The sequence below is a fragment of the Kitasatospora viridis genome (assembly GCF_007829815.1).
Taxonomy (GTDB): domain Bacteria; phylum Actinomycetota; class Actinomycetes; order Streptomycetales; family Streptomycetaceae; genus Kitasatospora; species Kitasatospora viridis.
Genome location: NZ_VIWT01000005.1, coordinates 401,193 through 516,535, shown reverse-complemented (window position 1 = coordinate 516,535; position 115,343 = coordinate 401,193). Strand labels below are relative to the sequence as shown.

At 72.2% G+C, this 115,343-nt stretch carries 48 protein-coding genes and 1 pseudogene (1 of these 49 only partly in view); 21 read left to right on the top strand and 28 right to left on the bottom strand.

Features of this window, described 5'->3' with window-relative positions; genetic code table 11:
• Positions 1-44 precede the first annotated feature (44 nt).
• The 6 genes from FHX73_RS38595 to FHX73_RS38570 form a co-directional block, all read right to left on the bottom strand.
• Positions 45-746, bottom strand: coding sequence for a TetR/AcrR family transcriptional regulator (locus FHX73_RS38595; RefSeq protein ID WP_145910685.1), 702 nt, complete (start codon positions 744-746; stop codon positions 45-47).
• A 73-nt stretch (positions 747-819) separates the two neighbouring features.
• Positions 820-2,397: an AMP-binding protein gene (locus FHX73_RS38590; protein ID WP_145910832.1), complete on the bottom strand. Its 1,578-nt coding sequence runs from the start codon at positions 2,395-2,397 to the stop codon at positions 820-822.
• Between the two features lie 81 nt (positions 2,398-2,478).
• A complete protein-coding gene (locus FHX73_RS38585) occupies positions 2,479-3,645 on the bottom strand; it encodes an acyl-CoA dehydrogenase family protein (RefSeq protein ID WP_145910684.1) in 1,167 nt (388 codons plus the stop codon).
• Positions 3,642-5,582 (bottom strand): acetyl/propionyl/methylcrotonyl-CoA carboxylase subunit alpha, encoded by a 1,941-nt coding sequence (locus FHX73_RS38580; RefSeq protein ID WP_145910683.1) that lies wholly within the window; start codon positions 5,580-5,582, stop codon positions 3,642-3,644. The genes FHX73_RS38585 and FHX73_RS38580 overlap by 4 nt, the downstream gene beginning before the upstream one ends.
• A gap of 12 nt (positions 5,583-5,594) precedes the next feature.
• A complete protein-coding gene (locus FHX73_RS38575) occupies positions 5,595-7,193 on the bottom strand; it encodes an acyl-CoA carboxylase subunit beta (protein WP_145910682.1) in 1,599 nt (532 codons plus the stop codon).
• A complete protein-coding gene (locus FHX73_RS38570) occupies positions 7,190-8,965 on the bottom strand; it encodes an acyclic terpene utilization AtuA family protein (protein ID WP_145910681.1) in 1,776 nt (591 codons plus the stop codon). Before FHX73_RS38570 ends, FHX73_RS38575 begins: the two co-directional genes overlap by 4 nt.
• 152 nt (positions 8,966-9,117) lie before the next feature.
• On the opposite strand from FHX73_RS38570, the gene FHX73_RS38565 reads away from it, so the two are divergent.
• Entirely contained in the window at positions 9,118-10,398 is a 1,281-nt protein-coding gene (locus FHX73_RS38565) for a M48 family metallopeptidase (protein ID WP_145910680.1), read from the top strand.
• Positions 10,399-10,413: 15 nt separating this feature from the next.
• Here FHX73_RS38565 and FHX73_RS38560 read toward each other — a convergent pair whose 3' ends face one another.
• A complete protein-coding gene (locus tag FHX73_RS38560) occupies positions 10,414-11,121 on the bottom strand; it encodes a Clp protease N-terminal domain-containing protein (RefSeq protein WP_145910679.1) in 708 nt (235 codons plus the stop codon).
• Positions 11,122-11,334: 213 nt separating this feature from the next.
• On the opposite strand from FHX73_RS38560, the gene FHX73_RS45305 reads away from it, so the two are divergent.
• The 3 genes from FHX73_RS45305 to FHX73_RS38550 all read left to right on the top strand — a co-directional run bounded on the left by FHX73_RS45305 (position 11,335) and on the right by FHX73_RS38550 (position 14,479).
• Complete coding sequence (locus tag FHX73_RS45305) at positions 11,335-11,502, top strand: hypothetical protein (RefSeq protein WP_170305272.1); 168 nt, start codon at positions 11,335-11,337, stop codon at positions 11,500-11,502.
• A gap of 307 nt (positions 11,503-11,809) precedes the next feature.
• Positions 11,810-12,403 (top strand): hypothetical protein, encoded by a 594-nt coding sequence (locus tag FHX73_RS38555; RefSeq protein WP_145910678.1) that lies wholly within the window; start codon positions 11,810-11,812, stop codon positions 12,401-12,403.
• A gap of 498 nt (positions 12,404-12,901) precedes the next feature.
• On the top strand, positions 12,902-14,479 hold the full coding sequence (locus FHX73_RS38550) for a putative Ig domain-containing protein (RefSeq protein ID WP_145910677.1): 1,578 nt from the start codon (positions 12,902-12,904) through the stop codon (positions 14,477-14,479).
• Between the two features lie 14 nt (positions 14,480-14,493).
• Here FHX73_RS38550 and FHX73_RS38545 read toward each other — a convergent pair whose 3' ends face one another.
• Genes FHX73_RS38545 through tdh form a run of 4 tightly spaced genes read right to left on the bottom strand, consistent with a single transcriptional unit; the run spans position 14,494 to position 18,687 of the window.
• Positions 14,494-15,417: a Gfo/Idh/MocA family protein gene (locus FHX73_RS38545; RefSeq protein ID WP_145910676.1), complete on the bottom strand. Its 924-nt coding sequence runs from the start codon at positions 15,415-15,417 to the stop codon at positions 14,494-14,496.
• A 56-nt stretch (positions 15,418-15,473) separates the two neighbouring features.
• Positions 15,474-16,391 carry a LysR family transcriptional regulator gene (locus FHX73_RS38540; protein WP_145910675.1) on the bottom strand — a complete coding sequence of 306 codons (918 nt, stop codon included), beginning with the start codon at positions 16,389-16,391 and terminating at the stop codon, positions 15,474-15,476.
• A 33-nt stretch (positions 16,392-16,424) separates the two neighbouring features.
• Positions 16,425-17,618 (bottom strand): glycine C-acetyltransferase, encoded by a 1,194-nt coding sequence (locus FHX73_RS38535; protein ID WP_145910674.1) that lies wholly within the window; start codon positions 17,616-17,618, stop codon positions 16,425-16,427.
• 37 nt (positions 17,619-17,655) lie between these two features.
• On the bottom strand, positions 17,656-18,687 hold the full coding sequence (tdh, locus tag FHX73_RS38530; protein ID WP_145910673.1) for an L-threonine 3-dehydrogenase: 1,032 nt from the start codon (positions 18,685-18,687) through the stop codon (positions 17,656-17,658).
• A 471-nt stretch (positions 18,688-19,158) separates the two neighbouring features.
• Between tdh and FHX73_RS45300 the strand changes: the two genes are divergently transcribed.
• The gene (locus FHX73_RS45300) at positions 19,159-19,314 is read left to right on the top strand and encodes a hypothetical protein (RefSeq protein ID WP_170305271.1); all 156 of its coding nucleotides are present in this window, start codon (positions 19,159-19,161) and stop codon (positions 19,312-19,314) included.
• 17 nt (positions 19,315-19,331) lie between these two features.
• Here FHX73_RS45300 and FHX73_RS38525 read toward each other — a convergent pair whose 3' ends face one another.
• Both FHX73_RS38525 and FHX73_RS38520 read right to left on the bottom strand, forming a co-directional pair.
• Positions 19,332-20,105: an enoyl-CoA hydratase/isomerase family protein gene (locus FHX73_RS38525; protein ID WP_145910672.1), complete on the bottom strand. Its 774-nt coding sequence runs from the start codon at positions 20,103-20,105 to the stop codon at positions 19,332-19,334.
• A gap of 43 nt (positions 20,106-20,148) precedes the next feature.
• Entirely contained in the window at positions 20,149-21,108 is a 960-nt protein-coding gene (locus FHX73_RS38520) for a LysR family transcriptional regulator (RefSeq protein WP_145910671.1), read from the bottom strand.
• Positions 21,109-21,206: 98 nt separating this feature from the next.
• Between FHX73_RS38520 and FHX73_RS38515 the strand changes: the two genes are divergently transcribed.
• A complete protein-coding gene (locus FHX73_RS38515) occupies positions 21,207-21,953 on the top strand; it encodes an SDR family oxidoreductase (protein ID WP_145910670.1) in 747 nt (248 codons plus the stop codon).
• Between the two features lie 11 nt (positions 21,954-21,964).
• On the opposite strand, the gene FHX73_RS38510 is transcribed toward FHX73_RS38515, so the two are convergent.
• A complete protein-coding gene (locus FHX73_RS38510) occupies positions 21,965-23,146 on the bottom strand; it encodes an 8-amino-7-oxononanoate synthase (RefSeq protein WP_145910669.1) in 1,182 nt (393 codons plus the stop codon).
• A gap of 174 nt (positions 23,147-23,320) precedes the next feature.
• Here FHX73_RS38510 and FHX73_RS38505 point away from each other — a divergent pair, with 174 nt between their 5' ends.
• On the top strand, positions 23,321-25,825 hold the full coding sequence (locus tag FHX73_RS38505; RefSeq protein ID WP_425461478.1) for a DEAD/DEAH box helicase: 2,505 nt from the start codon (positions 23,321-23,323) through the stop codon (positions 25,823-25,825).
• Positions 25,826-25,907: 82 nt separating this feature from the next.
• On the opposite strand, the gene FHX73_RS38500 is transcribed toward FHX73_RS38505, so the two are convergent.
• Positions 25,908-26,570, bottom strand: coding sequence for a hypothetical protein (locus FHX73_RS38500; protein WP_145910667.1), 663 nt, complete (start codon positions 26,568-26,570; stop codon positions 25,908-25,910).
• A gap of 251 nt (positions 26,571-26,821) precedes the next feature.
• On the opposite strand from FHX73_RS38500, the gene bioB reads away from it, so the two are divergent.
• From bioB to bioD, 3 genes are read left to right on the top strand one after another with little or no spacing between them, the layout of a single operon-like run.
• Positions 26,822-28,111: a biotin synthase BioB gene (gene bioB / locus FHX73_RS38495; RefSeq protein ID WP_145910666.1), complete on the top strand. Its 1,290-nt coding sequence runs from the start codon at positions 26,822-26,824 to the stop codon at positions 28,109-28,111.
• Complete coding sequence (locus FHX73_RS38490; protein ID WP_145910665.1) at positions 28,111-29,430, top strand: adenosylmethionine--8-amino-7-oxononanoate transaminase; 1,320 nt, start codon at positions 28,111-28,113, stop codon at positions 29,428-29,430. The genes bioB and FHX73_RS38490 overlap by 1 nt, the downstream gene beginning before the upstream one ends.
• Positions 29,427-30,170, top strand: coding sequence for a dethiobiotin synthase (bioD, locus tag FHX73_RS38485; protein WP_145910664.1), 744 nt, complete (start codon positions 29,427-29,429; stop codon positions 30,168-30,170). The genes FHX73_RS38490 and bioD overlap by 4 nt, the downstream gene beginning before the upstream one ends.
• Here the strand turns inward: bioD and FHX73_RS38480 are convergent.
• The gene (locus tag FHX73_RS38480) at positions 30,130-30,348 is read right to left on the bottom strand and encodes a GNAT family N-acetyltransferase (RefSeq protein WP_145910663.1); all 219 of its coding nucleotides are present in this window, start codon (positions 30,346-30,348) and stop codon (positions 30,130-30,132) included. The genes bioD and FHX73_RS38480 overlap by 41 nt on opposite strands.
• Positions 30,349-30,498: 150 nt before the next feature.
• Here FHX73_RS38480 and FHX73_RS38475 point away from each other — a divergent pair, with 150 nt between their 5' ends.
• The 8 genes from FHX73_RS38475 to FHX73_RS38445 all read left to right on the top strand — a co-directional run bounded on the left by FHX73_RS38475 (position 30,499) and on the right by FHX73_RS38445 (position 36,126).
• Positions 30,499-30,762, top strand: coding sequence for a hypothetical protein (locus FHX73_RS38475; RefSeq protein WP_145910662.1), 264 nt, complete (start codon positions 30,499-30,501; stop codon positions 30,760-30,762).
• Positions 30,734-31,258, top strand: a complete 525-nt coding sequence (locus FHX73_RS38470) for a DUF6879 family protein (protein WP_145910661.1) — start codon at positions 30,734-30,736, stop codon at positions 31,256-31,258. Before FHX73_RS38475 ends, FHX73_RS38470 begins: the two co-directional genes overlap by 29 nt.
• Positions 31,259-31,286: 28 nt before the next feature.
• The gene (locus FHX73_RS38465) at positions 31,287-32,135 is read left to right on the top strand and encodes a helix-turn-helix domain-containing protein (RefSeq protein ID WP_145910660.1); all 849 of its coding nucleotides are present in this window, start codon (positions 31,287-31,289) and stop codon (positions 32,133-32,135) included.
• Between the two features lie 98 nt (positions 32,136-32,233).
• On the top strand, positions 32,234-32,554 hold the full coding sequence (locus FHX73_RS38460) for a hypothetical protein (protein WP_145910659.1): 321 nt from the start codon (positions 32,234-32,236) through the stop codon (positions 32,552-32,554).
• A 234-nt stretch (positions 32,555-32,788) separates the two neighbouring features.
• Positions 32,789-32,926 carry a hypothetical protein gene (locus tag FHX73_RS45295; RefSeq protein WP_170305270.1) on the top strand — a complete coding sequence of 46 codons (138 nt, stop codon included), beginning with the start codon at positions 32,789-32,791 and terminating at the stop codon, positions 32,924-32,926.
• 72 nt (positions 32,927-32,998) lie between these two features.
• On the top strand, positions 32,999-34,819 hold the full coding sequence (locus FHX73_RS38455; protein WP_145910658.1) for an albusnodin/ikarugamycin family macrolactam cyclase: 1,821 nt from the start codon (positions 32,999-33,001) through the stop codon (positions 34,817-34,819).
• The gene (locus FHX73_RS38450; protein ID WP_246214146.1) at positions 34,812-35,549 is read left to right on the top strand and encodes a lasso peptide biosynthesis B2 protein; all 738 of its coding nucleotides are present in this window, start codon (positions 34,812-34,814) and stop codon (positions 35,547-35,549) included. Before FHX73_RS38455 ends, FHX73_RS38450 begins: the two co-directional genes overlap by 8 nt.
• Positions 35,536-36,126, top strand: a complete 591-nt coding sequence (locus tag FHX73_RS38445) for a GNAT family N-acetyltransferase (RefSeq protein ID WP_145910657.1) — start codon at positions 35,536-35,538, stop codon at positions 36,124-36,126. Before FHX73_RS38450 ends, FHX73_RS38445 begins: the two co-directional genes overlap by 14 nt.
• On the opposite strand, the gene FHX73_RS38440 is transcribed toward FHX73_RS38445, so the two are convergent.
• Positions 36,104-36,532 carry a GNAT family N-acetyltransferase gene (locus tag FHX73_RS38440; RefSeq protein WP_145910656.1) on the bottom strand — a complete coding sequence of 143 codons (429 nt, stop codon included), beginning with the start codon at positions 36,530-36,532 and terminating at the stop codon, positions 36,104-36,106. The genes FHX73_RS38445 and FHX73_RS38440 overlap by 23 nt on opposite strands.
• A gap of 41 nt (positions 36,533-36,573) precedes the next feature.
• Entirely contained in the window at positions 36,574-37,254 is a 681-nt protein-coding gene (locus FHX73_RS38435; protein ID WP_145910655.1) for a class I SAM-dependent methyltransferase, read from the bottom strand.
• 316 nt (positions 37,255-37,570) lie between these two features.
• Here FHX73_RS38435 and FHX73_RS38430 point away from each other — a divergent pair, with 316 nt between their 5' ends.
• Positions 37,571-38,728: an ROK family protein gene (locus FHX73_RS38430; RefSeq protein ID WP_145910654.1), complete on the top strand. Its 1,158-nt coding sequence runs from the start codon at positions 37,571-37,573 to the stop codon at positions 38,726-38,728.
• Positions 38,729-38,791: 63 nt separating this feature from the next.
• On the opposite strand, the gene FHX73_RS38425 is transcribed toward FHX73_RS38430, so the two are convergent.
• Complete coding sequence (locus FHX73_RS38425) at positions 38,792-39,583, bottom strand: GntR family transcriptional regulator (protein ID WP_145910830.1); 792 nt, start codon at positions 39,581-39,583, stop codon at positions 38,792-38,794.
• A gap of 299 nt (positions 39,584-39,882) precedes the next feature.
• Here FHX73_RS38425 and FHX73_RS38420 point away from each other — a divergent pair, with 299 nt between their 5' ends.
• The gene (locus FHX73_RS38420; protein ID WP_145910653.1) at positions 39,883-40,686 is read left to right on the top strand and encodes an exodeoxyribonuclease III; all 804 of its coding nucleotides are present in this window, start codon (positions 39,883-39,885) and stop codon (positions 40,684-40,686) included.
• A 36-nt stretch (positions 40,687-40,722) separates the two neighbouring features.
• Here FHX73_RS38420 and FHX73_RS38415 read toward each other — a convergent pair whose 3' ends face one another.
• The 5 genes from FHX73_RS38415 to FHX73_RS38395 all read right to left on the bottom strand — a co-directional run bounded on the left by FHX73_RS38415 (position 40,723) and on the right by FHX73_RS38395 (position 45,314).
• Positions 40,723-41,517, bottom strand: coding sequence for a hypothetical protein (locus tag FHX73_RS38415; RefSeq protein ID WP_145910652.1), 795 nt, complete (start codon positions 41,515-41,517; stop codon positions 40,723-40,725).
• A gap of 62 nt (positions 41,518-41,579) precedes the next feature.
• Entirely contained in the window at positions 41,580-42,395 is an 816-nt protein-coding gene (locus FHX73_RS38410; protein WP_145910651.1) for a hypothetical protein, read from the bottom strand.
• The gene (locus FHX73_RS38405) at positions 42,392-42,694 is read right to left on the bottom strand and encodes an acyl carrier protein (RefSeq protein WP_145910650.1); all 303 of its coding nucleotides are present in this window, start codon (positions 42,692-42,694) and stop codon (positions 42,392-42,394) included. The genes FHX73_RS38410 and FHX73_RS38405 overlap by 4 nt, the downstream gene beginning before the upstream one ends.
• A gap of 9 nt (positions 42,695-42,703) precedes the next feature.
• Positions 42,704-44,452: a fatty acyl-AMP ligase gene (locus FHX73_RS38400; RefSeq protein WP_145910649.1), complete on the bottom strand. Its 1,749-nt coding sequence runs from the start codon at positions 44,450-44,452 to the stop codon at positions 42,704-42,706.
• A gap of 49 nt (positions 44,453-44,501) precedes the next feature.
• Positions 44,502-45,314 (bottom strand): hypothetical protein, encoded by an 813-nt coding sequence (locus FHX73_RS38395; protein ID WP_145910648.1) that lies wholly within the window; start codon positions 45,312-45,314, stop codon positions 44,502-44,504.
• 454 nt (positions 45,315-45,768) lie between these two features.
• On the opposite strand from FHX73_RS38395, the gene FHX73_RS46870 reads away from it, so the two are divergent.
• Positions 45,769-46,068, top strand: a complete 300-nt coding sequence (locus FHX73_RS46870; protein WP_145910647.1) for a DUF6087 family protein — start codon at positions 45,769-45,771, stop codon at positions 46,066-46,068.
• 552 nt (positions 46,069-46,620) lie between these two features.
• Here the strand turns inward: FHX73_RS46870 and FHX73_RS38385 are convergent.
• From FHX73_RS38385 to FHX73_RS45770, 4 genes and pseudogenes are all read right to left on the bottom strand, one after another.
• Positions 46,621-52,773 (bottom strand): annotated as a pseudogene (locus FHX73_RS38385) (SDR family NAD(P)-dependent oxidoreductase); the annotation flags it as partial.
• Between the two features lie 38 nt (positions 52,774-52,811).
• Positions 52,812-76,520: a type I polyketide synthase gene (locus FHX73_RS46865; RefSeq protein ID WP_246214145.1), complete on the bottom strand. Its 23,709-nt coding sequence runs from the start codon at positions 76,518-76,520 to the stop codon at positions 52,812-52,814.
• Between the two features lie 4 nt (positions 76,521-76,524).
• Entirely contained in the window at positions 76,525-101,238 is a 24,714-nt protein-coding gene (locus tag FHX73_RS46860) for a type I polyketide synthase (protein ID WP_281292780.1), read from the bottom strand.
• Positions 101,238-115,343, bottom strand: partial view of a type I polyketide synthase gene (locus FHX73_RS45770; RefSeq protein WP_246214144.1) — the 3' portion only. The gene runs 6,888 nt beyond the window's last position; 14,106 of the gene's 20,994 nt are visible here — the last part of the coding sequence; the start codon falls outside the window, past its right edge; the stop codon is at positions 101,238-101,240. The genes FHX73_RS46860 and FHX73_RS45770 overlap by 1 nt, the downstream gene beginning before the upstream one ends.

Here is a 115,343-nt window from a genome sequence, read left to right as displayed (position 1 = left end):
GCCTTCCAGGTTGCCTGCTGATCGGCCGGGCGGCGACCGCTCGGTCAGTCTGACGGTCCGTCCGCTGACCCTCCGTCGGCCGATCGGGTGTCGGCCGCCCGGGCACCGGGGGCGGCGTCGAGGGCGGCGGAGTCGGGGGCGGCGGCGTCGAGGGCGGCCTGGAGCATCGCCGCCCACTGGCGGACCACGCCGGAGCGGCGGGCGCCGTCGTCGGTGAGCAGGTTGGCCAGGCCGAGGCCGCGGGCCAGGTCCAGGGTGGCCTGGACGGACTCGCGGACCCCGGCGGCGGCCTCGTCCAGGCCGAGGAACTCCAGCGCGGCCCGGTGCGACTCGCGGCCGACCCGGTTCTCCAGCGCGACGATCCGCTCGCGCAGCGGCTGCTCGGTGGCGGCGGCCACCCACAGGTGCAGCGCGGCGCGGAACAGCGGGCCGGTGTGCAGCCGCACGATCAGGTCGACCACCGCCTCGGTGCGGGCCGGCCCGGGCGGCGGCAGTTCGCCGGCGTCGGTGCGCACGGCGGCCAGCCGCTCGGCGGCCACGTGCTCGACGGCGGCGGTGAACAGGTCCTCCCGGGTCGGGAAGTGGTGCTGGGCGGCACCGCGGGTGACGCCGGCCCGTTCGGCCACCACGGTGACGGTGCTGCCGTTCCAGCCGAGTTCGGCCAGGCAGTCCACGGCGGCCTCCAGCAGCCGGCGGCGGGTGGCCCGGCTGCGGTCCTGCTGCGGGGTGCGGGCGGCGGTGGTCATCGCGGAGGATCCTTCGGGTGGTGCGGCTGCCGTGGTGCCGGGAGGAGCGGCCCGGGAGGAACCGTACCGTCCGCTACCGCGCGGTCCGCAGCTCGCGGCGCAGGATCTTGCCGGCGGCCGACTTCGGAACGGCCGCCAGGAAGGCGACCGCGCGGACCTTCTTGTACGGGGCGACCCGGGCGGCGACGTACTCGATCACCGCTTCCTCGGTGAGGGTGCTGCCCGGGGCGCGGACCACGAAGGCCTTGGGCCGCTCGGTGCCCTCGGCGTCGGTGACGCCGACCACGGCGGCGTCGGCGATCTCCGGGTGGCCGAGCAGCAGCGCCTCCAGTTCGGCGGGCGCCACCTGGTAGCCCTTGTACTTGATCAGTTCCTTGACCCGGTCGACGATGTGCAGGTAGCCGCGCTCGTCCTGGTACCCGACGTCGCCGGTGTGCAGCCAACCGTCGGCGTCGACCATCGCGTCGGTCTCGGCCGGGCGGCCGAGGTAACCCTTCATCACCTGCGGCCCGCGGATCAGCACCTCGCCGGTCTCGCCGGTGCCGAGGTCGGTGCCGGAGCCGTCGGCGGCCAGGATCCGCAGCTCGGTGGAGGCGAGCAGCTTGCCGACCGAGCCGGGGGACGGCTGCGGGTCGACCAGCAGGTCGGTGTGGCAGGCGGGCGACAGCTCGGTCATGCCGTAGCCCTGCTGGACGTGCGGGAGCTTGAGCCGGGCGGCGGCCGTGGCGGCCAGGTCGGCGTCGAGCGGGGCCGCCGCGCTGAGCACGTAGCGCAGCGAGGAGAGGTCGTAGCGGTCCACCAGCGGGTGCTTGGCGAGCGCGAGCACCACCGGCGGGGCGACCAGCAGGCCCTCGATGCGGTGCTCCTGGATGGCCGTCAGGAACTGCTCCAGGTCGAACTTGGGCAGCACCACGACCGTCCCGCCGGCCCGCAGCGGGCGGTGCAGCAGCATCACCAGTCCGTAGATGTGGAAGAACGGGAGCACGGCCAGCATCCGCTCGCCCTGGTAGGGCGGGCGCAGGGCGTCGACCTGGTTGAGGTTGGTGGCGATCGACTGGTGAGTGAGCATCACGCCCTTGGGCATCCCCGTGGTGCCGCTGGAGTAGGGCAGGGCGGCCAGGTCGGTGGCCGGGTCGATCCGCGGTTCGGGTATCGGGCCGGTGGAGGCGCGCAGGTCGCCCAGGGTGCGGTGGCCGCCAAGCTGCCCCGGGCCGAGGTCGGTCAGGAAGACCTCGGCCACCTCGGGGCCGCCGGGGGCGGTGGCGGCCAGCGCGACCGGCAGCAGCACCGGGGCGCTGATGATCCAGCGGGCCCCGCTGTCGCGCAGCTGGCCGGCCAGCTCCTCGGGGGTGGCCAGCGAGGAGACCGTGGTGACCACCGCGCCGGCCTGGCTGATCGCGTAGAGCGCGACCGGGTAGGCGATCGAGTTGGGGCTGTGCAGCGCGACCACGTCCCCCTGCACCACCCCCGCCTCGGCCAGGCCGGCCGCCACCTGCCGCACCGCCGCGGCGAGTTCGGCGTGCGTGATGGTCTCGCCCGTCAGGCCGTCGACCAGCGCGGGCTCGCTGCCGTACCGCTCGGCGCTGCCCAGCACCGCCTCGTGGAGCGGGAGCTCGACGATCGGTACGTCGGGGAACTCGCTGCGGAACACCATGGTGCCTCCTGGCTGATCAGTACGGTTGCCGAGTGTGCTACCCCCGCCACCTACCCGCACACACCCCCATGTCGGGACTCAGTAGGAGCGGGGCAGGCCGAGGCTGTGCTGGGCGACGAAGTTGAGGATCATCTCCCGGCTGACCGGGGCGACCCGGCCGACCCGGGTGGCGCTGAGCAGCGCGGCCAGGCCGTACTCCTGGGTCAGGCCGTTGCCGCCGAGGGTCTGCACGGCCTGGTCCACGGAGCGGCTGGCGGCCTCGCCGGAGGCGTACTTGGCCATGTTGGCGGCCTCGCCGGCGGCCAGGTCGTCGCCCGCGTCGTAGAGGTGGGCGGCCTTGCGCATCATCAGCCGGGCCAGCTCCACCTCGATGTGGCACTGGGCGAGCGGGTGGGCCAGGCCCTGGTGGGCGCCGATCGGGGTGTCCCAGACGGTGCGGGTCTTCGCGTACTCCACGGCGGTGTTGAGCGCCTGGCGGGCCACCCCGAGGGAGAACGCGGCGGTCATGATCCGCTCGGGGTTGAGGCCGGCGAAGAGCTGCTGCAGACCGGCGTTCTCCTCGCCGACCAGCGCCTCGGCGGGCAGCCGGACGTCGTCCAGGAAGACCTGGAACTGCCGCTCCGGGGAGACCAGTTCCATCGGGATCGGGCGGTACTCGAAGCCGGGCGCGTCGCGCGGCACGATGAACAGGGCGGGCTTGAGCTTGCCGGTGCGGGCATCCGCCGTGCGGCCGACCACCAGCACGGCGTCGGCGCCGTCGATGCCGGAGATGAAGACCTTGCGGCCGTTGAGGATCCAGTCTTCGCCATCGCGCTTGGCGATGGTGGAGAGCTTGTGCGAGTTGGAGCCGGCGTCCGGCTCGGTGATGGCGAAGGCCATCCGGCGGCTGCCGTCGGCCAGGCTGGGCAGCCAGTGGCGCTTCTGCGCCTCGGTGCCGAACCGGGAGATGATGGTGCCGCAGATCGCCGGGGAGACCACCAGCATCAGCAGCGGGCAGCCGACAGTGCCCAACTCCTCCAGCACGATGGAGAGTTCGTAGACGCCGGCGCCACCGCCGCCGTACTCCTCGGGCAGGTTGACGCCGAGGAAGCCCAGCTTGCCGGCCTCCGACCAGAGTTCGTCGGTGTGCTCGCCGGCCCGGGCCTTGGTCAGGAAGTAGCCGGAGCCGAAGCGCCGGCCCAGGTCGCCGACCGCCTGGCGCAGCGCGATCCGCTCGGGTGTCTCGATCAGCGGGCTCTCGGTCATGCGGGGTGCTCCTCTGTCGGGGTGTCGGTGTCCGGGCGCAGCACGGCGAGTACGGCGCCGAGTTCGACCTGCTGTCCGGTGGTGGCGCGCAGTTCGGTGAGCAGGCCGTCGGCCGGGGCGGCGACCTGGTGCTCCATCTTCATCGCCTCCAGCCAGAGCAGCGGCTGCCCGGCGGTGACCCGGTCGCCCACGGCGGCGCCGAGGCGGACCACGGTGCCGGGCATCGGAGCCAGCAGGGCGCCCGGCAGCTGCCGGACCACGGGCTCGGGGAAGCGCGGAACGGCCGTCAGGACGAAGGATCCTGACGCAGTGTCACAGTAGGCCTCGGCGCCGTGGACGGCGACCTCGACCGTGCGCCGGACCCCGTCGCACTCCAGCACCACCCGGTCCGGGGTGGCCGAGAGCAGCTCGACGCCCGGGTGCTCCGCGGTTCGCAGGCCGTCCCGAGTGTGACGGTAACGGACCGTCAGCTCCTCGCCGTCGGACGTGCGGTAGCGCTTCTGCTGGTGCTGGGAGGGCAGGTTGCGCCAGCCGGACGGGAAGGCGGTGCGGCGGCCGGCCGCGTCCGCCAGGGCGGCGGCGAGGGCGGCCAGCGGGAGGCCGTTCTTGTCGGGCACCGGGTGCAGCAGTTCGGCGGCGTGCTCGGTCAGGAAGGCGGTGTCCACCCGGCCGGCCAGGAACGCCGGGTGGCGCAGGGCGCGGACCAGCAGCTCGCGGTTGGTGGTGAGGCCGTGGATCCGGGCCCGGGCGAGCGCGCCGGACAGCTTGCGGGCGGCGGCCGCCCGGGTCGGGGCCCAGGCGATCACCTTGGCGAGCATCGGGTCGTAGTGCACCGTGACGACCGAGCCGTCGGTCACCCCGGAGTCCACCCGCAGCCCCTCGGCCACCGGCAGCTCGAAGCGGTGCAGGGTGCCGCTCTGCGGCTGCCAGTCGGCGGCCGGGTCCTCGGCGTAGAGCCGGGCCTCGATCGCGTGGCCGCGCGGGGCGGGCGGCTCGGCGGGCAGCGCTTCGCCCTCGGCGACGGCGAGTTGCAGGGCCACCAGGTCGACGCCGAAGACCAGTTCGGTGACCGGGTGCTCGACCTGGAGGCGGGTGTTCATCTCCAGGAAGAAGAACCGGCCGTCGGGGGCGAGCAGGAACTCGGCGGTGCCGGCGCCGGTGTAGCCGATGGCGCGGGCGGCCGCGGTGGCGGCCCCGGCCAGCTCGGCGCGCAGCGCGGCGTCCAGGCCCGGGGCCGGGGTCTCCTCGATCACCTTCTGGTGGCGGCGCTGGAGCGAGCAGTCGCGTTCGCCGAGCGCCCAGACGGTGCCGTGCGCGTCGGCGAGCAGCTGCACCTCGATGTGGCGGCCGGTCGGCAGGTAGGGCTCCAGGAAGACCTCGCCGTCGCCGAAGGCGGCCTCGGCCTCCTGCCGACCTGCCGTCAGTTCGGCTTGCAGCTGGTCGAGTTGGCGGACGATCCGCATGCCGCGCCCGCCGCCGCCGGCCGCCGCCTTGACCAGCAGCGGCAGGTCGGCCGCCGTCGCGGCGGCCGGGTCGACCGGGGCCAGCACCGGCACGCCGGCCTCGGCCATCAGGCGCTTGGCCGCGGTCTTGGAGCCCATCGAGGCGATCGCCCCGGGGCTCGGACCGACCCAGGTCAGCCCGGCGGCCAGCACGGCGCGGGCGAACTCCGGGTCTTCGGAGAGGAATCCGTAGCCGGGATGGACGGCGTCGGCCCCGGCGGCCAGCGCGGCGGCGACCAGCAGCTCGGCGCGCAGGTAGGTGTCGGCGGGCGCGGCGCCGGGCAGCCGCACGGCGGCGTCCGCCTCCCGCACGTGCGGGGCGTCGGCGTCCGGGTCGGAGTGCACGGCGACGGTGGCGATGCCGAGGTCGCGGCAGGTGCGGAAGATCCGCCGGGCGATCTCGCCGCGGTTGGCGACCAGCAGGCTAGTGATCATGGTGACGGTTCCTCACATCCGGAAGACGCCGTAGCCACGCGCCCCTTGGACGGGTGCGCTGTGGACGGCGGACAGGCACATTCCCAGCACGGTGCGGGTGTCGCGCGGGTCGATCACCCCGTCGTCGTAGAGCCGGCCGGAGAGGAAGGCGGGCAGCGACTCGGCTTCGATCTGCTGCTCCACGGCGGCCCGGATCGCCGCGTCGGCGGCCTCGTCGTAGGGCTGTCCCTTGGCGGCGGCGGACTGCCGGGCCACGATCGACAGCACCCCGGCCAGCTGCTGCGGGCCCATCACCGCCGACTTGGCGCTCGGCCAGGCGAACAGGAAGCGCGGGTCGTAGGCCCGCCCGCACATCCCGTAGTGCCCGGCCCCGTAGGAGGCGCCCATCAGGACCGACAGGTGCGGCACGGTGCTGTTGGAGACCGCGTTGATCATCATCGCGCCGTGCTTGATGATGCCGCCCTGCTCGTACTCCTTGCCGACCATGTAGCCGGTGGTGTTGTGCAGGAAGACCAGCGGGATGTCGCGCTGGTTGGCCAGCTGGATGAACTGGGCGGCCTTCTGCGACTCCTGGCTGAACAGCACGCCCTGGGCGTTGGCCAGGACGCCGACCGGGTAGCCGAACAGGGTGGCCCAGCCGGTGGCCAGGCTGGCGCCGTAGAGCGGCTTGAACTCGTCGAAGTCGGAGTCGTCGACGATCCGGGCGATCACCTCGCGCGGGTCGAACGGCACCTTCAGGTCGCCGGGGACGATGCCGAGCAGCTCCTCCTCGTCGTACCGGGGCGGGGCGGCCGTCGGGTCAGGGCCCGGGCCGGTCTTGCGCCAGTGCAGGCGGTGCACGATCCGGCGGGCCTGGCGGATCGCGTCGGTCTCGTCCAGCGCGAAGTGGTCGGCCAGGCCCGAGGTGCGGGCGTGCATCTCGGCGCCGCCCAGCGACTCGTCGTCGCTCTCCTCGCCGGTGGCCATCTTCACCAGCGGCGGACCGCCGAGGAAGACCTTGGCCCGCTCCTTGACCAGCACGGTGTGGTCCGACATGCCGGGCACGTAGGCGCCGCCGGCGGTGGAGTTGCCGAAGACCACGGCCACCGTCGGGATGCCGGCGGCGGAGAGCCGGGTGAGGTCGCGGAAGAGCGCGCCGCCCGGGATGAAGATCTCCTTCTGGCTGGGCAGGTCGGCGCCGCCGGACTCGACCAGGTTGACCAGCGGCAGCCGGTTTCGCAGGGCGATCTCGTTGGCCCGCAGCGCCTTGCGCAGCGTCCACGGGTTGCTGGCGCCGCCGCGCACCGTCGGGTCGTTGGCGGTGATCACGCACTCGGTGCCGGCGATCGTGCCGATGCCGGTGACCATGCCGGCGCCGACCGGGTACTCACTGCCCCAAGCGGCCAGCGGGGAGAGCTCCAGGAACGGCGAGTCCTCGTCGAGCAGCAGCTCGATCCGCTCGCGGGCCAGCAGCTTGCCGCGGGAGCGGTGGCGGTCCAGGTACTTGGGGCCGCCGCCGGCCAGCGCCTTGGCGTGGTCGGCGTCCAGCGAGGCGAGCTTGTCGAGCATCGCCGCCCGGTGCTCGCGGTACTCCGCGGCGCCCGGGTCCAGGCGGGTGGGCAGCACGGTCACAGCAGGGCCTCCGGGATGTCGAGGTGGCGGGAGCGCAGCCACTCCCCCAGCGCCTTGGCCTGCGGGTCGAACCGGGCCTGGGCGGCGACGCCCTCGCCGAGCAGGCCCTCGACGGTGAAGTTGACGGCCCGCAGGTTGGGCAGCAGGTGGCGGGTGACGGTGAGTTCGGCGGTCTCCGGGAGCAGGCCCTTCAGCCGCTCGACCGTCAGGGTGGCGGCGAGCCAGTGGTACGCCTGGTCGGTGCGGACCCAGACGCCGAGGTTGGCGTCGCCGCCCTTGTCGCCGCTGCGGGCGCCGGCGACCAGGCCGAGCGGGGCGCGGCGGGTGGGGCCCGCGTCGTTCTGGCTCGGGAAGTCGGCCGCTTCGACGTCCGGGACGCCTGGGACCTCCGGGACACCCGGGACGTCCGGGACGTCGGCGGAGGTGACGGGCGCCGGGTCGATCGCGTGCCGGGTGCCGTCCGGGTGCACGGCCCAGTGCTCCACCTCCGGCTGCGGCAGGAAGGCGCTGGTGAAGACGCCGTAGGGGGTGCCCGGGCCGGGGGGCGCGGTGACGTGGAACCCCGGGTAGCCGGCCAGGGCCAGCTCGACGGCCGCGTTGCTGACGGCCCGTCCGACCTTCGCCTGGTCCGCGTCACGCACCGTCAGCTGGAGCAGCGCGCTGGCCTGCTGCTCGGTCGCAGCGTCCGGCTGGTCGGTGCGGGCCAGGGTCCAGCGCACCTCGGCCGGCCCGTCCTCCTTGAGCACCGGCTCCAACTGCTCGCGCAGCAGCCCGGCCTTGGCGTCCACGTCCAGCCCCGTGAGCACGAAGGTGACCTCGTTGCGCCAGCCGCCGAGCCGGTTGAGGCCGACCTTGAGGCTGCGCGGCGGGGCCTCGCCGCGCACCCCGCTGATCCGCACCCGGTCCGGCCCCTGCTGCTCCAGGCGCACCGTGTCCAGCCGCGCGGTGACGTCCGGGCCCAGGTAGCGCGGGCCGCCGGTCTCGTAGAGCAGCTGGGCGGTGACGGTGCCGACCGTGACCGCGCCGCCGGTGCCCGGGTGCTTGGTGATCACGCTGCTGCCGTCGGCGTGCAGCTCGGCCAGCGGGAAGCCGGGGCGGCGCAGGTCGTGCCCGTGCGCGGCGAGCTCGGTGAAGAAGGCGTAGTTGCCGCCGGTGGCCTGCGCCCCGCACTCCAGCACGTGCCCGGCCACCACGGCGCCGGCCAGCGGATCGAAGTCGGTGCGCTGCCAGCCGAAGTGCGCGATCGCCGGGCCCACCACCAGGGCGGCGTCGGTGACCCGGCCGGTCACCACCAGGTCGGCGCCGGCCCGCAGGCAGTCGGCGATGCCGAAGGCGCCGAGGTAGGCGTTGGCCGCGAGCAGCCCGGCGGGATCGGTGAACTCGCCGGCCCGGGGCAGCAGGTCGTCACCGGTGACGTGGCCGACCCGCAGCTCCACACCCTGACGCCGCGCCAGCTCGCCGACGGCCTGCGCCAGCTTCTCCGGGTTGAGCCCGCCCGCGTTCACCACGATCCGCACGCCGCGCTCGGCAGCCAGTCCCAGGCAGTCGCCGAGCTGGCGCAGGAACCCCTTGGCATAGCCGAGCTCCGGGTCCTTCACCCGCTCGCGGGCCAGGATCAGCATGGTCAGCTCGGCCAGGTAGTCGCCGGTGAGCACGTCCAGCGGCCCGCCGGTGAGCATCTCGCGGAACGCGGCGAACCGGTCGCCGTAGAAACCGGAGGCGTTGCCGATCCGCAACGGCGACGGATCCTCCACGGTGCCTGGTTCGGACATGTGGCGACGGCCCCTCTCTGACGCGGTGCGCGGGTCCAGATGATGGTGGGTCAGCGGGACGAAAAAAGCAATCATGCGTGCTTGTTTTTCGTCACGGCACCCGGCGACCCCCAGTCCGGTGCTGTCGGCGGGCTACGGCATGATCTGCGCACGTGTCCTTCACCACCGTGTCCCGGGCGTGCCCGAACTGCGCCGCCCCCATCGAATCCGACTCCCGGTTCACCGACTGGTGCCCCGGCTGCGACTGGAACCTCGGCGCCGAGGCGCCGGCGCCCGGCCGCCGCGCGGAGCGCTGCCGGGCCCGCGACCGGGCCCGGGTCGAGGCGCTCTACCAGCGCCTGGCCGCCAGCGAGTCGCAGGAGTCGGGCCGGCACGGCGCCGCCTGGCTGGCCGCGGTGCTGATCGCCGGGCTGGTGCACCTGTGGACCCTGGCCGTGCTGGCCGGCTCGCTCTGGCTGCTGCTCCAGCCGGCCGCACCGCTGAAGGGACTCGGCGTGGTCGGGCTCGCGCTGGCTTGGCTGCTGCGACCCCGGTTGGGCCGCTGGCGCAGGGATCCGGCGGCGCTCGACCGGGACCGGGCGCCCGCGCTCTACGCGCTGCTGGACCGCACCGCGGACCAGCTGGGCACCCGCCGGCCGGACCGGATCCGGATCACCGGCGCCTGGAACGCCTCCTACCGCCGGGCCGGACTGCGCCGCCGGGTCGAGGTGACCCTCGGCCTGCCGCTGTGGACCGTGCTGACCGGCCCCGAGCGGATCGCCCTGCTCGGCCATGAACTCGGGCACGGCAGCAACGGGGACGCCCGGCGCGGCTTCTGGCTGGAGACCGCGCTGCGGACCCTGGAGGCCTGGTACCAGCTGCTCACCCCGCGCTCCGGCGAGGCCTTCCTCGGTTACCGGGCCCGCCGGGCGGCCACCGACGCGCTGGCCTCCGCGCTGCTCAACTGGCTCGCACTGCCCGTGCGCTGGGTGCACGGGGTGCTGTACCGGCTGACCATGCGCAGCAGCCAGCGCGCCGAGTACCGGGCGGACGACCTCGCCGCCCGGGCCGGCTCCTCCGCCGACGCCGCCACGATGCTCGGCAAGCTCCTGCTCGGCCCCGGCGTCGCCACCCGGATCACCCAGCAGCGGGCCGCCCACCAGCACACCCGCCCCGGCGCGGGCGAGGATCCGGCGGAGCGGTTCTGGACCGGCCTGCGCGAGTACGTGGACTCCATCCCCGGTACCGAGCGCGAGCGCCGCGCCCGCCTGGGCGAGCGCGGCATGAGCGCCGTCGACACCAGCCACCCGCCCACCCACCTGCGGGTCCGGATGCGCGCCGAACGCCCCGCGCAGGCGGCCCTGGTCACCGCCGACGCCACCGAGTGGGACGCCATCCACGCCGAGCTGGCCCCGGCCCGCCGCCGGGTGGCGGAGCAGCTGCTCGGGATCTGACCCGGCGCCGGGCGGCTACGCCAGGCGCGCCTCCAGCTGTTCGATGCGGGCGATCAGGGGCTGGAGTTGCTGCTGGAGCAGGGCGGCGAGGCGGTCGGGGTTGGTGGCGGGCTGGGCAGCTTGCAGGTAGCCGTAGCCGGCCAGGGCGGCGGCGACGGCGCGGCGGGCGATCCGCTGGTCGGCGCCCGCGTCGCGCAGGTGGCGGCCGGCGGTGCCGTCGGGGTCGGCGATCAGGCCGAGCAGCAGGTGCTCGGTGCCGACGTAGTTGTGGCCGAGCTGGGTGGCCTCGGCGACGGTGAGCTCCAGCGCCCGGCCGGCCGGGATGCTGAAGTGCAGGGCGCCCTCGGCGACCGGGCCGGGCTCCTCGGCGGGCGCGAGGGCGGTCAGCTGCTCGGGGGCGATCTCCAGCGCTCGGAGCACCTGGAGCGCCAGGTTGTCGCCCTCCGCGACCAGCCCCGCGAGCAGGCGGGCGGTGGACACGGTGGCCTCTCCCGCCTCGCGGGCCTGTTCGACGGCGAGCCCCACGGCGGTGCGTGCCTTCGCGGTGAACCGGACCAGCGCCAGGTCCGACCCGTTCAGGTCGTGCGCCGCCGCCGCGCGGACCGCGGTCACCTGGCGCACCGCGTGCTCCAGCGCCCGCTGGCAGATCGGCGAGACCGAGATGTCCGCCGCGCGGACCGCCTCGGCGAGGTCGTCCGGGAGGTACACGTTGATCTTGGGCATGGCTGTTGCCTCCAAGGGGAGTCGTTTCGACCGGTCTCCTTTCTAACCCCTCCTGGGGTCATGGCGATATAACCCCACTCGGGGATGTCAGTTCGACGAACGTTCCAGGCCACCGACCCGCCGACGCCTGACCGGTAACCGACCGATTACCCTGCGCCCCGCCGGGGAAGATCGACTACGCCCGACCTCGGGTGCGACAGAAGGAGAGCAGCCATGTCCGACGACCAGCCCACCGAGCTCACTCCCGAGGAGCTCGCCGCCAAGGCCAAGGCCACGCAGGTCGCCGCCAAGCCCGGCGAGCAGGGCACCCAGACCCTCGGCACCAAGTCCATCAAGGGACAGGTCATCACCCACACGATCGTCAAGCCGCTGCGCGACTAGCAGCAGCGGCGCGCAGGGGATGACGGACGGTCAGGCCCCGGGAGGCAAAGCTTGGTTCTTGCGGCGCTCGGAACTACCTGGGAGCCTGGTGGGAGCGGGCGGGAACGAAACCGTGCAAAGGCTAGCCAATCGGACATCCGATCCGCCCGCTTCGGCCCGCTACGGGCGGCAAGCTCCCAGGTAGGTCCAGGGTTTCCCAACGACGGTGCGCAAGAGTCGAGCTCGCCGCCGGTTGCAAACCCCCGTTGCGACCGGCGGCAGCCAGATGTCGAACCGAAGACCGACCGAAGACCAGGAGGCACCGGACTTGTCCCGGACCACCATTCGCACCGTCGGGGCCGCTGCGGTGCTCGCGGCGGGCCTGCTGCTCACCGGCTGCTCGTCCTCGTCGAGCAGCTCCAACACGGCTTCCGCCCCGTCCGCCTCGCCCTCGGCGAGCGCCTCCGGCAAGGGCGGTGCGGCAATGGCCGCGTACGCCGACTGCCTGCGCCAGCACGGCGTGTCGATCCCGACCGGCCGGCCCAGCGGCCGCCCGAGCGGTCGGCCCAGCGGCGCCCCGGGCGGCGGCGGTGGTGGCGGTGGCTTCTTCGGCGGCGGCGCCTCCGCCGACCCGGCCCGCCAGGCCGCGATGCAGGCCTGCGCCTCGCTGCGCCCGCAGGGCGGCGGTCGCGGCGGCAACGGCGGACTGAACAGCTCCGCGATGCAGGCGTTCACCGGCTGCATGAAGGACCACGGCGTGACCCTGCCGACCACCGGCGGCCTGCGCTCGCTCAACACGGCCGACCCGAACACCGCGGCGGCCTACAAGACCTGCCAGCCGCTGCTGCCGACCGGCGGCGGCGCGGGCGGCGGGGGTGGCGCGGGCGGTTCGTCCGACGCGCCTTCGCCCTCGGCGACCTGACGCCGACTCACACTCACTGCCGCGGTGCCCGGGGGTCGGGCACCGCGGCAGTGCTGTTTTTTCACACAGCGTCAGACTTTCCCGAACGTTATCGGACACTCGACCCCGCCTAGCGTGTGACATGTGCAATTGTACGCACCATGACCTCATCACCCTCAAGCGCGCGGCGCGGGACGGGGCTGTTCGCCTCCGCCCTGCTCGCGCTCGGCATGGCGCTGACCGGGCTCGCCGGAACCGCACAGGCCGCCGGCAGCGCACCTGACGCAGCGTCACATCCGGCCTCCGCCGGGTGGGTCCAGACGCACGGCGACTGGGTCCAGGTCCAGCCGGGCCACCCGCACGCCGCGCTGAGCGCACACCCGGGGGCGGCCACGGGGCCGACGACTCACGCCGACCCGGTCATGCCCATCGTCCCGGTCAACAACGACCAGCCGAACATGGCCTACCGCGGCGGCCAGGACTCGGTCGGCGTCACCTCCGGACCCCCCCAAGGTCTACGTGATCTATTGGGGTGCCCAGTGGGGAACGGCCGGTAAGGACGCCGACGGCTACACCACGCTCTCCAACGACCCCGACAATGCCGCGCCCTACCAGCAGTCGTTCTTCAAGGGCCTGGGCAGCAACAACGACGCCTGGAGCGGCGTGCTGACCCAGTACTGCGAGAACGTGGCGTCCGGCAGCGGCAGTTGCCCCGCCGACGCCCCGCACGTCGGCTACCCGGCGGCCGGCGGTGCGCTGGCCGGCGTCTGGGTGGACAACGACGCGGCCGCGCCGCAGCAGGCCACCGAGCCGCAGATCGCGGCCGAAGCGGCGGCCGCCGCCAAGCACTTCGGCAACACCACCGAGGCGCAGAACCGCAACGTCCAGTACGTGGTCACCACCGCGCACGGCATGGACCCGGACAGCTGGCACGAGCTGAACAGCTGGTGCGCCTGGCACACCTTCGAGCGCTCCTCGTACGGCACGCTGGCGTACACGATCATGCCGTACCTGACGGACTACAAGTACTGCGGCACCAACTGGATCAACCCCGGCCCGCGCGGCCGGCTGGACGGCTACTCCATCCTCGGCGGTCACGAGTACGCCGAGACCCTGACCGACACCAACGCGATGGGCGGCTGGATCGACCAGGCGGGCCAGGAGGACGGCGACAAGTGCGCCTGGATCACCCAGGGCACGCCCGGCGGCCTGTTCAACCTGCAGCTCGCCACCGGCGCCTTCGCGGTGCAGACCACCTGGGACAACGACAACCACACGTGTTCCGGCTCGCACCCGATCGAGCGCAACCAGCCGCTGGTCGTCAGCACCATGTGCGACCGCACGGCACCTCCGAGCCAGAACGTCTCGGTCCCGGTGATCGCTTCCGACACCGACTCCAAGCACCTGCGGTACTCGGCCACCGGCCTGCCCAGCGGGCTGCGGATGGATGCGGGCAGCGGTGTGATCAAGGGCCGGACCAGGGACCTCGGCTACCACGACGTGACCGTCACGGTCCGGGACGACAAGGGCAACCAGGCTTCGACGCACTTCTGGTACGGCTTCTTCACCACCGGTCAGTACGGCTGCCTCGGCATCGAGCAGATCGTCGACCCCGGCTTCGAGGTGCCGGCCGACGCCAAGGGCAACTACCCCGGCTGGTGGTCCCAGTCCTCCCCCGGGATCATCACCCAGTCCACCGCCCACCAGCCGCACTCGGGCGCCGGGTACGCCTGGCTCGGCCACAGCGCCGCCCAGGACGACTCGCTCTCCCAGGGCGTGGAGACCACGCCCGGCTACACCCGCGCCTCGCTCTCCTTCTGGCTGCACGTCGACTCCACGAACACGAACACCGCGCCGACCGCGCAGGACAGCCTGACCCTGGAGCTGGACGACCAGTACTCGGGCAAGCAGATCGCCGTCCTGAAGACCTGGAGCAACCTGGACGCGACCAACGGCTACGTCCCGGTCTCCTTCGACCTGACGCCGTACGTGGCACCGGAGTTCGGCTCCACGGTGATCGTGAAGTTCACCTCGCACGAGACCGGCGCGGCCCAGACCGCGTTCCTGGTCGACGACACCTCCCTGCGCTTGAGCTGAGCTGAGCCGACCCCTCAGACGCTCTCGACGCGTCCGACGATCTCCTCGCACAGCTCGTGCGTGCGCAGCGCGTCGGACGCGTTCAGCGTGCGGCCGGCCCGGACGGCGTCCAGGAAGAACCGGACCGCCTGCTCGATGCCGCGCTGGCGGGCCACCGGGACCCAGTCGCCGCGGCGGCGCACGGTCGGCTGGCCGCGGTGGTCGATCACCTCGGCGAGGTTGCGCACCTCGCGCTTGGAGTCGGCGCCGGAGACCTCCAGGACCTCCTCGGTGGAGCCGGAGCGGCGGTTCATCACGCCGATCGCGGTGAAGCCGTCGCCGGCCAGGGTGAGCACCAGGTGGTCCAGCATGCCGTCGCGCTTGCGGTACCGGACGTCGATCTCCTCGACTTCCCCGGGCGCCAGGAAGCGCAGGGTGTCCACCACGTGCACGAAGTCGTCGAAGACCATGCTGCGGACGGCCTCCGGCAGCGACTCGCGGTGCTTCTGCAGGACGATCAGGTCGCGCGGGCGCTCCAACGCCTGGGCGTAGCCGGGGGCGAAGCGGCGGTTGAAGCCGACCATCAGCGAGCGGCCCAGCCGGTCGGCCTGGGCGACCAGCCGCTGGGCCGGCTCCAGGTGGTAGTCGAGCGGCTTGTCGACGTAGACGTCGACGCCGGCGTCGAGCAGCCGCTCGGTGATCGGGGCGTGCTGGTCGGTCGAGGCGTGCACGAAGGCGGCCCGGATGCCGGAGTCGATCAGCGCGTCGAGCTCGGTGAAGCGCCGCTCGACGCGGTAGGCGTCGCCGAGCCGGTCCAGCTTCGCCTTGTCCCGGGTCATCAGCCGCAGGTCCAGCCCCGGCAGGGCGCTGAACACCGGCAGGTAGGCCTTCTGCGCGATGTCACCGAGACCGATCACCCCGACCGGGAGCGACTGGTCGGGGGCGGGGGGCTGGGTCACGGCGAGCTCCTGTCGTACGAATGATCATCATCGACCGGTGCTCAGCTTACGACCCGTCAGGCCTCCTCCAGCGCCTCGGCCGCGGTGGCCAGCGCGTGCAGCACCGGACGGATCAGCGGGTGCTCCTCGGCCCCGCCGCGCACCGCGGCGAAGACCTTGCGGGTGGCCAGCTCGCTGTCCACCGCGCGCACCGCGACCCGGTCCAGCTCCACCCCGCGCAGCGCCGAGCGCGGCACCAGCGCCACGCCCGCACCGGCCGAGGCGAGCGCGATCACCGCGCGGAAGTCGTCCGAGGAGTGCACCAGCCGGGGCGTGAACCCGGCGTGCTCGCAGGCCAGCAGCACCACGTCGTGGCAGGGGTTGCCCGGGTAGGGGCCGATCCACGGCTCCCCGGCCAGCTCGGCCACCGCCACCGGCCCGTCCCCGTCGGCCAGCCGGTGGTCCAGCGGCAGCACCGCGCGGAACGGCTCGGCGAACAGCGGGAACCGGGTCAGCCGCTGGTCCTCCGGGCGCGGCGCGCCCCGGTACTCGACGGCCATCACCAGGTCGGCCAGCCCGTCCAGCAGCATCGGCAGGCTGGCGTCGCCCTCGGCGTCCAGCACCTTGAGCCGCACCCCGGGCGCGGTGCGGGCCAGCGTGCCGATGGCCGGCACCAGCACCTGGGAGATGCCGGTGGCGAAGGAGGCCACGGTGACCTCGCCGCGGGCCCCGGAGGCGTAGGCGGCGAGGTCGGCCTCGGCCCGCTCCAACTGGGCGAGCACCGCGTCGGCGTGGCAGACCAGGATCTCGCCGGCCGCCGTCAGCCGCACCCCGCGCCCCTCCCGGGCGAGCAGCGCGTGCCCGGTCTCCTGTTCCAGCGCGGCCAGTTGCTGGGAGACGGCGGAGGGGGTGAGGAAGAGCGCGGCGGCCGCGGCGGTCACCGTCCGGTGGTCCGCCACGGCACGCAGCGTCCGCAGGCGTCTGGCGTCGATCACCTGCCCATTCTGCCAGGGAGAATCAGTGCCGAATCACTGCTCCAGCGCGGCCCGGGCGTCGATGAAGGCGGCCACGACGCGCTCGACGTCCTCGGTGGAGTGCGCGGCGGAGAGCTGCACCCGGATCCGGGCCGCGCCGTGCGGCACCACCGGGAAGGAGAAGCCGATCACGTAGACGCCGCGCTCCAGCAGCAGCTCGGCCAGCCGGCCGGCCTTGGCCGCGTCGCCGATCATCACCGGGGAGATCGGGTGGTCGCCGGGCAGGATCTCGAAGCCCGCCTCGGTCATCTTGGTGCGGAACAGCGCCGTGTTGTGGGCCAGGCGCTCGCGCAGGTCGTGCGAGGTCTCCAGCAGGTCGAGCACCTTGAGCGAGGCCGCGGCGATCACCGGGGCCAGCGAGTTGGAGAACAGGTACGGGCGGGAGCGCTGGCGCAGCAGGGCGACGATCTCGCGGCGGGCCGCCACGTAGCCGCCGGAGGCGCCGCCGAGCGCCTTGCCCAGGGTGCCGGTGATGATGTCCACCCGGTCCATGACGCCGTGCAGTTCGGGGGTGCCGCGGCCGTTCGGGCCGACGAAGCCGACGGCGTGCGAGTCGTCGACCATGACCATGGCGTCGTAGCGGTCGGCCAGGTCGCAGATCTCCCGCAGCGGGGCGACGTAGCCGTCCATCGAGAAGACGCCGTCGGTGACGATCAGGCGGCGGCGGGCGTCCTGGGTCTCCTTGAGGGCCTGCTCCAGCTCGGCCAGGTCGCGGTTGGCGTAGCGCTTGCGGGTGGCCTTGCAGAGCCGGATGCCGTCGATGATGCTCGCGTGGTTGAGCGCGTCGGAGATCACCGCGTCGCGCTCGTCCAGCAGGGTCTCGAAGACGCCGCCGTTGGCGTCGAAGCAGGAGGAGTAGAGGATCGTGTCCTCCTGGCCGAGGAAGGCCGAGAGGCGCTGCTCCAGCTCCTTGTGCACGTCCTGGGTGCCGCAGATGAAGCGGACCGAGGCCATGCCGTAGCCCCAGCGGTCCAGGGCGTCCTTGGCGGCGGCGATCACCTCGGGGTGGTCGGCCAGGCCCAGGTAGTTGTTGGCGCAGAAGTTCAGCACCTCTCCGGCCCGCCCGCCGCCGGTGACCGTGACGGCCGCGCTCTGCGGGCTGCCGATCACCCGCTCGGGCTTGAACAGGCCGGCCTCGGTGATCTCGTCCAGGGTGGACTGGATGGACTCGCGGACGGAGTCGAACACGTGATGGCTCCTCAGGAAGCAGGCAGGGAACGGAGGGTCAGACGTTCGACCAGTCGAGGATGATCTTGCCGCAGTTGCCGCCGGCCGCCTCGTCGAACGCGGCCTCGAAGTCGGTGGCGGCGTACCGGCCGGTGATCACCGGGCTGAGGTCGAGGCCGCCCTCCAGCAGCACCGACATGGCGTACCAGGTCTCGAACATCTCGCGGCCGTAGATGCCCTTGATGGTGATCATCGAGGTGACCACCTTGGCCCAGTCGATCGGGAACTCGTCGGCCGGCAGGCCGAGCATCGCGATCTTGCCGCCGTGGGTCATGTTGTCGATCATCGAGCGCAGCGCCTCGGGGCGGCCGGACATCTCCAGGCCCACGTCGAAGCCCTCGCGCAGGCCGAGCTTCTGCTGGCCCTCCTCGATGGTGTGCTGCGAGACGTCCAGCGCCAGCGAGACGCCGAGCTGCCGCGCCAGGTCAAGGCGGTAGGGGCTGACGTCGGTGATCATCACGTGCCGGGCGCCGGCGTGCTTGGCCACCGCGGCGGCCATGATGCCGATCGGGCCGGCGCCGGTGACCAGCACGTCCTCGCCGACCATCGGGAAGGAGAGCGCGGTGTGCACGGCGTTGCCGAACGGGTCGAAGATCGCGGCCACGTCCAGGTCCACCGGCACCCGGTGCACCCAGACGTTGGAGGCGGGCAGCGCGACGAACTCGGCGAACGCGCCGTCCCGGTTCACGCCCAGGCCGACGGTGTTGCGGCACAGGTGGCGCCGGCCGGCCAGGCAGTTGCGGCACTTGCCGCAGACCAGGTGGCCCTCGCCGCTGACCAGGTCGCCGACGTTGATCTCGGCGACGGACGGGCCGACCTCGACCACCTCGCCGACGAACTCGTGACCGATCGTCATGGGCGTGCGGATGGTCTGCTGGGCCCAGTTGTCCCACTTGCGGATGTGCAGGTCGGTGCCGCAGATCCCGGTGCGCAGCACCTTGATCAGCACCTCGTCCCGCCCGATCTCCGGCACCGGGACCTCGGTCAGCCAGAGTCCGGGTTCGGCGTGCTTCTTGACGAGTGCCTTCACGGCGGGGCTCCTGGGCGGGGTGTGCGGAGTGAGGGTGGGACCGGCGCGGGTCGGCGGACCGGACGGAAGCAATCTGCCTGGTGGGAGGCGGTGCGGTCCATCGAGGAATTCTTAACGGGCGTGACAGCTGGGCTTCACGATGGTGCCCGAGCAGCGGCCCGGGGGCCCTCGCACCATGCCGGGCCTCACCCTTACGGGCGAGGGTGCGTACGCTGCCGATCATGGACTTGACGCAGATCCTCGCGGCCGCGGCGCGCGGTCAGTTCCCGCCCTCGGCGGGGTCACGGTGGTGCCCCAGCCCGGTGAGCGGGAGGCCGGGGTGCTCTCGTTCAGCGCGCACGCCGTGGTCTTCACGGACGAGGACCCCGAGTGGGTGCGGTCCACCATCGCGGCCGCCTCCCATGACCCTCCTCCCAGCCGCCAGGCTGGGGGAGGATCGGGCGCCGGATCGGCAACACCGACCTGCTGACGGTGGCTCAGCGGCTACCCGGTCCGCCGCCGCTGGAGCTGGTGGGGATCGCCGACCGGGAGCACCCGCGCGTGGTGCGGGCGCTGCGCTTCCGCGAGGAGGTGCGGGTCTGGGAGGCCGACGGCGGGCTGGTGCTGCTCACGGCGGGAGGCTCGTGAGCAGCACCTGCCGAGGACTAGGCGAACTTGGCCTTGCCCGGCCCCTCCTCGACGAAGCTGGTCATGCCGGTCGCGGCGTCCTCGGTGGCGAACAGGCCGGCGAAGTGGGCCCGCTCGATCGCCAGGCCGGTGTCCAGGTCGCTCTCCAGGCCGCGGTCGATCGACTCCTTGGCCGCGCGCAGCGCCCAGGCCGGGCCGGCCGCCAGCTTGCCGGCCCAGGCCAGCGCGGTCGAGTAGACCTCCTCGGCCGGGACCACCTGGTCCGCCAGGCCGATCCGCAGCGCCTCCTCTGCGTCCACCATCCGGCCGGTGAAGATCAGCTCCTTGGCCTTGCTCGGGCCGACCAGCCGGGGCAGCCGCTGGGTGCCGCCGGCGCCGGGGATCAGGCCGAGCAGGATCTCCGGCTGCCCGAGCTTGGCGTTCTCGGCGACGATCCGGATGTCGGCGCAGAGCGCGAGCTCGCAGCCGCCGCCGAGCGCGTAGCCGGTGACGGCCGCGACCACCGGCTTGGGGATCCGGGCGACGGCGGTGAACGCGTCCTGCAGGGCGCCGCCGCGGGCCACCATGTCGGTGTACGACATGGCCTGCATCTCCTTGATGTCCGCCCCGGCGGCGAAGACCCGCTCCCCGCCGTAGATGACCACCGCGCGCACGTCCGCCCGCGCCGACGCCTCGTCCGCCACCTCGTGCAGCTGGTCCTGCATCGCGATGTCCAGCGCGTTCATCTTGGGGCGGTCCAGGCGGATGGTGCCGACGCCGTCGGCGACCTCCAGGGTGACGTACCGGGTCATGAGGGTCCCTCCTGAGTGCTGTGCTCTGTCAACGCTCGCGCTGTTAACGCTCGTGAACCCTGACAGTAGCGGCTGCGCGCCCCGGGGAGTACGGGGCGGGGGTGGGGGCGGTACCGGTCGCGCGGGGCACCTGCGGAGCCGTGCCGAGCGAGGTCCGTGCGACCTCGTCCAGCGAGCCGAGCAGCGGGTTGGGGTCGTCGGCGCGCGTGACGAGCACGACCTCGCAGGGCTCGACGTCGATCACGGGCACCAGCGCGATGTCCTCGCGCACGGCCGGGCGCCGGTCGCCGGCCGGGAAGACCGCGACGCAGTGGCCGGTGGCGATGAGCTCCAGCTTGTCCTGGTAGCTGTCGTCGATCGCGGGCGGGGGCGGTGCCGGGCGGTGGCCGACCGGCTTGGGCGTGCTCCAGAGGACCGGACTGCTGATGCAGCCGACCAGGTGCTCGTCCGACAGGGCTCGCATGCTGACGGCCTGCTCCTGCGCCAGCGGGTGACTCGTCGACATGACCAGGACCCGGGGCTCCTCATGAAGCCCGGTCACCTGGAAACCGTCCGTGGGCACGGGCACGGGCCGGTACGTGACGAGGGCGTCGACCCGCCCCTCGGCGAGGGCACCGGTGTCCCGCCAGTCGAGGTGCCTGGTGCGGACCTGGCTGTCGGGGTGGCGGCGGCGCAGCTCCTGCACCCAGCCGGTGATGACCAGTCCTTCGCCGCAGCCGACCGTGAGGGTGGGGGCCTGGACGGCGGCCCTGGCCGTGCGAGCGGCCTGCTCGGCCTCCTGGAGCAGGATCCGGGCCCTGGGGAGGAAGGCCTGGCCGGCCTCGGTGAGGCTGCTGCCCTGCGGCGAGCGGTCGAGCAGCCGGACACCGAGCTGAGCCTCCAGCCGCTGGATCTGACGGCTCAGCGACGGCTGCGCCAGGTGGAGCCTGGTGGCGGCCCGGCCGAAGTTGCCACACTCCGCCACGACCGTGAAGTAGCGCACCAGCCGCAGGTCGAGGTCCATCGGCCCAGGGTACGCGCGCGCCGTCATGCGCCCGGGGCATGACGGCATGCGGAACAGGTCTTGGACGGGGTGGGCAGGTGGGCATTTGGCTTGGGGGCATGACCACTTACCACGGCAAGAAGATCGTGATCACCGGCGGCAGCAGCGGCATCGGCCTGGCAACGGCCCGGCTGTTCGTGGACGGTGGGGCGCGGGTGCTGATCACCGGCCGGAGCCGGGCCACCCTGGACGCCGCGCTGGAGCAGCTGGGGGACGGGGCGATCGCCGTCCGCAGCGATGCCGCCTCGCTGACGGACATCAAGGCGCTGGCCGGCACGGTCCAGGAGCGGTTCGGCCTGCTGGACGCGCTGTTCGTCAACGCCGGCGTCACCGCGTCCGCGCCGTTCGAGGCGACGACGGAGGAGATGTACGACGCGCTGTTCGGCGTCAACGCCAAGGGCCCGTACTTCACGGTGCAGGCGTTGGCCCCGCTGCTGCGCGAGGGCAGCGGCGTGGTCCTCACCACCTCGGTGGTGAACGTCCTGGGCCTCGACGCGCTCAGCGTCTACTCGGCGAGCAAGGCCGCCCTGCGGTCGATGACCCGCACCCTGGCCCGCGAGCTGCTGCCGCGCGGAGTGCGGGTCAACGCCGTGAGCCCCGGGCCGATCGACACGGGCGTCCTGGACCGCTCCCCCTTGCCCGCCGACGTCATCGAAACGATGAAGGAGACCTACCGGAGCACGAACCCGATGCGGCGGCTCGGGGCGGCCGAGGAGGTGGCCGCCGCCGTGGCGTACCTGGCGTTCGGGGCGACCTTCACGACCGGAGCGGAGTTCCCCGTCGACGGCGGGGGAAGCCAGCTCTAGCCGCGCCGCGCCTACCCCTGCGGGGCGGTGCGGGCCAGCACGGCCACCGCTTCGGCGATCTGGCGCTCCGTCAGGTCGGCGCGGGCCGTCAGGCGCAGGCGGGAGAGGCCGTCCGGGACGGACGGCGGGCGGAAGCAGCCCACCGCGAGGCCCGCCGTGCGGCAGTCCGCGGCCCAGGCGACCGCCTGCTCGGGGCCGGGGGCGAGCACGGAGACCACCGCCGCGTCCGGGTCGCTCGCCCGCAGGCCCGCCTCGGTGAGCCGGGCGGCCAGGGTGCGCGCGACCTCGCGGGCCCGCTCGGCGCGCTCCGGCTCGGCCCGCAGCAGCCGCAGCGCGCCGAGCGCCGCGCCCACGGCGGCGGGGGCGAGCCCGGTGTCGAAGATGAAGGTGCGGGCGCTCTCCACCAGGTGCCTGATCACCCGTCGGGGCCCGAGCACCACGCCGCCCTGCGAGCCGAGCGACTTGGAGAGCGTCGCGGTCGCCACGGTGTCCGGCCGGCCGGCCAGCCCGGCGGCGGCCAGCGCGCCGCGCCCGCCGGGGCCGAGCACGCCGAGCCCGTGCGCGTCGTCCACCAGCAGGGCCGCGCCGCCGCGCGCGGCCGCGTCGGAGAGCGCGCCGAGCGGGGCCGCGTTGCCGTCCACCGAGAAGACCGAGTCGCTCACCACCAGCGCCCGGGGCTCGGCCCGTTCGGCCAGCGCCTCGGCGACCGCCGCCGGGTCGGCGTGCGGGGCCCGCCAGACCCGGGCCCGGGCGAGCCGGCAGCCGTCGATCAGCGAGGCGTGGTTGTAGGCGTCCGAGACGATGACGGTGTCCGGGTCGGTCAGGGCGGTCAGCACGGCCAGGTTCGCCGCGTAGCCGGAGGAGAAGACCAGCGCCGCCTCCACCCCGCAGAAGTCGGCCAGCTCGACCTCCAGCTCCGTGTGCAGCACCGTGGTGCCGGTGACCAGCCGCGAGCCGGTCGCGCCGCCGCCCCAGCGCCGGGCCGCCTCGGCCGCCGCCTGCGTCACGGCCGGATGCCGGGTCAGCCCGAGGTAGTCGTTGGAGGCGAGGTCCAGCACCGGGTCCTCGGCCGGACGGCTGCGCAGGATCCGGGTCAGGCCGGCCCGGGCGCGCAGCTCGGCCGCCTCGTCGAGCCAGTCGAAGACGGCGGCGGGGGCCTGCGGACGGGCGGTGGCGGTGGTCGGCTCGATCATGGCCGCACCCTGACACGCGGGCCGCGCCCGGGGCAACGTGCTCCCCGGCACACCGCGCGACGCGGCGGGGGTCGGCCGCGAACGAGCGGTGCCGGGGGCCGACGCAGTGCGTCTGGGCAGGCCTTTCCAGAGGTCGAACGACGATAGGGTGAGCAGGTGACACTCCTGGACCTGATGCCCAAGCCTGCCGACCCCGACGCGCTCTACACCACCTTCGCCGGGTGGGCCGAGGAGCGGGGCATCACGCTGTACCCCGCCCAGGAGGAGGCGCTGATCGAGCTCTTCACCGGCGCGAACGTGGTCCTGGCGACCCCGACCGGCTCCGGCAAGTCGCTGGTGGCCGCGGGCGCGCACTTCGCCGCGCTGGCCGAGGGCAAGCGGACCTTCTACACCGCCCCGATCAAGGCGCTGGTGTCGGAGAAGTTCTTCGACCTGTGCAAGATGTTCGGCACCGAGCAGGTCGGCATGATGACCGGCGACGCGAGCGTCAACCCGACCGCGCCGATCATCTGCTGCACCGCCGAGGTGCTCGCCAACATCGCGCTGCGGGACGGCGAGCGGGCCGACATCGGCCAGGTGGTGATGGACGAGTTCCACTTCTACGCCGAGCCGGACCGCGGCTGGGCCTGGCAGATCCCGCTGCTGGAGCTGCCGCAGGCGCAGTTCCTGCTGATGTCGGCCACGCTGGGCGACGTGCGCCGGTTCGAGGCCGACCTGACCCGCCGCACCGGCCGCCCGACCACCGTGGTGCGCTCGGCCACCCGCCCGGTGCCGCTGTTCTACGAGTACCGCCGCACCACCCTGCACGACACCCTGGAGGAGTTGCTGACGACCGGTCAGGCCCCGGTCTACGTCGTGCACTTCACCCAGAAGGAGGCGGTGGAGCGGGCCCAGTCGCTGATGAGCATCAACATGTGCTCGAAGGCGGAGAAGGACGCCATCGCCGCCCTGATCGGCAACTTCCGGTTCACCACCAAGTTCGGCCGCAACCTGTCCCGCTTCGTCCGGCACGGCATCGGCGTGCACCACGCGGGCATGCTGCCCAAGTACCGCCGGCTGGTCGAACGGCTCGCCCAGGCGGGCCTGTTGAAGGTGATCTGCGGCACCGACACGCTCGGCGTCGGGGTCAACGTGCCGATCCGCACGGTGCTCTTCACCGCGCTCTCCAAGTACGACGGCGTGCGGGTGCGGGTGCTGCGCGCCCGGGAGTTCCACCAGATCGCCGGCCGGGCCGGCCGGGCCGGCTTCGACACCGTCGGCCAGGTCGCGGCCCAGGCGCCCGAGCACGTGGTGGAGAACGACAAGGCGATCGCCAAGGCCGGCGACGACCCGAAGAAGAAGCGCAAGGTGGTGCGCAAGAAGGCGCCGGAAGGCTTCGTCGGCTGGAGCGAGGAGACCTTCGAGCGGCTGATCGGCGCCGAGCCGGAGCCGCTGGTCTCCCGCTTCAAGGTCACCCACGCGATGCTGCTCGCGGTGATCGGCCGCCCGGGCAACGCCTTCGAGGCGATGCGCAAGCTGCTCACCGACAACCACGAGGACCGGGCCGCGCAGCGCCGCCACATCCGCTCGGCGATCGCCATCTACCGCTCGCTGCTGGCCGGCGGGGTGATCGAGCGGCTGCCCGAGCCGGACCCGGAGGGCCGGATCGTGCGGCTCACCGTGGACCTGCAGGAGAACTTCGCGCTCAACCAGCCGCTCTCCACCTTCGCGCTGGCCGCCTTCGAGCTGCTCGACCCGGAGTCGCCGAGCTACGCCCTGGACGTCGTCTCGGTGGTCGAGGCCACCCTGGACGACCCGCGCCAGATCCTCGCCGCCCAGCAGAACAAGGCGCGCGGCGAGGCGATCGGCGAGATGAAGCGCGACGGCATCGAGTACGAGGAGCGGATGGAGCGGCTCCAGGAGATCACCTGGCCCAAGCCGCTGGAGGAGCTGCTGGAGCAGGCCTACGAGGTGTACCGGCGGGCCCACCCGTGGATCGGCGACTACCGGTTGCAGCCCAAGTCGGTGGTCCGCGACCTGTACGAGCGCGCGATGACCTTCACCGACTACGTCGGCCACTACGACCTGGCCCGCACCGAGGGCATCGTGCTGCGCTACCTGGCCGGCGCCTTCAAGGCGCTGGAGCAGACCGTGCCGGACGAGTTGAAGACCGAGGCGCTCAAGGACGTGATCGCCTGGCTGGGCGAGCTGGTCCGCCAGGTCGACTCCAGCCTGCTGGACGAGTGGGAGCAGCTCGCCAACCCGACCGACGAGCCGGAGAAGGAGCGGGAGTTGGAGGCCAAGCTGCAGCCGGTCACCGCCAACGCCCGGGCCTTCCGGGTGCTGGTGCGCAACGAGATGTTCCGCCGGGTCGAGCTGGCCGCGCTGGAACACTACGGCGCGCTGGGCGAGTTGGACGGCGAGGCGGGCTGGGACGCGGACCGCTGGGCGGACGCGATGGACGCCTACTTCGAGGAGCACGACGACCTGGGCACCGGCCCGGACGCCCGCGGGCCGAAGATGCTGCTGATCGAGGAGGACGAGGAGAGCAACCTCTGGCGGGTCCGGCAGGTCTTCGACGACCCGGCGGGCGACCACGACTGGGGCATCAGCGCCGAGGTGGACCTCTACGGCTCGGACGCCGAGGGCCGCGCGGTGCTGCAGATCACCGACGTGAACCGGCTGGACGGGGTCGGCTGAGCCGACCGGGCCGACGGCGGCTCGGCCCTGACCCCGTGCCAGGGGCAGGCCGAGCCAGGGGCGGGCCGAGCCAGGGGCGGGGTCAGCTGCCCATCGTCCACATGAAGGCGGCGCCGGCGGTGTAGGAGCAGGCCCGGGTGGCCTCGTCCAGGTCCGGGTCGACGGGCGCGGCCGGCGGGTGCCCGTCGGCGAACCGCGAGGTGGTGATGGTGACGTAGTGCCGCACCGCCTCCACCCGGGGGGCCGGGTCCACCGGCTTGCCGCCGGCCGTGGCGCTCGGCGAGGCGACGGTGGCGTCCGGCAGCACGAACCGCACCGCGGCGCCCTGGCCCCTGAGCAGTTGGACGACCTGGTTGCTGGTCGCCTCGTCGGCGAAGCGCAGCACGGTGACGCTGCTCAGCACCTTGCCGTCGTTGCGGGTGAAGCTGAGCGCCAGGTAGCCCTGGCAGGGCGTGCCCTTGAGCACGCCCTGGTCCTGGAGGATCTCCGAACAGTCCGGGCCCTGCCGGGCGCTGGTCCGCTTGCCCTTGTAGTTGTTCACCTCGACCGGCTTCGAGGACGGGAAGTAGCGGTTGGCGTCGAACGGGTTGGGGTCGGTCGCGGAGGTGGGGGCGGGGGTGCCGAGCACCAGGCTCCGGTCGTTGCTGGTGCTGCCGAGGCCGGGGAGCAGGTCTCCGGGGTGCGGCCGGGAGACCACCCAGCCGCCCACGCCGAGCACCGCGAGCGCACTCGCCCAGGCGATCACCCGTCGGGAACCGACTCTGCCACCGTTTCTGACGGACCCTGGGGTGGGTACCGACTCATCTGGCGTGGCGTGAGACTCCCCCTGCGTGGTCATGATCTGATTGTATGCAAGCTCTGCGAGGCGCAGGTCACAGGGACGACCCCCCAGCTCACCCTCAGGACCCGGCATGTGACAACTCGCACACCATCAACAGGCAGTTCTTGGACGGTTCGGTATGGCGCCGCCCGAGGTCCGACAGGCAGGATCGCCCTATGGATCTGCTCGACACCCTCGTTGCCAAAGGCCTGAACCGCGAGCTCCCCACCAGGGAGGAAGCACTGGCCGTGCTGGCCACCTCGGACGACGACCTGCTCGACGTCGTCGCCGCCGCCGGCAAGGTGCGCCGCCAGTGGTTCGGCCGCCGGGTCAAACTGAACTACCTGGTCAACCTGAAGAGCGGGCTCTGTCCCGAGGACTGCAGCTACTGCTCGCAGCGCCTCGGCTCCAAGGCCGAGATCCTCAAGTACACCTGGCTGAAGCCGGAGGAGGCCGCCAAGGCCGCCACCGCGGGCGTCGCCGGCGGCGCCAAGCGGGTCTGCCTGGTGGCGAGCGGGCGCGGTCCCACGGACCGCGACATCGACCGGGTCACCGACACCATCGGCGCCATCAAGGCCGCCGACCCGGCGGTGGAGATCTGCGCCTGCCTCGGCCTGCTCTCCGACAACCAGGCCGAGCGGCTGGCCGCGGCCGGCGTGGACGCCTACAACCACAACCTCAACACCTCCGAGAGCACCTACGGCGACATCAGCACCACCCACACCTACGCGGACCGGGTGGACACCGTGCAGAAGGCGCACGGCGCCGGCCTGTCCGCCTGCTCCGGCCTGATCGCCGGCATGGGCGAGACCGACGAGGACCTGGTGGACGTGGTCTTCGCGCTGCGCGAGCTGGGCTCCGACTCGGTGCCGGTCAACTTCCTGATCCCGTTCGAGGGCACCCCGCTGGCCAAGCAGTGGAACCTCACCCCGCAGCGCTGCCTGCGGATCCTGGCGATGGTGCGGTTCGTCAACCCGGACACCGAGGTGCGGATCGCCGGCGGGCGCGAGGTGCACCTGCGCAGCATGCAGCCGCTGGGCCTGCACATCGCCAACTCGATCTTCCTGGGCGACTACCTGACCAGTGAGGGCCAGGCCGGCCAGACCGACCTCGACATGATCAAGGACGCGGGCTTCGAGGTCGAGGGCCAGGGCGAGGCCTCGCTGCCGCGCCACCGCGCCGAGTACGCCGAGCAGTTGGCGGGCGGCTGCGGCGGCCACGGCGCGTCGGGCGGCTGCGGCGGCCACGGCGAGGCAGCGGCCGAGGCGGCCGGCGGCTGCGGCGGTGGCGCGTGCGGCCCGTGCGGCGACCAGCACGGCGAGGCGCCCGAGGCCGTCCCGGCCACCGCCTCGTCCACCGCCTCGGCGACCGCCGAGCAGGCCGCCGCCGACCCCGAGGGGCTGCGCAGCGACCTGGTGCGGGTCCGCCGCCGCGGCGCCGGCACCGAGCTCGCCCCCAACGCCTGATGGGTGTGAGCGACCTGACGACCACTCAGCAGACTCAGCAGCTGCTCGCGCTGGACCGCGCGCACGTCTGGCACCCGTACGGGCCGATGCCCTCGACGATCTCCTCCCAACTCGTCGAGTCGGCCGCCGGAGTGCGCCTGCGGCTGGCCGAACCGCTGGGCGGAAACCGCGAGTTGATCGACGGCATGTCGTCCTGGTGGGCGGCCCTGCACGGGTACAACCACCCGGTGCTGAACGCCGCCGTGCGCGAGCAGCTGGACCGGATGAGCCACGTGATGTTCGGCGGGCTCACCCACGAGCCCGCCATCCGGCTGGCCGCCCGCCTGGTGGAGATCACCCCCGAGCCGCTGCAGCACGTCTTCCTGGCCGACTCCGGCTCGGTGGCGGTCGAGGTGGCGATCAAGATGTGCCTCCAGTACTGGCAGTCCGTCGGGCGCCCGGCCAAGCGCCGGATGCTCACCTGGCGCGGCGGCTACCACGGCGACACCTTCCACCCGATGTCGGTCTGCGACCCGGTCGGCGGGATGCACCAGCTGTGGACCGGGGTGCTGCCGGACCAGCTCTTCGTCCCCGAGCCGCCGGCCGGCTTCGACGCCGAGGTCGACCCGGCCTACGCCGCCGAACTGGCCACCGCCATCGAGCGGCACGCCGACGAACTGGCCGCGGTGATCGTCGAACCGGTGGTGCAGGGCGCGGGCGGCATGCGCTTCCACTCCCCCGGCTACCTCACCCTGCTGCGCGAACTGTGCGACCAGCACGGCGTGCTGCTGGTCTTCGACGAGATCGCCACCGGCTTCGGCCGCTCCGGCGCGCTCTTCGCGGCCGACCACGCCGGGGTCTCCCCCGACGTGATGTGCCTGGGCAAGGCGCTCACCGGCGGCTACCTGACCATGTCAGCCACCCTGTGCACCGGCGAACTGGCCCACGGGATCAGCCGGGGCACCGTCCCCGTGCTCGCCCACGGCCCCACCTTCATGGGCAACCCGCTGGCCGCGGCCGTCGCCAACGCCTCGATCGAGCTGCTGCTCGACCAGGACTGGCAGACCGAGGTCAAGCGGATCGAACACGGGCTGCGCACCGGGCTCGCCGACCTCGCCGGAGCGCCCGGCGTGCGGGACGTCCGGGTACAGGGCGCGATCGGCGTGGTCCAGCTGGACCACCCGGTCGACATGGCGGCCGCCACCGAGGCGGCGGCCCGCGAGGGCGTCTGGCTGCGGCCGTTCCGCGACCTGGTGTACACCATGCCGCCCTACGTGACCGACGACGAGGACCTGGCGCGGATCGCCGCCGGAGTGGGAGCAGCGGCGGTGGCCGGATGAGCGACCGAGGACTGCTCTTCATCAGCGGCACCGGCACCGAGGTCGGCAAGACCGCGGTGACCGCCGCCGTCGCCGCCCTCGCCGTGGCGGCCGGCCGCTCGGTCGCCGTGCTCAAGCCCGGGCAGACCGGCATGGCCCCCGGCGAGGCCGGGGACTGCGCGGAGGTGGGCCGACTGGCCGGCCCCGCCGTGACGCTGCGCGAGCTGGCCCGCTACCCCGAGCCGCTCGCCCCCGACACCGCCGCCCGGCGCTCCGGCCTGCCCGCCCTGACGCTGAATCAGATCACCCTTACCATCAAGGAACTGACGGCCAGTCACGATCTTGTCCTGGTCGAGGGCGCGGGCGGCCTGCTGGTCCGCTTCAACGAGGACGGGCTGACCCTGGCCGACGTCGCCCGCGCCGTCGACGGCGAGGTGCTCAGCGTGGTGACCCCCGGCCTCGGCACCCTGAACGCCACCGCACTCAACGCCGAGGCCCTGCGGGCCCGCGGCCTGCGCACCCCGGGCATCGTGATCGGCAGCTGGCCTGCCTCCCCCGACCTGGCCATGCGCTGCAACCTCGCCGACCTGCCGAAGGACGCCGGCGCCCCCCTACTCGGCGCCCTCCCGGCCGGCGCGGTGGCCGACCCGACCGGCTTCGCAGAGCGCGCGGCCGCCGCACTGGCACCGCAGCTGGGCGGGCGGTGGGACGCGGAGGAGTTCAGCGCCCGCTGGGCTCCTGAGGCGCAGTCAGGGGCTTGACCCAGCGCCGCCACTGCTCCTCCCGCTCGTACCCGGAGGCCTGCCAGGTGAGGTGGGCCTCCGGGTTGGCGTCCAGCACCATGGCGTCCGCGCGGCGGGCGCCGAGCGCGGTGAAGCGGCGCTCGGCGGAACGCAGGAGGGCGGCGGCAATGCCCCGGCGGCGGTGCGGGCGATCCATCGCCTCGCGGCCGGAGTCCCTCGACTCAGAAGAGCCAACCGTCAATGCCTCAACTTCCCGAAGCTCCTGACAGACCGTAGATGTACACGCCACGATGGGTCACGCACATCCATGCAAGATCGCGCAAGCAATGTGACGTGAGGGGTGGACATGAAGGTACGGTTCATCGGTATCGACCCGGAGACCGGCCAGGGCAACAGTCCTACGGTGTGGGTGGACGAGGAAGTCGGGGACCTGCTTTGTCAGAGCTTCGGCGCTGACGAGGAGTCGATCGAAGGTTGCCTCGCGGCCGGCCACGGCCCGGACCACGACAACACGATCCCCGCCAACGAGACCGTGGTTCGGATCCCGGCCCGGATGATCCCGATTATCAGGAAGGCGTGCGATGAGGCAGAACGTTCCCAGCTTCGCTGAACTGCTGGACTCGGCCCGAGTCTCGGCGGTTCACCTGGAACTCCGCGATCAGTACGGCGTCGTGGAGGAAGCTGAGGAACTGGCCAAGTGGCGGCGTGGCGAGGCGGTAGACGTAGACCCCGACTCGGAGTACTGGCGCGGCTGGAGTGATCTCGTCCGGGGGATCGTCCGACGCGGCGTCACCGTCCAGCGAGCCCGGGTCGTGTCCGTCCCCGTGACGGACTACATCCGCTACGAGCACCACATCACCAGCGTGAACGCGGCGATCGGTGAGCAGGTTCGATGGCTCCCCCGCAGCGAGGCGTCGGGCATCGCGCTGCCCGGAAACGACTTCTGGCTCATCGACGGCCGAGCGGTCCGCTTCAACCTGTTCGATGGACCCGGCCGGGCGCTGGACCCGCAGTACTCGGAAGACCCCGAGGTAACCCAACTCTGCGCCTCTGCCTTCCAGGCTGTGTGGCACCGTGGCGTGGAGCACAAGAAGTTCGTGGTCTGATTCCACGACAACACCGGATAGCCAGCTCATGTCCCTGTCGCCGTCTTCGTCTGCCCAGGCAGCTCGGGAAGCTATCGCAAGCAGACTCCGAACTCTCAAGGCTGAGGCCCAGTTGAAGGGCAGCGAGCTGGCTGCCCGGTGCGGCTGGAGCGAGTCCAAGGTCTCTCGGATCACGCACACCAAAACGCCGCCATCGGATGACGACATCCTCCGATGGTGTGTCGCCTGCGGCGCGGAGGACCAGGCCGCGGACATCATCGCCGCCAATCGCCAGGCCGACGAGATGTACGTCCAGTGGCGCAAGGTCCATCGAGACGGGATGAAGCGCGCCCAAGATGCCGAGATGGAGCGGCTGGAGCAAACACGACTGACACGCGTCTACTACTCCAACGTGATCCCCGGGGTTACTCAACGCCGCGGATACGCAACGAGCTTGATGACGGCGATCACCCGGTTCCAAGAGACACCGAACGATGTCGATGCCGCCGTGGAGTCGCGGGTCGCCAGGTCGAACCTGTTCCGGCGAGCAAACCACCGGTTTGCGATGGTTCTCGAAGAGACCGTGCTGCACTATCCGTTCGGCGACGCAGACGCCATGCGCGAGCAACTCGGCTTCCTGCTAGAGATCATGAGACTCCCTCGGGTAAGCCTCGGGATCATCCCCCGGAACGCACCTCGTGAGATGTGGCCGCTCGAAGCCTTCTACATCTACGACGATCGCCAGGTGATGGCTGAACTGCTGTCAGCGGTCGTCACCATCACGACCCCTGGGGAGATCGCCTCCTACGACAAGGCGTTCAAGATCCTCGCCGGCATGGCCGTCTATGGGCCGCGGGCCAGGCACCTGATTCAGCAGGCCATCCACTCCTTCGAGTGACCTCATGCAAGACGGTGCAAGAAATTCGCACCGCCCAACAGCCCTTCCCTACGGTCTGTCTCGTGCCCCACCGCTCTGGTGAAGGAGACTGACCGAGGATGAGCGCCACCAGGTACGACCCCGCTGCCGCTCGTGCGAAGAGCAGGGCCCTGTACGCCGAACCGCCCTCCCCCAATCCTCCTCCGGCTCCCGTCGAGTTCCACATCACCTCCCAGGACGGCAATCCGGTGTCGCAGGCCCGGGAGACCGTCGTGCGGCTCGGCAAGAGCGTCTTCTTCCTCATCAAGCCCGACGTCCTGCCGGATGATCGTCGCCTCGGTCAGCTGGTTCGCGGTGCTGTGGCGGAGCCGGCCCCGGCCGTCGACTCCGAGCGTGCGGCGCCCCAGACCTTGTCGGCCTCGGCCTTGGTTCTCGCGTGACCAAGGCGGAGAAGGTGTCCGGCTGCAAGACGTGCGAGGGGCTGAGTGAGCTCGCTCGGACCGACGGCCTGAAGGTCACTTCGGTGCCTACCGCCATAGAGCGGTCCAAGGCGATCCACCGCCCGCGCTGCCCGCTCTGGCGGATCAAGGCGCGGCGCTGAAGGCGCCTCAAGATCTCCGTCGGCATCCCCGACGGATCGTTGCACCATCAATCAGAAAGGACGGAGCCGACAGATGAACGAGACCAGCATCGCGGCCGAGCACGACGAGGAGTTCGACGTCACCGTGATCGGCGACGCCGCTGCCCTGACCATGGGCGGCCTCGCCGACGGCGGCGAGGGCAAGCGGTTCGTGTACCAGTACACCAGCTGATTGGTGCCCTTCGGTGCGGCCCTTCGGGGCCGCACCGCTCCGCCTTTTCACCATCGCACTGGGAAGGTAACTATGGCTTTCGGGGGCTTCAGCAGTTCTGCGAAGGGAACCCCGCACCCGTTGGGAGCGACGCGACTGCATCCGCAGTCGAGCGTGTGGACGACCGGCATGACGCTGTCCCAGCTCCACGTCTTCGAGGACGACGTAGATCGCCGACTGTTCGTCCTTGGGCTGAGCGGCGCGCGGCCGGCGGATCTGAAGGCGTTGGGCAGCGCGCCCTTGCCGGTCGATCTGGCTTGGCGCTGGCCGGGGGTCTACGCGGTCGTGAGCGAGGCGGTACACGAAACGACGATCTTCACCGACCCGGCCGCCGCGCAGCCGGTCTACGTCACCCAGTTCGGTTCCGGATGGGCCTGGTCGTCTTCGGCGCAGTTACTCGCGCGGCTCAACAAGGCTCCTGTCGATGTGCGGCGGCTCGCCACTGCGGTGTTCACTCCGCTGCTCCCCGCTGTCGTTGCGGGCCGGTCGTTCTTCTCCGGGGTTGAGCAGTTGCCGCCGGGTGCTCGAACCCGACTCGTTCCGGGCAGCTCACCCGAGATCACGAACGTCTGGCTGCCACTGCCTGACTCCGAGGCCGAGCCAACTCTGCTCCTCCGTCACACGCTTGAGAACGCTGTGGGGCTGCGGCTTGCCGACGGCCCGTTCACCACGGACCTGTCAGGCGGCCTCGACTCCTCATCCATCACACTCCTGGCAGCTCGCCAAGCGCCGGGTGACGTGCGCGTCAACGCCGTCACGGCTCATCCCGAGGGCGACGAGACGGGTGCGGACCTCCGATTCGCCCGGCTCGTGGCCGACTCGATGCCAGGTCGGATCGAGCATCATCTACTGCCGACGCAACGCGAGCACCTGCCGTACACCGGGATCACCGACGTACCCGCCGCTGATGAGCCGGCCCCGTCCACACTGGCCTGGGCTGGGCTGCTCCGGCAGTTGGAGTGGATGACCGATCGATTCGACACCACACTTCATCTGACCGGTGACGGCGGGGATAGCGTCTGCTCCCAACCGCCGGTCCAGCTCGCGGATCTGGTGCGACACCGGCACCTCCACGCTGCCTTTCACCAGGCGGCGGGCTGGGCTCGACTCAGGCATCTTCCGTTCGCACATGTCCTCCGGCAAGCGTTCACAACGGCCCGACTCACCCGGGCTGACGCGCTCTCCTTGCTTGACGAACAGCTCGTCCGAAGCCCGTCCTCCTCGGTGGCCAACAGCGTCCATTGGTGCGCACCCGTGCAACTCCCGGCTTGGACTGGTGCCGAGGTCTTGCCGCAACTGCGGGGTGAGATAGGGCGCGTGGCGACTGCCCCAGACCCGTTCGTGGGTCTCGATGCCGGGGTCCGCACGCTCATTGACGAGATTCGTGAGGTGGCCCGGACGGCACAGGCGGATGCCGCGCTGGCGGAGGACGTCGGTATCCGGCTTCGCAACCCCTTCCTGGACGCCAGCGTGGTCAACACCCTGCTGCGGGTCCCGCTCGAAGCCCGCCCACCCGTGTACGCCTACAAGCCGCAACTGGTGCAGGCGATGAGTGATCTGCTGCCGGTTCCGCTCGCCGCCCGCATGTCCAAGGGCGCATTCAATGCCGACTTCTACACCGGTCGGCGGGCGAACCTGGATGCCCTGCTCAGCCTGGCGGATGGGCTCCTCGCTGCCTCGGGCCTGGTCGAGCCGCATGCCCTTCGCCTCGCGTTGAAGCAGGCCGCGATGGGCATGCCCGTCCCTACGGGGATTCTGGACCGGACGATCGCCGTCGAGGCGTGGCTCCTGTCTCTTGACCGCCAGTCGGAGTCGCAGTGGGTCGAGGCACAGGGAGTGGAAAACCGTGGCTGAGTCGCCTTCGTTCGTGAGCATGCCCCAGCACGTCCGTGCTCTGGACTTCGGGCACGCCGTTGTCCTGGTGAACTACCACAACGGCCAGGTCAGCACCCTAACGGCGTCGGCTGGCGCAGCTCTCCGTCACGCGGCGGAGTTAGGCGACGCCCGGCATCTCCCGAAGCCGCTACTGAAGTCGCTGCTGGCGGCGGGCTTGCTACTAGTGACCGACCGGCCACGGCCGGGGCGGAACGTCCGCGAAGTGGAGGCGCCGAAAGCAAGCTGGGGCGGCACCGAGTTCCGGGCCGGGCTGGCTCCTCCCCCGCCGGTCCCGCGTACCCGGACTCTGGCGGCAGCTACCGCCCTCTGCGTGGTTCACGTCGTCAAGGCCGCAGGCCCGGAGGATGAAGCGATGGGCCGCGTCCTCAAGCTGGTTCACTCCGCCAGTAGGACGCGTCGGGGACGGCCGGCGACCACTCGCGAAGCCGAACAGGCCGTCCACGCCGTACGAAGCGCGGGCTGGTACTCGCCCGGACGAACCAACTGCCTGGAGGAGTCGGCCGCCGCGACACTGCTGCTCAACATGACGGGGAAGAAGGTGGTTTGGCGCCACGGGATCGCTCCCGACCCGATACGGTTGCACGCCTGGGTCGAGACCGTTGACGGCGATGCCGTCGCCGAATCTGCATCAATCGGCTTGTTCACACCGATCTTTAGCATCACCGGAGTTCACCATGGCGTCCGCTGAACAGATCATCTGGCTTTCCGACGGCACCTGCGGCCTCGGCCCGCTCCGGGAGGACCTGGCGGAGGAGTACTGGCGCTGGGACGAGGACCCGACTTCCCTGATCGGTTACGGGCGCCCGGTTCCCGAGTCGCTGAAGAGCCGGACACAAGGACTCCAGCAGCAGCTACTCGGCAGGAACATCCGGTTCACCGTCTACGACGTCACAGAGGCCGGGAATCCGGTGCCCAGCGGCATGACCACGCTCCAACCCGACAACTACGTCCGCACCGCCGAATACATCCTTGTCATCGCACCCGAGGCACGTGGCAAGGGCCTCGCTACCCGAGCCACCAGGCTGACGCTGGACTTCGGATTCCACGTCGCCAACCTCCGGTCGATCTGGCTCAAGGTGCTCGCGCCCAACAAGTCCGCCGTCCGGGTCTACGAGAACGCCGGCTTCGAGCACGTCGGCGCGCTCCGCCAGGCCGGGTACTGGCGCGGCGCGGTGTGCGACGAGCTGATCATGGACGCGCTGGCCGCGGACTTCTCCGGTCCCAGCGTTCTGGCGTCGGACTCTAAAGCTCCGTCAGGGGCTTGACCCAGCGCCGCCACTGCTCCTCCCGCTCGTACCCGGAGGCCTGCCAGGTGAGGTGGGCCTCCGGGTTGGCGTCCAGCACCATGGCGTCCGCGCGGCGGGCGCCGAGCGCGGTGAAGCGGCGCTCGGCCGCCCGCAGCAGGGCGGCGGCGATGCCCCGGCGGCGGTACTCGGGGGCGACCGCGAGGCGGTAGAGGGAGGCCCGCCAGCCGTCCCAGCCGGCGATCAGGGTGCCCACGATCTCGTCGTCCTGCTCGGCCACCAGGAGGGCCTCCGGGTCGCGCTCCAGCAGCCGGGTCACTCCCGCGACGTCGTCGGAGACGCTGGTCCCCTTGGCTGCCCGGGCCCAGAAGTCGAGTAGCGCGGCCACCTCGGTGGGCTCCGCCGGTCGGACGATCAGATCACTCATGTCGTCAGTCCTAGCAGGGCCAGCGCCCGGCCTCCCACTGGTTATCGCGGGTCGAGACGCCAGACCGTGGTCGTCTTGAGCGCCGTGTCCTCCAGGTCGGCCACCACCGGCACCTGGTACGCCGCGACGCTGGTGAAGCGCTCGCGCGGCAGGTACGCCCGGCCCGGGTCCCCGACGACCACCTCGGCGCCCCGCGCCCGGGCCCGCTCCAGGAAGGGCAGGAAGCGGGCGGCCATGGTGCGCTCGTAGAAGACGTCGCCGGCCAGCACCACCTCGGCCGGCCCACCGTCGCCGTCCAGCACGTCCTGGGCCAGGGCCTCGACCCGCACCCCGTTCGCCGCCGCGTTCACCTCGGTCGCGGCGATCGCGTACGGGTCGATGTCGATGGCCAGCACCGAACTCGCCCCGCACAGCGCGGCCGCCACCGCGACCAGGCCCGAGCCCGCCGCCAGGTCCAGCACCCGGCGCCCCGCGACCGTCTCCGGGTGGTCCAGCACGTAGCGGGCCACCGCCACCCCGCCAGCCCACGGGAAGGCCCAGAACGGCGGCGGCAGGCCCACCTCGCCCCGGGCCGCCTCCAGCGCCTCCCAGAGCTCCAGCACCTCCTCGGCCATGTGCAGCTCGATCTCGGGAACGAACGGCACCGGCCCCCGGCGGGTCCGCTCCCGGACGAAGGCGGCGAGCTCCGCGGCGTCGAGCAGCAGACGGGATTCGTTCGGCATGCGCGCAGCATACGGGCGTCGGCCCGACCGGCCGAAACCCGCACGCGCGGCGCCGCGCACCCCACCCGAACAGGTGGTCCGCACCATGGGGTTGCCGGTCCGATAGGTCACTTTTCGATACAGAACCGGCGATGAGCTGCACCGATGCTCGCGGGCCGGTCGGGGCGCGGCTAGGATCCGGCTGACGCCCCTTCCGACGTGCGGCGCTCCCTCGTGACCCGTCGTCGGAACGGCGGTGCGCGGGGTCACCGGCGGCATCCGCGCGCAGGTGAAACGCGCGCCAGGGCAGTCGCGCGATGTGCGGAAAGGCAGCGACTTGGCTGATCGGCTCACCGGAGGAGACTCCTCGCTCCTGCGTCGGATCAACGCCGCCGTCACACTCCGGTCGCTGCGCGACGGCCAAGCCGTCACCCTGACCCAACTGGTCGGCGACACCGGGCTGTCCCGGCCGACCGTGGAAGGCGTGATCGACGGCCTGCTGGAGAGCGGACTGGTCGCCGAGGTGGACCAGAACCAGGACGGCGGGCGGCAACGCGGCCGCCCCGCCCGCTGGTTCCGGTTCCGCGCCGAGGCCGGGCACATCCTGGGCATCGAGGTCGGCGTCCACATGATCCGCGCCGTGCTGGCCGACCTGGCCGGCCAGCAGGTCGCCGGCCTGGCCCGCGAGGTGGCCGAGACCGCCGAGGTCGAGGACCGGCTGGGCGTGGTGCGCACGGTGGTCGCCGAGGTGCTGCGCAAGGCCGGGGTCTCCCGGGACAGCCTCTGGGCGGTCGGCGTCGGCACGCCCGGCATCGTGGACCGCGAGGGCACGGTGCGGCTCGGCACCGCGATGCCCGGCTGGACCGGCCTGGACCTGGGCGCCAAACTGCGCCGCTCGTTCCGCTGCCCGGTGCTGATCGAGAACGACGCCAACCTGGCCGCCATCGCCGAACACTGGCAGGGCGCCGCCGTCGGCATGGGCGACGTGGTCTTCGTGCTGGCCGGCCTGAGCCCCGGCGCCGGCTCGCTGATCAACGGGCGGCTGCACCGCGGCTTCGGCGGCGCGGCCGGCGAGATCGGCGCGCTGCACCTGCTCGGCCAGGAGGCCACCCCCGAACGCCTGCTCTCCACCACCGGCAAGCCGCTCGCCCCGCTGGACGAGGCCGCCGTGGCCCGGGTGCTCACCCTGGCCCGGGAGGGCGACGAGGTGGCCCGGGTCGCGATGGACCGCTTCCTGCGCCGCCTGGTGCACGACGTCACCGCCCTGGTGCTCGCCATCGACCCGCAGCTGGTGGTGATCGGCGGCTGGGCCGCCGGACTCGACGACACCCTGGGCCCGCTGCGCGAACAGCTGGAGCTCTCCTGCCTGCGGGCACCCGAGGTGGCGCTCTCCTCGCTCGGGGAGGAAGTGGTCGCGCTCGGCGCGCTGCGGCTGGCGCTGGACCAGGTGGAGGAGCAGCTCTTCGCGGTGGACCCGCCGGTCGCCCGGAACTGACGCGACGACAGCGAAGGGGCCCGCTCACCGAGCGGGCCCCTTCGCCTTTCGTTCTTCCCTGGATCAGCTCGCGGTGCGGAAGTCCGCCGGCACCGGGGTGACCTCGACCAGGCCGGTCTCCCCGAAGGTCAGCCGGCAGGTGTCGGCCCGGTAGGTGGAGACCGCCACCGCGGCCAGCCGACCGGCCGAGGCGTACTGCGTGGTCACCACCAGCACGGGGGTGCCCGGCGGGCGCTGCAGCAGCAGCGCCTCGTCCGCCTCGGCCACGCCGAGCTCGACCGACCGGGACTCGCCGTCCACGGTCAGCCGTTCCATCCGGCGCAGCAGCGCCCGCCCCTCGTCCTCCGGCCCGGCGCCGCTGCCCGCGGCGCCGGACAGACGGATCTCGGGCAGCATCGCCAGCGCCGAGTCCGGCACGTGCAGGGCCTCGGTGGCCACCGTCTTGCCCTGCTCCACGCGCAGCCGGCGCACGGTGTGCACCTGCTCGCCGACCGGCACGCCGAGCGCCTTGGCCAGCTGCTCACCGGCCGCGGCCACGGCGAAACCCACGGTCTGCCAGGCCTGTTCGCGGCTGCCGCCCGGCCAGCCCTCCTCCTGCCGGCTCACCTGCACGCCGACCCGCGGGGCGGCGACCAGGGTGCCGATGCCGCGCCGGCGGACCAGGCGGCCCTCCAGCTCCAGCTGGTCGAGGGCCTGACGCAGGGTCGCCCGGGCCACGTTGAACCGGGCGGCCAGCTCGCGCTCGTTCGGGATCACCTGACCGGTGGAGAACTCGGTGTCGATGGCGCGCAGCAGCACCGTGCGCAGCTGCCAGTACTTCGGCTCCGGTACCGCCGTGAGCTGAGCTGTCCCCACCGTGTCCTCCACCCTGGCCGGGCCCGGCCGCCGCTGTGGTGACAGCCGCCCGGCGTCCTGAAGGACCTGCTGCTCCGGCAGGTTGAGCCTGGTGACGGGCCGGAGCATTATCCGTCCTTCTTTATTAAAGGTCCTTGCAGTAAGTGACCCTAGGTGGTCGTCCGGGAGATGGTCAAGACCAATGACACGGGCTTGACCCGGCCGCCACGGACCTTAACCAGGCCTTAACCATTCAAGGGACGACTGGCCACTCGCGTGGCCCGCGAAACGCTGTCGGCGGCGGCCGGTAGGCTGCCTCGGTGATCGTGACGACTGTGAACGTGAACGGAATCCGGGCCGCGGCGAAGAAGGGCTTCGTCGAATGGCTCGCCTCGACCTCGGCCGACGTGGTCTGCCTGCAGGAGGTGCGCGCCGAGACCGCCCAGCTGCCCGCCGAGGTGCGGGACGCGGCCGGCTGGCACGCGGTCTGGGCCCCGGCCGCCGCCAAGGGCCGGGCCGGCGTGGCCGTGCTCTCCCGCACCGCTCCGCAGGCCACCCGGATCGGCTTCGGCTCCGCCGAGTTCGACGACTCGGGCCGCTACGCCGAGATCGAACTGCCCGGCCTGACCGTCGCCAGCCTCTACCTCCCCTCCGGCGAGGTCGGCACCGACCGGCAGGACGAGAAGGAACGCTTCATGGCCGAGTTCCTCACCCACCTCACCGACCTCAAGGCCCGCGCCGCCGCCGACGGCCGCGAGGTCGTGGTCTGCGGCGACTGGAACATCGCCCACCGCGAGGCCGACCTCAAGAACTGGAAGGCCAACCAGAAGAACGCCGGCTTCCTCCCCGAGGAGCGCGCCTGGCTCACCCGCGTCCTCGACGAGGCCGGCTACGTCGACGTCGTCCGCGCCCACCACCCCGAGCAGGAGGGCCCCTACAGCTGGTGGTCCTACCGCGGGCGCGCCTTCGACAACGACTCCGGCTGGCGGATCGACTACCTGATGGCCAGTCAGAAACTCGCGGACACCTGCACGGAAGCGTACGTCGAGCGGCCGGCCTCGCACGCGGAACGCTGGTCCGACCACGCACCCGTCACCGCCGTCTTCGGCACCGGGGCGCACTGAGCCTCGCCGAAGAGTCGGTGATTCCGAAACGATCGGTCACTCGTCCCAGGCGAGGCTCTGGTTGGGCGGCAGCGGGGCGCTGGCCGTCCCGCTCTCCCAGTCGCCCACGGTCCGGTGGTCCCACTTGAGCAGTGTGCCGGCATTGCGCTCGCACTTGTCGAAGTCGAGCACGCCGTAGCCGCGGTAGACGTCGATGGTCTGCGTCAACTGCTCGTACCCCTTGCCCGACTTGTACTCCATCTCCACCTCGGTCCGGACGACTGCGAGGTGGAGCTTTCCGGCCTTGCGCGACAGGACCCCGACCTGCTGGTTGCTCTTCTTCTGCGCCTGCCCTTCGTTCTGGATCGCCAGCGTGGCCATCTTCCTGATGGTCGTCATGACGCCCTCGAAGTCATCGGGCGTCATGACGTTCTGGATCAGGTCCGACACCGCGTTGACGCCCTTCTCCAGGGAGAGCGCGGAGATGGACGCAGTACGGGTGTCGTACGTGTACGTCAGGAAGAACGGGATCGTGGAGAACTTCTGGAGGAAGTTGCTCCAGGCGGCCGGGGCGAAGGTCGTGGACTCCGGGTTGAACGCGCTGGCGCTCTCAGCCTTGTGCATGATGGTGCTGGCGACCGACTCCCACGAGCCGAAACTCGCCAGCGGCCCCAGGTCGGGCAGCGAACTGCCGTCTCCCGCCGCCTTGTTGCCCACCGCCTGGTCCTTTCCCACCGAGTCGATCAGCGCGAGCGCGGCGATCGCGCCGACCTCCAGCTCGGGGGCAGGCGTCCGCCACAGCGCGAGCTCCACGGCCTCTCGGCGCAACTGGGACTGGCTGATCTCGATCATGACCGCTCCTTGTCTGCGGGTGAGGTGCTGCGGCGGGATGGGACGGCGTTCGCCACAGGGGCTCAGTTGCCCCAGGCGGGGCTGGTGTTGGGGGGGTACGGGAAGCTGGCGGTGCCGTAGAGCCAGTCGTCCAGATCCCGCCCTCCCCACTCCAGCAGCGTCCCGGCGTTGCGGATGCACATGTCGTAGTCGAGGCTCCCGAAGAGACGACTGACGGTGATCTGCTGGTTGAGCTGCTGGTACCCCTTGCCGGTCCGGTACTCCATCTGCACCACGGTCCGGAGCAACCCGAGGCGCAACTGCCCGTTCGCCACGGTCAGGACCCCCTGCTGCACGTTGCTGTTCTTCTGCTGCAGCCCCTTGTTCTCGACCGCCAACTGTCCGATCTTCTTGATGGAGTTGATGACGCCGGTCAGCGCATCCGACGACAGCAGCCCGCCGAGCAGCTCGCTCACCATCCAGATGGCCGGCCCCAGCGAGAGGGACGAGATGGACGCACTGAGGGTGTTGTCAACGAGGTTGACGAGGAACGGCATCGACTGGAACTGGCTCGCGAAGACGACCCACGCGAAGAGATCGAACTGCGTGGACGACTGATCGAAGCCGGCGGACTCCTCCGTCTTGCGCAGGATGGTGGCGGCCACCGACTGCCACGAGCCGAAGGGCGCCAGCGGCCCCAGGGCGGGCAGCCCGCTCCCGTCCTCGTGATAGGCGTTGCCGACTCCCGTCTCCTGGTCGCTCGTGTCGAGCGCGCGGCCGTCGGGGCCCAGCAGTCCGAGCTTCGCCAGCAGCTCCGGCGGGGGCGGCTGCCGGGTCTGCGCCCACAGGGCGATCTCCAGCGCTTCCCGCTGCGACTGCTGCGTACTCAGGGCGCTCAAGGTCGTCCTCCGGCAGTCAGGACGCGCTCGCGGCGTGCCGCGCGCGATTCGCAGATCAACCGCTCGATGTCCTGCACCGTCTCCACCTGGGGGATGGCCTGGAAGCCCAGGTTGACCTCGAAGCCCAACTCGACCGCGCCCAGAAGGCGCAGGAGCATCATGGAGTCAACCCCTGGCAGCTCCCTCACCATGGTGGTGTCCCTGATCTCCGCGGGCCCCTCCGCGCCGCCGGTGTCCAACTTCTCGCGAATCAGCGAGTGGAGCTGATCCCGCTCCCGGGGACTCAGTCGGGTGTCCATGGCTGCTCCTCAATTCGTCAATGAGGGTGTACGGATGGTGTTCGGCTCGTCGGGGAGCGCGCTCCAGTGGCCGTCGAGGTACTGCCGTCGCGTCCTGCTCCGCTTCAGCTTGCCGCTGGAGGTCTTGGGCAGCTCCCCCGGCACCAGCAGGAGGACCTCCGCCACGGCCAGGGACAGCCTCGTCTGGATGTGACCGCGAACCTGCCGCGCCACCGTGGCGGCGTCCCCCGCGCGGAGCTCGGCGACGATCACCACCTCCTCGGTGGCCCGGCCCGGCCGGGTGAAGGCCACGACGTTGCCCTTGCGCAGGCCGGGCACCTCGGCGGCAGCCCACTCCACCGTCTGGGGGTCGTGGTTGCGCCCGTTGATGATCAGCAGGTCCTTCTTACGGCTCGTCACGTAGAGGACGCCGTCGGCCAGGTATCCGCAGTCCCCGGTGTGCAGGCCGTGCGCCGTGAAGCTGCGCCGGGTCGCCTCCGCGTCACCGTGGTAGCCCGCGGCCACGCTCGGCCCCTGGAAGACCACCTCGCCGATGTGCCGCTCCGGGAGCGGATTCCCCTCCTCGTCCACGATGAGGACGCGGTGACCCGCGATGGGGCGTCCGCACGGCACGAGCGCCACCCGCGCGCCGGCGGGCGCCGCCTCCGGGGCGGGCCGCGCGAGGCCGCGCGAGTGGTAGGGCTCCTGCTCGATGACGTCCAGGGCGAGCGGAACCCCGATCTCGCCGAACGAGACGGCGAGCGTCGCCTCCGCCATGCCGTAGCACGGCACGACGGTCCCCGGCCGCAGCCCCGCCGCCGCGAAGTACGCCGCGAAGGAGCGCAGCGTCTCCGGGTGATTGGGCTCGGCGCCGCAGCCCACGACCCGCACGCAGGACAGGTCCAGCCGCTGGAGCTCCTGCGCCGGGGTGTGCTTGACGGCCAGCGCCAGGCCGAAGTTGGGCGCGAAGGTCACGGTCGCGCGGTGACGGCTCACCGTTTCCAGCCAGAGCCCCGGTGAGAACGCGAAGCGCAGCGTCGGCAGGAAGGTCACCGGGCAGCGCGCGATCAGCGGCGCCAGCACGAAACCGACCAACCCCATGTCGTGGTACATGGGCAACCAGCTCACGCCACGGTCCCGCCCGCCGTCGAGGCCGATGGCGCTGATGATGGCCGCGCAGTTGGCGAGCACGCTGCCGTGCGTGACCCGAACTCCCTTGGGGGCCGCCGTGCTCCCCGAGGTGAACTGCAGGAACATCACGTCCTGCGGGAGGATCGCCTCGGGTTGCGGCGCGCTCCCCACCAGGGGCTCGGCGAAGAACTCCTCCGGGTCGAGGACCCGCAGGCCCTCGACCGCGTGGAGGAGTGGGTCCAGCAACTCCGCCAGGTTCCGGGGCACCACGAGCGCGCGGGCTCCCGCCGCGCGCAGGATGCCGGCAGCGTCCTCGCAGTACGCCTCGAACTTGCCGACGCCCAGGGGCGGGTACATGGGGACCGGGATGACGCCCACCGAGACCGCACCCAGGAAGGTGAGGACGAACTCCTGCTCCTGCGGGACGATCAGCGCCAGGCGCTCCCCCTTGCGCCAGCCGCTCCGGAGCAGCCGGCGCCCCCGGCGCAGAGCCTCCCTCGACAGCTCCGACCAGCTCAGGAAGAGCTCGCGCCCGTCCTCCTGGACGAAGGTGTAGCCGCCGTCCGAGTGGCCGAGGTTCTCGGCGAGGACCTGGAGGAAGGTCGGGGCCGTCACTCCCTCGGGAGGCAGCGCTTCTTCAGGAAACATGGGACCTGCCGAGGGAGTCCGGTGGATCGCGGAAAGGCCTTGAACCGACTCACTTGTTCCAGGCGGGGCTCTGGTTGGGCGGCAGCGGGGCGCTGGCCGTCCCGTTCTCCCAGTCATCCACGTTCTGGCCGTCCCACTTGAGGATCGTGGGGGCTTGGCGCTTGCACATCTCGAAGTCGAGCACGCCGTAGCCGCGGTAGACGTCGAGGGTCTGCGACAGCTGCTCGTACCCCTTGCCCTTCTTGTACTCCATCGACACCGCGGTCCGAACGGCACCCAGGTAGAGCTGGCTCGCATTGCGCGACAGGACACCGACCTGCTGGTTGCTGTTCTTCTGCGTCTTCCCCTCGCTCTCGAGCGCCAGCTGGGCGATCTTCTTGATGCTCGTCACGACGCCGGTGAAGTTCTCCGGCGTCATGATGTTCTGGATCAGGTCCGACACCGCGTTGACGGCGTTCTCCAGGGACAGCGAGGAGATGGCCGCGTTGCGGATGTCGGCCACGTACGTCAGGAAGAACGGGATCGTGGAGAACTTCTGGAGGAAGTTGTTCCAGGCCACCACGTCGAAGGTCGTGGCCCCCGGGTTGAAGTTACTCATGGTCTCGGCCTTGTGCACGATGGTGCTGGCCACGGACTCCCACGAGCCGAAACTCGCCAGCGGCCCCAGGTCGGGCAGCAGACTGCCGTCTCCCGCCGCCTTGTTGCCCACTCCCTGGTCGCTGCTCTCGTCCGCCGCCTCCGTCTTGCCCCCGATCAGCGAGAGCTCGGCGATCGTGGTGGCGTCCAGTTCGGGGCAGGGCGTCTGCCACAGCGCGATCGCCACTGCCTCGCGGTGCAACTGGGACTGGCTGATCTCGGTCATGACTGCTCCTTGTCTGTGGGTGAGGCACTGCACAGCGGGACGGGGCGACGTTGGACGAGGGGGACTCAGCTGTCAGGGGCGGGGCCGGTGTTGGGCGACACAGCGCAACCGTCCGTGCTGCTGACTCGGGCATTCACGTCCTGGAGACCCCACGCGAGCAGCGCTCGGGACATCGGATAGTTCGTGTCCCGAGCATCGGATGGTTCGCATCCGGACTTTAGGGTGTACGCACGGCTTTCACCGATTCGGACCAGTCAGCATCCAGGAGCGGCCGCTCACTGAAGGCGGTCGGTACGCACTCGTCCGGGCGCTTCCCGCTTCCACGGAGTGATCTCCGCGGAGGCGTCCAGGTCCTCGAAGAACCGGTTGTCGGCCGGCGCCTCGCGGGGCGCGTCCCCGACCCGCCGGTCGGTACCCTGGCACGCGAGTCAGCTCCAACGTGAGGAACCGCAGGATGGACGACGAGCCGCTGTCCGAGTGGGCGGAACGCCGTGATGCGAGGATCGGGCAGCTCCGCGCTGCCCCCATAAGCACGGGAGACGGCCCCAAGGGGTCACACCTGAACCCGGGCGTGCCGCGCGCCATCGAGAGATGGAACGGACACACCTGGGAGCCCTTCGCAGTGGCCGCCAACCTCGCAGAGGCTCAGCGCATCCTGTTCCCAGGCGCACAGGACCCCCCGGTTTCAGCTCCAGTGCCCAACCCCCTGGGGCCTGGCACGGGAAGGCACAGGAAGCCCCCGACGCCCCGCTGACAACCGACGAAGGCCCCGTCCCTCATTTGGGACGGGGCCTCGCTGCTCATGCCGGCCCTGCTCTGACGCGCCGGCGGCTCGGGGCGCCGGGACCACGTCGGGTGGATGGCGGCAACCCGGCAGCGGGCCGTCGTGCTGGACCGGCCACGCCCGTGCCGATCCGCTGGCTGGGCTCCCAACGGGATTGCGCTGCTCGGTGGTTGACGCGACCAGCCCCTGCCGGCAGGTCGGAAACCTGCTCGCAGGGGCTGGTGACGGACGCCTTCCGTTTGCACGTTCACTGCGCTGTGCTCCGCAGCTTCAGGACCACAGCTCTGTCCCGGCGGCCTCGCGACGTGGACGTCGCGAGGCCGCCGGGACAGACACTCCGGCTCCTACCGGTCAGCCCACCATCTCCAGCAGTGCCTGGAGGCGGGAGCGGGCGAAGCCGCGCAGTTTCTCGTCGAGGTCCCCGTCCTTCGTGAGGGCCGTCTCCAGGTTGGCGAGTTGCTCGACGATGTCCTCGCCGGCCGGTGCCAAGGTGTCACCGAACTCTTCGAGCAGGAACCGGGCGAGCTCGTCCGGGGCCCGGTAGTCGAAGACCAGGGTGGCGGGGAGGGTGAGGCCGGTCTCGGTCGCGAGGCGGTTGCGGAGTTCCAGGGCGGTCAGGGAGTCGATGCCCATGTCGCGGAAGGGCCGCTGGACGTCGAGGTCCCCGGGACGGCTGTGGCCCAGGACGACGGCGGCGGCGACCCGGATGACCTCCAGGATCTCCTGCTCGCGCTCGGCCGGGCTGAGCGGCGCCAGCCGCGCCGCCAAGCTGACCGCACCCGTGTCCGCGGCAGCAGCCACGGCTGCGGTCGGGCGGGCGGGGGCGGCGGCGGCCAGGCCGCGCAGCAGCGGGAGCAGCGGGCGTCCGGGGCGTGCCAGGGCGGTCAGGTCCAGTCGGGCCGGGACCGTCAACGGCGTGCCCAGCGCGGCGGAGGCTTCGAAGAGCGCCATGCCCTGTTCCGTCGTCATCGGCTCGATGCCGCCACGGCGCAGACGGGACATGCCGGTGCCGTTGAGGTGCCCGGTCATCTCGGAGGTCTGGGCCCACAGGCCCCAGGCCAGCGACTGGCCGGGCAGGTGGCGGTCGCGGCGGTGGGCGGCCAGCGCGTCCAGGAACGCGTTGGCAGCGGCGTAGCCGGCCTGTCCGGGGTTGCCCACGACGGCTGCGGCCGAGGAGTAGAGGACGAACCCGGCCAGGCCCGCGCCCTCGGTCAGCTCGTGCAGGTTCCACGCCGCGTCGGCCTTGGCTGCCATGACGTTCGCGATCCGCCGCGGTGTCAGCGACTCCACCGTGGCGTCGTCGATCACACCGGCGGCGTGCACGACTGCCGTCAACGGCGACTCGATCCGCGCCAACACGGCGGCGAGGGCGTCCCGGTCGGCGGCGTCGCCGGCCTGCACCCGCACCTCCGCACCCGAAGCGGCCAACTCCGCTGCCAGGCGGGCCGCTCCCGGCGCGACCGCGCCGCGCCGGGACATCAGCACCAGGTGCCGCATGCCACGGACGTTCACCAGGTGCCGGGCCAACTCCCCGCCCAGCGTGCCGGTTCCACCCGTGACGAGCACCGTGCCCTGCGGGTCCCACTCGGCGGGGACGTTCACGACGACCTTGCCGAGGTGCCGGGCCGCCTGCAGGTAACGCAGCGCGGCCACCGCCTGGGACAGCTCGAAGCTCGTCACCGGCGGCGGGACCACCGTGCCGGCCTCGAACATGCCACCGAGCTCGGCCAGCATCTCCGCGACGCGCGGCACACCCGCGTCCATCAGGTCGAAGGCCTGGTACACCACTCCCGGGTAGGACTCGGCGACCTGCGCGGCATCGCGGATGTCGGTCTTGCCCATCTCGACGAACCGGCCACCGTGCGGCAGCAGTCGCAACGAGGCGTCCGTGAACTCCCCGGCCAGGGCGTTGACGACCACGTCCACGCCCTCGCCACCGGTCTCGGCCAAGAACCGCTCACAGAAGGCCAGATCACGGGTCGAGGCGATGTGGCTCTCGTCCACACCCATGGCCCGCAGCGCATGCTGCTTGGCCGGGCTGGCGGTCGCGAAGACCTCCAGCCCCCAGGCCATGGCCAGTTGCACCGCAGCCGTGCCAACTCCACCGGTACCAGCGTGGATCAGCACCCGCTGACCGGCGCGGGCCTGGCCCAGATCCCGCAACGCGTAGAACGCGGTGAGGAACCCGACCGGCACGGCCGCAGCCTGTTGGAAGGACCAGCCCTGCGGGATCGGGGCAAGCAGCCGGCTGTCCACGACGCCGACCGGCCCCCAACCGGGCACCAGGCCCATCACCGGCTGACCGACCGTCAGGCCGTCTACCCCAGCACCGACCTCCAGGACAACACCGGCGCCCTCGCCGCCGAGGACCCGGCCGTCGGAGACCATGCCCAGACCGGCCACCACGTCACGGAAGTTGACGCCCGCCGCACGCAGGCCGACCCGGACCTGACCCTCCGACAGCTCGGCGCCCGACTCCGGAGCGTCGACGACGGCCGCACTGCCCAGGTCGCCCGGCTGGGTCACCTCGACCCGCCAGTCCGAACCACCGGGAAGCATCAGCTCACCGGACGCACCGGCCCGGGCCAGCCGCCGACCGAACGCCGCGATTCCCCCGGCCTCGGGGCGGATGCGGACCTCGAACTCGTCGGCGTCCAACACTGCCGCCAGGACGGTCTCCACGTCGGCGTCGCGGCTGGGGTCCAGGCCGGCTGACGGGTCGACATCGACCAGCAGCAGACGGCCCGGGTGCTCCGACTGCGTCGACCGGATCAGACCCGTCACCGCTGCGGCAGCCAAGTCCTGCCCGGCGGCCGCACCCTGGGTCCAGATCACCAGGCGCGCGTCGTCGGTGTCGGGGTCGCCGAGCCACTCCTGCACCCAGTCCAACACTGTTGCGACGGCCTGCTGGGCCGCCTGCGGCGCCGAAGTACCGGGCTCAGCAGCCGGAACGGCCGCCACAACCACCGACGCCAGCTCGGACCCACCGTGCCGAGCCCACTTCACTGCGGCGGCCGGGACCTGCGGAAGCGGGACCCAGTCCACCGTGAACAGCGACTGCCAGGCCTGCCGACCGGGCCCGGCGAGCTGACCGGCCGAGGCCTCACGCAGCACCAACGAGCGTGCCTGCAGGACCGGTTGACCGACGCCGTCGAACGCCGTGACCGAGATCCCACCGGGCCCGGGGGCCAGCACCACTCGCAGGTGGCGCGCACCGCCGGCCAGCAGCCGCACGCCCGACCAGACGAACGGCAGCCCAGTCCCACCCCCGCTGCCACTGCCGCTGCCGGCGTTGTTGCTGGCGCCGGCGGCCAGCAGACCGTGCAGGGCGGCATCGAGCAGAGCGGGGTGCAGGCCGTACCCGGCAACATCCGCTTCTGTGGCCTGGGGCAGCTCGACCTCGGCGTAGACGGTGTCCCCGGCCTGCCAGACCTGGCGCAGGCCCTGGAACGCCGGGCCGTAGCCGTAACCGCGCTGGGCGAACATGTCGTACGCACCGTCGACCGGCACCAGCTCCGCACCGGCGGGAGGCCAGGCAGCCAGCGGGGCCGGGACGGGCTCGCTGCCGGCCGGGGCCAGCACGCCGGCGGCGTGCCGGACCCATTCGCCCGCACCCTCGCGCGACGAGACGGTGACCGTTCGCCGACCACTCTCGCCGTCGCTGTCGCCGACCTGGACCTGCAACTGCACGCCACCGGCGGTGGGCAGGAGCAGCGGTTCCTGGAGGGTCAGTTCCTCCAGCGTGCCGCAACCCGCAAGGTCACCGGCATGGATCGCCAGGTCCACGAACGCGGTACCAGCCATCAGCACCGTGCCGTGCACCGTGTGGTCGCCCAACCACGGCATCGCGGCCAGCGACAGACGACCCGTCAGGACCAAGCCATCGCCCTCGGCCAGCCAGACCTCGGCCGCCAACAGCGGGTGGCCGGAACGCTGCTGACCAGCCGACGAGGCATCCCCGCGACCCGCCACGGCCTTTGGCCAGTAGTGCTGACGCTGGAACGGGTAGGTCGGCAGGGTGATCTTGCTCGCGCCGTCGGTGGTCACCGCCGCCCAGTTCACCTCGACACCGGCCGCGTAGGCGCCGGCCAGCGAGGTCAGCCAGCGGCCACGGCCGCCGTCGCCGCGCTGCAGACTGCCCACGGCCACCAGGTCCTCGCCGGCCTGTGCGATCGCCAAGCCCAGCACGGGGTGCGGGCTGGCCTCGACGAAGACGCGGTGGCCCTCCTCCACGAGTTCGGCGATGACCTCGCCGAAGCGCACCGTCTGACGCAGGTTCCGGTACCAATAGCCGCCGTCCAACTCGGCGGTGTCCAGCAGCCGGGCCTCAAGCGTCGAGTAGAACGGCACCGAACCGGAGACCGGGGACACCCCGGCCAGGTCCTCGGCCAGCCGGTCGTTGACGGCTTCGACGTGCGCGGTGTGCGAGGCGTAGTCGACCGCAATCTGCCGTGCGCCGCGATCGCCGTAGGCCTCCGCGAACTCCACGCACGCCTGCGCGGCACCGGCCACCACGACCTGCCTCGGGCCGTTGACAGCGGCCACCGACAGGTCCTGGCCCCAGCGGGAGATCCACTCCCCCACCTCGTCCAGACCGGCCGGCACCGAGACCATCCCACCCGTACCCGCCAGACTCGCCAACGCCCGGCTGCGCAGGGCAACCACACGGGCGCCGTCCTCCAGGGACAGACCACCGGCGACACACGCCGCAGCGATCTCACCCTGGCTGTGACCCGCCACCGCGGCCGGCTCCACGCCGTTCGCGCGCCACAGCTCGGCCAAGCTGACCGCCACCGCCCACGACGCCGGCTGAACCACGTCCACCCGCGCCAACAGCTCCGCGTCGCCCAGGACATCACGCAACTGCCAGTCGACGAACGGCGCCAACGCCTGCGCACAACGCTCCATCGCCGCCGCGAACGCGGGCTCCTCGTCCCACAGTTGCAGGCCCATCCCGACCCACTGCGCACCCTGACCAGCGAACACGAACACCGGCCGCGACACCGAACCAGCAACCCCGCTCACCACACCGGGCGCCTCCTGCCCCGTTGCGGCGGCGGTCAGACCCGCCAGCAGCTGGTCGCGGTCCTCGCCCACCACCGCCAGGCGGTGCGAGAACGCCGTGGTCCGCGTCACCGCCAGCGACAGCGCCACATCCTTGGCCGCGACCTCCGGCCGCGCCGTCAGGAACTCCGCCAGCCGACCCGCCTGCGCTGCCAACGCGGCATCAGAGCGCGCCGACAGCACCCACGCCACCGGACCCGACCCAGGCTCCAACTCCTCCTGGACAGCGGCTTCCTGAGCAGGCTGCTCAAGGATGAGGTGCACGTTGGTGCCGCTGATCCCGAACGCCGACACACCGGCCCGACGCGGCCCGGCACCCGCCGGCCACTCACGCGGCTCGGTCAGCAGCTCCACCGCCCCGGCCGACCAATCCACATGCGTGGACGGGGCGTCCACGTGCAGCGTCTGCGGCACCAACCCGTGCCGCATCGCCTGCACCATCTTGATCACGCTGGCCACGCCGGCCGCCGCCTGCGTGTGGCCGATGTTCGACTTCACCGAACCCAGCAGCAGCGGCCGGTCCTCCGGCCGGTCCTGACCGTACGTCGCCAGCAGCGCCTGCGCCTCGATCGGGTCACCCAGCGACGTGCCCGTGCCATGCGCCTCCACCACGTCGACATCGCTCGGCCGCAGACGCGCACTGGCCAGCGCAGCCCGGATCACCCGCTGCTGCGAGGGCCCGTTCGGCGCCGACAGGCCATTGCTGGCCCCGTCCTGGTTGACCGCACTGCCTGCCACGACCGCCAGCACCCGGTGCCCCCGGGCGCGGGCGTCGGACAGCCGCTCCAACACCAGCACGCCGACGCCCTCACCCCACCCGGTGCCGTCAGCAGCCTCCGCGAACGGCTTGCACCGGCCGTCGGCAGCCAACCCCCGCTGCCGCGCGAACTCCGTGAACGCACCCGGGCTGGCCATCACGGTGACGCCACCGGCCAGCGCGACCCCGCACTCCCCGGACCGCAGCGCCTGCGCGGCCAGGTGAATCGCCGTCAGCGACGAGGAACACGCCGTGTCAATGGAGACCGCAGGCCCCTGCAACCCCAGCGAGTAGGCCACCCGCCCCGACGCCACACTCGCCATGGTTCCGGTCAGCCCGTAGCCGCCGGCACCGTCCTGGCCCCCGACCCGGTACCCGGACGTGATGACCCCGGCGTAGACCCCGGCATCGGTGCCACGCAGCGAGCCCGGATCGATCCCCGCGTCCTCCAGCGCCTCCCAGCACGTCTCCAGCAACAGCCGCTGCTGGGGATCCATCCCCAGTGCCTCACGCGGACTGATGCCGAAGAACTCCGCATCGAACTCACCGGCGTTGTCCAGGAAACCACCCACCCGGGCATAACCCGCACCGCCGTCACCGGAGTCCGGGTCAGGCCGGCCGGCCGCGTCCCAGCCGCGGTTCGCCGGGAAACCCGACATCGCGTCGGAGCCTCCGGCGACCAACCGCCAGAACCCCTCCGGGTCTTCGACCCCGCCCGGGAACCGGCAGCCCATGCCGACGATCGCCACCGGCTCGCGAATGCTCTCCTCAAGCCTCTGCAGTCGGTTCTGCAGCTGCCGACCGTCGTTGATGGCCCGCTTCAGATAATCCCGAAGCTTGTCTTCCTCGGACATGTTTCTCGTTACTCCTTGTTTCGCGGCAGACAATTCAGTCACTTGTCGAACCCACGCTCGATGATCTGGAACAGGTCCTCGTTCGTGGCCGAGTCCAGGTCGTCCTCGTCGTCCGCCTCTGATCCCTTGGCCCGCCAGTCCGCCATGAGGGCATACAACTGTTCGGTGATCCGCCCGCGATCGACGTCGTCGAGGGGCACAGCCGACAACACGGCGCGCAGGCCGTCCAGATCTGCCAGGGCAGTCTCGATGGCGCCGGCTTCGCGCGGTACCAGCTGGTCGTGCAGGTGCCGGGCGAGGTCCAGCGGGACGGGGTGGTCGAACACCAGGGTGGCGGGCAGGCTCAGGCCGGTCTCGGCCGAGAGCCGGTTGCGCAGCTCCAGCGCCGTCAGGGAGTCGATGCCCAACTCGCGGAAGGCCCGCTGGGGATCGATGTCCCCGGGTCGGGCATGGCCCAGGACGACGGCCGCGGCGGCCCGGACGATCTGCAGGACTTCCTGCTCACGATCGGCGGGAGACAGCGCGGCCAACCGGGCCGCCAGACCGCCCGCATCGGCAGCCACGGCCGCGGTCGGACGCTCGGTGGCACCACCAGCGGCCAGGCCCCGCAGCAGCGCGGGCACCGGCCGTCCGCCACGCGACAGCCCGGTCAGGTCCAGCCGGGCCGGGACCGCCAACGGCGCGCCCAGCGCGGCGGCGGCCTCGAAGAGCGCCAGGCCCTGCTCGGTCGTCATCGGCTGAACTCCACCACGGCGCAGGCGGGAAACCCCCGCGCCCGCCAAGTGCCCCGTCATCTCCGACGCCTGGGCCCACAGACCCCACGCCAGCGACTGACCGGCCAGCTGCCGCTCGCGGCGGTGGGCGGCCAGCGCGTCCAGGAACGCGTTGGCGGCGGCGTAACTCCCCTGCCCCGGGCTGCCCATGACAGCCGCGGCCGAGGAGTACAGCACGAACCCGGCAAGGTCTGCGCCCTCGGTCAACTCGTGCAGGTTCCACGCCGCATCGGCCTTGGCCGCCAGCACGGGAGCCATCCGCTCGGGCGTCAGCGACTCCACCGTGGCGTCGTCGATCACACCGGCTGCATGCACGACCGCCGTCAGCGGCCGCTCGACCGGAATCCGCGCCAACACCGAGGCGAGGGCGTCGCGGTCGGCGGCATCGCCGGCCTGCACCCGCACCTCCGCACCCGATGCAGCCAACTCCGCTGCCAGGCGCGCTACTCCAGGTGCGACCGGGCCACGCCGCGACATCAGCAGCAGGTGCCGCATGCCACGGGCATCCACCAGGTGCCGGGCCAACTCCCCGCCCAGCGTGCCGGTTCCACCGGTGACGAGCACTGTGCCCTGCCCGTCCCATGCGGCCGGCACGTTCACGACGACCTTGCCGAGGTGCCGGGCGGCCTGGAGGTACCGCAGCGCAGCCACGGCCTGGGACAGCTCGAAGCTCGTCACCGGCGGCGGAACCAGCGTCCCGGCCTCGAACATCGCCCCCAGCTCCGCGAACATCTCCGCGACGCGCGGTACACCCGCGTCCATCAGGTCGAACGCCTGGTAGACCACCCCGGGGTAGGACTCGGCGACCTGCGCGGCATCGCGGATGTCGGTCTTGCCCATCTCGACGAACCGGCCGCCGTTCGGCAGCAGTCGCAGCGAGGCGTCCGTGAACTCCCCGGCCAGGGCGTTCACGACCACGTCCATGCCCTCGCCACCGGTCGCCTCCAAGAACCGCTCGCAGAAGGCCAGATCACGGGTCGAGGCGATGTGGTTCTCGTCCACGCCCATCGCCAGCAACGCGTGCTGCTTGGCCGGGCTGGCGGTGGCGAAGACCTCCAAGCCCCATGCCTTGGCCAACTGCACGGCGGCCGTGCCGACTCCACCGGTACCGGCGTGGATCAGCACTCGCTGACCCGGACGGACCTGGCCCAGATCCCGCAGCGCATAGAACGCGGTGAGGAACCCGACCGACACCGCCGCAGCCTGCTGGAACGACCAGCCCTGCGGGACCGGGGCAAGCAGCCGGCTGTCGACGATCCCGACCGGACCCCACCCGGGCACCAGACCCATCACCGGCTGACCCACCGTCAGACCATTCACCCCAGGGCCGATCTCCAGGACGGTACCGGCGCCTTCGCCGCCGAGGACCCGGCCGTCGGAGACCATGCCCAGACCGGCCACCACGTCACGGAAGTTGACGCCCGCCGCACGCAGACCGACTCGAACCTGACCCGCCGACAGTTCGACGCCGGACTCGGGAGATTCCACAACGGCGGTGCTGCCCAGGTCACCCGGCCGGGTCACCTCGACCCGCCAGTCCGAACCACCGGGAAGCGCCAACTCCCCGGACGCGCCGGCCCGGACCAACCGCCGACCGAACGCCGTGACTCCCCCGGCCTCGGGGCGGATGCGGACCTCGGGCTCATCCGCGCCCAACACCGCAGCCAGAACGGTGTCCACGTCAGCGTCGCGGCTGGGGTCCAAGTCGGCTGACGGGTCGACATCGACCAGCAGCAGACGACCCGGGTGCTCGGACTGCGTCGACCGGATCAGACCCGTCACCGCTGCGCCGGCCAGGTCCTGGCCAGCGGCTGCGCCCTGGGTCCAGATCACCAACCGAGAGTTGTCGGTCTCGGGGTCACCGAGCCACTCCTGCACCCAGCCCAACACCGTCGCAGCAGCCAGGTGGGCCGCCTGCGGGGCCGAAGTCCCGGACGGGGCAGTCGGAACGGCCGCCACAACCACCGGCGCCACCGCCGAGCCGTGCCGCACCCACTGCACCGCGCCAGCCGGGACCTGAGGAAGCGGAACCCAGTCCACCGTGAACAGCGACTGCCGCACCTGCCGACCGGACCCGGCGAACTGACCGGTCGAGGCCTCACGCAGCGCCAACGACTTCGCCTCCAGCACCGGCTGGCCGACCCCGTCGAACGCCGTCACCGAGACCCCGCCCACCTCACGGGCCAGCACCACTCGCAGGTGGCGGGCGCCGCTCGCCAGCAGCCGCACCCCCGACCACGCGAACGGAAGTCCCGTCCCGCCACTGCTGTTGCCGTTGCCGACGGCCAGCAGACCGTGCAGGGCAGCATCGAGCAGAGCGGGATGCAGGCCGAACCCGGCCGCATCGGCTTCCACGACCTCGGGCAGCTCAACCTCGGCGTAGACCGCGTCCTCGGTGCGCCAGACCTGACGCAGGCCCTGGAACGCCGGACCGTAGTTGTAACCGCGCTGGGCGAACTGCTCGTAGGCGTCGTCGACCGGAACAGGCTCCGCACCCGCCGGCGGCCAAGCGGCCAGCGGCACCGGGACGGGCTCGCTGCCGGCCGGAGCCAGCACGCCGACCGCGTTCCGAACCCACTCGCCCTCACCCTCGCGGGAGGAGACGGTGACCGTTCGACGGCCACTGTCGCCGTCGGTGTCGCCGACGTGGACCTGCAACTGCACGGCGCCCTGGCCCGGCAGGATCAGCGGCTCCTGGAGCGTCAGCTCCTCCAGCGTGCCGCACCCGGCCAGGTCACCGGCGTGGACCGCAAGGTCCACGAAGGCGGTTCCGGGCAGCAGGACCGTGCCACGGACCGCGTGGTCGGCCAGCCACGGCATCGCGGCGAGCGACAGACGACCCGTCAGCACCAGGCCGTCGCCCTCGGCCAGCCACACCGCAGCCGCCAACAACGGGTGCCCGACCCCCTGCTGACCAGCCGACGAGGCATCCCCGCGACCCGCCACAGCCTTCGGCCAGTAGCGCTGACGCTGGAACGAATACGTCGGCAGAGCAACCTTGTTGGCGCCCTCGGCGGTAACCGCCGCCCAGTCCACCTCGACACCGGCCGCGTACACGCCGGCCAGCGCGGTCAACCACCGCCCACGGCCGCCGTCGCCGCGCTGCAAGCTGCCCGCCGCCACCAGGTCCTCACCGGCCTGCGCGATCGCCAGGCCCAGCACCGGGTGCGGACTGACCTCCACGAACACCCGGTGGCCCTCCGCCGCAAGCGCGGCGATGACCTCACCGAAGCGGACGGTCTGCCGCAGGTTCCGGTACCAGTAGCCGCCATCGAGCTCGGCGGTGTCCAGCACCCGGGCTTCGAGCGTGGAGTAGAACGGCACCGGGCTACTGCCGGCGGACACGCCCGCCAGGTCGGCGGCCAGACGCTCCCTCACCGCCTCGACATGCGCGGTGTGCGAGGCGTAGTCCACCGCGATCCGCCGCGCGCCCCGATCGGCGTAGGCGTCCGCGAACTCCGAACACGCGCTTGCCGCACCGGCCACCACGACCTGCCTCGGACCGTTGACAGCGGCCACCGACAGGTCCTGGCCCCAGCGGGAGATCCACTCCCCGACCTCGTCCAGACCGGCGGGCACCGACACCATCCCGCCCGTGCCGGCGAGCTCGGCCAGCACCCGGCTGCGCAGGGCAACCACCCGGGCGCCGTCCTCCAGGGACAGCCCGCCCGCCACGCACGCCGCAGCGATCTCGCCCTGGCTGTGACCGGCAACGGCCGCAGGCTCGACGCCGTAGGAGCGCCACAGCTCGGCCAGGCTGACCGCCACCGCCCACGACGCCGGCTGAACCACATCGACCCGCGCCAACAGGTCCGCGTCGCCCAGGACATCACGCAGTCGCCAATCGACGAACGGGGCCAGCGCCTGCGCGCAACGCTCCATCGCCGCCGCGAACGCGGGCTCCTCGTCCCACAGTTGCAGGCCCATCCCGACCCACTGCGCACCCTGACCAGCGAACACGAACACCGGCCGCGACACCGACAGCGAACCAGCGCTGCCGGTCACGACACCGGGCGCTTCCTGCCCCATGGCGGCGGCAGTCAGGCCTTCGAGCAACTGGTCGCGGTCATCGCCGACCACCGCCATGCGGTGGGAGAAGGCCGTGGTCCGCGTCACCGCCAGCGAGAAGGCCACGTCCTTGGCCGCGACCTCCGGACGATCAGCGACGAACTCCGCCAGCCGACCGGCCTGGTCGGCGAGTGCCGACGCGGTCCGCGCCGACAACACCCACGCCGCCGGACCGGACTCAGGCTCCACAACCTCCGGGACAGGGGCGTCCTCGGTGGGCTGCTCAAGGATGAGGTGGACGTTGGTGCCGCTGATCCCGAACGCCGACACACCCGCGCGCCGAGGACCGGAACCAGCCGGCCACTCACGCGGCGCGGTCAGCAACTCGACCGCCCCGGCCGACCAATCCACGTGGGTGGACGGGGCGTCCACGTGCAGGGATTGCGGAAGCATCCCGTAGCGCATCGCCTGCACCATCTTGATCACACCAGCCACACCAGCAGCCGCCTGCGTGTGACCGATGTTCGACTTCACCGACCCCAGCAGCAGCGGCCGACCCTCCGGCCGGCCCTGCCCGTAGGTGGCCAGCAGCGCCTGGGCCTCGATCGGGTCACCCAGCGCCGTACCGGTGCCGTGCGCCTCGACGACGTCGACATCGGCCGGCTGCAGCCCGGCGCTGGCCAACGCCGCGCGGATCACCCGCTGCTGCGAAGGGCCGTTCGGCGCCGACAGGCCGTTGCTCGCGCCGTCCTGGTTGATCGCGCTACCCGCCACGACCGCCAGCACCCGGTGCCCGCGCTCACGGGCGACGGACAGCCGCTCCAGGACCACTACGCCGACGCCCTCGCCCCAGCCGGTGCCGTCGGCGGCATCAGCGAAGGGCTTGCACCGGCCGTCGGCGGCAAGGCCGCGCTGCCGTGCGAACTCCAGGTACGCACCCGGGGTGGCCATCACGGTGACACCACCGGCGAGCGCGATCCCGCACTCGCCCGAGCGAAGTGCCTGTGCAGCCAGGTGAATCGCCGTCAGCGAGGACGAGCAGGCCGTGTCGATCGAGACCGCGGGGCCCTGAAGACCCAGCGAGTACGCCACTCGACCCGATGCCACACTCGCCGTCGTCCCGGTCATCCCGTAGCCGCCGGCGCCGTACTGGCCTCCGACCCGGTAGCCGGAGGTGATGATGCCGGCGTAGACGCCGGTGTCGGTGCCCCGCAGCGAACCGGGAGTGATGCCAGCGTCCTCCAGCGCCTCCCAGCAGGTCTCCAGCAGCAAGCGCTGCTGGGGGTCCATGCCCAGGGCCTCACGCGGACTGATGCCGAAGAACTCGGCATCGAAGTCGCCGGCGCTGTCCAGGAAGCCGCCCACCGGGGCATAGCGCGCACCCTCGTCGTCACCCGACTCAAGGTCGGGCAGGCCGGCCACGTCCCAACCGCGGTTCGCCGGGAAGCCCGACATCGCGTCGGCGCCTCCGGCGACCAACTGCCAGAACCCGTCCGGGCCTTCGGCCCCGCCCGGGAACCGGCAGCCGATTCCGACGATCGCCACCGGCTCGTCCGTGCCGCCACGGACCGCCGGCACAGCCGATGCGCCGACGGCCTCGTCGGTCCCGCACGCCTCGGTCACCAGGTGCCGGGCGAGTTCAAGGGGGACGGGGTAGTCGAAGACCAGGGTCGCGGGCAGGCTGAGGCCGGTCTCGGCCACCAGCCGGTTGCGCAGTTCCAGCGCGGTCAGCGAGTCGATGCCCATCTCGCGGAAGGCGCGCTGGGGATCGATGTCCGCGGAGCTGGCGTGGCCCAGGACGGCGGCGACAGCGGCCCGGACGATCTCCAGGACCTCCTGCTCACGCTCGGCGGAACCGAGCGCGGCCAACCGGGCCGCCAGGCCACCCGCGTCCGCAGCCGCCACCGCAGCCACGGCCGCGGTCGGACGGGCGGGGACACCGGCGACCAAGCCGCGCAGCAGCGGCGGCAGCGGCCTTCCGGGGCGGGACAGTGCGGTCAGGTCCAGCAGAGCCGGAACCGCCACCGGTGTGCTCAACGCAGCGGCGGCGTCGAACAGCGCCAGGCCCTGCTCCGTCGTCAGCGGCTGGATGCCGCCACGGCGCAGGCGCGACACGCCCGCACCCTCCAGGTGCCCCGTCATCTCCGACGCCTGGGCCCACAGGCCCCACGCCAGCGACTGACCGACCAGTTCCCGATCGTGGCGGTAGGTGGCCAGCGCGTCCAGGAACGCATTCGCGGCGGCGTAACTCCCCTGCCCCGCACTGCCCATGACGGCCGCGGCCGAGGAGTACAGGACGAACCCGGCAAGGCCCGCGTCCTCGGTCAGCTCGTGCAGGTTCCACGCCGCATCGGCCTTCGCCGACAGGACGTTCGCCATGCGCTCGGGCGTCAGCGACTCCACTGTGGCGTCGTCGATCACACCGGCGGCGTGCACGACCGCCGTCAACGGAGACTCGATCCGCGCCAACACCGAGGCGAGGGCGTCGCGGTCGGCGGCGTCGCCGGCCTGAACCCGTACCTCCGCACCGAGCTCAGCCAACTCCGAGACCAGGCTGGCGACTCCAGGTGCGACCGGGCCGCGCCGCGACATCAGCAACAGGTGCCGCATGCCACGGGCATCCACCAGGTGCCGGGCCAACTCCCCACCCAGCGTGCCGGTTCCACCCGTGACCAGCACCGTGCCCTGCGGGTCCCACTCGGCGGGAACGGTACCGGGCTCTTCAGTCCCGGCCCGGGCCAGCCGGCGCCCGAACGCGACCACACCCCCGCCGTCAGCAGCGGGGCGGACGCAGACCTCGGGCTCGTCGGCCTCCAGCACCGCCGCCAGCACGGTCGCCACGTCGGCGTCGTAGGCGGGGTAGAGGCCGGCTGACGGGTCGACATCGACCAGCAGCAGACGACCCGGGTGCTCCGACTGCGCTGAACGGACCAACCCTGCGACCGCTGCGCCGGCCAAGTCCTGGCCGGCGGCCACGCCCTGGGTCCAGATCACCAACCGCGAGCCGTCGGTCTCGGGGTCACCGAGCCACTCCTGCACCCAACCGAGCACCGTCGCGGCCGCCAGGTGGGCCGCCTGCGGCACCGACATGCCGAACGGGGCAGCCGGCAGAACCGCAACAACCACCGGGGCCGGCTTGGCGCCGGCCGGCTGGCCGTGCCGCGCCCACTGCACTGCGGCGGCCGGAGCCTGCGCCGGCAGCGGGACCCAGTCGACGGTGAACAGCGACTGCCGCACCTGTCGACCAGAGCTGGTCAGCTGACCAGCCGGAATCTCCCGCATCGCCAACGACCGCGCCTGCAGGACGGGTTCACCGACGGCGTCGAAGGCCGTGACCGAGATCCCACCCGATCCGGGTGCCAGGACCACTCGCAGGTGTCGGGCACCGCCGGCCAGCAGCCGCACGCCCGACCAGGCGAACGGAAGTCCCGTTCCCCCACTGCCGTTCCTGCTGCCGGCGGCCAGGAGACCGTGCAGCGCGGCATCGAGCAGCGCGGGGTGCAGGCCGAACCCGGCAGCATCCGCTTCCGCGGCCTGGGGCAGCTCGACCTCGACGTACACCGTGTCCTCGGCACGCCAGACCTGACGCAGGCCCTGGAACGCCGGACCGTAGCCGTAACCGCGCCCGGCCAGCCTCTCGTAGGCGTCGTCGACCGGAACCGACTCGGCACCGGCCGGCGGCCAGACGGCCAGCGGGGCGGGGACGGGCTCGCTGCCGACCGGGGTGAGCACACCGGCGGCGTGCCGAACCCACTCGCCTTCGCCCTCGCGGGAGGAGATCGTGACCGTTCGCGGACCGTCGCCGTCGCTGACGCGGACCTGCAACTGCACGCCGCCGTGCTCCGACAGCACCAGCGGTTCCTGGAGCGTCAGTTCCTCCAGGACACCGCACCCTGCCAGGTCGCCCGCGTGGACCGCCAGGTCCACGAAGGCGGTTCCGGGCAGCAGCACCGTGCCGTGGACGGCGTGGTCGGCCAGCCACGGCATCGCGGCCAGCGACAGACGGCCCGTCAGGACCACCCCGTCGCCCTCGGCGAGCCAGACTGCGGCCGCCAACAACGGGTGGCCGGAACGCTGCAGACCGATCGACGAGGCGTCCCCACGGCCGGTGACGGCCTTCGGCCAGTAGTGCTGGCGCTGGAACGGGTAGGTCGGCAGAGCGACCTTGCTCGCTCCGGCGGTCACCGTGGCCCAGTCCACCTCAACGCCGGCCGTGTAAGCACCGGCCAGGGCGGTCAGCCAGCGGCCACGGCCGCCGTCGCCACGCTGCAAGGTGGCTGCGGCCACCAAGTCGTCGCCGGCCTGCGCGATCGCCAGGCCCAGCACCGGGTGCGGGCTGACCTCCACGAACACGCGGTGGCCCTCGGCCGCGAGGGCGGCGATGACCTCGCCGAACCGCACCGTCTGCCGCAGATTGCGGTACCAGTAGCCGCCGTCCAACTCGGCGGTGTCCAGTACCCGGGCTTCGAGCGTGGAGTAGAACGGCACTGCGCTACTACCGGCGGACACTGCGGCCAGGTCCTCGGCCAGACGGTCCTCGACCGCCTCGACGTGCGACGTGTGCGAGGCGTAGTCCACCGCGATCCGCCGGGCGCCGCGATCGGCGTAAGCGTCCACGAACTCCGCGCACGCGCTTGCCGCTCCAGCCACGACGACCTGCCGGGGACCGTTGACGGCCGCGACCGACAGGTCCTGGCCCCAGCGGGAGATCCACTCCTGCACCTCGTCGAGGCTGGCGGGCACGGAGACCATCCCGCCCGTGCCAGCCAGGCCGGCCAGCGCCCGGCTGCGCAGGGCGACAACCCGGGCGCCGTCCTCCAAGGACAGGCCACCTGCGACGCATGCCGCGGCGATCTCGCCCTGGCTGTGACCGGCAACGGCCGCAGGCTCGACGCCGTAGGCGCGCCACAGCTCGGCCAGGCTGACCGCCACCGCCCACGACGCCGGCTGGACCACGTCCACGCGGGCCAACAGCTCGGCATCCGCGAGCACTTCGCGCAGTCGCCAGTCGACGAACGGCGCCAGCGCCTGCGCACAGCGCTCCATCGCCGCAGCGAACGCGGGCTCCTGGTCCCACAGTTGCAGGCCCATCCCGACCCACTGCGCACCCTGACCAGCGAACACGAACACCGGCCGCGAGACCGAACCAGCACTCCCGGTGACAACACCGGGCGCCTCCTGGCCCGTTGCGGCAGCGGTCAGGCCCGCGAGCAGCTGGTCGCGGTCCTCGCCGACCACCGCCAGGCGATGCGAGAACGCCGTGGTCCGGGTCACCGCCAGCGAGAACGCCAGGTCCCTCGCGGTGATCTCGGGGCGAGCCGTCGCGAAGTCCGCCAGCCGAGCCGCCTGCGCGGCCAGTGCCGGAGCGGACCGCGCCGACAGCACCCACGCCGCCGGACCCGCAGACTCCACGACATCCAGGACAGGGGCGGCCTCGGCGGGCTGCTCAAGGATCAGGTGGACGTTGGTGCCGCTGATCCCGAAGGCCGACACACCCGCACGCCGAGGGCCGGAGCCAGCCGGCCACTCCCGCGGCGCGGTCAGCAGTTCCACTGCTCCGGCCGACCAGTCGACGTGCGAGGACGGGGCGTCCACGTGCAGGGTCTGCGGCAGCATCCCGTGCCGCATCGCCTGCACCATCTTGATCACACCGGCGACACCAGCAGCGGCCTGCGTGTGGCCGATGTTCGACTTCACCGACCCGAGCAGCAGGGGCCGACCCTCCGGCCGGTCCTGGCCATAGGTGGCGAGAAGCGCCTGGGCCTCGATCGGGTCACCCAGCGCGGTGCCCGTGCCATGCGCCTCGACGACGTCGACGTCGCCGGGCTGGAGCCCGGCACTCGCCAGCGCGGCCCGGATCACCCGCTGCTGCGACGGGCCGTTCGGCGCCGACAAGCCATTGCTGGCCCCGTCCTGGTTGACCGCGCTACCCGCCACGACCGCCAGCACCTTGTGCCCACGGGCACGCGCGTCGGACAGCCGCTCCAGCACCAGCATGCCGACGCCTTCGCCCCACCCGGTGCCGTCAGCGGCCTCCGAGAACGGCTTGCACCGGCCGTTGGCGGCCAGGCCGCGCTGCCGCGCGAACTCCGTGAACGTCCCGGGCGAGGCCATGACCGTGACACCACCGGCCAGGGCCATTCCGCACTCCCCAGAACGGAGTGCCTGCGCGGCGAGGTGAATCGCCGTCAGCGACGAGGAACAGGCGGTGTCGATCGAGACCGCGGGACCCTGAAGACCCAGCGTGTACGACACGCGTCCCGACGCCACGCTCGCCGTGGTACCGGTCAGGCCGAAGCCGCCGGCACCGTCCTGCTCGGTGGCCCGGTATCCCGAGGCGATGATGCCGGCGTAGACGCCGGTGTCGCTGCCGCGCAGTGAGGCCGGGGTGATGCCCGCGTCCTCCAGTGCCTCCCAGCAGGTCTCCAGCAGCAGTCGCTGCTGGGGGTCCATGCCCAGGGCCTCACGCGGACTGATCCCGAAGAACTCCGCATCGAACTCACCGGCGCCGGCCAGGAATCCACCCACCGGGGCGAAGGCGTTGCCCTCGTCACCGGACTCGGACAGGTCGGGCGTCTCCCAGCCACGGTTCGCCGGGAAACCCGACATGGCGTCGGAGCCGCCGGCCACCAACTGCCAGAAACCATCAGGGTCTTCGACTCCACCCGGGAACCGGCAACCCATGCCCACGATCACCACGGGCTCGTCCGTGCCGCCACGGACCGCCGGCACAGCCGATGCGCCGACGGCCTCGGCTGTCCCGCACACCTCGGTCACCAGGTGCCGGGCAAGGTCGAGGGGGACCGGGTAGTCGAAGACCAGGGTGGCGGGGAGGGTGAGGCCGGTCTCGGCCGCGAGCCGGTTCCGCAGCTCCAGTGCGGTCAGGGAGTCAATTCCCATGTCCTTGAAGGCCCGCTGGGGATCGATGTCCCCAGGACGGGCATGCCCCAGAACGACAGCGGCAGCGGCCCGGACGATCTGCAGGACTTCCTGCTCACGCTCGGCGGAACCGAGCGCGGCCAACCGGGCCGCCAGGCCACCCGCGTCCGCAGCCACAGCAGCGGTCGGACGGGCGGGAGCGCCAACGGCCAGGCCCCGCAGCAGCGGAAGCAGCGGGCGTCCCGGGCGTGCGAGTGCCGTCAGGTCCAGTCGGGCCGGGACCGCCAGGGGCGCGCCCAGCGCGGCGGCGGCCTCGAAGAGCGCCAGGCCCTGCTCGGTCGTCAGCGGCTGGATGCCGCCACGGCGCATCCGGGAGAGGTCGGCGCCGGCCAACTGCCCGGTGATCTCCGAGGTCTGGGCCCACAGGCCCCAGGCCAGCGACTGACCGGCCAGGCGGCGTTCGCGGCGGTAGGCGGCGAGTGCGTCCAGGAACGCGTTGGCAGCGGAGTAACTCCCCTGACCGGGGCTTCCCAGAACGGAAGCCGCCGAGGAGTACAGCACGAAGCCGGCCAGGCCCGCGCCCTCGGTCAGCTCGTGCAGGTTCCACGCCGCATCGGCCTTGGCCGCCATGACGGTCGCCATGCGCTCGGGCGTCAGCGACTCCACCGTCGCGTCGTCGATCACACCGGCGGCGTGCACCACGGCCGTCAGCGGCCGCTCGATCCGCGCCAGCGCCGAGGCGAGGGCGTCGCGGTCGGCAGCGTCGCCGGCCTGCACCCGCACCTCCGCACCCGACGCGGCCAACTCCGCGACTAGACGGGCGACTCCCGGCGCCGCCGGACCCCGGCGGGACATCAGGACCAGGTGCCGCATGCCACGGACGTTGACCAGGTGTCGGGCCAACTCCCCGCCCAGCGTGCCGGTACCGCCGGTCACCAGGACGGTGCCCTGCGGGTTCCACTCGGCCGGGACGTTGAGCACGACCTTGCCCAGCTGCTTGGCGGCCTGGAGGTACCGCAGCGCTGCCACAGCCTGGGACAGCTCGAAGCTCGTCACCGGCGGCGGGACCACCGTGCCGACCTCGAACATCGTCCCCAGCTCGGCGAACATCTCCTCGATGCGCGGCTCGCCCGCGTCCATCAGGTCGAACGCCTGGTAGACGACACCCGGGTAGGTCTGGGCGACCTGCTCCGGGTTGCGGATGTCGGTCTTGCCCATCTCGACGAACTGGCCGCCGCGCGGCAGCAGCCTGAGCGACGCGTCCGTGAACTCCCCGGCCAGGGCGTTGAGGACCACGTCCATGCCCTCGCCTCCGGTCTCGGCCAAGAACCGCTCGCAGAAGGCCAGATCACGGGTCGAGGCGATGTGGCTCTCGTCCACACCCATCGCCCGAAGCGCGTGCTGCTTGGCCGGGCTCGCGGTCGCGAACACCTCCAAGCCCCACGCCTGGGCCAGTTGGACCGCCGCCGTGCCCACACCGCCGGTACCGGCGTGAATGAGGACTCGCTGGCCGGGGCGGACCTGGGCCAGGTCCCGCAACGCGTAGAACGCGGTCAGGAATCCAATGGGCACTGCCGCAGCCTGCTGGAACGACCAGCCCTGCGGGACGGCGGCGATCAGGCGGCTGTCGACAATGCCGACCGGCCCCCAGTTCGGCACCAGGCCCATCACGGACTGACTCACCGTCAGACCGGTGACCCCGGGGCCGATCTCCAGGACGACACCGGCGCCTTCGCCACCAAGGCCGCGGCTGTCGGCGATCATCCCGAGCCCGGCGACCACGTCGCGGAAGTTGACGCCCGCCGCACGCAGACCAACTCGGACCTGACCCTCCGCCAACTCGGCGTCCGCATCGGGGGTGTCGACCACAGCGGCGCTACCCAGGTCACCCGGATTGGCCACCTCGACCCGCCAGCCCGAACCACTGGGCAGTGCCAACTCACTGCCGCGGGCCAGCCGGCGACCGAACGCCGCGACTCCCCCGTCAGCAGCGGGACGGATGCGGACCTCGGGCTCATCGGCATCCAACGCCACGGCCAGCACAGCATCCACGTCGGCGTCGCGGGTGGGGTCCAGGCCGGCGGACGGGTCGACATCGACCAGCAGCAGACGACCCGGGTGCTCCGACTGCGTCGACCGGATCAGACCCGTCACCGCTGCGCCGGCCAAGTCCTGCCCGGCAGCTGCGCCCTGGGTCCAGATCACCAACCGAGCGCCGTCAGTCTCGGGGTCACCGAGCCACTCCTGCACCCAACCCAACACCGTCGCAGCAGCCAGCTGAGCTGCCTGCGGGGCCGAAGTCCCGGACGGGGCAGCCGGAACGGCCGCCACAACCACCGGCGCCATCGCCGAGCCGTGCCGCACCCACTGCACCGCGCCAGCTGGGACCTGCGCAAGCGGTATCCAGTCCACCGTGAACAGCGACTGCCGCACCTGCCGACCGGACCCGGCGAACTGACCAGCCGGAATCTCCCGCAGCGCCAACGACCGCACCTGAAGGACGGGTTCACCGACGGCGTCGAACGCGGTGACCGAGACGCCGCCCGACTTGCGGGCCAGCACCACCCGCAGGTGGCGGGCACCGCCGGCCAGCAGCCGCACGCCCGACCACGCGAACGGCAGCCCCGTCCCCGCACCGCCACCATCACTGGCGGCCAACAGACTGTGCAGGGCGGCGTCGAGCAGAGCCGGATGCAGACCGAACCCGGCCGCATCGGCTTCGACAACCTGGGGCAGCTCGACCTCGGCGTAGACGGTGTCCCCAGCACGCCAGGCCTGACGCAGGCCCTGGAACGCCGGACCGTAGCCGTAACCACGCTGGGCGAACGCTTCGTAAGCGCCATCGACCGGAACCGACTCCGCATCCGCCGGCGGCCAGACGTCCAGCCGGGCCGGGGCGGGCTCGGCATCGACCGAGGCCAGTACGCCGACCGCGTTCCGAACCCACTCCCCCTCACCCTCGCGGGAAGAGACCGTGACGGTTCGGCGACCGCTGTCGCCGTCGCTGTCGCCCACGTGGACCTGCAACTGCACGCCACCCTGGCCCGGCAGGACCAGCGGCTCCTGGAGCGTCAGCTCCTCCAGCGTGCCGCAGCCGGCCAGATCGCCAGCGTGAACCGCCAGGTCCACGAACGCGGTACCGGGCAGCAGGACCGTGCCCTGGACGGCGTGGTCGGCCAGCCACGGCATCGTGGCCAGCGACAGACGACCCGTCAGGACCAGCCCGTCACCCTCGGCCAGCCACACCGCAGCCGCCAACAACGGGTGACCGACCCGCTGCTGACCAGCCGACGAAGCATCACCACGACCCGCCACAGCCTTCGGCCAGTAGTGCTGGCGCTGGAACGGGTAGGTCGGCAGGGCAACCGTCTTCGCGCCCTCGCCAGTCAGCGCTGCCCAGTCCACCTCCACGCCGGCCGCGAAGAGTCCGGCCAGCGCGCGCAGCGCGGTCTCGGGCTCGTCCTGGCCGCCGCGCAGCGCCGGAACCCACGTCCCCGCGTTGTCATCGATCATCGACGAGAGGGCGCCGTCCGGGCCCAACTCGGCGAACACGCCGATGCCCTGGGCCCGCATCGCCTCGACCACGTCGTGGTGGCGGACCGTGTCACGCACGTGCGCGACCCAGTAGGCGGGGTCGGTCACGTCCGCGCCCGGCGTCCCGGACACCAGCGGAATGCGCGGCTCGTGGCAGGTCACCCCGTCCAGGACCTGGGCGAACTCCTCCAGCATCGGGTCCATCAACGGCGAGTGGAACGCGTGGCTGACCCGCAGCCGGCGAGCCCGCCCGCCCTGGTCCCGCCACAGCCCGGCCAGCTCGTCCACCACGGACTCGACACCGGAAATGACGGTCTGCCGCGCGCTGTTGACCGCCGCGACCGCCACCCCCTCATGCCCGGCAACCAGCTCCGCGACCTGCTCCGCCGAGGCGTCCAAGGCAGCCATCGCACCGCCGGCCGGCAGCTCCTGCATCAGCCGGCCACGCGCCGCCACCACCGCACACGCGTCCGCCAGGTCCCAGACCCCGGCCACATACGCCGCCGTGACCTCGCCGATCGAGTGCCCGGCCACGCACTGCGGGACCACACCCCACGAGGACCAGAGCCGGAAGAGCGCCACCTGCACCGCGAACAAACCAGCCTGGGCGAACACGGTCTGGTCCAGCTCCGGACCACCGGCCGCGATCACCTCACGCAGCGAACCGGGCAGAAGGCCGTCCAGGTGCCCGCAGACCTCGTCAAACGCCGCCGCGAACACCGGGAACGCCTCGTACAGACCAAGGCCCATCCCCACACGCTGGGAACCCTGACCCGAGAACACCACCGCAACCCGGCCATCACCAGCGGCCCCGGTCACCACACCCGTGGCAGCCGCAGTCAGCCCCTCCAGCAGCTGCTCGCGGTCCCGACCCACTACCGCCAGGCGGTGCGAGAAGGCTGTGGTCCGGGTGGCGGTCAGGGAGAACGCGACGTCCTTGGCCGCGACCTCCGGACGCGCGGCCACGAACTCCGCCAGCCGGCCCGCCTGCGCAGCGAGCGCAGCGTCGGAGCGCGCCGACAACACCCACGCCACCGGCTCCGCAGACTCCGGCCCATCCTGAACGGGAGCCTCCTCCACAGCAGGAACGTCCTGCGCGGGCTGTTCCAGGATCATGTGGACGTTGGTGCCGCTGATCCCGAACGCCGACACACCAGCGCGACGCGGACCGGCCCCAGCCGGCCACTCGCGCGGCGCGGTCAGCAACTCGACCGCCCCAGCGGACCAGTCGACGTGCGAGGACGGGGCGTCCACGTGCAGGGTCTGCGGAAGCATTCCGTGGCGCATCGCCTGCACCATCTTGATCACACCCGCCACACCCGCAGCGGCCTGCGTGTGACCGATGTTCGACTTCACCGAACCCAGCAGCAGCGGCCGGTCCTCCGGCCGGTCCTGGCCGTAGGTGGCCAGCAACGCCTGAGCCTCGATCGGGTCACCCAACGCGGTGCCCGTGCCGTGCGCCTCCACGACGTCAACGTCACCCGGCTGCAACCCCGCGCTGGCCAGCGCGGCCCGGATCACCCGCTGCTGCGAAGGACCGTTCGGCGCCGACAGACCGTTACTCGCACCGTCCTGGTTGACCGCGCTACCCGCCACGACCGCCAGCACCTTGTGCCCACGAGCCCGCGCATCGGACAGCCGCTCCAGCACCAGCATGCCGACGCCCTCGCCCCACCCGGTGCCGTCAGCGGCCTCCGAGAACGGCTTGCACCGGCCGTCGCCGGCCAACCCGCGCTGGCGCGCGAACTCCGTGAACGTGCCAGGGGTGGGCATGACGGTCACACCGCCGGCGAGCGCGATCCCGCACTCCCCGGAACGAAGTGCCTGCGCCGCCAGGTGAATCGCCGTCAGCGAGGACGAGCAAGCGGTGTCGATCGAGACGGCAGGACCTTGCAGCCCCAGCGAGTACGCCACCCGACCCGACGCGACACTCGCCGTCGTCCCGGTCATCCCGAAGCCGCCGGCACCGTCCTGCTCACCGACCCGGTACCCCAGAGCGATGATGCCGGCGTAGACGCCGGTGTCGCTGCCGCGCAGCGAACCCGGGGTGATGCCGGCGTCTTCCAGCGCCTCCCAGCTGGTCTCCAGCAACAGCCGCTGCTGGGGGTCCATGCCCAGGGCCTCACGGGGGCTGATCCCGAAGAACTCCGCGTCGAACTCGCCGGCACCGTCCAGGAATCCACCCAGCGGGGTGTAGGCGGCGCCGTCATCACCGGACAGGCCCGGCGTCTCCCAGCCACGGTTCACCGGGAAGCCCGACATCGCGTCGGTCCCTGCGGCGACCAACTGCCAGAAGCCCTCCGGGTCTTCGACCCCGCCCGGGAACCGGCAACCCATACCGACGATCGCCACCGGCTCATCCGTGCCGACCCGGACCACCGGCACGGTGGTCCCTCCGAGGACCCCGTCCGTGCCGCATGCCTCGGCAACCACGAACCGGGCGACCTCAAGCGGCGTCGGCTGGTCGAAGACCAAGGTGGCGGGCAGGGTGAGGCCGGTCTCGTTCGCGAGCCGGTTGCGGAGCTCCAGCCCGGTCAGGGAGTCGATGCCCATGTCCCGGAAAGCCCGCAGCGGATCGATGTCCCCGGGGTGTGCGTGCCCCAGGACAACGGCGGCGGCGGCCCGGACGATCTGCAGGACCTCCTGCTCGCGCTCGGCGGGGCCAAGCGCGGCCAACCGGGCCGCCAGGCCACCGGCGACCACGGCAACGGCCGCAGTCGGGCGGGCGAGAGCGCCAACGGCCAGACCCCGCAGCAGCGCAGGCACCGGGCGTCCCGGGCGTGCCAGTGCGGTCAGGTCCAGGCGGGCCGGGACCGCCAACGGCGTACCCAGCGCGGCCGCTGCCTCGAACAGGGCCAGGCCCTGCTCGGTCGTCAGCGGCTGGATGCCGCCACGGCGCAGGCGCGACAGACCCGCGCCCTCCAGATGGCCCGTGATCTCCGAGGCCTGGGCCCACAGGCCCCACGCCAGCGACTGACCGGCCAGCTGCCGGTCATGGCGGTAGGTGGCCAGCGCGTCGAGGAACGCGTTCGCGGCGGCGTAACTGCCCTGCCCCGGGCTGCCCATGACAGCGGCGGCCGAGGAGTAGAGCACGAAGCCGGCCAGGCCCGCATCTTCGGTCAGCTCGTGCAGGTTCCACGCCGCGTCGACCTTCGCCGCCAGCACGGGCGCCATGCGCTCGGGCGTCAGCGACTCGACCGTCGCGTCGTCGATCACACCTGCGGCGTGCACCACGGCCGTCAGCGGCCGCTCGATCCGTGCCAACACGGCGGCGAGCGCGTCGCGGTCGGCGGCATCGCCGGCCTGGACCCGAACCTCAGCGCCCGACGCGGCCAACTCCGCGACCAGACGGGCGACTCCCGGCGCCGCCGGACCCCGGCGGGACATCAGGACCAGGTGCTGCATGCCACGCACGTTCACCAGGTGCCGGGCCAACTCTCCGCCCAGCGTGCCGGTTCCACCCGTGACGAGCACCGTGCCCTGCGGGTCCCACGCAGCGGGGACGTTCAGCACGACCTTGCCCAACTGCCGGGCCGCCTGCAGATAACGCAGTGCCGACACGGCCTGGGACAGCTCGAAGGTCGTCACCGGCGGCGGAACCACCGTGCCCGCGTCGAACATGCCGCCGAGCTCGGCCAGCATCTCCGCAACGCGCGGCTCGCCCGCGTCCATCAGGTCGAACGCCTGGTAGACCACCCCGGGGTAGGCCTCGGCGACCTGCTCGGGGTTGCGGATGTCGGTCTTGCCCATCTCGACGAACTGGCCGCCGCGCGGCAGCAGCCTGAGCGAGGCGTCCGTGAACTCCCCGGCCAGGGCGTTGACGACCACGTCCATGCCCTCGCCGCCGGTCTCGGCCAGGAACTGCTCGCAGAAGGCCAGATCACGAGTGGAGGCGATGTGGGTGTCAGCCAGGCCCATCGCCCGAAGCGCGTGCTGCTTGGCCGGGCTGGCGGTGGCGAACACCTCCAGGCCCCATGCCTGGGCGAGTTGCACCGCAGCGGTGCCGACTCCACCGGTGCCGGCGTGGATCAGCACCCGCTGGCCCGCACGGACCTGGGCCAGGTCCCGCAACGCGTAGAACGCGGTGCTGAACCCGACCGGCGCCGCTGCGGCCTGCTGGAACGACCAGCCCTGCGGGATCGGGGCGAGCAACCGGCTGTCGACGACCCCGACCGGACCCCAGCCCGGCACCAGACCCATCACCGGCTGACCCACCGTCAGACCCGTGACTCCCGGGCCGATCTCCAGGACAGTGCCGGCGCCTTCGCCACCAAGGCCTCGGACGTCCGCGACCATGCCCAGACCGGTCACCACGTCGCGGAAGTTCACGCCCACCGCACGCAGGCTGACCCGGACCTGGCCGGCTGCCAACTCGGCGTCCAAGTCGGGGGCGTCGACGACAGCGGCGCTGCCCAGGTCACCCGGATTGGCGACCTCGACCCGCCAGCCCGAACCACTGGGCAGTGCCAGCTCGTTGGAGCGGGCCAGCCGGCGACCGAACGCCGCGACTCCCCCATCAGCTGCGGGACGGATGCGGACCTCGGGCTCATCGGCGTCCAACGCGACGGCCAGCACAGCGTCCACGTCCGCGTCGCGGGTGGGGTCCAGGCCGGCTGACGGGTCGACATCGACCAGCAGCAGACGACCCGGGTGCTCCGACTGCGTCGAGCGGACCAGACCCGCGACCGCTGCGCCGGCCAAGTCCTGCCCGGCGGCTACGCCCTGGGTCCAGATCACCAACCGCGAACCGTCGGTCTCGGGGTCACCGAGCCACTCCTGCACCCAACTCAACACCGTCGCGGCAGCCAGCCGGGCCGCCTCCGGGGCCGAAGTCCCGGGCGCGGCAGCCGGCAAAGCCGCCACAACCACCGGAGCGACCGACTCTCCATGCCGCGCCCACGGGACCACGGCGTCAGAAGTCTGCACCGTCAGTGGGACCCAGTCGACGGTGAACAGCGACTGCCGCACCTGGCGACCGGGCCCGGCGAGCTGACCGGCCGAAGCCTCACGCATCGCCAGCGACCGCACCTGCAAGACCGGCTGGCCGACACCGTCGAACGCCGTCACGGAGACGCCACCCGACGCACGGACCAACGCCACTCGCAAGTGGCGGGCACCGCCCGCCAGCAGTCGCACGCCCGACCAGGCGAACGGAAGTCCCGCCCCGCCATTGCCATTGCTGCTGCCTGCGGCCAGGAGGCTGTGCAGGGCAGCGTCCAGCAGAGCGGGGTGCAGGCCGAACCCGGCTGCGTCGGAGTCGATGCCCTGGGGCAGTTCGGCCTCGGCGTAGACGGTGTCCCCGGCCTGCCAGACCTGATGCAGCCCCTGGAACGCCGGACCGTAGCCGTAACCGCGCTGAGCGAACTTCTCGTAGGCGTCGTCGACCGGAACCGGCTCCGCACCCGCCGGCGGCCAGACGTCCAGCGGAGCCGGGACGGGCTCACTGCCGGCAGGGGCCAGTACACCCACGGCGTGCCGGACCCACTCGCCCTCACCCTCGCGGGAGGAGACCGTGACGGTTCGCCGACCGCTGTCGCCGTCGCTGTCGCCGACGTGGACCTGCAACTGCACGCCACCGGTGGTGGGCAGGAGCAGCGGCTCCTGGAGCGTCAGTTCCTCCAGCGTGCCGCACCCGGCCAGGTCACCGGCGTGGACCGCAAGGTCCACGAACGCGGTTCCGGGCAGCAGGACAGTGCCGTGCACGGCGTGGTCGGCCAGCCACGGCATCGCCGACAGCGACAGACGACCCGTCAGCACCAGGCCGTCGCCGACGGCCAGCCACACGGCTGCCGCCAACAGCGGGTGGCCAGAGCGCTGCTGCCCAGCCGACCAGGCGTCACCACGGCCAACGGCGGCCTTCGGCCAGTAGTGCTGATGCTGGAACGGGTAGGTCGGCAGAGCGACCTTGCTCGCTCCGGCGGCAAGCCCCGCCCAGTCCACCTCAACACCGGCCGCGTACAGACCGGCCAGCGCGCGCAACGCGGTCTCGGGCTCGTCCTGGCCGCCGCGCAACGCCGGAACCCACGTGCCCGCGTCGTCGTCCGCCATCGCGGACAGGGCGCCGTCCGGGCCCAACTCCGCGAAGACACTGATGCCCTGGGCCCGCATCGCCTCGACCACGTCGTGGTGGCGGACCGTGTCACGCACATGCGCCACCCAGTAGGCGGGGTCGGTCACGTCCGCACCCGGCGTGCCCGACACCAGCGGAATACGCGGCTCGTGGCAGGTCACCCCGTCCAGGACCTGGGCGAACTCCTCCAGCATCGGGTCCATCAACGGCGAGTGGAACGCGTGACTCACCCGCAGCCGGCGAGCCCGCCCACCCTGGTCCCGCCACAGGCCGGCCAGCTCGTCCACCACGGACTCGACACCGGAAATGACGGTCTGTCGAGCGCTGTTGACCGCCGCGACCGCCACCCCCTCACGCCCGGCAACCAGCTCCGCGACCTGCTCCGCCGACGCGTCCAGGGCAGCCATCGCACCGCCGGCCGGCAGCTCCTGCATCAGCCGGCCACGCGCCGCAACCACCGCACACGCGTCCGCCAGATCCCACACCCCGGCCACGTACGCGGCCGTGACCTCGCCGATCGAATGCCCCGCCACACACTGCGGAACCACACCCCACGACGACCACAGCCGGAACAACGCCACCTGCACCGCGAACAAGCCTGCCTGCGCGAACACCGTCTGGTCCAACTCCGGACCACCGGCCGCGATCACCTCACGCAGCGAACCGGGCAGAAGGCCGTCCAGGTGCCCGCAGACCTCGTCAAACGCCTCAGCGAACACCGGGAACGCCTCGTACAACCCCAGGCCCATCCCCACACGCTGGGAACCCTGACCCGAGAAGACGACAGCGACCCGGCCATCACCAGCGGCCCCGGTCACCACACCGGTGGCAACAGCGCCCAGACCCTCCAACAGCTGGTCACGGTCCCGACCCACCACCGCCAGACGGTGCGAGAACGCCGTGGTCCGCGTCACCGCCAACGACAACGCCACGTCCTTGGCCGCGACCTCCGGACGGGCCGTCAGGAACTCCGCCAACCGGCCCGCCTGCGCAGCCAACGCCGCATCAGAACGAGCCGACAACACCCACGCCACCGGACCCGCAGACTCCAACTCCTCCAGGACAGGGGCGTCCGAAGCAGACGCGTCCTCGGCAGGAGTCTCCGGGGTGGGCTCTTCAACGATCACGTGGACGTTGGTGCCGCTGATCCCGAACGCCGAGACACCGGCCCGCCGCGGGCCGGCACCCGCCGGCCACTCTCGCGGCTCGGTCAGCAGCTCCACCGCCCCGGCCGACCAGTCGACGTGCGAGGACGGGGCGTCCACGTGCAGCGTCTGCGGCAGCATCCCGTGCCGCATCGCCTGAACCATCTTGATCACACCAGCCACACCCGCCGCAGCCTGCGTGTGACCAATGTTCGACTTCACCGAACCCAGCAACAGCGGCCGACCCTCCGGCCGGTCCTGACCGTACGTCGCCAGCAGCGCCTGCGCCTCGATCGGGTCACCCAGCGCCGTGCCGGTGCCGTGCGCCTCCACCACATCGACGTCGCTCGGCTGCAACCTCGCGCTGGCCAGCGCCGCGCGGATCACCCGCTGCTGCGACGGGCCGTTCGGCGCGGAGAGACCATTGCTGGCCCCGTCCTGGTTGACCGCACTGCCCGAGATCACCGCCAGCACCCGGTGCCCGCGCTCGCGGGCGTCCGAGAGCCGCTCCAGCACCAGGACACCGACGCCCTCGCCCCAGCCGGTGCCGTCGGCCGCCTCCGCGAACGGCTTGCACCGGCCGTCGCCGGCCAGCCCGCGCTGGCGCGCGAACTCCGCGAACGTCCCGGGCGAGGCCATCACGGTGACACCACCGGCCAGCGCCATCCCGCACTCATCGGACCGCAGGGCCTGCACGGCCAGGTGAATCGCCGTCAGCGACGAGGAACACGCCGTGTCGATCGAGACAGCGGGGCCCTGAAGCCCCAGCGAGTACGACACCCGGCCCGACGCCACGCTCGCCGTCGTCCCGGTCAGGCCGAAGCCGCCGGCACCGTCCTGCTCACCGATCCGGTACCCGGAGGCGATGATGCCGGCGTAGACCCCGGTGTCGGTGCCCTTCAGCGACGCCGGGGTGATGCCCGCGTCCTCCAGTGCCTCCCAGCAGGTCTCCAGCAGCAGCCGCTGCTGGGGATCCATGCCCAGGGCTTCACGCGGACTGATCCCGAAGAACTCCGCGTCGAAATTCCCGGCGCAATCCAGGAAACCGCCCACCTGGGAATAGGCCGGGCCCTCGTCGCCGGTGTCGAACGCGGCCGCCGCGTCCCAGCCGCGGTTCGCCGGGAAGCCCGACATCGCGTCGGAGCCGCCGGCGACCAACCGCCAGAAACCCTCCGGGTCCTCGACCCCGCCCGGGAACCGGCAACCCATACCGACGATCGCAACCGGTTCCTGCTCGCGGGCCTCGATCTTCCGCAGGCGTTCCTTGGTCTCGTAGGAGTCGGCCGTGACCTTCTTCAGGTAGCTGAGGAGCTTCTCGTGCTCTGTCATCTCGGTCATTGGATTAGGAAACTCCTAGCTCTTTAGCAATAAAGTCAAAGACTTCATCAGCCGAGGCCGACTCAAGTTTCTGTGCCGCGGTGTTCTCCGCCGTCGGCTCCTGCTCGCGCATCCACTTCGAGAGCACGGTCCGCAGTCGGGCCGTGATGTCGGAGCGCATTTCGCTGTCCGCGGGTACCTCGGAGAGGATCGATTCCAGCTGGGTGAGCTGGGTGAAGACCGCCGGTTCCACCACCACGTCCGCGAAGATCTCCGGGCAGAGGTGCCCAGCGAGTTCGGCCGGTGTCGGGTGGTCGAAGACCAGGGTGGCGGGGAGGGTGAGGCCGGTCTCGGTCGCGAGCCGGTTGCGCAGTTCCAGCCCGGTCAGCGAGTCGATGCCCATGTCCTTGAAGGCCCGCTGGGGGTCGATGTCCGCGGGGCCGGCATGGCCCAGCACGACGGCGACCGCGGCCCGGACGACCTCCAGGACCTCCTGCTCACGCTCGGCGGGACCGAACGCGGCCAACCGGGCCGCCAGCCCACCCGTCTCCGCGGCCGTGGCCACGGCTGCGGTCGGGCGTGCGGCGACTCCGCCGGCGGTCAGGCCCCGCAGCAGCGCCGGCACCTCCCGCCCGCCGCGCGAGAACGCCGCCAGGTCCAGCCGGGCCGGGACCGCCAAGGGCGCGCCCAGCGCGGCCGCTGCCTCGAAGAGTGCCAGGCCCTCCTCGGTCGTCAGCGGCTGGACACCGCCACGGCGCAGGCGGGAGAGGTCGGCGCCGGCCAACTGCCCGGTGATCTCCGAGGTCTGGCCCCACAGCCCCCAGGCCAGCGACTGACCGGCCAGGTGCCGCTCGCGGCGGTAGGCGGCCAGCGCGTCCAGGAACGCGTTGGCAGCGGAGTAGCTCCCCTGCCCCGGGCTGCCCACGCTGGCTGCGGCCGAGGAGTAGAGCACGAAGCCAGCCAGGCCCGCGTCTTCGGTCAGCTCGTGCAGGTTCCACGCCGCATCGGCCTTCGCCGCCATGACGGTCGCCATCCGCTCGGGCGTCAGCGACTCCACCGTCGCGTCGTCGATCACACCGGCGGCATGCACGACCGCCGTCAGTGGCCGCTCAACCGCGTTCCTCGCCAGGACCGAGGCGAGGGCGTCGCGGTCGGCGGCATCGCCGGCCTGCACCCGCACCACCGCGCCCGAGCCGGCCAACTCCGCAGCCAGGCGGGCGACTCCGGGAGCGACCGGGCCGCGCCGCGACATCAGCAGCAGGTGCCGCATGCCACGGACGTTCACCAAGTGCCGGGCCAACTCCCCGCCAAGCGTGCCGGTTCCACCCGTGATCAGCGCCGTGCCCTGCGGGTCCCACTCGGCGGGGACGTTCAGCACGACCTTGCCCAGCTGCCGGGCGGCCTGCAGATAGCGCAGCGCCGCCACCGACTGGGACAGCTCGAAGCTCGTCACGGGCGGCGGGACCACCGTGCCCGCGTCGAACATCGCCCCGAGCTCGGCCAGCATCTCCTCGATGCGCGGCTCGCCCGCGTCCATCAGGTCAAACGCCTGGTAGACCACCCCGGGGTAGGCCTCGGCGACCTGCTCGGGGTTGCGGATGTCGGTCTTGCCCATCTCGACGAACTGGCCGCCGCGCGGCAACAGTCGCAGCGAGGCGTCCGTGAACTCCCCCGCGAGGGCGTTCACGACCACATCCATGCCCTGACCGCCGGTCACGGCCAAGAACCGCTCGCAGAAGGCCAGATCACGAGTGGACGCGATGTGGGTGTCAGCCACGCCCATCGCCCGCAGTGCCGGCTGCTTGGCCGGGCTGGCGGTCGCGAAGACCTCCAAGCCCCATGCCATGGCCAACTGCACTGCGGCCGTGCCAACTCCACCGGTACCAGCGTGGATCAGCACCCGCTGACCCGGGCGGACCTGGCCGAGATCACGCAACGCGTAGAACGCGGTGAGGAACCCGACCGGCACCGCCGCAGCCTGCTGGAACGACCAACCCTGCGGGATGGCCGCCACCATGCGGCTGTCCACGATCCCGACCGGCCCCCAGTTCGGCACCAGACCCATCACGGGCTGACCCACCGTCAGACCCGTCACTCCGGGGCCGGTCTCCAGGACGATCCCGGAGCCTTCCCCGCCGAGGATCCGGCCGTCGGAGACCATGCCCAGCCCGGTCACCACGTCGCGGAAGTTCACGCCCACCGCACGCAGCCCGACCCGGACTTGGCCTTCCGCCAACTCGGCGCCCAGCTCAGGTGCTTCGACGACGGTCGCGCTGCCCAGGTCGCCCGGTCGGGCGACCTCGATCCGCCAGCCCGTGCCACGCGGCAGCTCCAGTTCCCCGGCTGCCCCGGCCCGGGCCAGCCGCCGGCCGAACGCCGCGATTCCGCCGGCCTCGGGGCGGATGCGGAGCTCGGACTCATCGGCACCCAACACCGCCGCCAGGACAGCGTCCACGTCAGCGTCGCGGGTGGGGTCCAAGTCGGCTGACGGGTCGACATCGACCAGCAGCAGACGACCCGGGTGCTCCGACTGCGTGGAGCGGATCAAGCCCGTCACCGCTGCGGCGGCCAAGTCCTGCCCAGCGGCTGCGCCCTGGGTCCAGATCACCAACCGGGAGTTGTCGGTCTCGGGGTCACCGAGCCACTCCTGCACCCAACCCAACACCGTCGCGGCAGCCAGCTGGGCCGCCTGCGGGGCCGAAGTCCCGGGCGGGGCAGCCGGGACGGCCGCCACAACCACCGGCGCCACCGCCGAGCCGTGCCGCACCCAGCTGACTGCGGCCTCAGCGGCCTGCGGGGCAGGAACCGGGACCCAGTCCACGGTGAACAGCGACTGCCGCACCTGGCGACCAGCGCCGGCGAGCTGTCCGGCCGAGGCCTCGCGCATCGCCAACGACCGGGCTTCCAGAACGGGTTCACCGACGCCGTCGAACGCCGTCACCGAGACGCCGCCCGACTTGCGGGCCAGCACCACCCGCAGGTGGCGGGCACCGCCGGCCAGCAGCCGCACGCCCGACCACGCGAACGGCAGCCCCGTCCCGCCACCACCGTCGCTGGCGGCCAGCAGACCGTGCAGCGCGGCATCGAGCAGAGCGGGATGCAGACCGAACGCGGCCGCGTCCGAGTCGATGACCTGGGGCAGTTCGGCCTCGGCGTAGACGGTGTCCCCGGCACGCCAGACCTGGCGCAGGCCCTGGAACGCCGGACCGTAGTTGTATCCGCGCTGGGCGAACGCTTCGTAGGCGCCGTCGACCGGCACCAGCTCCGCACCGACCGGAGGCCAAGCGGCCAGCCGGGCGGGGGCGGGCTCACTGTCGGCCGGCGCCAGCACACCGACCGCGTTGCGAACCCATTCGCCTTCGCCCTGGCGGGAGGAGACCGTGACGGTTCGGCGACCGCTGTCGCTGTCGCCAACGTGGACCTGCAGCTGCACGCCACCGCGCTCCGACAGCACCAGCGGTTCCTGGAGCGTCAGCTCCTCCAGTACGCCACAGCCGGCCAGGTCACCGGTATGGACCGCCAGGTCCACGAACGCGGTTCCCGGCAGCAGGACCGTGCCCTGCACGGCGTGGTCGGCCAGCCACGGCATCGTGGCCAGTGACAGACGACCCGTCAGGACCAGCCCGTCGCCCTCGGCCAGCCAGACTGCGGCCGCCAACAACGGGTGGCCAGAACGCTGCTGACCGGCCGACGAGGCGTCACCACGAGCGGTGACGGCCTTCGGCCAGTAGTGCTGATGCTGGAACGGGTAGGTCGGCAGAGCGATCTTCCTCGCTCCGGCGGTCAGCCCCGCCCAGTCCACCTCAACACCGGCCGCGAAGAGGCCAGCCAGCGCACGCAGCGCCGTCTCGGGCTCGTCCTGGCCACCGCGCAGCGCCGGGACCCACGTCCCCGAGTCTCCATCGACCATCGCCGACAGCGCACCGTCCGGGCCCAACTCGGCGAACACGCCGATGCCCTGAGCCCGCATCGCCTCGACCACGTCGTGGTGGCGGACCGTGTCACGCACATGCGCCACCCAGTAGGCGGGGTCGGTCACGTCCGCGCCCGGCGTCCCGGACACCAGCGGGATCCGCGGCTCGTGGCAGGTCACCCCGTCCAGGACCTGGGCGAACTCCTCCAGCATCGGGTCCATCAACGGCGAGTGGAACGCGTGACTGACCCGCAGCCGGCGCGCCCGCCCACCCTGGTCCCGCCACAGGCCGGCCAGCTCGTCCACCACGGACTCGACACCCGAAATCACCGTCTGCCGCGTACTGTTGACCGCCGCGACCGCCACACCCTCACGCCCGGCAACCAGCTCCGCGACCTGCTCCGCCGACGCATCCAGGGCAGCCATCGCACCGCCGGCCGGCAGCTCCTGCATCAAGCGACCGCGTGCCGCCACCACTGCGCATGCGTCGGCCAGGTCCCAGACCCCGGCCACGTACGCGGCCGTGACCTCGCCGATCGAGTGCCCGGCCACGCACTGCGGCACAACGCCCCACGAGGACCAGAGCCGGAAGAGGGCCACCTGCACCGCGAACAGCCCGGCCTGGGCGAACACGGTCTGGTCCAGCTCCGGACCACCGGCCGCGATCACCTCACGCAGCGAACCGGGCAGAAGGCCGTCCAGGTGCCCGCAGACCTCGTCAAAGGCCTCAGCGAACACCGGGAACGCCTCGTACAGACCAAGGCCCATCCCCAGACGCTGGGAACCCTGCCCGGAGAAGACGACAGCGACCCGGCCATCACCAGCGGTCCCGGTCACCACGCCGGGTGCCTCCTGGCCCACCGCGGCAGCGGTCAGGCCTTCGAGCAGCTGGTCGCGGTCCCGGCCGATCACCGCCAGGCGGTGGGAGAAGGCCGTGGTCCGGGTAACGGCCAGGGAGAACGCCACGTCCTTGGCCGCAACCTCCGGACGGGCCACCGCGAACTCCGCCAGCCGACCGGCCTGCTCAGCGAGTGCCGGAGCGGACCGTGCCGACAGCACCCACGCCACCGGCTCCGTGGACTCCGGCCCATCCGGGACAGGTGCCTCAACAGCAGGAATGTCCTGCGTGGGCTGTTCCAGGATCATGTGGACGTTGGTGCCGCTGATCCCGAACGCCGACACACCCGCACGCCGAGGGCCGGAACCAGCCGGCCACTCCCGCGCCGTGCTCAGCAGTTCCACCGCTCCGGCCGACCAGTCGACGTGCGAGGACGGGGCGTCGACATGCAGGGTCTGCGGCAGCATCCCGTGCCGCATCGCCTGCACCATCTTGATCACACCCGCCACACCAGCAGCAGCCTGCGTGTGGCCGATGTTCGACTTCACCGACCCGAGCAGCAGGGGCCGACCCTCCGGCCGGTTCTGACCGTAGGTGGCCAGCAGCGCTTGGGCCTCGATCGGGTCACCCAGTGCGGTGCCGGTGCCGTGCGCCTCGACGACGTCAACGTCGGCCGGCTGCAACCCCGCACTCGCCAGCGCGGCCCGGATCACCCGTTGCTGCGACGGTCCGTTCGGCGCGGACAGACCGTTGCTGGCCCCGTCCTGGTTGACCGCGCTACCCGCCACGACCGCCAGCACCTTGTGCCCACGAGCCCGCGCATCGGACAGCCGTTCCAGGACCACCATGCCGACGCCTTCGCCCCAGCCGGTGCCATCAGCGGCATCGGCGAACGGCTTGCAGCGGCCGTTGGCGGCCAGGCCGCGCTGGCGCGCGAACTCCGTGTAGGTCCCCGGGGTGGCCATGACCGTGACGCCACCGGCGAGCGCGATCCCGCACTCCCCGGACCGCAGCGCCTGCGCGGCGAGGTGAATCGCCGTCAGCGAGGACGAGCACGCCGTGTCGATCGACACCGCCGGACCCTGAAGCCCCAGCGAGTACGCCACTCGGCCCGACGCCACGCTCGCCGTCGTCCCGGTCATCCCGAAGCCGCCGGCACCGTCCTGCGCACTGATCCGGTAACCCGAGGCGACGATCCCGGCGTAGACGCCGGTGTCGGTGCCCTTCAGCGAACCCGGGGCGATCCCCGCGTCCTCCAGCGCCTCCCAGCAGGTCTCCAGCAACAGCCGCTGCTGGGGATCCATGCCCAAGGCCTCACGCGGACTGATGCCGAAGAACTCCGCATCGAAGTCACCAGCACCGGCGAGGAAACCACCGACCCGGGCAAAGGCCCCTGCATCATCACCGGAATCAGCATCCGGCAGGGCGGCCACGTCCCAGCCACGGTTCGCCGGGAAGCCCGCCATCGCATCGGTCCCCGTAGCGACCAGCTGCCAGAAGCCCTCGGGGTCCTCGACCCCGCCGGGGAAGCGGCAACCCATACCGACGATCGCCACCGGCTCATCCGTGCCGACCCGAACCACCGGCACAACCGCCGACCCGACGGCTTCGGGCGTCCCGCAGGCCTCGGTCACCAGGTAGCGGGCGACCTCCAGCGGCGTCGGCTGGTCGAAGACCAGGGTGGCCGGCAGGGTGAGGCCGGTCTCGGCCGAGAGCCGGTTGCGCAGCTCCAGCCCGGTCAGGGAGTCGATGCCCATGTCGCGGAAGGCGCGCTGGGGGTCGATGTCCTCGGAGCGTTCGTGGCCCAGCACGACCGCGGCAGCGGCCCGGACGATCTCCACGACGTCGTGCTCGCGCTCAGCCGGGCTGAGCGCGGCCAACCGGCCTGCCAGGCCGCCCTCGTCCGCGGCCGTTGCCACGGCGGCAGTCGGGCGCGCGGTGACACCGCCAGCGGCCAGGCCCCGCAGCAGCGCGGGCACCGGCCGGCCGCCACGGGACAGCCCGCTCAGGTCCAGCCGGGCCGGGACCGCCAGCGGCGCACCCAGCGCGGCGGCCGCCTCGAACAGCGCCAGCCCCTGCTCCGTCGTCAACGGCTGAACACCGCCACGGCGCAGACGCGAGAGACCCGCGCCCTCCAGGTGGCCGGTCATCTCCGACGCCTGGGCCCACAGACCCCACGCCAGCGACTGACCGGCCAGGTGCCGGTCGCGACGGTAGGCAGCGAGTGCGTCCAGGAACGCGTTCGCGGCCGCGTAACTCCCTTGGCCCGCGCTGCCCATGACGGCTGCGGCCGAGGAGTAGAGCACGAAGCCGGCCAGGCCCGCGTCTTGGGTCAGCTCGTGCAGGTTCCACGCCGCGTCAGCCTTGGCGGCCAGCACGGTCGCCATGCGCTGCGGTGTCAGCGACTCCACGGTGGCGTCGTCGATCACGCCTGCGGCGTGCACAACCGCCGTCAACGGCGACTCGATCCGCTCCAGCACCGAGGCGAGGGCGTCACGGTCGGCGGCATCGCCGGCCTGCACCCGCACCTCTGCACCCGAGGCGGCCAACTCCGCGACCAGACGGGCAACTCCCGGCGCCGCCGCACCCCGGCGGGACATCAGGACCAGGTGCTGCATGCCACGCACGTTCACCAGGTGCCGGGCCAACTCCCCGCCCAGCGTGCCGGTACCGCCGGTGATCAGCACGGTTCCGTCGCGATCCCACTCGGCCGGCACGTTCAGCACGACCTTGCCCACGTGCCGAGCCGCCTGCAAGTACCGCAGTGCTGCCACGGCCTGCGACAGTTCGAAGCTCGTCACCGGCGGCGGGACCAGCGTCCCGGCCTCGAACATCGCCCCCAGCTCGGCGAACATCTCCGCGATGCGCGGTACTCCGGCGTCCATCAGGTCGAAGGCCCGGTAGACGACCCCGGGATGGGTCTGCGCGACCTGCTCCGGGTTGCGGATGTCGGTCTTGCCCATCTCGACGAACTGACCACCACGCGGCAGCAGTCGCAGCGACGCGTCCGTGAACTCCCCGGCCAGGGCGTTCACCACCACGTCCACGCCCTCGCCACCGGTCACGGCCAGGAACCGCTCGCAGAAGGCCAGATCACGAGTGGACGCGATGTGGGTGTCAGCCACTCCCATCGCCCGCAACGCAGGCTGCTTGGCCGGGCTGGCGGTCGCGAAGACCTCCAGGCCCCACATCTTCGCCAACTGCACCGCCGCCGTGCCGACTCCACCGGTACCGGCGTGGATGAGCACTCGCTGACCGGGGCGAGCCTGGGCCAGATCCCGCAGCGCATAGAACGCGGTCAGGAATCCTGCCGAGACCGATGCGGCCTGCTGGAACGACCAGCCCTGCGGAATCGGCGCAAGCAGCCGACCGTCGACCACCCCGACCGGTCCCCAACCGGGCACCAGACCCATGACGCGCTGACCAACCGTCAGACCGGTGACTCCGGGGCCGGTCTCCAGGACGATCCCGGAGCCTTCCCCGCCGAGGACCCGGCCGTCCAGGACCAACCCCAGACCGGCGACCACGTCATGGAAGTTGACGCCCGCCGCACGCAGGCCCACTCGGACCTGACCCGCCGACAACTCGGCGCCCGCCTCAGGGGCATCGATGACAGCCGCACTGCCCAGGTCACCCGGCTGCGCCACCTCCACGCGCCAGCCCGTACCACTCGGCAGCACCAACTCCCCGGACGCGCCGGCCCGGACCAGCCGCCGACCGAACGCCGCGACTCCCCCGGCCTCGGCGCGGATGCGGAGCTCGGACTCGTCCGCGCCCAGCACCGCAGCCAGAACGGTGTCCACATCCGCGTCGCGGCCGGGATCCAAGTCGGCTGACGGGTCGACATCGACCAGCAGCAGACGACCCGGGTGCTCGGACTGCGCGGAGCGGACCAGCCCTGCGACCGCTGCGCCGGCCAAGTCCTCCCCGGCAGCTGCGCCCTGGGTCCAGATCACCAACCGAGCGTCGTCAGTCTCGGGGTCACCGAGCCACTCCTGCACCCAGTCCAGCACCGTCGCAGCGGCCAGCTGAGCTGCCTGCGGCGCCGAAGTCCCGGACGGGGCAGTCGGCACGGCCGCCACAACCACCGGCGCCAACGCCGAGCCGTGCCGCGCCCACTGGACCACGGCGTCAGAGGTCTGCGCCGTCAGCGGGACCCAGTCGACGGTGAACAGCGACTGCCGCACCTGCCGACCAGCGCCGGCGAGTTGACCAGCCGGGGCCTCACGCATCGCCAACGACCGGGCTTCCAGCACCGGTTCACCGACGCCGTCGAACGCGGTGACCGAGACGCCGCCGGACTCACGGGCCAGGACCACCCGCAGGTGGCGGGCGCCCCCGGCCAGCAGTCGCACGCCCGACCAGGCGAACGGAAGTCCCGTCCCGCCACTGCCATCGCCGGCGGCCAGCAGACCGTGCAGCGCGGCATCAAGGAGAGCGGGGTGCAAGCCGAACCCGGCCGCATCAGCTTCCGCCGCCTGGGGCAGCTCGACCTCGGCGTAGACGGTGTCCCCGGCACGCCAGGCCTGACGCAGGCCCTGGAACGCGGGGCCGTAGCCGTAGCCCCGCTGGGCGAACTTCTCGTAGGCGCCGTCGACCGGAACCGACTCCGCACCCGCCGGAGGCCAGACGGCCAACGCGGCGGGGACGGGCTCACTGCCCGCTGGGGCGAGCACGCCGACGGCGTGCCGGACCCATTCGCCCTCACCCTCGCGGGAGGAGACCATGACGGTTCGTCGGCCGTTGTCGCTGTCACCAACGTGGACCTGCAACTGCACGCCACCGGTGGTGGGCAGGAGCAGCGGCTCCTGGAGCGTCAACTCCTCCAGCGTGCCGCAACCCGCCAGGTCGCCGGCGTGGGTCGCCAGGTCCACGAACGCGGTACCGGCGAGCAGGACGGTGCCGTGGACCGTGTGGTCGGCCAGCCACGGCATCGTGGCGAGCGACAGACGACCCGTCAGCACCAGCCCGTCGCCCTCGGCCAGCCAGACTGCGGCCGCCAACAGCGGATGTCCGGCCCGCTCCAAGCCGATCGACGGCGCATCCCCGCGACCGGTCACGGCCTTCGGCCAGTAGTGCTGGCGCTGGAACGGATACGTCGGCAGAGCGACCTTGCCAGCGCCGTCGGCCGTCACCGTGGCCCAGTCCACCTCGACACCGGCCGTGTACGCGCCGGCCAGCGCGGTCAGCCAGCGGCCACGGCCACCGTCGCCGCGCTGCAAGCTGCCTGCGGCTACCAGGTCCTCGCCGGCCTGTGCGATCGCCAGGCCCAGCACCGGGTGCGGGCTGGCCTCAACGAACACCCGGTGGCCCTCGGCCGCGAGTTCGGCGATGACCTTGCCGAACTGCACGGTCTGGCGCAGGTTCCGGTACCAGTAGCCGCCGTCCAACTCGACGGTGTCCAGCACTCGGGCTTCGAGCGTGGAGTAGAACGGCACCGAACCGGAGACCGGGGACACACCGGCCAGGTCCTCGGCCAGACGCTCCTCGACCGCCTCGACATGCGCGGTGTGCGACGCGTAGTCCACCGCGATCCGCCGCGCGCCCCGATCCGCGTAGGCGTCCACGAACTCGGTGCACGCCTGCGCGGCACCGGCCACCACGACCTGCCTCGGACCGTTGACAGCGGCCACCGACAGGTCCTGGCCCCAGCGGGAGAGCCACTCCCCGACCTCGTCCAGGCCGGCCGGCACGGAGACCATTCCGCCTGTGCCCGCCAGACTCGCCAACGCCTGGCTGCGCAGTGCGACAACCCGGGCGCCGTCCTCCAGCGACAGGCCACCGGCGACACACGCCGCGGCGATCTCGCCCTGGCTGTGACCGGCCACCGCGGCCGGCTCGACACCGTAGGCACGCCACAGCTCAGCCAGGCTCACCGCCACCGCCCACGACGCCGGCTGAACCACGTCCACGCGGGCCAACAGCTCGGCATCCGCGAGCACTTCGCGCAGTCGCCAGTCGACGAACGGCGCCAGCGCCTGCGCACAGCGCTCCATCGCCGCAGCGAACGCGGGCTCCTCGTCCCACAGTTGCAGGCCCATTCCGACCCACTGCGCGCCCTGACCGGCGAACACGAACACCGGCCGCGAGGCCGAACCAGCGCTCCCGGTGACAACACCGGGCGCCTCCTGACCCGTTGCGGCAGCGCTCAGGGCTTCAAGCAGCTGGTCGCGGTCCTCGCCCACCACCGCCAGGCGGTGCGAGAAGCCCGTGGTGCGGGTGGCCGCCAGGGAGAACGCCACATCCTTGGCCGCGAGCTCCGGACGCACCGTCAGGAACTCCGCCAGCCGGCCCGCCTGCGCGGCCAGGGCCGCGTCGGACCGGGCCGACAGCACCCACGCCGCCGGACCCGCAGCAGGCTCCAACTCGGCCTGGACCGAGGCCTCCCGGGCGGGCTCCTCAAGGATCACGTGCACGTTGGTGCCGCTGATCCCGAACGCCGACACACCCGCACGCCGAGGGCCGGAACCAGCCGGCCACTCCCGCGCCGTGCTCAGCAGTTCCACCGCTCCGGCCGACCAGTCGACGTGCGAGGACGGGGCGTCGACATGCAGGGTCTGCGGCAGCATCCCGTGCCGCATCGCCTGCACCATCTTGATCACACCCGCCACACCAGCAGCAGCCTGCGTGTGGCCGATGTTCGACTTCACCGACCCGAGCAGCAGGGGCCGACCCTCCGGCCGGTTCTGACCGTAGGTGGCCAGCAGCGCTTGGGCCTCGATCGGGTCACCCAGTGCGGTGCCGGTGCCGTGCGCCTCGACGACGTCGACATCGGCCGGCTGCAGCCCGGCGCTGGCCAGCGCGGCCCGGATCACCCGCTGCTGCGAGGGCCCGTTCGGCGCCGACAGACCGTTACTCGCGCCGTCCTGGTTGATCGCGCTGCCTGCGACGACCGCCAGCACCTTGTGCCCACGAGCCCGGGCATCCGAGAGCCGCTCCAGCACCAGGACACCGACGCCTTCGCCCCAACCGGTGCCGTCGGCCGCCTCCGCGAACGGCTTGCACCGTCCGTTGGCGGCCAGGCCGCGCTGGCGCGCGAACTCCGTGTACGCGCCCGGAGTGGCCATCACGGTGACGCCACCGGCCAGCGCGATCCCGCACTCGCCAGAGCGCAGCGCCTGCGCCGCCAGGTGAATTGCCGTCAGCGAGGACGAGCACGCGGTGTCGATCGACACCGCAGGGCCCTGAAGCCCCAGCGAGTAGGACACGCGTCCCGACGCCACACTCGCCGTGGTGCCGGTCATCCCGAAGCCGCCGGCACCGTCCTGCTCGGTGATCCGGTAGCCGGAGGTGATGATGCCCGCGTAGACGCCGGTGTCGCTGCCCTTCAGCGATCCCGGGGCAATCCCCGCGTCCTCCAGGGCCTCCCAGCAGGTCTCCAGCAGCAGGCGCTGTTGAGGGTCCATGCCCAGGGCCTCACGCGGACTGATGCCGAAGAACTCCGCATCGAACTCGCCGGCGCTGTCCAGGAAGCCGCCGACCGGAGCGAAGGTGTTGCCCTCGTCACCGGACTCGGACAGGTCGGGCGTCTCCCAGCCACGGTTCGCCGGGAAGCCCGCCATCGCGTCGGTGCCTCCGGCGACCAACTGCCAGAACCCGTCGGGGTCTTCGACCCCGCCCGGGTACCGGCAGCCCATACCCACGATCACCACCGGCTCGTCAGTGCCGACCCGGACCGCCGGCACAACCGCCGACCCGACGACCTCGGCGGTCCCGCACACCTCTGCCACCAGGTACCGGGCGACGTCCAGCGGTGTCGGCTGGTCGAAGACCAGGGTGGCCGGCAGGGTGAGGCCGGTCTCGCTCGCGAGCCGGTTGCGCAGTTCCAGCCCGGTCAGCGAGTCGATGCCCATGTCCCGGAAGGCCCGCAGCGGATCGATGTCCGCAGGCCGGGCATGCCCCAGAACCACGGCAGCGGCGGCCCGGACGATCTCCAGGACTTCCTGCTCGCGATCGGCGGGGCTGAGCGTGGCCAACCGGCCCGCCAGGCCGCCCGCTTCCGCGGCCGTTGCCACGGCCGCGGTCGGCCGTGCGGCGACGCCACCGGCGGCCAGGCCGCGCAGCAGCGCGGGCACCGGCCGGCCGCCACGCGACAGCGCGGCCAGGTCCAGCCGGGCCGGGACCGCCAACGGCGCACCCAGCGCGGCAGCAGCGTCGAAGAGCGCCAGGCCCTGCTCGGTCGTCAGCGGCTGGATGCCGCCACGTCGGGCCCGGGACAGGTCGGCACCAGCCAGGTGGCCGGTCATCTCCGAGGCCTGGGCCCACAGGCCCCAGGCCAGCGACTGGCCGGCCAGCTGCCGGTCGCGGCGGTAGGTCGCCAGGGCGTCCAGGAACGCGTTGGCGGCGGCGTAACTGCCCTGCCCCGGGCTGCCCATGACAGCGGCGGCCGAGGAGTAGAGGACGAACCCGGCCAGGCCCGCGTCTTCGGTCAGCTCGTGCAGGTTCCACGCCGCATCGGCCTTCGCCGACAGGACGTTCGCGATCCGCCGCGGTGTCAGCGACTCCACCGTGGCGTCGTCGATCACGCCGGCGGCGTGCACGACTGCCGTCAGCGGCCGCTCGATCCTCGCCAGGACCGAGGCGAGGGCGTCGCGGTCGGCGGCATCGCCGGCCTGCACCCGCACCTCCGCACCCATCTCAGCCAACTCCGCGACCAGACTGGCGACTCCCGGCGCCGCCGCACCCCGGCGGGACATCAGGACCAGGTGCTGCATGCCACGGACGTTCACCAGGTGCCGGGCCAACTCCCCACCCAGCGTGCCGGTTCCACCGGTGACCAGGACGGTGCCCTGGCGATCCCACTCGGCGGGGATGTTCAGCACGACCTTGCCGACGTGCCGGGCGGACTGGAGGTAACGCAGCGCCGCTACCGACTGGGACAGCTCGAAGCTCGTCACCGGCGGCGGGACCAGCGTCCCGGCCTCGAACATGCCACCGAGGTCGGCCAGCATCTCCGCGACGCGCGGCACACCGGCGTCCATCAGGTCGAAGGCCTGGTACACCACTCCGCGGTGAGCCTGAGCGACCTGCGCGGCATCGCGGATGTCGGTCTTGCCCATCTCGACGAACTGGCCGCCGCGCGGCAACAGTTGCAGCGAGGCGTCCGTGAACTCCCCGGCCAGGGCGTTCACGACCACGTCCATGCCCTCGCCACCGGTCACGGCCAAGAACCGCTCACTGAAAGCCAGGTCCCGGGTCGAGGCGATGTGGTTCTCGTCCACACCCATCGCCAGCAACGCGTGCTGCTTGGCCGGGCTGGCGGTCGCGAAGACCTCCAAGCCCCACATCCTCGCCAACTGCACCGCCGCCGTGCCGACTCCACCGGTACCGGCATGGATGAGCACTCGCTGACCGGGACGGACCTGGGCCAGATCCCGCAATGCGTAGAACGCGGTGAGGAACCCTGCCGAGACCGATGCGGCCTGCTGGAAGGACCAGCCCTGCGGAATCGGGGCAAGCAGCCGGCTGTCCACGATCCCAACCGGACCCCAGCCGGGCACCAGGCCCATCACCGGCTGACCAACCGTCAGACCGGTGACTCCAGGGCCGATCTCCAGGACGACACCGGCGCCCTCCATGCCCAGGACCCGGCCGTCCACGACCATCCCCAGGCCGCCGACCACGTCATGGAAGTTCACGCCCGCCGCACGCAGACCGACCCGGACCTGACCCGCCGACAACTCGGCGCCTGTCTCCGGGACGTCGATCACAGCGACGCTTCCCAGATCGCCGGGCTGGGTCACCTCGACCCGCCAGCCCGAACCACTGGGCAGTGCCAGCTCGTTGGAGCGGGCCAGCCGGCGACCGAACGCCGCGACTCCCCCATCAGTAGCGGGACGGATGCGGACCTCGGGCTCATCGGCGTCCAACGTGACGGCCAGGACGGCATCCACGTCCGCGTCGCGAGTGGGGTCCAGGCCGGCTGACGGATCGACATCGACCAGCAGCAGACGACCCGGGTGCTCCGACTGCGTCGAGCGGACCAGGCCCGTCACCGCTGCGCCGGCCAAGTCCTGCCCGGCGGCCACGCCCTGGGTCCAGATCACCAGGCGCGCGTCGTCGGTGTCGGGGTCACCGAGCCACTCCTGCACCCAGTCCAGCACTGTTGCGACGGCCTGCTGGGCCGCCTGCGGCGCCGAAACCCCGGGCGCGGCAACCGGCACGGTTGCCACAACCACCGGCGCCACCGCCGAGCCGTGCCGCGCCCACTGCACTGCGGCCTCAGCGGCCTGCGGGGCAGGAAGCGGGACCCAGTCCACGGTGAACAGCGACTGCCGAACCTGACGCGCAGAGCCAGCGAGCTGACCAGCCGAGGCCTCACGCATCGCCAGGGACCGCGCCTGCAAGACCGGCTGGCCGACACCGTCGAACGCCGTGACCGAGACACCGCCCTGCCCAGGAGCCAGGACCACCCGCAGGTGGCGGGCACCGCCCGCCAGCAGCCGCACACCCGACCACGCGAACGGCAGCCCCGTCCCACCGCCACCGTCGCTGGCGGCCAGCAGACCGTGCAGAGCGGCATCGAGCAGAGCGGGATGCAGACCGAACGCGGCCGCGTCCGACTCAATGACGGGGGGCAGCTCAACCTCGGCGAAGACGGTGTCCCCGGCACGCCAGACCTGACGCAGCCCCTGGAACGCCGGACCGTAGTTGTAACCGCGCTGGGCGAACTTCTCGTAGGCGCCGTCGACCGGCACCAGCTCCGCGCCCGTCGGAGGCCAGACGTCCAGCGGAGCCGGGACGGGCTCACTGCCGGCCGGAGCCAGCACGCCGACCGCGTTCCGAACCCACTCGCCCTCACCCTCGCGGGAAGAGATCGTGACCGTTCGCGGACCCTCGCCGTCGCTGACGCGGACCTGCAACTGCACGCCACCCTGGCCCGGCAGGACCAGCGGCTCCTGGAGCGTCAGCTCCTCCAGCGTGCCGCAGCCGGCCAGGTCACCCGCGTGGACCGCCAGGTCCACCAATGCCGTGCCGGGCAGCAGGACGGTGCCGTGCACGGCGTGGTCGGCCAGCCACGGCATCGCCGACAGCGACAGGCGACCCGTCAGCACAAGGCCGTCACCCTCGGCCAGCCACACGGCCGCCGCCAAGAGCGGGTGTCCGACCCGCTGCTGACCAGCCGACGAAGCATCACCGCGGCCCGTGACGGCCTTCGGCCAGTACCGCTCCCGCTGGAACGGGTAGGTCGGCAGGCCGACCTTGACCGCCCGGCCACCGTCGGCGGTCACTGCGGCCCAGTCCACCTCGACACCGGCCGCGTACGCGCCAGCCAGTGCGGTCAGCCAGCGGCCACGACCGCCGTCGCCGCGCTGCAGGCTGCCTGCGGCTACCAGGTCCTCGCCGGCCTGTGCGATCGCCAGGCCCAGCACCGGGTGCGGGCTGGCCTCCACGAAGACGCGGTGACCCGCGGCCGCGAGTTCGGCGATGACCTCACCGAAGCGCACCGTCTGCCGCAGGTTGCGGTACCAGTAGCCACCATCGAGCTCGGCGGTGTCCAGCACCCGGGCTTCGAGCGTCGAGTAGAACGGCACCGAACCGGAAACCGGGGACACCCCGGCCAGGTCCTCGGCCAGACGCTCCTGAACCGCCTCAACGTGCGCGGTGTGCGAGGCGTAGTCGACTGCGATCCGCCGCGCGCCGCGATCCGTGTAGGCGTCCACGAACTCGGTGCACGCCTGCGCGGCACCGGCCACCACCACCTGGCGAGGACCATTGACCGCCGCGATCGACAAGTCCTGAGCCCACTGGGAGATCCACTCCTGCACCTCGTCCAGCCCGGCGGGCACGGAGACCATCCCGCCCGTGCCGGCCAGCCCGGCCAGCGCCCGGCTGCGCAGTGCGACCACCCGGGCGCCGTCCTCCAGCGACAGGCCGCCTGCGACGCATGCCGCGGCGATCTCGCCCTGGCTGTGACCGGCAACGGCTGCGGGCTCGACGCCGTAGGCGCGCCACAGCTCGGCCAGGCTGACCGCCACCGCCCACGACGCCGGCTGGACCACGTCCACGCGGGCCAACAGCTCGGCATCCGCGAGCACTTCGCGCAGCTGCCAGTCGACGAACGGCGCCAGCGCCTGCGCACAGCGCTCCATCGCCGCCGCGAACGCGGGTTCCTCGTCCCACAGTTGCAGGCCCATCCCGACCCACTGCGCACCCTGACCTGCAAACACGAACACCGGCCGGGACACCGAACCAGCGCTCCCGCTCACAACACCGGGCGCCTCCTGCCCCGTTGCGGCAGCGGTCAGGCCCGCGAGCAGCTGATCGCGGTCCTCGCCCACCACCGCCAGGCGATGCGAGAACGCCGTGGTCCGCGTCACCGCCAGCGAGAACGCCAGGTCCCTCGCGGTGACCTCCGGACGATCAGCGGCGAACTCCGCCAGCCGACCGGCCTGCTCAGCGAGCGCCGGCGCGGTCCGCGCCGACAGCACCCATGCCGCCGGACCCGCAGACTCCACGACATCCAGGACGGGGGCGTCCTCGGTGGGCTGCTCAAGGATGAGGTGGACGTTGGTGCCGCTGATCCCGAAGCCCGACACACCCGCACGCCGAGGACCGGAACCAGCCGGCCACTCCCGCGGCGCGGTCAGCAACTCCACCGCCCCAGCGGACCAGTCGACGTGCGAGGACGGGGCGTCGACATGCAGGGTCTGCGGAAGCACACCGTGCCGCATTGCCTGCACCATCTTGATCACACCAGCGACACCGGCGGCCGCCTGCGTGTGGCCGATGTTCGACTTCACCGACCCGAGCAGCAGGGGCCGACCCTCCGGCCGGTCCTGGCCATAGGTGGCGAGAAGCGCCTGCGCCTCGATCGGGTCACCCAACGCGGTGCCCGTGCCATGCGCCTCCACGACGTCGACGTCGCCCGGCTCCAGCCCGGCACTCGCCAACGCCGCGCGGATCACCCGCTGCTGCGAGGGCCCGTTCGGCGCCGACAGACCGTTACTCGCACCGTCCTGGTTGACCGCACTACCCGCGACGACCGCCAACACCTTGTGCCCACGGGCACGCGCATCCGACAGGCGCTCCAGCACCAGCATGCCGACGCCCTCGCCCCACCCGGTGCCGTCAGCGGCCTCCGAGAACGGCTTGCAACGACCGTTGGCGGCCAGGCCGCGCTGCCGCGCGAACTCCGTGAACGCGCCCGGGGTGGCCATCACGGTGACGCCACCGGCCAGCGCGATCCCGCATTCGCCGGAGCGCAGGGCCTGCGCCGCAAGGTGAATCGCCGTCAGCGACGACGAGCACGCCGTGTCGATCGACACCGCAGGGCCCTGAAGCCCCAGCGTGTACGACACTCGACCGGACGCGACACTTGCCGTCGTCCCGGTGATCCCGAAGCCGCCGTCACCGTCCTGGTCACCGAGCTGGTAGCCCGATGCGATGATGCCCGCGTAGACCCCGGTATCGGTGCCCCACAGCGAACCAGGGGCAATGCCCGCGTCCTCCAGGGCCTCCCAGCAGGTCTCCAACAGCAGTCGCTGCTGGGGGTCCATGCCCAGGGCCTCACGCGGACTGATGCCGAAGAACTCGGCATCGAAGTCGCCGGCATTGTCGAGGAAGCCGCCTATCCGGGCATAGCCCGCGCCGCCGTCACCGGAATCCGGATCAGGCAGGCCCGCCATGTCCCAGCCACGGTCGGCCGGGAAGCCCGACATCGCGTCGGAGCCTCCGGCGACCATCTGCCAGAAGCCCTCCGGGTTCTCCGCCCCGCCCGGGAACCGGCACCCCATACCGACGATCGCCACCGGCTCGTCCATGCCGACGCGGACCACAGGAACGGCGGTCGCGCCGTCGGTCCCGCATGCCTCTGTCACCAGGTGCCTGGCGAGGTCGATCGGTGTCGGATGGTCGAAGACCAGGGTGGCGGGCAGGCTGAGGCCGGTTTCCGCCGCGAGCCGGTTGCGCAGCTCCAGCCCGGTCAACGAGTCGATGCCCATGTCCCGGAAGGCCCGCTGCGGGTCGATGTCCCCGGGTCGGCTGTGCCCCAGAACCACGGCGGCAGCGGCCCGCACGATCTGCAGTACTTCCTGCTCGCGCTCAGCCGGGCTGAGCGCGAGCAGGCGGCCCGCCAGCCCGCCCGCGTCGCCATCCGCAGCCACGGCCGCAGCCGGGCGCGCGGAGACACCACCGGCAACCAGGCTACGCAGCAGCGGAGGCACCGGCTGTCCGCCACGCGACAGCGCGGCCAGGTCCAGCCGGGCCGGGACCGCCAACGGCGCACCCAGCGCGGCAGCAGCGTCGAACAGCGCCAGGCCCTGCTCGGTCGTCATCGCCTGAACACCACCGCGGCGCAGACGAGACAGGCCGGCGCCCTCCAGGTGCCCGGTCATCGCCGAGGTCTGGGCCCACAGTCCCCAGGCCAGCGACTGGCCGGCGAGGTTCCTCTCCCGGCGGTGAGCCGCAAGCGCGTCCAGGAACGCGTTCGCGGCGGCGTAACTCCCCTGTCCCGCACTGCCCATGACGGCTGCAGCCGAGGAGTACAGGACGAAGCCGGCCAGGCCCGCGTCCTCGGTCAGCTCGTGCAGGTTCCACGCCGCGTCAGCCTTGGCCGCCATGACGGTCGCCATGCGCTCGGGCGTCAGCGACTCCACCGTGGCGTCGTCGATCACACCGGCGGCGTGCACCACCGCAGTCAGCGGCCGCTCGATCCGCGCCAGCACCGACGCCAGGGCGTCGCGGTCGGCAGCGTCGCCGGCCTGCACCCGCACACCCGCACCCGCCCCGGCCAACTCCGCGACCAGAACGGCGACTCCCGGTGCGGCCGGGCCGCGTCGGGACAGCAGCACCAGGTGCCGCATGCCACGGACGTTGACCAGGTGCCGGGCCAACTCCCCGCCCAGCGTGCCGGTGCCACCCGTGACGAGCACGATGCCCTGCGGGTCCCACTTGGCGGGGACGTTCAGCACGACCTTGCCCAGCTGCTTGGCAGCCTGGAGGTAGCGCAGCGCCGACACAGCCTGCGACAGCTCGAAGCTCGTCACCGGCGGCGGGGTCAGCGTCCCGGCCCTGAACATGCCGCCGAGTTCGGTCAGCATCTCCTCGGTGCGCGGAACACCCGCGTCCATGAGGTCGAAGGCCTGGTACACCACTCCGGCGTGGGACTCGGCGATCTGCGCCGCATCGCGGATGTCGGTCTTGCCCATCTCGACGAACTGACCACCACGCGGCAGCAGTCGCAGCGAGGCGTCCGTGAACTCCCCGGCCAGGGCGTTGAGGACGACGTCCATGCCCTGACCGCCGGTCTCGGCCAGGAACCGCTCGCAGAAGGCCAGATCACGGGTCGAGGCGATGTGGCTCTCGTCCACACCCATCGCCCGCAGCGCGTGCTGCTTGGCCGGGCTCGCGGTCGCGAAGACCTCCAAGCCCCACGCCTTCGCGAGCTGCACGGCGGCCGTACCCACACCACCCGTACCGGCGTGAATGAGGACTCGCTGACCCGGGCGGACCTGGGCCAGATCCCACAACGCGTAGAACGCGGTGAGGTACCCGACCGGCACGGCCGCGGCCTGCTGGAACGACCAGCCCTGCGGGATCGGGGCAAGCAGCCGGCTGTCCACGATCCCGACCGGAGCCCAGCCCGGAACCAGACCCATCACCGGCTGACCCACCGTCAGACCATCCACCCCAGGGCCGACCTCCAGGACGATGCCGGAGCCTTCGCCACCAAGGCCTCGGCTGTCCGCGATCATCCCGAGCCCGGTGACCACGTCGCGGAAGTTCACACCCACCGCGCGCAGGCCCACCCGGACCTGACCTTCCGCCAACTCGGCGTCCGCGTCGGGAGCGTCGACGACAGCGGCGCTGCCCAGGTCACCGGGATTGGCGACCTCGACCCGCCAGCCAGTACCGCCGGGAAGCACCAGCTCACCGGACGCACCCGCCCGGACCAGGCGCCGACCGAACGCCACCACGGTCCCGCCGTCAGCAGCGGGAGAGATGCGGACCTCGGGCTCGTCGGCACCCAACACGGCAGCCAGGACAGCGTCCACGTCAGCGTCGCTGGTCGAGTCCAGGCCGGCCGCCGGGTCGACGTCGACCAGGACCAGACGGCCGGGGTGCTCGGACTGCGCCGAGCGGACCAAGCCTGCGACCGCTGCACCCGCCAGGTCCTGCTCGGCGTTCACGCCCTGGGTCCAGATCACCAGGCGCGAACCGTCGGTCTCGGGATCGGCCAGCCACTGCTGCACCCAACCCAGCACCGTCGCGGCAGCCTGCTGGGCCGCCTGCGGGGCCGAAACCCCGGACGGGGCAGTCGGAACGGCCGCCACAACCACCGGCGCCATCGCCGAGCCGTGCCGCACCCACTGCACCGCGGCATCAGCGGCCTGCGGGGCGGGAAGCGGGACCCAGTCGACGGTGAAGAGCGACTGCCGCGCCTGCCGACCAGCGCCGGCGAACTGACCGGCCGGAACCTCACGCATCGCCAGCGACCGGGCCTGCAAGACCGGCTGACCGACACCGTCGAACGCGGTGACCGAGACGCCGCCCTGCCCGGGAGCCAGGACCACTCGCAGGTGGCGGGCGCCACCGGCCAGCAGCCGCACACCCGACCACGCGAAGGGGAGTCCCGTCCCCGCACCGCCATCGCTGGCGGCCAGCAGACTGTGCAGGGCGGCGTCGAGCAGAGCGGGGTGCAGACCGAAGCCGGCCGCATCGGAGTCGATGACCTCGGGAAGCTCGGCCTCGGCATAGATGGTGTCCCCGGTGCGCCAGACCTGACGCAGGCCCTGGAACGCCGGACCGTACCCGTAGCCCCGCTGGGCGAACTTCTCGTAGGCGTCGCTGACCGGCACCGACTCCGTACCCGCCGGAGGCCAAGCGGCCAGCGGGGTGGGGGCAGGCTCACTGCCGGCCGGAGCCAGCACACCGACCGCGTTCCGGACCCATTCGCCTTCGCCCTCGCGGGAGGAGACCGTGACGGTTCGCCGACCGCTGTCGCCGTCGCTGTCACCGACCTGGACCTGCAACTGCACGCCACCAGTGGTGGGCAGGATCAGCGGCTCCTGGAGCGTCAACTCCTCCAGTACGCCGCACCCGGCCAGGTCACCGGCGTGGACCGCCAGGTCAACGAACGCGGTACCGGCGAGCAGGACGGTGCCGTGCACGGCGTGGTCGGCCAGCCACGGCATCGCCGACAGCGACAGACGACCCGTCAGAACCAGCCCATCGCCCTCGGCCAGCCAGACGGCTGCCGCCAACAACGGGTGTCCGACCCGCTGCTGCCCAGCCGACGAAGCATCACCACGGCCGGCCACAGCCTTCGGCCAGTAGTGCTGGCGCTGGAACGGGTACGTCGGCAGAGCAACCTTCGTTGCGCCGGCGGTCAACCCCGCCCAGTCCACCTCAACACCGGCCGCGTACAGTCCGGCCAGCGCGCGCAGCGCGGTCTCGGGCTCGTCGTGGCCGCCGCGCAGCGCGGGAACCCACGTCCCCGCGTTGTCATCGACCATCGACGACAGGGCGCCGTCCGGGCCCAACTCGGCGAACACGCCGATGCCCTGGGCCCGCATCGCCTCGACCACGTCGTGGTGGCGGACCGTGTCACGCACGTGCGCGACCCAGTACGCGGGATCCGTCACATCCGCGCCAGGTGTGCCCGACACCAGCGGGATCCGCGGCTCGTGACAGGTCACCCCGTCCAAGACCTGGGCGAACTCCTCCAGCATCGGGTCCATCAACGGCGAGTGGAACGCGTGGCTGACCCGCAGTCGGCGAGCCCGCCCGCCCTGGTCCCGCCACAGGCCGGCCAGCTCGTCCACCACGGACTCGACACCCGAAATGACGGTCTGCCGCGCACTGTTGACCGCCGCGACCGCCACACCCTCACGCCCGGCAACCAGCTCCGCGACCTGCTCCGCCGACGCATCCAGGGCGGCCATCGCACCGCCGGCCGGCAGCTCCTGCATCAGCCGGCCACGCGCCGCAACCACCGCGCACGCGTCCGCCAGATCCCACACCCCGGCCACATACGCCGCCGTGACCTCGCCGATCGAATGCCCCGCCACGCACTGCGGAACCACACCCCACGAGGACCAGAGCCGAAACAGCGCCACCTGCACCGCGAACAGCCCGGCCTGCGCGAACACCGTCTGGTCCAGCTCCGGACCACCGGCCGCGATCACCTCACGCAGCGAACCGGGCAGAAGGCCGTCCAGGTGCCCGCAGACCTCGTCAAACGCCTGCGCGAACACCGGGAACGCCTCGTACAACCCCAGGCCCATCCCCACACGCTGGGAACCCTGACCCGAGAACACCACCGCAACCCGGCCATCACCAGCGGCCCCGGTCACCACACCCGTGGCAGCCGCAGTCAGCCCCTCCAGCAGCTGCTCGCGGTCCCGACCCACTACCGCCAGGCGGTGCGAGAACGACGTCGTGCGCGTCACCGCCAACGACAACGCCACATCCCGGACCGCAACCTCCGGCCGCGCCGTCAGGAACTCCGCCAACCGACCCGCCTGCGCAGCCAACGCCGCATCAGAACGCGCCGACAACACCCACGCCACCGGACCCGCAGACTCCGGGTCATCCAGGACGGGGACGTCCAGGGCGGGGGCCTCCAGGGCCTGTCCGTCCTCGTCAGCCCCGTCCGGCGCAGGGGCTCCCGGAGCCGGCTGCTCAAGGATGACGTGCACGTTGGTGCCGCTGATCCCGAACGCGGACACACCGGCCCGGCGCGGACCGGAGTCCGCCGGCCACTCACGCGGCTCGGTCAACAACTCGACCGCCCCGGCCGACCAGTCGACGTGCGTGGACGGGGCGTCCACGTGCAGCGTCTGCGGCAGGATCCCGTGGCGCATCGCCTGCACCATCTTGATCACGCCCGCGACACCAGCAGCCGCCTGCGTGTGACCGATGTTCGACTTCACCGACCCCAGCAGCAGCGGCCGACCCTCCGGCCGGTCCTGACCGTAGGTCGCCAGCAGCGCCTGGGCCTCGATCGGGTCACCCAGCGACGTGCCGGTGCCGTGCGCCTCCACGACGTCGACATCGCTCGGCTTCAACCTCGCGTTCGCCAAGGCCGCCCGGATCACCCGCTGCTGCGAAGGACCATTCGGCGCGGCCAGGCCGTTGCTGGCCCCGTCCTGGTTGACCGCGCTTCCTGCCACGACCGCCAGCACCCGGTGCCCACGAGCACGGGCATCGGACAGCCGCTCCAGCACCAGCATCCCGATGCCCTCGCCCCAGCCGGTGCCGTCGGCGGCGTCGGCGAACGGCTTGCACCGGCCGTCGGCAGCAAGGCCTCGCTGCCGCGCGAACTCCACGAAGGTCCCCGGGGTGGCCATCACGGTCACACCGCCGGCGAGCGCGATCCCGCACTCCCCGGACCGCAGCGCCTGCGCGGCCAGGTGAATTGCCATCAGGGACGAGGAACACGCCGTGTCCACCGACACCGCGGGACCCTGCAGGCCCAGCGAGTACGCCACCCGGCCGGAGGCCACACTCGCCGCGGTGCCGGTCATCACGTAGCCGTCGGCGCCGGTCTGCTCCTCGACCTGGTAGGCCGACGCGATGATGCCGGCGTAGACGCCGGTGTCGGTGCCCTTCAGCGAACCCGGCGCGATGCCCGCGTCCTCCAGCGCCTCCCAGCAGGTCTCCAGCAACAGCCGCTGCTGGGGGTCCATCCCCAGCGCCTCCCGCGGACTGATCCCGAAGAACTCCGCATCGAAGTCGGCAGCACCCTCCAGGAAGCCACCCACCCGGGCGAAAGCGGTGCTCGCATCACCCGGATCGGCGCCGTCCAGCCTCTCCAGGTCCCAGTCGCGGTTCACCGGGAAGCCCGCGATCGCGTCGGTTCCCGTGGCGAGCAGCTGCCAGAAGCCCTCCGGGTCCTCGACCCCGCCCGGGAACCGGCAGCCCATCCCGACGATCGCCACCGGCTCGTGCTCACGGGCTTCCATGTGCCTGAGACGCTTGCGCATCTGGAGGAGCTCAGCCGAGGTCTTCTTCAGGTAGTCGAAGAGCTTTTCCTGGTTTTCCATTAAAGGGCTTCCTCATCGATTCGTCGATCAAAGTCATCCGATTCCGACCCATGCAATCGGAATTCTTTGTCAAGGAAATCAAATACTTCGTCAGGAGTCGCTGAGTCGAACGCTATGGAGGTCCCGTCGGACTCGTCTTGCGACTGGACCCCACCCTGCGCAGCCATCCATTTCTCCAGCATTCCGCGCAGGATTGCAGTGATGCCGTCGGGCGTCTCGCAGCTCGCCGCCAGTTTCAGCAGGCGGGATTCGACCTGGTTGAGTTCGGCGATCATCGGCGCCGTTCCGGTCTCGCCGTCGGCGACCAGTTCGGGCCGCAGGTACCCGGCGACCGCGGCCGGTGTCGGGTAGTCGAAGACCAGCGTGGCCGGCAGGCTCAGGCCGGTCTCGGCCGAGAGCCGGTTGCGCAGTTCCAGCGCGGTCAGGGAGTCGATGCCCATGTCGCGGAAGGCCCGCTGCGGATCGACGTCCCCGGGGCCGGCATGGCCCAGGACGACGGCGACGGCAGACCGGACGATCTGCAGGACCTCCTGCTCGCGCTCAGCGGGGCTGAGCACGGCCAACCGGGCCGCCAAGCCGGCCGCAGCCGCGGCCACGGCCGCGGTCGGGCGGGCAGAGCCACCGGCGACCAGGCCGCGCAGCAGCGGAGGCAGCGGGCCGCCGGCTCGCGTCAACGCGGTCAGGTCCAGTCGGGCCGGGACCGCCAAGGGCGCACCCAGCGCGGCGGCGGCCTCGAAGAGCGCCAGGCCCTGACCGGTCGTCATCGGCTGGATGCCACCACGGCGCAGGCGGGACAAGCCGGTGCCGTTCAGCTGCCCGGTCAGCTCCGACTCCTGGGCCCACAGCCCCCAGGCCAGCGACTGGCCGGCCAGCTGCCGGTCGCGGCGGTGGGTGGCCAGCGCGTCCAGGAACGCGTTGGCGGCGGAGTAGCTCCCCTGTCCGGGGCTCCCCAGGATGGACGCCGCCGAGGAGTACAGGACGAAGCCGGCCAGGCCTGCGTCTTCGGTCAACTCGTGCAGGTTCCAGGCCGCATCGGCCTTGGCCGCCAGCACCGTCGCCATCCGCTCGGGCGTCAGCGACTCGACCGTCACGTCGTCGATCACACCGGCGGCGTGCACCACCGCGGTCAACGGACGTTCAGCCGCGATCTTGGCCAGCACCAGCGCGAGGGAGTCGCGATCGGCAGCGTCACCGGCCTGGATCCGCACCTGCGCACCCGACCGTGCCAACTCCGCGACCAGGCGGGCCGCCCCCGGTGCGGCCGGGCCGCGCCGGGACAGCAGCACCAGGTGCCGCATGCCACGGTCGTCGACCAGGTGCCGGGCCAACTCACCACCCAGCGTGCCGGTGCCACCCGTGACGAGCACCGTGCCCTGCGGGTCCCACTCGGCGGGCGCGGCCCCGGGCTCGTCCGTCCCGGCCCGGACCAGCCGCCGACCGAACGCCGCAACTGTCCCGCCGTCAGTGGCGGGACGGACGTAGACCTCGGGCTCGTCGGCCTCCAGCGCTGCGGCCAGGACGGTGTCCACGTCGGCGTCGCGGGTGGGGTCCAGGCCGGCTGACGGGTCGACATCGACCAGGACCAGCCGGCCGGGGTGCTCGGACTGAGCAGAGCGGACCAGGCCCGTCACCGCCGCGCCGGCCAGGTCCTGGCCGGTGGCTGCGCCCTGGGTCCAGATCACCAGCCGCGAACCGTCGGTCTCGGGATCGGCCAGCCACTGCTGCACCCAACCCAAGACCGCCGCGGCGGCAAGCTGGGCGCCCTGCGGCGCCGAAGTCCCGGACGGAGCAGCCGGGACTGCCGCAACGACCACCGGTGCCGGCACGGACTCGCCATGCCGCGCCCACTGGACGGCAGCAGTCGGAGCCTGAGGGAGCGGGACCCAGTCCACGGTGAAGAGCGACTGCCGCACCTGCCGACCGGCCCCGGCGAACTGACCGGCCGGAATCTCACGCAACGCCAGCGACCGCGCCTGCAACACCGGCTGGCCGACCCCGTCGAACGCCGTCACCGAGACGCCGCCCGACCCGGGTGCCAGGACCACTCGCAGGTGGCGGGCACCGTCAGCGAGCAGCCGCACGCCCGACCACGCGAACGGCAGTCCAGTCCCCCCACTGCCATCGCCGGCGGCCAGCAGGCCTTGCAGAGCGGCGTCGAGCAGCGCGGGATGCAGGCCGAATCCGGCCGCATCCGCTTCCGCCGCCTGGGGCAGCTCGACCTCGGCGTACACGGTGTCCCCGGCACGCCACACCTGACGCAGGCCCTGGAACGCCGGGCCATAGAGGTAACCGCGCTGGGCGAGCCTCTCGTAGGCGTCGTCGACCGGAACAGGCTCCGCGCCGGCCGGCGGCCAAGCGGCCAGCGGGGCGGGGGCAGGCTCGCTGCCGGTCGGGGCCAGGATGCCGACAGCGTGCCGGACCCACTCGCCGTCTCCGTCGCGGGAGGAGACCGTGACGGTTCGCCGGCCACTGTCGCCGTCGCTGTCACCGACCTGGACCTGGAGCTGCACGCCACCGGCGGTCGGCAGGATCAGCGGCTCCTGGAGCGTCAACTCCTCCAGCGTGCCGCAACCCGCCAGGTCGCCCGCGTGGACCGCCAGGTCCACGAACGCGGTACCAGCCATGAGCACCGCGCCGTGGACCGCGTGGTCGGCCAGCCACGGCATCGTGGCGAGCGACAGACGACCCGTCAGCACCAGGCCGTCGCCTTCGGCCAGCCAGACTGCGGCCGCCAACAAGGGATGTCCGGCCCGCTCCAAGCCGATCGACGGCGCATCGCCGCGACCGGTGATGGTCTTCGGCCAGTAGTGCTGGCGCTGGAACGGGTAGGTCGGCAGAGCGACCTTCGTCGCGCCGTCGGCGGTCACCGTGGCCCAGTCCACCTCGACACCGGCCGCGTACGCGCCGGCCAGCGCGGTCAGCCACCGGCTCCGCCCGCCATCGCCGCGCTGCAAGGTGGCCACGGCCACCAGATCCTCGCCGGCCTGCGCGATCGCCATACTCAGCACGGGGTGCGGGCTGGCTTCAACGAAGACGCGGTGGCCCTCGGCCGCGAGTGCGGCGATGACCTCGCCGAAGCGGACGGTCTGCCGCAGATTGCGGTACCAGTAGCCGCCGTCCAAGTCGGCGGTGTCCAGCACGCGAGCTTCGAGCGTGGAGTAGAACGGCACCGAACCGCTGGTCGCGACCACTCCGGCCAGGTCCTCGGCGAGACGGTCCTCGACCGCCTCGACGTGCGACGTGTGCGAGGCGTAGTCGACCGCGATCCGTCGAGCGCCCCGGTCCGCGTAAGCGTCCACGAACTCCGTGCACGCTTGCGCGGCACCGGCCACCACGACCTGCCGAGGGCCGTTGACGGCCGCGACCGACAGGTCCTGGCCCCAACGGGAGAGCCACTCCCCGACCTCGTCCAAGCCGGCGGGGACCGAGACCATCCCGCCCGTGCCGGCCAGCCCGGCCAGCGCCCGGCTGCGCAGGGCAACCACCCGGGCGCCGTCCTCCAGGGACAAGCCGCCCGCCACGCACGCCGCAGCGATCTCGCCCTGGCTGTGACCGGCCACCGCGGCCGGCTCGACGCCGTAGGCCCGCCACAGCGCGGCCAGGCTGACCATCACCGCCCACGACACGGGCTGAACCACGTCCACGCGGGCCAACAGCTCGGCGTCTGCGAGCACTTCGCGCAGCTGCCAGTCGACGAACGGCGCCAGCGCCTGCGCACAGCGCTCCATCGCCGCAGCGAACGCGGGCTCCTCGTCCCACAGTTGCAGGCCCATTCCGACCCACTGCGCACCCTGACCGGCGAACACGAACACCGGCCGCGAGACCGAGCCGGCAACCCCGCTGACGATGCCGGGCGTTGCCTGACCCGTGGCGGCAGCAGCCAGGCCCGCCACCAGTTGCTCGCGGTCCTCGCCGACCACCGCCAGGCGATGCGTGAAGCCCGTGGTGCGGGTGGCGGCGAGAGAGAACGCCACGTCCTTGGCCGCGAGCTCCGGACGGTCGGCGACGAACTCCGCCAGCCGACCGGCCTGCTCAGCGAGTGCGGGAGCGGACCGGGCCGACAGCACCCATGCCGCCGGACCCGACTCAGGCTCCACAACCTCCGGAGCAGGGGCGTCCTCGGTGGGCTGCTCAAGGATGAGGTGGACGTTGGTGCCGCTGATCCCGAACGCCGACACACCAGCGCGACGCGGACCGGACCCCGCCAGCCACTCACGAGGCGCCGTCAGCAACTCAACCGCCCCAGCGGACCAGTCGACGTGCGAGGACGGGGCGTCCACGTGCAGGGTCTGCGGAAGCATTCCGTGGCGCATCGCCTGCACCATCTTGATCACACCCGCCACACCCGCAGCGGCCTGCGTGTGACCGATGTTCGACTTCACCGACCCCAGCAGCAGCGGCCGACCCTCCGGCCGGTCCTGGCCATAGGTGGCGAGAAGCGCCTGGGCCTCGATCGGGTCACCCAGCGCCGTACCGGTGCCGTGCGCCTCCACGACGTCGACATCGGCCGGCTGCAACCCCGCGCTGGCCAGCGCGGCCCGGATCACCCGCTGCTGCGAAGGACCGTTCGGCGCCGACAGACCGTTGCTCGCGCCGTCCTGGTTGACCGCACTGCCTGCCACGATCGCCAGCACCTTGTGCCCACGAGCCCGCGCGTCCGACAGTCGCTCCAGCACCAGCACACCGACGCCTTCGCCCCACCCGGTGCCGTCGGCCGCCTCCGCGAACGGCTTGCAGCGGCCGTCGGCAGCAAGGCCTCGCTGGCGCGCGAACTCCGTGTAAGTCCCAGGCGTGGCCATCACCATGACACCGCCGGCCAGGGCCATCCCGCACTCCCCGGAGCGAAGTGCCTGTGCCGCCAAGTGAATTGCCGTCAGCGACGAGGAACACGCCGTGTCCACCGACACCGCAGGACCCTGGAGCCCCAGCGAGTACGCCACCCGGCCCGACGCCACGCTCGCCGTGGTGCCAGTCAGGCCGAAGCCGCCCGCGCCGTCCTGCTCGCCGAGCTGGTAGCCCGAGGCGATGACACCGGCGTAGACGCCGGTGTCGGTGCCCTTCAGCGAACCCGGGGTGATGCCCGCGTCCTCCAGTGCCTCCCAGCTGGTCTCCAAGAGCAGCCGCTGCTGCGGGTCCATCCCCAAGGCCTCACGCGGACTGATGCCAAAGAACTCCGCGTCGAACTCACCTGCGCCATAGAGGAATCCACCGACCGGGGCGAAGGCGTTGCCCTCGTCACCGAACTCGGACAGGCCCGGTGTCTCCCAGCCGCGGTTCGCCGGGAAGCCCGCCATCGCATCGGTCCCCGAAGCGACCAACTGCCAGAAGCCCTCGGGGTCTTCGACCCCGCCCGGGAACCGGCACCCCATGCCGACGATCGCGACCGGCTCATCCGTACCCAGACGGACCACCGGCGCAGCCGACGCACCGACGACCGCGTCGGTGCCGCATGCCTCTGCGACCAGGTACCGGGCGACCTCCAGCGGCGTCGGCCGGTCGAAGACCAGGGTGGCGGGAAGCGTGAGGCCGGTCTCGGTCGCGAGCCGGTTGCGCAGCTCCAGCGCGGTCAGCGAGTCAATTCCCATGTCACGGAACGCCCGCTGGGGATCGATGTCCCCGGGTCGGCTGTGACCCAGCACGACGGCGGTGCCGCCCCGGACGATCTGCAGGACCTCCTGCTCGCGATCGGCAGGAGACAGCGCGGCCAACCGAGCTGCCAGGCCACCCCCGACCGCCGCCACAGCTGCGGTCGGGCGGGCGGAAGCGCCAACGGCCAGACCCCGCAGCAGCGCAGGCACCGGTCCGCCGGCACGCGACAGCGCGGCGAGGTCCAGTCGGGCCGGAACTGCCAGCGGCGTGCCCAAGGCGGTGGCGGCCTCGAACAGCGCCAGACCTTGACCGGTCGTCATCGGCTGGATACCGCCGCGACGCAGGCGGGAGAGCCCGGTGTCGTTGAGGTGCCCGGTCATCTCCGAGGCCTGGGCCCACAGTCCCCAGGCCAGCGACTGGCCGGGCAGGTGCCGATCGCGGCGGTAAGTGGCCAGCGCGTCCAGGAACGCGTTCGCGGCGGCATAGCCGGCCTGACCCGGATTACCCACGACGGCTGCGGCCGAGGAGTAGAGCACGAAGCCGGCCAGGCTCGCGCCCTCGGTCAACTCGTGCAGGTTCCACGCCGCGTCGACCTTCGCCGACATGACCGTCGCCATGCGCTCGGGCGTCAGCGACTCCACCGTCACGTCGTCGATCACACCGGCGGCGTGCACGACTGCCGTCAACGGAGACTCGATCCGCGCCAACACGGCGGCGAGCGCGTCGCGATCGGCGGCATCGCCGGCCTGCACCCGAACCTCCGCACCCGACGCGGCCAACTCCGCGACCAGACGGGCAACTCCCGGCGCCGCCGCACCCCGGCGGGACATCAGGACCAGGTGCTGCATGCCACGCACGTCCACCAGGTGCCGGGCCAACTCCCCGCCCAGCGTGCCGGTTCCACCCGTGACGAGCACCGTGCCCTGCGGATCCCACACGGCGGGAACGTTCAGCACGACCTTGCCCACCTGCCGGGCCGCCTGCAAGTACCGCAGCGCCGCCACGGCCTGGGACAGTTCGAAGGTTGTCACCGGCGGCGGGGTCAGCGTCCCGGCGTCGAACATGCCACCGAGCTCGGCCAGCATCTCCGCGACGCGCGGCTCGCCGGCGTCCATCAGGTCGAACGCCTGGTACACCACTCCCGGGTAGGCCTGGGCGACCTCTTCGGGGTTGCGGATGTCGGTCTTGCCCATCTCGACGAACCGGCCACCACGCGGCAACAGTTGCAGCGAGGCGTCCGTGAACTCCCCAGCCAGGGCGTTCACGACCACGTCCACGCCCTCGCCACCGGTCACGGCCAAGAACCGCTCCCAGAAGGCCAGATCACGGGTCGAGGCGATGTGGCTCTCGTCCACACCCATCGCCAGCAATGCGTGCTGCTTGGCCGGGCTGGCGGTCGCGAAGACCTCAAGCCCCCACGCCTTGGCGAGCTGCACGGCGGCCGTACCCACACCACCCGTACCGGCGTGGATGAGGACTCGCCGGCCGGGACGGACCTGGGCCAGATCGCGCAGCGCATAGAACGCCGTCAAAAACACCGCCGAGACGGATGCGGCCTGCTGGAACGACCAGCCCTGCGGGACCGGGGCAAGCAGCCGGCTGTCCACGATCCCAACCGGACCCCAGCCTTGCACCAGACCCATCACCGGCTGACCCACCGTCAGGCCGGTGACGCCCGGGCCGGTCTCCAGCACGACCCCGGCACCCTCCATGCCCAGGACCCGGCCGTCCACGACCATCCCCAGGCCGGCCAGCACGTCGTGGAAGTTCACGCCCACTGCTCGCAGGCCCACCCGGACCTGACCCGCCACCAGCGCCGCACCTGTCTCGGGAGCGTCGATGACAGCGGTACTGCCCAGGTCACCCGGCTGGGTCACCTCGACTCGCCAACCCGAACCACCCGGCAGCGCCAACTCACTGGCCCGGACCAGCCGGCGACCGAACGCCGCGACTCCCCCGGCCTCGGGACGGATGCGGACCTCGGGCTCGTCGGCGTCCAACGCCACCGCGAGGACAGCGTCCACGTCCGCGTCGCGGGTCGGGTCCAGGCCGGCTGACGGGTCGACATCGACCAGGACCAGGCGGCCGGGGTGCTCGGACTGCGCGGAGCGGACCAGACCCGTCACCGCCGCGCCGGCCAAGTCCTGGCCGGCGGCTGCGCCCTGGGTCCAGATGACCAACCGCGAGCCGTCGGTCTCGGGGTCGGCCAGCCACTGCTGCACCCAACCCAGCACCGTCGCGGCAGCCTGCTGGGCGGCCTGCGGCTCCGAAGTACCAGACAGAGCAACCGGGACCGCTGCCACAACCACCGGTGCCGGCTCGGACTCACCATGCCGCACCCACTGCACTGCGGCGGCCGGAACCTGCGGAAGCGGGACCCAGTCGACGGTGAACAGTGACTGCCGCGCCTGCCGGTCAGAGCCGGCGAGCTGGCCGGCCGAGGCCTCACGCAGCACCAACGACCGCGCCTGCAACACCGGCTGGCCGACACCGTCGAACGCCGTCACCGAGACGCCACTCGTCTCACGGGCCAGCACCACCCGCAGGTGGCGGGCACCGGCGGCCAGCAGTCGCACCCCGGACCACGCGAACGGCAGCTCAGTTCCCTGAGTGCCATCGGCAGCGGCCAGGAGACCGTGCAGCGCGGCATCGAGCAGAGCGGGGTGCAGACCGAACGCGGCCGCGTCCGAGTCGATGACCTGGGGCAGTTCGGCCTCGGCGTAGACGGTGTCCCCAGCACGCCAGGCCTGACGCAGGCCCTGGAACGCCGGACCGTAGCCGTAACCGCGCTGGGCGAACTTCTCGTAAGCGTCGTCGACCGGCACCGACTCCGCGCCCGCCGGAGGCCAAGCCGTCAGCGGATCGGGGGCGAGCTCACTGTCGACCGGGGCGAGCACGCCGACCGCGTGCCGCACCCACTCGCCCTCCCCCTCGCGAGAGGAGACCGTGACCGATCGCGGACCGTCGCCGTCGCCGACGCGGACCTGCAACTGGACGCCACCGGAGGTGGGCAGGACCAGCGGTTCCTGCAAGGTCAGTTCCTCCAGGACACCGCAACCCGCCAGGTCGCCGGCGTGGACCGCCAAGTCCACGAAGGCCGTACCGGGCAGCAGGACGGTGCCGTGCACCGCGTGGTCGGCCAGCCACGGCATCGCCGACAGCGACAGACGCCCCGTCAGCACCAGCCCGTCACCCTCGGCCAGCCACACCGCAGCCGCCAACAACGGGTGACCGGAGCGCTGCTGACCAGCCGACGAAGCATCACCACGACCGGTGACGGCCTTCGGCCAGTACCGCTCCCGCTGGAACGGGTACGTCGGCAGATCGACCTTCCTCACGCCGTCGGCGGTCACCGCAGCCCAGTCCACCTCCACACCAGCCGCGAACGCACCAGCCAGCGCGGTCAACCACCGACCCCGGCTGCCATCGCCGCGCTGCAAGGTGCCCGCCGCCACCAGATCCTCGCCGGCCTGCGCGATCGCCAGACCCAGCACCGGGTGCGGGCTGGCCTCAACGAAGACACGGTGGCCCTCCGCCGCGAGCGCGGCGATGACCTCGCCGAAGCGCACCGTCTGCCGCAGGTTCCGGTACCAGTACCCGCCGTCCAACTCGGCGGTGTCCAACACCCGCGCCTCAAGCGTGGAGTGGAACGGCACCGAACCGGAAACCGGAGACACTCCGGCCAGGTCCTCGGCCAGACGCGCCTCGACCGCCTCGACGTGCGCGGTGTGCGACGCGTAGTCGACCGCGATCCGTCGAGCGCCGCGATCGCCGTAGGCGTCCACGAACTCGGTGCACGCCTGCGCGGCACCGGCCACCACGACCTGCCTCGGACCGTTCACGGCCGCAACCGACAGGTCCTGGCCCCAGCGGGAGATCCACTCCTGCACCTCGTCCAGACCGGCAGGAACCGACACCATCCCGCCCGTGCCGGCCAGCCCGGCCAGCGCCCGGCTGCGCAGGGCAACCACCCGGGCGCCGTCCTCCAGCGACAAGCCGCCTGCGACACACGCCGCAGCGATCTCGCCCTGGCTGTGACCCGCCACCGCGGCCGGCTCAACACCGTAGGAGCGCCACAGCTCGGCCAGGCTCACCACCACCGCCCACGACGCCGGCTGAACCACATCGACCCGCGCCAACAGCGCCGCATCGCCCAGGACATCACGCAACTGCCAGTCGACGAACGGCGCCAGCGCCTGCGCACAGCGCTCCATCGCCGCCGCGAACACCGGCTCCTCGTCCCACAGTTGCAGGCCCATCCCGACCCACTGCGCACCCTGGCCCGCGAACACGAACACCGGCCGCGATGCCGAACCAGCGCTCCCGCTCACCACACCGGGCGCCTCCTGACCCGTTGCGGCGGCGGTCAGGCCCGCGAGCAGCTGGTCGCGGTCATCACCGACCACCGCCAGGCGGTGCGAGAAGCCCGTGGTGCGGGTGGCGGCCAGCGAGAACGCCACGTCCTTGGCCGCGACCTCCGGACGGGCCGTCAGGAACTCCGCCAGCCGGCCCGCCTGCGCGGCCAGTGCCGCGTCGGACCGGGCCGACAGCACCCATGCCGCCGGACCCGCAGCAGGCTCCAACTCGGCCTGGACGGGGACATCCTGCGTGGGCTGTTCCAGGATCAGGTGCACGTTGGTGCCGCTGATCCCGAACGCCGACACACCAGCCCGGCGCGGCTCCGAACTCGCCGGCCACTCACGCGGCTCGGTCAGCAGTTCCACCGCCCCGGCCGACCAATCCACGTGCGACGACGGCGAATCCACGTGCAGCGTCTGCGGAAGCACACCGTGCCGCATCGCCTGCACCATCTTGATCACACCAGCGACACCAGCAGCCGCCTGCGTGTGGCCGATGTTCGACTTCACCGAGCCCAACAGCAGGGGCCGACCCTCCGGCCGGTCCTGGCCATAGGTGGCCAGCAGTGCCTGGGCTTCGATCGGGTCACCCAGCGCGGTGCCAGTGCCGTGCGCCTCCACGACGTCAACGTCACCCGGCTGCAACCCGGCACTCGCCAGCGCGGCCCGGATCACCCGCTGCTGCGAAGGACCGTTCGGCGCCGACAGACCATTGCTGGCCCCGTCCTGGTTGACCGCGCTACCCGCGACAACCGCCAGCACCCGGTGCCCACGAGCCCGCGCATCCGACAACCGCTCCAGCACCAGCACACCGACACCCTCGCCCCAGCCGGTGCCGTCGGCCGCCTCCGCGAACGGCTTGCACCGGCCGTCCGCAGCAAGGCCTCGCTGCAACGCGAACTCCGTGTAGGTCCCAGGCGAGGCCATCACCATGACGCCACCGGCGAGCGCGATCCCGCACTCCCCGGACCGCAGCGCCTGCGCCGCGAGGTGAATCGCCGTCAGCGACGACGAGCACGCCGTGTCGATCGACACCGCCGGACCCTGAAGACCCAGCGAGTACGACACCCGACCCGACGCCACACTCGCATGGGTGCCGGTGATCCCGTAGCCGCTCGCGCCGTCCTGCTCACCGACCCGGTACTCCGACGTGATGATCCCGGAGTAGACGCCGGTGTCCGTACCCCGCAGCGAGCCCGGCGTGATGCCCGCGTCCTCCAAGGCCTCCCAGGAGGTCTCCAGCAGCAGCCGCTGCTGGGGGTCCATGCCCAGCGCCTCACGCGGGCTGATGCCGAAGAACTCGGCATCGAAGTCGCCGGCGCTGTCCAGGAAGCCGCCCACTCGGGCATACGTCGGTCCCGTGTCACCGGACTCGGACAGGCCCGGCGTCTCCCAACCACGGTCCATCGGGAAGCCCGACATCGCGTCGGTCCCGGAGGCGATCAACTGCCAGAAGCCCTCGGGGTCTTCGACCCCGCCCGGGAACCGGCACCCCATACCGACGATCGCCACCGGCTCGTCCGTGCCGACCCGGACCGGAGATGCGGCGGATACGGCGGTCACGCCGTCGGTGCCGCATGCCTCGGCGACCAGGTACCGGGCGAGGTCCAGCGGGACGGGGTAGTCGAAGACCAGGGTGGCGGGCAGGCTCAGGCCGGTCTCGGCCGCGAGCCGGTTGCGCAGTTCCAGCGCGGTCAGCGAGTCGATGCCCATCTCGCGGAAGGCCCGCTGTGAGTCGATGTCCCCGGGGTTGGCGTGGCCGAGGATGACGGCCGTGCCGGCCCGGACGATCTGCAGGACCTCCTGCTCGCGATCGGCCGGGCTGAGCGCGGCCAACCGGGCCGCCAGGCCACCCACGACCGCAGCCACGGCTGCGGACCGGCGCACGGAGACGCCACCGGCAACCAGACCGCGCAGCAGCGCGGGCACCGGCCCGCCAGCACGCGACCAGGCGGCCAGGTCCAGCTGGGCCGGGACCGCCAACGGCGCACCCAGCGCGGCAGCAGCGTCGAAGAGCGCCAGGCCCTGCTCCGTCGCCATCGGCTGAACACCGCCACGGCGCAGCCGGGACAGGTCGGCACCGTCCAGGTGCCCGGTCATCCCCGAGGCCTGGGCCCACAGGCCCCAGGCCAACGACTGACCGGCCAGGTGCCGCTCGCGGCGGTGGGCGGCGAGTGCGTCGAGGAACGCGTTGGCGGCGGCGTAACTGCCTTGCCCCGGGCTGCCCAGGGCGGCCATGGCCGAGGAGTACAGCACGAACCCGGCCAGGCCCGAGTCTTCGGTCAGCTCGTGCAGGTTCCACGCGGCGTCGGCCTTCGCGGACAGCACGGTCGCCATCCGCTCGGGCGTCAGCGACTCCACCGTCGCGTCGTCGATCACACCGGCGGCGTGCACCACCGCAGTCAGCGGCCGCTCGATCCGCGCCAGCACCGAGGCGAGGGCCTCGCGGTCGGCGGCATCGCCGGCCTGCACCCGCACCTCCGCACCCATCTCAGCCAACTCCGCGACCAGACTGGCGACTCCAGGTGCGACTGGGCCGCGACGCGACATCAGCAGCAGGTGCCGCATGCCTCGCACGTTCACCAGGTGCCGGGCCAACTCCCCGCCCAGCGTTCCGGTTCCACCCGTGATCAGCACCGTGCCCTGCTGGTCCCACTCGGCGGGAACGTTCAGCACGACCTTGCCGAGGTGCCGGGCGGCCTGGAGGTACCGCAGCGCAGCCACGGCCTGGGACAGCTCGAAGCACGTCACCGGCGGCGGAGTCAGCGTGCCGGCCTCGAACATCGCCCCGAGTTCGACCAGCATCTCCCCAACGCGCGGCACACCGGCGTCCATCAGGTCGAACGCTCGGTAGACGACTCCGGGGTAAGCCTGAGCGATCTCCCCGGCATCACGGATGTCGGTCTTGCCCATCTCGACGAACCGGCCACCACGCGGCAACAGTTGCAGCGAGGCGTCCGTGAACTCCCCAGCCAGGGCGTTCACGACCACGTCCATGCCCTCGCCACCGGTCACGGCCAAGAACCGCTCGCAGAAGTCCAGATCACGAGTGGAGGCAATGTGGCTCTCGTCCACGCCCATCGCCAGCAGCGCGTGCTGCTTGGCCGGGCTCGCGGTCGCGAAGACCTCCAGCCCCCATTCCTTGGCCAACTGCACGGCGGCCGTGCCGACTCCACCCGTCCCGGCGTGGATGAGCACCCGCTGGCCGGGACGGGACTGGGCCAGATCCCGCAACGCGTAGAACGCCGTCAGGAACGTCACCGGCACCGCTGCGGCCTGCTGGAAGGACCAGCCCTGCGGGATGGGCGCAAGCAGCCGGCTGTCGACGACGCCGACCGGACCCCAACCGGGCACCAGACCCATCACCGTCTGACCAACCGTCAGACCGGCGACCCCTGGGCCGATCTCCAGCACGACCCCGGCGGCCTCCAGGCCCATGACGCGGCCGTCCGAGACCATTCCCAGACCGGCGACCACGTCACGGAAGTTCAGGCCGGCCGCACGCAGGCTTACCCGAACCTGACCTTCAGTCAACTCGGCGTTCGCCTCGGGAGCATCGATCACGGCGGTGCTGCTCAGGTCACCCGGCCGGGTGACCTCAACTCGCCAGCCGGAGCCCTCCGGAAGCACCAGCTCACCGGACGCACCCGCCCGGACCAACCGTCGCCCGAATGCCGCCGCACTGCCGCCGTCAGCGGCGGGAGAGACGCGGACCTCGGGCTCGTCGGCACCCAGTGCCACGGCCAGCACGGTGTCCACGTCGGCGTCGCGAGCGGGGTCCAGGCCGGCCGCCGGATCGACATCGACCAGCAGCAGACGGCCCGGGTGCTCGGACTGCGCCGAGCGGACCAAGCCCACCACTGCCCCGCCGGCCAGGTCCTGACCGGTGGCCACGCCCTGGGTCCAGATCACCAAGCGCGAACCGGCGGTCTCCGGATCGGCCAGCCACTGCTGCACCCAACCCAGCACGGTCGCGGCAGCCAGCTGGGCTGCCTCCGGGGCCGAAGTCCCAGGCGCGGCAGCCGGAACGGCCGCCACAACCACCGGCGCCACCGCCGAGCCGTGCCGCACCCACTGCACCGCGCCAGCCGGGACCTGCGGAAGCGGGACCCAGTCCACCGTGAACAGCGACTTCCGCGCCTGCCGGCCGGAGCCGGT

Coding starts and splice junctions, on each gene's coding strand:
- FHX73_RS38595 (WP_145910685.1), bottom strand. CDS start 746: ATGACCACCGCCGCCCGCACCCCGCAGCAGGACCGCAGCCGGGCCACC.
- FHX73_RS38585 (WP_145910684.1), bottom strand. CDS start 3,645: ATGACCGAGAGCCCGCTGATCGAGACACCCGAGCGGATCGCGCTGCGC.
- FHX73_RS38580 (WP_145910683.1), bottom strand. CDS start 5,582: ATGATCACTAGCCTGCTGGTCGCCAACCGCGGCGAGATCGCCCGGCGG.
- FHX73_RS38570 (WP_145910681.1), bottom strand. CDS start 8,965: ATGTCCGAACCAGGCACCGTGGAGGATCCGTCGCCGTTGCGGATCGGC.
- FHX73_RS38560 (WP_145910679.1), bottom strand. CDS start 11,121: ATGCCCAAGATCAACGTGTACCTCCCGGACGACCTCGCCGAGGCGGTC.
- FHX73_RS45305 (WP_170305272.1), top strand. CDS start 11,335: ATGTCCGACGACCAGCCCACCGAGCTCACTCCCGAGGAGCTCGCCGCC.
- FHX73_RS38525 (WP_145910672.1), bottom strand. CDS start 20,105: ATGACCCGGTACGTCACCCTGGAGGTCGCCGACGGCGTCGGCACCATC.
- FHX73_RS38520 (WP_145910671.1), bottom strand. CDS start 21,108: ATGGACCTCGACCTGCGGCTGGTGCGCTACTTCACGGTCGTGGCGGAG.
- FHX73_RS38515 (WP_145910670.1), top strand. CDS start 21,207: ATGACCACTTACCACGGCAAGAAGATCGTGATCACCGGCGGCAGCAGC.
- FHX73_RS38510 (WP_145910669.1), bottom strand. CDS start 23,146: ATGATCGAGCCGACCACCGCCACCGCCCGTCCGCAGGCCCCCGCCGCC.
- FHX73_RS38505 (WP_425461478.1), top strand. CDS start 23,321: ATGCCCAAGCCTGCCGACCCCGACGCGCTCTACACCACCTTCGCCGGG.
- bioB (WP_145910666.1), top strand. CDS start 26,822: ATGGATCTGCTCGACACCCTCGTTGCCAAAGGCCTGAACCGCGAGCTC.
- FHX73_RS38490 (WP_145910665.1), top strand. CDS start 28,111: ATGGGTGTGAGCGACCTGACGACCACTCAGCAGACTCAGCAGCTGCTC.
- bioD (WP_145910664.1), top strand. CDS start 29,427: ATGAGCGACCGAGGACTGCTCTTCATCAGCGGCACCGGCACCGAGGTC.
- FHX73_RS38480 (WP_145910663.1), bottom strand. CDS start 30,348: ATGGATCGCCCGCACCGCCGCCGGGGCATTGCCGCCGCCCTCCTGCGT.
- FHX73_RS38475 (WP_145910662.1), top strand. CDS start 30,499: ATGAAGGTACGGTTCATCGGTATCGACCCGGAGACCGGCCAGGGCAAC.
- FHX73_RS38470 (WP_145910661.1), top strand. CDS start 30,734: ATGAGGCAGAACGTTCCCAGCTTCGCTGAACTGCTGGACTCGGCCCGA.
- FHX73_RS38465 (WP_145910660.1), top strand. CDS start 31,287: ATGTCCCTGTCGCCGTCTTCGTCTGCCCAGGCAGCTCGGGAAGCTATC.
- FHX73_RS38460 (WP_145910659.1), top strand. CDS start 32,234: ATGAGCGCCACCAGGTACGACCCCGCTGCCGCTCGTGCGAAGAGCAGG.
- FHX73_RS45295 (WP_170305270.1), top strand. CDS start 32,789: ATGAACGAGACCAGCATCGCGGCCGAGCACGACGAGGAGTTCGACGTC.
- FHX73_RS38455 (WP_145910658.1), top strand. CDS start 32,999: ATGGCTTTCGGGGGCTTCAGCAGTTCTGCGAAGGGAACCCCGCACCCG.
- FHX73_RS38445 (WP_145910657.1), top strand. CDS start 35,536: ATGGCGTCCGCTGAACAGATCATCTGGCTTTCCGACGGCACCTGCGGC.
- FHX73_RS38440 (WP_145910656.1), bottom strand. CDS start 36,532: ATGAGTGATCTGATCGTCCGACCGGCGGAGCCCACCGAGGTGGCCGCG.
- FHX73_RS38435 (WP_145910655.1), bottom strand. CDS start 37,254: ATGCCGAACGAATCCCGTCTGCTGCTCGACGCCGCGGAGCTCGCCGCC.
- FHX73_RS38415 (WP_145910652.1), bottom strand. CDS start 41,517: ATGATCGAGATCAGCCAGTCCCAGTTGCGCCGAGAGGCCGTGGAGCTC.
- FHX73_RS38405 (WP_145910650.1), bottom strand. CDS start 42,694: ATGGACACCCGACTGAGTCCCCGGGAGCGGGATCAGCTCCACTCGCTG.
- FHX73_RS38400 (WP_145910649.1), bottom strand. CDS start 44,452: ATGTTTCCTGAAGAAGCGCTGCCTCCCGAGGGAGTGACGGCCCCGACC.
- FHX73_RS38395 (WP_145910648.1), bottom strand. CDS start 45,314: ATGACCGAGATCAGCCAGTCCCAGTTGCACCGCGAGGCAGTGGCGATC.
- FHX73_RS46870 (WP_145910647.1), top strand. CDS start 45,769: ATGGACGACGAGCCGCTGTCCGAGTGGGCGGAACGCCGTGATGCGAGG.
- FHX73_RS46865 (WP_246214145.1), bottom strand. CDS start 76,520: ATGACCGAGATGACAGAGCACGAGAAGCTCCTCAGCTACCTGAAGAAG.
- FHX73_RS46860 (WP_281292780.1), bottom strand. CDS start 101,238: ATGGAAAACCAGGAAAAGCTCTTCGACTACCTGAAGAAGACCTCGGCT.